We start from the raw sequence: 115,343 nt of genomic DNA on the forward strand, positions 1-115,343 counted from the left end.
ACATCCGTTTCCAGCAAAAATGCCTGGCTTTCCTGCGCCAGTTCCAGGCGGATGGCGGTAGCCTGCTGTTTGTGTCCCACGACCTGGCGCAAGTCAAGAACATGTGCAAGCGCGCCATCATCCTCGACAAGGGCAAGATTGCCTACGAAGGCACGGCACAGGAAGCCTGTAACCGCTTCCAGGCGTTCATGCTGGAAAGCGCCCCACAACCCCAGGCAGCAACGCCACATTTCCCTGACGCCGGTATACGCCTGAATAATGCCTGGTGGTGGCAAGCGGATCAGCCCGCCACCCAACTCATCAGTGGTCAATGGGCGGAACTACGGGTGGAACTGACAGTCGAATCCCCACGGGAAAACCTCGCACTAGGCTTCATGATCCGCGACCGGCTCAACATTGACCTGTTTGGCACCAACACCAGCCTGCAACAAATCCCGCTGGTTTTCCCCGCACCGGGTCGCTACACTGTTGCGTTTCCGGTCAAACCCAACCTGGGGCCAGGCGAATACGTCCTGTTCCTTGCCCTGCATGATCAGGACAATTTCGAGCAAAATGTCCAGTTCTGGGAACAGAGTTTCATGGCCTTCCAGGTTAGCGCACCGCACCGCAACAGCGTAGGCGCGGTCTATTGCGAAACCCGGCCACCGATTGTCAGTAAAGAATGACGTAATGCAGAACACATTTTACCAAACCCTGAAACGCCTGCCCCTGATCGGTAGCCTGATCGAAAAGGCCCGTATCCACCTGCACCACTGGGTGGTTAGGGTCATCCATGAAAATGTTCCACCTACGGTGCCAACATCCCCGAGTACAGACAGCCACTCACCACTGCTGGAAAACCAGCAGAACCTGGAGCGACGCTGCCAACAACTCGAACAGCAACAACAATCAATCGCCCAACAGCAACAAGCACTAACACAACAACAGCGCAACAGTGCCCAGCAAGAACAAATCCTTGGCGAACGCATCGAATACGTGCGGCTGGAACTGTTTTACGAACTCATGCACCGCCTCCAGCAGGCCGGTGGCGGCTCATCAACAACCAGCCAGGAACCCTGCATCCTCAACCCGGAAGCACTCCAGGCTGCGCAAGCCAATGGTAAACTACGCTTGAATCTCGGCTGTGGCCACCACCCCCTGCCCGACTACCTGAACGTTGACCAACGCGCTTTGCCGCAAGTTGACATCCAGGCCGACGCGCTCAAACTGCCGGTCGCAGCAAATTCCGTCCAGACTATCCGCGCCGCCCACCTGATTGAGCATTTCACCCTGGCAGACCTACGCCGCCGGGTGCTGCCTTACTGGCGCGACTGCCTGCAACCTGACGGAACCCTGCACCTGATCGCCCCTAACGCACAAGCCAGCATCGACGCCTACGCCACCCAGCAAATCCCGTTTGAGCAACTCACGACCGTTCTGCTCGGGATGCAGGAATACGCAGGCGATTTCCACTTTGCCCTGCTCAACCCGGAAGCGCTACGCAAACTGCTGGAAGAAAGCGGCTTTACTGATATTGCCTTCAACACTACCGAGCGCGCCAACGGGCTGTGCCTGGAAATGGATGTCACCGCCCACAAACCGGCGGCGGCCTGACATGCTGTTCAGCATCATCGTCAACACCCACCGGCGTGCCGCTACCCTGCCCCACACGCTAGAGGCGCTGGCCAATCTGCGCTGGCCGCATTACGAAATTATTGTCGTCACCGGCCCGGAAGATGACGGCACGTCCGCCCTCCTGCAAGCCTGGCAAGGCCACATCAAACTGGCGCATTGCCCTGCCGCCAACCTGGCCCAGTCACGCAATATCGGCCTGCAACTGGCCAGCGGCGACTGGATTGCCTTCACCGATGATGATGCCCTACCAGAACCCGACTGGCTGTGCCGTCTGGCCTGCCATACCCACGACCCAGAGTTGGGAGCTATCGGCGGCTTCGTGCTCGATCACACAGGACGCAACTATCAGGCGCAATATCTGGTTTCCAACCGTTTCGGCAATACCCGTAATCAGCCGGACTGGCTGGGTGCTCCCCTCAACACCACCCGCCAGCCTGAGCAGTTCCTCTCGCTGATGGGGGTCAACACCTGCTTCCGGCGGCAAGCCTTGCTGGACTGTGGCGGGTTTGACGAAGCCTACGCCTATTTTCTGGAAGAAACCGACATCCTGTTGCGTCTGACTGAGCGTGGCTGGAAAACGCGTGTCATTCCGGATGCATTGGTGCACCACAAATTCGCCAACAGCCACATCCGCCACGAGCGCATCGTCACCAGCCTGTACCACATTATGCGCTCGCGCGCCTATTTCGCCACCCGTCATGCCCTGCCGGTGCATGGCATGGCCGCACTGGCCCGCCAGCTCAATGCCTGGATGGAAGAAATCCGCCAGCACCAGCACGCCAACCAGCGCACCAACACCGGCATTGCCCCGGAAACCCTGCTGAATGAAGCCCGCTCCGGCCTGATGGATGGCCTGAAACTGGCACAGGAAACTGCCGCGATCCCCCCAATTCCGGCAACCACGCCTGAGTCGCTGCCCTTCCAACCCACATTGCCTGCGGGCCAGCGTTTGCGGCTGTGCCTGGTGACTGGCGGCTACCCCCCGCACGACACCGGCGGCGTGGCGCGTTTCATGCACAACCTGGCCACCACGCTGGCCGCCATGGGGCACGAACCCACCGTCATCACCCGCACCCCGCACCAGACCGCCACCATTGACCGCGAACAGGGCGTGTGGGTACACCGCATCCAACCGCTGGACGCTGAACAGCGGCAGGCATTGCCGCGCCCATCCAGCCTGCCGCGCTTACCGGGGCATGTGGATGCTTTTGCCGCCGCTGCCTGGCAGGAAGCCTACCAACACCATGCGCACCGCCAGTTCCATGCCGCCTTGGGCAGCATCTGGGATCTGGATCTGGCCTGGATTATTGCTGCCAACACTTTGCCCACTTGGCTGTATCTGGTTACCACTTACCACCAGTTACAGGCACACAAGCCGGAATGGCACACGCCGGACATGCGCCACAACCTGCTGGAACCGATGTTGGCGGCAGAACGCTGGGTACTGCCCAACGCCCACCTGTTGGCCAGCACCCAGGCGATTGCCGATGATACCGCCCGCCTGACTGGCCAGACTTGCGCGGCGGATGCCCGCATCATTCCGTTTGGGCAGCCTGACCTTGAACAAGTACCCGACTCCACCAGCCAACCTGATGACACCTTCACCCTCCTCTACGTCGGGCGCTTCGAGCACCGCAAGGGCATCGACCTGCTGCTGGAAATCGCCCCCGACCTGCTGAGGCGATACCCACAATTGCATATCCGCCTGGTCGGCAACGACACACTGGCATGGCAAGGCGGCGAACCCTTGCGCCAGCAATTTGAGCGCCAACATCCCGCACTGTGTGCTGACGGGCATCTACGTTTCCTGGGCGAAATCAGCGAGGCAGCCTTGCTGGCAGAATACGCCGGATGCGACTGTTTCATTGCCCCCAGCCGCTATGAATCCTTCGGCCTGATGTACGTGGAAGCCATGCGCGCAGGCAAACCCTGCATCGGTACGGATGCGGGCGGCATCCCCGAAGTGGTGCAACATCAGTGTACCGGCCTGTTGGCAGCAGCGGATGATGCCCAATCGTTGGAGCAAGCCATCCGCTTCATGCTCGACAACCCCGACCAAGCCCGGCAAATGGGCATGGCCGGACGGCAACGCTTTGAACAGCGCTTCAGCAACAATGCATTTGCGCAGGCTATCGTGCAGGAAATATCCCCCCCATGTTCGGGTTCTGGCGTCTATTCCTCGCCCTGACAGTGGCTGTCAGCCACATGGGCTTTGCGCTTGGCCCCTACCATCCTGGCGTGATGGCGGTGATGGGTTTCTATCTGCTGGCTGGCTATATCTCTGCTGCCTTGTGGCAGCGCGCCTGCCGACAAGCCGACTACCCCACCTGGCACTATTGGAAAGAACGCTTCTGGCGGTTGATGCCACAGTACTGGGGGGTCGTGCTGGTCACTGCCCTGCTGTTACCCTGGCTCCCCCGCAACCATTTCCTGCAAGCGCCGCTGGATTTCTCCGCCCTGTGGCAAAATCTGCTGGTGTTTCCGCTGGCCTATTACCCGCTGACCGGCATTGACCACATGACCTTGATCCCGCCCGCCTGGTCGCTGGCGGTGGAATTCCATTATTACCTGCTGGTTCCATTGCTTGGCAGGTTACCGCTGCCAGTTCTGCGTGGGGTATGGGCAGCCAGCCTGGGTATCTGGCTGATGAGCTTCACCGGGCTGATTGACCCGGAACTGTGGGGCTACCGCTACTTTCCCGGCGTGCTGTTCATCTTCCTGACCGGCCATACCTTGTGCCTGAGCCACCTGCAACAGCGTTATTTTTCTTATGAATCGCTTATATTATTAGCAGTATTGATTCTAATGCTTACCCTATATTTACCTTATAATTGGGGCATTGGCTTCCAGTTTGAAGTGGTCGTTGGGCTGTTAATTGCTTTATCATTAACCATACTTTTAGGTCGGCTGCCCCGAAACCCCCTTGACGAATGGCTGGGGAAACCCGCTTATCTCCTGTTTCTGCTACATTTTTTAGCTTTTTGGTTATTGCAAGCCATGTTACTGATACGCTGATAGTTAGTAATTTTTATACAATCCCATAAAAAAATATTTCTTATGTGATTATCATCACATCAATAAAGCTGATCAATACCTAGAATGAATCCCACAATCACTGCGATGTATATGAATGCAGCGATATGTGTAACTTTTTGAATCTTTATTGGAGCATTATCAACATGGCAAACCTTACCGTAAAGAAGTCAATCATTGACCTGTACGTCGCATACTTCAACCGCGTACCGGACTATGAAGGCTATCAGTACTGGATTGAACAATACGATCTGGGCTCTTCCCTGACCGACATTTCCAACGAATTCTACAAGGCTGGCGCGACCCAGTTCAGCGCTGAAACTGGCTACAGCATCGGCATGAGCAAAGAAGCTTTCATCCGCCAGCTGTATGACGGCATCCTGGATCGCGGCCCTACCAGCAGCCTGGCACCAAACGCGACTGAAGTGGCTTACTGGGTCAGCAAGCTGGATGGCCTGAACGGCGACAAAGGTGCGCTGGTTCTGCAAATGATCAAGGAAATCCGCGACTTTGATGCAACCAACAACGCTGCAATCAAAGAAGTTCAGGACAAGTTCAACAACAAGATGTACGCATCTTTCCTGCTGCTGGAAGACCCGGCTGGCGCGGAAGACATCTATGGCGCGTATGACTTCGGTGAAACCGCTTACGCTGGCGGCCCAGCCCTGACCCCAGAGGAAAAAATCGCCCTGGGCAAGCAGGTTCTGACCACCATCACGGCTGATGTTGCTTCCATCGACGAAACCATCACCAAGTTTGTTGCAACGCTGAAAGCACCAGAAGTTGAACCAGAGCCAGAGCCAGAACCAGAGCCAGAAACTCCTGTTACAGAAAAGACTGTTGGCCTGAGCGTTTACACTGACGTAGTAACAGCCAACCAGTTCAACGCTGGTATGGAATACACCCCAGGTGGTAACGACCGCGTTAACACTCTGCAGGATGAAGATAAGCTGACTGGCGTTGGCGTCAACCCAAAACTGATCGCTGAAGTGGGCAATGCCAACGACAATGGCGGCACTACCATTACGCCATTCATTAACGGCGTTAAGGATTTCGCATTCTCCTTCACCGGCTCTTCCGTTTTTGGCGCAGTGAATACCATTGACATGCAGGATGTCAAAGCCGACGGCGGCATTGACCGCATCGAAATCAGCCGTATCGCCAATGGCCCTAACGTCGCCACCCTGACCAACATTAACCTTGGCAGCGTTAACCCAGAAAGCCCTGAAGACATCGACCTGTCTATCAAGAAAACCCGTGCGGATGCAAACGTTAACCTCCTGTTCACTGACGCATACCTGAACAGCACTGCCGGCGACAACGCAAACCTGTTCCTGAATGAAGTCAACTTGGATAGCCTTGTTATCGAAGGTGTCGGTGGTGACGTCGGTTTTGAAACCATTCATGTGCAATCCGGTTCCTCTGCGGCTGGACCAAACGTTATCGACAGTTTTGTGGCAGAAGATCTTCAGACCCTGTACATCGATCACAACACCGGTGACGGTGGTGACAATGCCCTGACTATCGGTAATGGTGCAACTATCACCGACATTACCCAAACCATCACGGGTATTGCTGAGCAGGGTTCCCTGCGCACTATCGATGGTTCTGGTTTCGAGGCGAATCTGGATCTGACTATCGTCCCAGGTACTTTCAATGCAAATCTGGATGGCACTGCTACAGACACCCCATTCACACTGAGCACCGGCTCTGGCGATGATATTATCCGTGTCTTCAACGATACATTCGCCGCTGCGCCTATCGACCTGACCAAGGGTGTTATCGGCACCAATGATGCTATCCATGCGAATGCAGGCACTGACACATTGGCGTTGGCGAGTGCTGTAAATGTCAACTTCCTGGCGGATTCCACATCACCAGCCCTCACGCCTAACAATCAGGCTGACACCGCACAGGTTGATGGCGTCGATATCGTCACCGTGACCCGTCTGGCAAATGCTGGTGTTATCGGGACGGCTGAACTGGTTGTTGACATGAACCAGATGCTGGGTGACCAGGCGGTAGTGCTGCAGAACATGGCAGACGCCAATGACGGCGTAACCACATTCACACTGCACGACCTCAGTGCTGCTGAAGCTGCGGCTATCGCCATCAAGCACAGCAACAACACCAACAATGGTATTGCTGATACTGTCATTAACGTAGCAACTGCACTGGAAGGCCAAGTTGACACTGTTGGCGTTGAAATTCAGAGTGCTTCCAATAATGACGCACGCTTCAACTTCACGCTGAACACTGATGCGGTAACACCTGTTGTACCAGCAACGACTCCGGTCACTTACCAAAAGGCCATCACCAACCTGACCATCACTGACAGTGACTCTGAAACCAACACTGTCCAGTTGGATGACGCGGCTGATTACACTGGTACCGTTACCATCAAGGGCGGCAGCGCAGGCACCACCCTGAACCTGGACGCTTTTGAAAATGCGCTTGGTCTTGACCTCTCCGGTGTCACTGCTGGCGATCTGTTCACTGGTACCGCTGCTGGCAGCATGGCCAACACTCCTGGTAGCAATGCAGGTGCACTGGTAGCCAGTGTCGTTGACGCAAGCGCTGCTGTGAGCAATGTTGTTGTCCGTCTGGGTGGCACTAATGCCACAACCCCATCTACAGCAGCACAAACTGTCACCATGGGTTCTGGTAATGATCTGGTCATCATGGATACCCTGAACGAGTCTCACGCTGGCCTGACCAACATCGATACCCTCAACGGTGGCGCTGGTACTGATACACTGGCTCTTGGCGGCAACGTCATGGTTAGCATCGGCCAGACTGAATGGCAGAATGTCAGCAACTTCGAGGTCATCCGCCTGCTGGGCAACGATGTCGTAGCCACTCCAGGCTTGGGCGTCCCTGGTGCTTACAACCTGACCCTGACCGACACCCTGATCAGCAACAACGGTGTTGCACAGGCTGACGGCAGCCGTCTGATTGCCATCGTTAACGACAACGACACTGCCAACGATACCGCAAATGCAGCCAATACAGCTGGCACTGGTGTTGAACGTAGCGCAGTTATCGATGCGACTGCCCTGTCTGTCAACCGCAACTTCAGCTACAACGGTGAAGAAGGCGTAAGTGCGACTACTGACCGTTTCATCCTGTCTGACTCCACAGTCAATGGCCGCAACTCCATCGACGGTGGTGCGCTGGATACCAGCAACCTGACCTGGGGCGGCAACCTCGACGTGATGGAAGTTCGTGGCCAGGCAGTTGTCAGTGCTTCCGCTGGCGACCTGACCGGCATGAAGAACATCGGTACGCTGGAGTTCACCAACCCAACTACACTGCCTGTGACTTCTACCCTGGAACTGACCAGTGCCGCTATCGACGCCCTGGTTGACAGCTACCACACTGCCAGCGCGACTGAAGTGGAAGTGCTGAATGTGCTGGTTGGCGACAACGTTAACCTGCAACTCGACACCACTGGCGTAGACGGCACCAAGTTTGCTGTAAACGTTACTGGTAGCGCAGGTGTCAACGGCATCACAACCACCACGCTGAATGACAACATCTTTGCTGGTGCAGGCGATGACGTCGTAAACAGCGGTGCAGGCGATGACTTCGTTCAGGCTGGTGCGGGTAACGACACTGTTAACGCTGGTATAGGTGCTGATGTGGTCTTTGGCGACACAGGCAACGACATCCTGAACGGTGAAGATGGCGATGACTATCTGGACGGCGATGCTGACAACGACACCCTGAACGGTGGTGCAGGCGCTGACACCTTGATTGGTGATGTTGGTGTTGACACCCTGACTGGTGGCGCTGACGCTGACCTGTTCCAGTTCTTCACTGGCGACTCTGGCATCACTTTGGCAACGGCTGACACCATCACTGACTTCCAGTTTGGTGTAGACCAAATCTACGTTGATGTTGCTGCTGGTACGGCTCTGAACTACTTCGAGGGTACCCATGCAGGCTTCGCTGCCAGCCTTGCTGCTGCCAACTTCGACTTCACTAACTTTGGCACTACCTTCTACTTCTCTGAAGATACAGTAGAAGGCATGGGCTTGCTGTTCATCGATACAAACGCTGACGGTGCTGCAGAGGAAGTAATCCAGTTGACTGGCGTTACCCTGGCTACTTTCGACTTCACTAGCCTCATCTAATCCTGCCCTACCCCTCTGCTTCGGCAGGGGGGTTCAGGCAGAAGAGCCAACAACCTTCCCCCTCGGGTCGCAAGACGGGAAAGGGGGAAACCAAAAAGCCCCGGGCATTACGCCCGGGGCTTTTTTTTTGCGTGACCTCAATCACATCAACTTATCAGACAATCCACTAAAATTAATTCGGGTGTTGAAATTTGCATAAATTTCTGTCGATTAAAAACTAAGCTTTCCCCAAGAGGTGATTTTATGGCCACTTATACCGAAAAAACCAGCATCGTTGACCTGTACGTTGCCTGGTTCAACCGCGTCCCCGATGTCAACGGCTACCAGTACTGGCTTCGGGAAGTGGACAGTGGCACCTCGCTGACGACGATTTCCAATGCTTTCTTCCGCGCCTCCTACCAGTTCAACACCGATACCGGCTACAGCGCCACCATGAGCGATGAGGCGCTGGTGCGCCAATGGTATGACGGCCTGCTGGGGCGTGGCCCCACTAGCCCACTAGCCCCCGATGCGCAAGAGGTCAGTTACTGGGTCAACAAGCTGAATGGTGAGTTTCAGGGCGACAAGGGCGCTACGCTGTTGCAGATGATCCGCGAAATCCGCGAGTTTGACACCGTGGCCGCCAACCGCCCCGACATCAAGGCGGTGCAGGACAAATTCAACAACAAAATGCTGGCCGCGTTTGAACTGGTGGAACACCACGACTTCGCCGCCGACATCAGCCCGGAGGAAAGCATTGTCCTCGGCAAGCTGGTGCTGACCGATGTCAACGAGTACACCGCCACTGTCAGCGCCACCATCGAAAAATACCTGGCAGGCGGCTATACGGATGTCAACCTGCGCACCGTCACCCTGACCACCAACAGCGATGTCATAACCGCGCACGAGTTCAAAGCGCCTGAAATCTTGGCAAGTGGTCAGACAGAAACCGCAAGCACCCTGCAAGACCAGGACATCCTCACCGGCGCGGGCGTACAACCCACCCTGAACGCCACCCTCGGCAACTCGCCCACGGGCGACACCATCATCAGCCCGATCATCCGCGAGGTTGAGGTATTCAACCTCAAATTCACCGGCTCGGGCAGTAATGCCATCCGCACGCTGGATCTGCGGGATGCAACCGACACCGATGACGGTATCCGCACCATTAATCTGGAACAGGTCAACGTTACCCCGGCCAGCAGCGGTTTTGACGCCAGCGTCGCCAATATCCACCCCAATAGCCAAGCCCCCATCACCTTGCAGGTCGGCACCACCCGGGAAGCCGCCAATGTCCGTTTCAGCTTTTACTTCGACAGCCTGGATGGCGTGCAAGACCAGGCCAACTTGCACTTCACCGGCGGCGCTAGCCTGCAACGCCTGCAAGTGGAAGAAATTGGTGGCGACAATGGTTTTGAAACCCTGAACCTGTCTTCCAGCGGCAGCCCTAACCGGGTCGGCCAACTGGAAGCCGAGGACTTGCAAGTGCTGAACATCCTGCATAGCAGCGATGGTGACCAGAACCTAACCATCGGCAACCTGGATGAAGCCGGTTCCCTGCAAACCATCAATGCCGCCAACTTCACCGCCAACCTCGACCTGACCCTTGCCCCTGGCCTGCTGGAAGCCAACCGCGATGGCAGCAGCACCAATACCGCGTTTAACCTGCAAAGTGGCAGCGGCAATGACACTATCCGCCTCACCGGCCCCATTGGAACCAATGACGCGCTGGCTGGCGGCAGTGGCACCGATACCCTGGTGCTTAACAGCTCCATCGGTGGTGACCTATTGGCTAGTACATCCACCCAGCGCATCACCGGCTTTGAGGCATTACAGGTCTTCCGCCTGCCTGAGTCCGGCATCCCCTCCGGTTTGGGCAATGCCGACCTGTTACGGTTGGATCTGGCACAAATGGCAGGCGACCAAAGCATTATGCTGGCCAATCATGGCAACACCAGCGACACGCCAGCCATTTTCGTACTCGACAATCTGAGTACCGCTGAAACGGGCAACATCAGTGTCAGCCATGGCAACACCAGCAACAATGCGGTTGACGACACCTTCCTGACCGTTGCCAGCGTCCAGTCAGGCGTCAATACGGTAGGCATCACCCTTACCTCTGGCAGCAATGGCGACCCACGCTTCAACTTTACCTTGCAAACCACCGCACAGAACAATGCCCTGGCTCCAGCGATTACCAACCTGACCCTGACTGACGCCGATAATAGCGACAACAGCGTCTATCTGGCCAACTTTGCCGATTACACCGGCACTCTCCGGGTGGCGGCGGGCAGCAGCGGGCACTTCCTTAACCTGGATGCCGCATCTGACAGCCAGATGGCGACGGATGGCAATATGTACCAGTTTGACGCCAGCGGCTCCAGCAGTGGGGATGTACGCGGCATCCGTGATGTAGCTGGCACGCCTGTAGTCCGGCTGATGGCCAACAGCATCGACGCCAGCAACTTTAGCGGCAACCTGATCGCCCGGGTCGGCAATGTGGATGGTCAACAGCTACGCGGTGGCTCAGGCAATGACACCTTTATTCTAGACGCACTGGAAAACCGCTCTGCCGGTCTTGATGTAGCCGATGCCATTAACGGCGGCAGCGGCTTTGACACCCTGGTAATTGACGGCCATTTTGCCAACGACAATGACGCACAGTCTTTTATCAACCTTAACAGCAGCCTGTTAGCCAATGTCAGCGGCATTGACGCTATCCGTCTGGTGGGCAACCACGGTTATGATCGTGCCACCGGAACCACCTACACCACCGCTTATAGCCTGACCCTCGACAATGCGCTGGTCGACGCCACGGACAATGGCAACCGCATCCTGATCGTCAATGATTCAGGGCATGACTTGCTCGCCAGCGTGGACACCAATGACACTGGGCTGGATGGCTCCGTCGAGGAAAATGGCGTTACCATCAATGCCCGTAACCTGAGTGGCGACAATGCCTTCAACTATGATGGCGAAGAAGGCTATGGCGGCAGCCTGGATGTTTTCCAGTTCAGCGATGCCAGCCTGCGCGGGCAGCACCGTATCGACGGCGGCGATAGCGACCTTTCCAATAACGCAGCCCGAAACCAGGATGTCCTGCAAATTTTCAATACGGCGCAAATAAGCGCAGCCGACCTGCAAAACATCCGCAACATCGGAGTTATCGAATTCCGCGTTGACCAAACCAGCACCCAAACCCTGGAACTGACCCTGGATAACAGCGTGCTGGATGGTTTTGATACATCCCATCAAGCCAGCAGCGCGGAACAGGAAACCGTTACCATCCAGGCCATTGATAACGGCACGGCGATGGCGCAACTGAACCTTGACGCCAGCCAGACAAGCAATAGCTTCATCCTTGCCATTGGGTCAGGGGCTGGCAATGACACCATCAGTAGTGGCGCCGGAGCCGACATCATTTATGCGGGAGGGGGCAACGATACCATCAATGCGGGTGCTGGCGATGATGCTGTTAACGCGGGTGATGGCAATGACACCGTTAACGCTGGCGCAGGTGACGACAACGGCATCAATGGCGGCGACGGCAACGACATTCTTAATGGCGAAGCGGGCAATGACTTTCTGGATGGTGACGGCGGTAACGATACCCTGAACGGCGGTGATGGCAATGACACACTGGTTGGCGACACTGGCATTGACGTGCTGACCGGTGGCGCTGGCGCTGACCTGTTCCAGTTCTTTGGCCTTGCTGATTCCGGCCTCACACTGGCGACGGCTGATACCATCACTGATTTTGAGTCTGGTACAGACCTAATCTATGTTGACTTGGCTGCTCCTGTTGCCGACAGTTACCTGGAAGCTGCTGCCGTGGCTGACTTCGCCACCGCTTTGGGCAATGCGAATGCGGCAATGGACGGTACAGTCGTTTTCTACCTGACCAACGTCGGCAATGATGGCTTGCTGTTTGTGGATACAGACGCAAACGGTTCTGCAAATGAAGTCATCAAGCTGACGGGTATTACTTCAGCCAACTTCGCGTTAACCGACCTCATTTAACACGCTCTGCAACAAACCTCCTTCATCAGCCGACAAGGCATAAAAGGAAAGTAAACAGCAAAGCCTTGGGCAGCAATGTCCAGGGCTTTTTTCGTGACCACAATCACATCAACAGATACCCCTTATCCATAAAATTAGCTTACAAGGGCAAGACCGTATAAATTTTCACCCTAGGCAATCAATTTCTACCTGGAGCTAAGCTGATGGCTACTTATAACGATAAAACAAGCATCGTCGACCTTTACGTCGCATGGTTCAACCGTGTCCCCGATGTCAAGGGCTACCAATACTGGATCCGAGAATTTGACAATGGTACGTCACTGTCGGCCATGTCCAACGCTTTTTTTACGGCCTCTTACCAATTCAACACCGATACTGGCTATAGCCCCAATATGAGCGACGAGGCGCTGGTACGCCAGTGGTACGACGGCGTGCTGGGTCGCGGCCCCGGCAGCGACCTGGAACCCACTACGGAAGAAGTGAATTACTGGGTCAGCAAACTGAATCTGGAATTCCACGGCGACAAAGGTGCCACTTTGGTGCAGATGATCCGTGAAATCCGTGAGTTTGACACCATGGCCGCCAACCGCCCCGACATCAAATCGGTACAGGACAGGTTCAACAACAAGATGCTGACCGCGTTTGAACTGGTGGAAAACCATCATTTCGGCGCTGACCTTAGCCCCGAGGAAAGCATCGTGCTCGGCAAGCGGGTACTGACCAACGTCACCGCCAGCACAAGTTCCGTCGTTGACACTATCGAAACCTACCTCGCTGGAGGCTTTACCGACTTAGCGCAAAGCACGTTCCTCCTCACCATCAATAGCGACATTGCCACCGCCAATGTATTCAATGCGCCAGAAGTGGCCACGGGCGTCCAGGCAGAAACCACCAATACCCTGCAAGACCAAGACATCCTCACCGGGGCAGGGGTGCAGCCCACCCTGAACGCCAGCCTTGGCAACGCCATCAGTGGCGATACCACCATTAACCCGATCATCCGCGAAGTCGAGGCATTCAACCTCAAGTTCACCGGTTCCGGCAGTAACGCCATCCGCGTGCTGGATATGAAGGATGTGACCGACACCGATTACGGTATCCGCAGCATTGCCCTGCAACAGGTTAGCGTTACCCATGCCGACAGTGGTTTTGACACCACTGTCACTAATATACGCCCCACCAATCAGGCTCCCATCAGTTTGCAAGTTGGCAGCACCCGCGAAGCAGCCAGCATCCGTTTCGGCTTCTATTTCGACAGCCTTGACAGCGCGCAGGATCAGGCCAGCCTGTGGCTGACCGGCAGTGCCAACCTGCAACGCCTGCAAGTGGAAGAAGTCGGCGGCGACAATGGCTTTGAAACCCTTTACCTGTCTTCCAGTGGCAGCCCTAACCAGATTAGCCAACTGGAAACCGAAGATCTGCAAGTGCTGAACATCCTGCACAACAGCAGCGGCGACCAGAATTTGGTCATCGGCAGTCTGGATGAAGCCGGCTCCCTGCATACAATCAACGCCGCCAACTTCACCGCCAACCTCGACCTGACCCTTGCTCCGGGTCTGTTGGAAGCTAACCGGGACGGCACAAGTGTCAACACCGCCTTTACTCTGCGCAGCGGTAGCGGTAATGACACCATCCGCATCACCGGCCCGATCGGAACCAATGACACGCTGGATGGCGGCGCGGGTCAGGACACACTAGTGCTCGGCAATTACAGCGGCGGCGACCTGCTGACAGGTGCATCATCCCAGCGGGTAACCAACTTTGAAGCGTTACAGGTTTTCCGCTTGGCTGAGCCAGGCATTCCCACCAGCTTGAATCAAGTCGACATGCTGAGGCTGGATTTGTCACAGATGGGCGGCGACCAAAGCATCCTGCTAAGCAACCAAGGTAATCTGGCCGATACCCCCGCCATTTTCGTACTGGATAACCTGAGTGCTGTTGAAGCAACCAACATCAGTATCAGCCACAGCAACACCAGCAACAATGCCACCGAAGACACTTATCTGGCTATCGCCAGCGTCCAGGCCGACGTCAACAACGTGGGCATCAACATTACCGGAAATAGCGCTGACCCACGCTTCAACTTTACCCTACAAACCACTGCAACAAACCCCAGCCTGGCTCCAGCCATTACCAATATCACCCTGACTGATAGCGACAGCAGCGACAACAGTATCTATCTGGCCGAATTCGCGGATTATACCGGCGTCATCCGCGTCAACGCCGGCAGCAGCGGGCGATTTCTCAATCTGGACGCATCTTCCAACAGCAACATGGCGACCGATGGCAACCTGTTCCAGTTTGATGCCAGCGGTAACAGCGGCGATTTGCGTGGCATCCGCGATGTGGCCAATACAGACGTGGTAAGGCTGGTTACAGCCAATATCGACGCCAGCAATTTCAGCGGCAACCTGATAGCGCGGACTGGCAGCGTAGATGGCCAACAAGTGCGCGGGGGTTCCGGCAACGATACCTTCATCATTGACGCGCTGGAAAACCGCACGGCCGGTCTGGACATGGCAGACACCATCAGTGGCGGCGGCGGCTTCGATACCCTTGCAGTTGACGGCCATTTCGATGATGACAGCAATGTACAGTCTTTCATCAGCCTCAACAGTAGCAGCCTGGCTCAGGTCACCGGCATTGATGCCATCCGTTTGGTTGGTAACCATGGTTATGACAATGTTTCTGGAAACAATTACGCTACCGCTTACAACCTGACCCTCAATAATGCGGTGATTGACTCAACCGACAACGGTGACCGTATCCTGATCGTCAATGACTCGGGACACGACTTGCTGACCAGCCTGGATGCGAATGACACCAGCCTGGATGGCTCCATCGAGGAAGATGGCGTCACCATCAACGCCCGCAGCCTGAGCGGTAACAACGCCTTCAATTACGACGGCGAGGAAGGCTATGGCGACAGCCTAGATGTATTCCAGTTTAGTGATACCAGCCTGCATGGCCAGCATCATATTGATGGAGGTGACACCGACCTTTCCAATAATGCAGTGCAGAACCGGGATGTGCTGCAAATCTTTAACACCGCCCAGGTGGCGGCTGTGGATCTGCAAAATATCTACAACATCGGCGTGATTGAGTTCCGAACCGACCAGAACAGCCCCCAAACGTTGTCACTGACATTGGACAATAGCGTGCTGGATGGTTTTGATACATCCCATCAGGCCAGCAGCGCAGAACGTGAAACGGTTACCATCAGGGCTGTCGATAATGGTACGGCAAATGCGCAGATTAACCTTGATGCCTCGCAAGTATCCAACAGTTTCATTCTAGATATTGAATTGGGTGCAGGTAATGACACCGTCCAGGCTGGGGTAGGCAATGATGCCCTCTATGGCGGCTACGGCGACGATCAGTTGATGGGCGGGGTTGGTGACGATTTTCTGTCTGGGCAGGAAGGAAATGATACCCTGCATGGCAACGATGGCGCTGACAGGCTGGAAGGCGGCAATGGCAATGACCATTTGCTGGGCGGAGCCGGCAATGACATCCTGCACGGTAATGTCGGCAATGACACTCTGGAAGGTGGTGCGGGTGCTGATACCTTGGACGGAGGGGCGGGCAACGATCTGATCCGCTACAGCCAGACTGCTGAAGCCGGTTCGCACGCCAATGTCAGCGGCATATTCAACGCCACCGAGGCTGATACATTACTTAATTTTGATGCTGATGGCAGCGATACATTGGTGTTCAGCGGCGATTTCGCCCAAACCAACATGCGCGGCACAATTACCGCTGGCGTTGTCAACCTGGGCGCTGCCTCCAGCGTTAATCTGGATAATGCTGGCGTTAACGTCGTGGCAATGTTTGATCGCACCGGGGCTAATAATCTGCTGGATATTGCGCAATTGAATGTTATCACGGTCAATGAGGGGAATGGGGATGAGCGGATTTTCATCTTCAATAACGGTAACCACTCAGCCATCTATCAATTCAGTGGCGACGGTATCAGTGGGTTGGTGACCGCCAGTGAACTGACGCTGATTGGTGTGGTAACAGACCACGTGTTAAATGCGACGGATATTTACGTCGATTAATATTTTTCAAACAATTTGTTTAAAATTCAACGTAATCAGAAAAGAGGGTGATACCTATCACATAAAAATATATGAATCCATACATAATTATAATTATTGATTACGTAGATGTGCTTAGCATTTTTTTTAACCAAAAACAGAGTTTCGTGGAGCAAACATCATGGCTACAGACCAGATGAACCGAGCTATCGTCGACTTGTATGTCGCATGGTTCAATCGCGCTCCTGATGTACACGGCTACCAGTACTGGGTGGACGAGTACAACAATAAGGGCGTTTCACTCATTGAGATTTCCAATGCATTTTTTAATGCTGCTGTTAGCTTTCCGGAGATGTCCGGCTATTCTGCCGAGATGACCGACAGCGCTTTTATCCGCCAGCTGTATGATGGCCTGATGGGGCGCGGCCCCGGCAGCGGCGCGGAACCTGACGACATGGAAGTCAATTACTGGACTTTTCGGCTAAAGTCTGAATTCCGGGGCGACAAGGGAGCATTGGTTATCCAGATGATTGATGAAATCCGCAGCTTTGACGCCAGTAGCAGCCCCGCCATACAGGCCATCCAAGACCGCTTCAATAACAAGATGTCTACAGCGCTGCAATTGGTGGAAAAGTATCAGTTTGGTGCTGATTTAAGCCCTACCGAAAATATTACGCTGGGTAAACAAATTTTGGCCGTGGTGACTTCAGATCCTGCATCAGTTGACCAAGCCATCACAACCTTCCTCAAAACACCACATACAGTCATCGGCACGGAAGGTAATGATGTCCTGAACGCCAGCGCCCGTCCAGATATATTTGTGTTCGCCGACAACGCTACCCACAACGGCCTTGATACCGTGATTGGCTTTGCCATTGGCGATGCAACAAACGCTGGTGATAAGTTTGATTTCAGTGCATTCCTGGATGAGGGAGCTGGGCTTAGCCTCAAACTGGCCAACATTCTCGGCAATAGCCTGACACTGATGGATCCCTTCATCGCGCAAGCAGCCAACATAGATGCCCTGCTGTCCCTCAGCCTGAACATTGACAAGGCTGGCAAGGCTGTATTGCTGACGGCTGATGGCGGGGGCAACACCAATATTTTCTATCTGAATGACGGAAACAGTAGCGGCATATTGGACAAAGACGAAATAACCCTCGTGGGAGTAGCCCAAGGAGTGGACATATCCAGCCTTGACGCGACTCATTTCATTCTTTAACCCCCCGTATCCGCAAGTTGCCTACAGTTTATTTTAAGTCCCCCCTCTCAATGGGGGGCTTGCCAGCGCAGCAACAACAAACATTTACCAGCGGTATTCTATTCCAACGCTGCCCGAACGGTTGGTCTCAACATCAAACAGGGGGATATTTTTGTCTCCTTGGGCGTTCTGCACATAGCTTATATCCAGCCACAAACCTTTGCGGAGGGGTTTGCGTAAGCGCACGCCCGCTTGCCCAAGCGTCTGCACCCTCTTTTTATCCGAAAACAGCTCCGGCGAATAAGGCTCGCTATCGTAGCGTTTCTTGACACCGACCTCTGCCAAGGCTTGCCAGCCGCTATCAAACACTTTCAGGGCAGCGACGCTGACACCATGAGACTTGCGGTCGCCTCCAGGACGTTGATCTTCGGCATGATCGTAGGCAACCTCAGCTTTTACCTGCACCAGGGTAGCGTCCGACACCACCCGTTGGTAACGCAGGTTGCTGCGCGCCACCGTAGCATCATATTCCGGGCGTCTGGGGTAAGCATCCTGATTCAGCGAAGCCTCCCAATAAAGACGTGAGGTTTCCCCGTCACCAACGGGAAGTGGCGTCAATACCTTTACCTGGGTGCTCTCCTGCCACAGATCCCCTTCTATCCAAGTATTTTGGCGGCCAATAGTATAATTTTTTTCATCCGCTGCCTTGTACTGAAGACTTAATTCCAATGCCTTGTAACTGAATGCTGAGTTGTCCTTGTAATCACGCTGGTTATACGTTGCCGATGCTTTCAGTGTCGGCAATGTTTCAAACTGATGCTCGCGGCTAAGCAGCACATCCGTAAAAGCATCCTCCTTCGCCTTGCTAGGTTCGCCAAGCTCCAGCTCCACCGGCCCTGTTCCCTTGAAATCATCGATGGTTAGGGTTCTGTTCCTGACACCTAGATTGATATTACTGCCATAACCAACACTGGCTTGCAACCGTGTTGCACCGTCCAGCCCATTCACGTCATCCTCGTTGGTAATGCGCTGCGAGCCATTTCCTTGGCGGCCTGAATGTTTTGGCAGATAGCAATTACCCTGCCTGAAATCATTCAGTAACTTGCGCACATACGCTTGTTCTTGGGGCAAATCCGGATAAGCATCAATAATGCCTTCGAGTTGCTGGTTCAACTCAGCCAATTGCGTATCATTCCGTTTGGCGCAGGCAACAGCAGCTTGGTCAAGCAACCCACCAATGTCAATAACTCCCGCAGCAACCGCAGGCAAGCAGAAAACAGTCAGTGAACAAGCAACTCCCCATTTCCAAACAACATTGATCAAAGTAGGTAGATTATTGTTTTTTGACACTACAAGGTTCCGTATTGACCGGGAGCATCCTTTTTGGGCGTGATTCCCGAGTATGTAAAGACACCAACTTCTTGGCGGCGTCCACGCAGATAAACCGTGGTTTCCGCATTTAAATTCCATTGCTTTGCCATGGCCGCCGTTGTTTCACTGATAACTAACGGCTCCTGCAAATCTTTTGCCTTTTCCTGTAGGCGGGCAGCCACATTAACAGCGTCACCAATTGCGGTGTAAGAATGGCGGAAGCGGGTTCCCAGATTACCGACGATAGCCTCACCTGTATGTATGCCTATCCGAATAGCCACCGGCTCAAATCCATCACCCTCACGTTCCCGGTTAAATGCAGCAATCCCCGCGATCATGTCACGCCCCGCCTGAATGGCTAGATCGGCATGATTTTCCTGCGGTAATGGAGCATTCCAGAAAGCCATGACGGCATCCCCCATATATTTATCCAGTGTGCCATTTCCGGCGTATACCGCTTCTGTCAGACGCCCCAGAATTTGCTGGGTAAGGCGGGCAAGCTCTTCCGGCGAAGCAGAATCTTCCGCCCGCCGGGTAAAATTGGCGATATCTGCAAACAGGATGGTCAAGGTACAACGCCGCGGTTCCAATAAGCTATTCTTTGGCTGCCGCAATAGGGAATCCAGCACGGTTGCAGGCAAATACCCCTGGAACAAGGAACGCAGCCGCCTGACGCTCCGTTGCATGACAGCCCATTCGACCGGCACCTGCAAAACCACGAACAAAGCATAACCTAGCAGCGGCAACATCGGCAACCACCATTGCCAGCTTATCCATAACCAATATCCCAACCCAAGCCAGGCTATTGTTAACATTAGCGTCGCTGCCAGCAATGTTACGACACCACTCCCCCTTAACAACAAAAAGTAAAGCAATAGCAAGCTGGCTACCGCCCAGGCCGCCGTAGCCCATTCCACCTTGACAATTGGCATGGGTGGCGAATCACCCAGAAAAGACTCCAGCAACTGCAAATGCACAATTGCCCCTATGCTATTATCACTTAGCGGCGTGCTGTGCTGATCAACTAGCCCCATGGCCGAGCTTCCCACGACCACAATCAGGTTTTGCAGTAATGCAGGGTCTACCCGATGTTTAAGGATGTCGGCTGCGGAAATGCTGATTAGGTCATTCTGGGAATAGGGGACGCGCATAAAACCATCCTTGTCCAGCAATAGTTCCAGTTCTTTACCAAATACAGGCAAAATTTGCACTTGCTGGTAATTAACTGATGGGATGGCGTTTACTCTCAAGTTATATTCACCGGGTTCGCCGATGGACTCCATCCAGCAACGCAGAATCTCCAAACTGAACATCGGATATGCCTTTCCATCCCAGGCAATGAGTGGCGGTACTTGGGAAATTTCCCCATCTTCTTTCTTCCGGATGATATGGCCGACGCAAGGAGCTGTTGCCAACCCATCATGATTGGCGACATAGCCAATGGCCTGGGGAATATGCAAACCGACTGGAATATTATCGACTTTTCCGCCACCCAACACACCACTGGTTATAGTGCTACCCTGCCCTTCCAAAGCAAACAGTTGGGCAAAAACAAGAGGATACTCATTAGACAAAGCCAATAAGGCTTTGTCACCCTCTGCATCACGTGCAGAAAGAAACGGAATATCAAGACCCGCTGCGGCGATATGGTAATCCTTGAACATAACCTCCACTAACTGGGCTATTTGCTGGCGCGACCAAGGCCAATCACCTATTTCAAACAGGCTCTTGTCATCAATGTCAACAATCGTGACTGGGGGAGACTGGTTAGTGTGGGCAACCCCATAACGCTGATAAATATTCCAAACACCAGCCTCAATATGGGAAAACCAAGCAGGTTTAAACCAAAATATCAGGATACCCAAAAAACACAAAATACCTGCCATTAATCCATAGCGGATGCGTTCGCCTTTGAACAGATAGGCATAGGAAAGGTTTTTTACTGGTAGGTTCAATAAGCCCCCTTGCACCATAAAAACTTACAGATCAATGCATTTTACATTATTAAATAATTAACTTGAAGCAAAAAAAGCCCTTTCGGGCTTTTTTTGCTTCATTCTAGGAATAAGGTTATTGAGCAGCCGTTATTGGTGTCACCCAGTCAATGCCCCCTGCCGCATCATAACGCTTATCAATATGCTGGAGGAAAGTGGTAGAAACCGTATTCTGATCTGCCCCCATTGCACCACTAATAAACGTACTTGGATTAGAGCCATCATCTTTCAATAAACCTTTGTCATCCAATACACCTGTCGCCTTGATAGTTGCGGAAATATCCGGACTAACCACCGCAAAACTAGTACCAAAGCTTTTCTTAGCAAAGTCAATCTGCAAATCAGCATCTTTGATTTCCGCAGATTTATAGGAACTCTGATCAAAACGGGACTTTGAAAGATCCGTCACTACCGCATCATAGCTGGCTGGAGTAAAGTGATACACACCCTCTTCCGGTATTACGGGTTGAAGATCTTTCTGACGCATGATCGTGTAATCACCAGTTTGGGCAACTACTTCATAACCTGAAGCCAAGGCTTCTTTCTCCAGACCAGGATCCCAACGCCCCCATTTCAGCTCAGGCCGTTGCTCCAACGCAGCCAGTTCCATCTGCGTATTGACTGAAGAACCTGCCACTGTTGTGGTGTTACCCGCAGAAATATTGGTAGCGGCAGCAGTGGTACTTGCAGTTCCAGACGTAGACGCACTGTTGCTGGTAGCCGTAGCAGAAGAGGAGCTGGCTGTGGTTCCGGAGGTAGACGTGCTGCTGCTGGCCGATGTAGAAGCAGCATTACTACTAGTTGTGGCTCCAGACGCAGAGGCACTGTTACTGGTGGCCGATGTACCACTACTAGCTGCGGTGCTTCCAGATGCAGTCGTGCTGTTGCTGGCAGTACCGGCAACACCCGTTGTTGTACCGCTCCCAGTGTTACTGGTCGTCGTATTCCCTGCCTCACCAGACTTCTCACCATCTGTACTCGCTTGCGTCTTTTGGCCTTCAGATTCCTCTGATTTTGCCTCACTGCCCGCTTTTTCCTTTTCGCCAGAAGCGGCCGCTTTGGTGTTGGAAGCTGGGGCAGCAGTATTGCTGCTCGTATTGCTTACTGCAGGAACCAGCTCAGGGCGTTGCTGACCTTTTTTCAGTACCATCACCTTGTCACGCTGCTCAGCCATCAAAACAGTCGCGTTGCCACCTTGGCACGGGCCTATCCCTTCCGCACGACATTGGCCATCAAAACCAGACATAACCACCCCCCCGGACAAAACTTGTACCTGGGTAAAATCCTGCCCTACCTGGACAATGTATTCAGTTCCCCGGATACCGATTGCCGCCAGTGGCGTATTCAACCGGTACTTATCCTTGGCAGCATGGCCAGCCTTACCCGTTTCGCTCAGTAAGCCCCCTGTCTTCAATGAAAACTTGACCTCTGATGCTTGCGGATTCAGCGGGTCGTAGTGGTATGCCTCAACAGCAAATTCACTGTTGGCGAACACTTCTTCCCGCGCACCATCCACCATGCGGATTCCCACCCGGCTACGGTCACCCGTAATCACTTGGCTACCCACATTGATTGCCGCGCCTCTGGTTGCCGGTTCTTTATTGCCTTGGGCATCAACGATGCTGGCAACACCCAACACGAATACGATCTTGCCTACATTCTCATTTTCAACAGGCGACAAGGAAGGTGACGCAAACGAAATCCCCCAGCCCCCGACAAGAACACAAAATAAAATAGTATTAAATATCTTGAACATAGCACATCTCCCATCTGATGGCCTATTTTTCTGAAGATTGTCCAATTAAAGCCCTTAATGCATTTTTCTTCAGGATAATAAGCTGATGCTTATCAGTTCTGATTATACCTTGCTTTTTTAGTGCTTGTATAGCCCTTGAAACAGTTTCCCGGCTGGTGTTGACCATGCTGGCCAACTCCTTTTGGGTAGGCAAATGCTCAATCTTATCCGATTCCGATGACCTTTCGGCCATTTGCATCAAAATCACATAAACGCGGGTATAGGCGCTGGATATGTTCAGCAAGACCTGACGGTTGGATGCCTGGCGAATGATGTATGCAAAACGCTCAATAACTTTTTTGGCAACTGGCGGACAATGGTAAAAAAGCTCCAATGCATATTTTTTCTGCAAAAAACCAACCATTGACACCTCTGATGCAACTACCGAGGCCGACCTTGGCTGCCCATCAATGACCGACAGCTCCCCAAAGTAATCACCAGGGCAGACCGTATGCAGAACCACCTCCCGGCCATCTTCGGTATAATCCACCACCTGTAGGCTGCCATTCAGCAGAAACAGGAGATCGCCACTGGAGCAGCCTTTCTGTAAAACAGTTTGCCGTTTGGGGTACTTCCTGACAACAACCTGATGGGTCAACTTCTCCAGCCAATCATCATCCAGTTCTTCCAACAAGGTTATCTGTTTGAGTGCACGTATTGTCAGTTTCATGACTTGTCACATGGTTTATTGCTAGGTGTAACACTTTGGCATCTGTTGGACAGTTTGCCACTCTCGATCTTTTACTGCTTTACAGCCCTCTGAATCCGAGTCTCTTCGGATTTAATTATAATACCTTTTAATAAAAATATTATATTGCTAGCCAGACAACATCCAGTCTAGCGTATCCTCAAACCGGTAAGGTTCAATTCCCACCCAGTTATCCAACCGGCTACGGTCACCAACCTGAACGCCCCCTTCTTGCCGCATCAGCTCGTCCCTTTGACGAAGCTTGGGGGTATGGCCAGTTTTTTGACTTAGATAATCTAACATATACCGAATAGAAATTGCCCGCCCCGAACAAACGTTTACCATGCCTTCATGCTTGCTGTCCAGCAATGCACTGTAAACTTGGGCAACCCAACGCACATCCGAGAAATCCCTGGCAACACCTATATTCCCCAGTTCCATTTCGGGTTCCCGTAACCTGAAATGTCTGACCAGCTTCGGGACTAAAAAGTGCCCCATCTGCCTACATCCTGTGTAATTAAATGGGCGGACAATCAATATGGGTAATATTTCCGCATATTTTATTGCCACACACTCCATGCCATATTTGCTGATTGCATAGTGAGTAGAAGGTGCAGGGCAGACGTGTTCATTAATTGGCTCACCATCACTGCGATCCCCGTATACGTGCGAACTGCTAACCAGGATGACCTTCCGCACTAACGAACCAAGCTCCCGGCACGCTTTCAACAAATTCTCACTGCCTATGACATGCACTTTGTAAACATTAATATCTTTCCCTTCAGGCGTAAAACTGATGCCCGCCAGATGCACAACATGGGTAGGCAGAATACCCCTGACTTCCTGAAGCAGAGCTTCAGCATCATAAATATCTGCCTTCAAGACAAATACTTCATCACCTGCCTGCAATAATTGATTAACTAGATAACGTCCGGTAAACCCTTGCCCACCAGTCACCAACACCCGTTTTTTCATATCTGTTCCTGAAAGCAGCAAGGAGAAGGCCACACCCCCATCACCAACGCAAGCCTGCTTTTGCATAGCCCTCAGCCAAACGCTCGGCATGTTTCCCGGGGGAAAACTTTTCCGCTTGCTGGTAACCTTTTTCCACAAGCTCCTGACATAGACCATCATCGACTGATAAACGTTCAATCGCAGTTTTGATTGCATCCGTATCCATCGGATCAACTGTTAAGGCTGCATCGCCCGCAACCTCCCGCAATGACGTGGTGTTGGCAGTAATAACCGGGCACCCAAGCTGCATAGCTTCCAGCACGGGCAAGCCAAAGCCTTCGTACAAAGACGGAAATACCAAGGCTCTTGCCCCCTTGACCAAATACATAAGCTGTGCAAATGGCAAATACTCAACCCGTTGAATTTTTTCCGGCCGACTTTTTTCTTCCCCCTCTTTTTTAACAGCTTTAGCCAACTTTGCTGCCTGAGCCAACCGCTCATGCACATCGTCGTATAGCCACCCATCCTTACCTGCGATGACCAAAGGCAAATCTGTTCTCGCCATGCGCATGGCATCAATAACCCGGCTAACGTTCTTTTTTGGCTCGATAGCACCAAAAAATAAAAAGTAACCTTTATAATCCAGACCGAAATTGTTTTCCAGGAAAACGCTGACCTCAGCCTCCTGCAACTGACGGTATTTTTGAGGGATGTTAACCGCCTGATAAGTCAGGTGCATACGTGAATCCGGTATGCCAAACCACTGACGCAAATCATCGCGGGTTTTCTCGGAAATACAGAAAATCATGTCGCTGTTACCTAGCGCCGTAGCCATCAATCGCCGGTAATGCTTGAGGTTCATGTCCGTACTATGCGGCAAAACCAGCGGAATGATGTCATGCGCGGTCATTACCGTTTTGACACCTGGCATACTGATCGGCAAAGGGCAAGTCAGATGCAATGCATCTATTCCAGCCTCAGGAATATTGACCCTCAAGGGGCGTTGAACAAAGCGGGTATAAGCCTGCGAGGCTCGGTAAACGCCCGGGCAATTGTAAATTCCTTTAAAAGCAGGCAACTTGAAGCCTATCGGGGCTGACTCGACATGTTCACTTAACTCCACGGGAGTCAGGCCAACACCCCGAGTTTGGAACAACATATGGGGTGCATACAAAACTGTACGCGCCAACCATTTCCGATAATCATCGCTACCCGCCTCGCCATGGTTGGCAAGGCGCTGAATAAAGCTCGGCCACCTCAACTCGTCATCATTTTTGAGGTTGGTCAGACCATAAATTGGAAATACGTCATGACCTGCATCATTCAACACATATGACAACTCGCGTGCATACGTCGCCAACCCAGTGCCTTGCTTCAGCCCTAGGTTAAAACCATCAATTGCGATCCGCATTATTTATCCCTAAATAAATGAGTAGAATTTTATTGTGAGTACTTCTGCATGGCCGCCGGCACATACGTCTCCACCGGCAAACTGCCCATGTTCAACCCGAGCTTGGTCATTTGCAGGTTGTGGATACGCTTGTCGATGAACGCCAGCGTCTGGCGACGCATCAGGAAGGTGTAAGGCTGATCCTCATACATGATGCGCTCAGCCTGCTGCCACAACGGCATACGCTTGGCTTCATCCACCGTGGAACGTGCCTCATCAATCAGTTTGTCCAGTTCTGGTTTTTTATAACTGATGAAGTTATCACCATCTGCTATCGTTTGCGAGCTATGGAACATCTGGTAAATGTCCGTTTCAATCCCGCTAGTCCAACCCAGGGTAATGGCATCAAAATCCTTCTTGTTCAGGGCTTCAATCATCACTGGCCACTCTTGCGGAAACGGCTCCATCTTTACCCCAGCGCGGGCATAAAGATCCCGCAGTAGCAATACCATGCGTTTGGTGTCCTCATTGTCACCGAAATAGGTCAGCTTGAAGGCAAACGGCTGACCATTAGCGTCTTCCAGCACACCATCGCCGTTGCGGTCTTCGTAACCAGCCTCTTTCAGCAACGCCTGCGCCTTTTCCAGATTGAACTGCCACGGTTGCAAGCTGGCATCATGCTGCTTGCTGCTGTTGTTGAACGGGCTGACTGCCGGTTCCGCGTAACCGAGGTAGACATCCTTGATGATACGCTCCACATCGGTCAGGTAGCTCATCGCCTGACGCACGCGCGGGTCGGCGAAACGGGTCGGTTTGCCATTGCGCGCCTGGTTCCAACCGATGTAGCTGTAACCGGCCACCGGTGGCATATACTCGAAGTTCTGGCTCTTGCCCATGATTTGTTTATCATCCTTGAGCTTCTGGTACTCCACCGGGCGCGCCAGGTAATCGTCCAGCTCACCATTGCGGTAAGTAGTCAGACGGGCGCTGTCGTTCTGGATAATTTTCCACAGCACACGCTCATAGGAAGGCTGCACATCACCCCAGTAACGCTCGTTGCGCACCAGTTCCACATTGCCCTTGTCCGGCGTCCAGCCTTTCGGGTCCAGCAGGCGGTACGGGCCACTGCCCAGCAGCAACCCCTTGGACTCATTGAACGCCTGCGGTGTTTGCAGATACGGCTCATAGAAATGTTTCGGCATGATTGGCATCCCACCCGCCAACGACAGTGCCTCGAAATACGGCGTCTTAAACGTAAACACCACTTCGTATTTGCCGTTGGCCTGCACACCCTTGAGCTTCTCATAATAAGCGCGTTCACGTGGTGCCTGAATGGCCTCCGTCATGATGAAGTTAAAAGTGAACACGATGTCATCCGCCGTTAGCGGAACACCGTCGGAAAAAGTTACGTCGTCGCGCATCAGGAAAGTAAGGGTCAGGCCATCTTCGCTGACCTGCCAGCTTTTGGCGATCAGCCCCTCCCACTCCAGCGTATCGGGGTTGCGGGCAATCAGGCTTTCCTGGATGTAGCCCTGCACCTCAGATGCGTAGGCATCCGTCGACACCAGTGGCGTGATCGTCTTGAGGTTGGTCCCGAATGCATTCACGCTCCAGTCGCCCTGCGCATAATCCGGCTGTTGCGTCGCATTGTAGGCACGTTGGAAAGCAGTGGAAATACCCGGTGCGGCACTGCCACCGGTGGCGGCTTGCTGACGGATTGCGCCACTGCTGATGGCGGTACGCAATTCACGGATGTCGCGCGCCTGTTCCGACAGGGTCGTCTGCACTTCGGCCAGCTTGAGCCATTGGCGGTCGATCTGGTACATGGTCAACAGCAACAGCACGATAACCAGGGCAACCAACAGGTACAGCAGCCAGTTGCTGGCGCTTGATCGTTTTTGCATACGCTTGATTGTTTACTGCATAATTCAGGGGTTTCACAGCATAACACTAACCCCACCGGGGTGCAGCATTTACACAATAGGAGTTTACATGGGTTTTCTCGCTGGCAAACGCGCCCTGATCACGGGCATCGCAAGTGACCGTTCCATCGCCTACGGCATCGCCGCAGCCATGCACCGCGAAGGCGCGGAACTGGCTTTCACCTACCAGAACGACAAGCTGAAAAGCCGGGTGGAAAAGACTGCGGCGGCATTCGGTTCCAGCATCGTCATCCACTGCGATGTGGCGACCGATGAAAGCATCGAAGCCGCGTTCACGGAACTGGGCACGCACTGGGATGGCCTCGACATCGTGGTGCACTCGATTGCGTTTGCGCCCAAGGAACAGCTTTCCGGCAGTATCGTCGACAATACTACCCGCGAAGGCTCGCAGATTGCCCACGACATCAGCGCCTATAGCTTCCTGGCTTTGGCACGTTATGCCAAGCCGATGATGGCAGGCCGTAATGGTTCCCTGCTGGCATTGAGCTATCTGGGCGCAATCGCCGCCATCCCCAACTACAACGTGATGGGCATGGCCAAAGCCAGTCTGGAAGCCTCGGTGCGCTTCATGGCGGCTGATCTGGGGCCACAGGGTATTCGCGTGAATGCCATTTCCGCCGGCCCGATCCGCACGCTGGCCGCGGCAGGCATCAGTGGTTTCAAGAAAATGCTCGACTTTTTCGAGAAATACGCCCCACTGCGCCGCAATGTGACCATCGAGGAAGTGGGCAACACGGCGGCATTCCTGTGCTCCGACCTGGCTTCGGGCATTACCGGGGAAATCACTTATGTGGATGGCGGGTGGAATATCCTCGGCATGTCAGGGATGGGGGAAGAGTAACTTTCCCGCTATCGGCAACCGGGGTTCTTCCCGGTTGCACTGACGTACCCATTGCACAAACCCAGTGCTTGCCTAGAGACACAACAACCAACGATAAACATTTTTACGTGTCCGGCGTCACACTCTTTTTACATGAAAAAATTTATGCTAGATAATATTTTTTATTCGTATGCCTGTCTTATCCAATCTATCGGAGTCTGCTGTCATGTTCCGTCATCCATCACACCGCACAACAGCGTTTACTTGCCTCATGCTCTCCGCCAGCTTGCTGTTGAGTGCCTGTAGTGGTGGAAACAATCCCCCCAATAACCTCACGGCAAATTCTGACACCACTAGCGTTACTACCGACACAAGCAGTGGCAGCGACAGCGCGGATACAGGAAAAAGCGACGCAACTGTCAATACCGGCAATGTAAGCACCCCTGCTGACAACACCAGTGCCAATACAGGAACCGGCAGCAGCACCACCGACACCGCCACAGGAACCGACACCACCACCCAACCCACTGAACCACCACGTATCACCAATGCCCGGGGTGCGTTACTGGGCGGTCAACTGATCAACACCAACAGCGTGGAAGCAAGCACCGAAGCCGCCAGCGACCCGACCTCCAAGGTTCCTGCTGTCATCCCTCAGTATGCCGTCAACCATTATCGCGTGACCTACCAAACCATGGACAGCGCAGGGCAACTGATTGAAGCATCAGGGCTGGTCGCCGTGCCCCAGAAACCGGCGGGAGCCAAAAGCCCGCTGCTAAGTTTCCAGCACGGCACGATCTTCCATGACCGGGAAGCCCCCAGCAACGAGACGGTAGCCGCATCGCCTGCCAACATCGTGGCATCCTTGGGTTATGTGGTGATCGCGGCGGATTACGTTGGCTATGGCGCATCGCGCGGCAAACCGCATCCCTATTTGCAGGCAAAACCTTCCGCTATCGCCGTGGCTGATTTCCTGACCGCCGCCAGACAATGGCTAGCCGACCAGAAGATTCCCGTCAACAACCAGTTGTTCCTGACCGGCTATTCGGAAGGCGGGTACGTGACCCTCGCAGCCCAGCAAGCGCTGGAAAGCGATAACATCCCCATTACCGCCAGCGTGGCGGGTGCTGGCCCCTATGACCTGAAGTACACGCTGGATGAACTTTACGACGGCCTGCTCGACACCCTGTACACGAAACTGACCAGTTTCAGTTTCCGCCCCGGATACGCGGCCAAATACCCAGGTAAATTCGACGAAATGCTGGTCGATGCGCTACTGGAGCAGATCACACCGGATGACAGCGACATCGTTTTCGACAAAACCTTCCTGATGGACTGGATGGCCGACGATGACGCAACCATGGCCGCAAACAGCGTGCATGACTGGCTGGCTAAAACCCCTACCCGCCTGACTCACGGGCGTGATGATGAAACCGTGCCTTTCGGCAACGCCACCATCGCCCTGGACGCCATGCGGAAACGCGGCACGCAGAACATTGACCTGGCGGAATGCACTGCCACGCCTTCCAACCACAGCAACTGCATCAAACCTTACGCCCAGTTCATGGCGGAATACTTCGGCCAGTTCGCGACGGACTTATAGAAAGCCATTTATCTTAGCAGGAAACTGGCGCATAATGCCCGGTTTCCTCCTGACCCCTGAAGCCCTGAATGTCCGCAGAAACCCCTACCCTGCCCGCGTTTTCCGAACTCGGCCTCGCCGCCCCCGTCCTGCAAGCTGTGCAGGAACTGGGTTACGAAACCCCTTCCGCCATCCAGGCCGAAACCATCCCCTACCTGCTGGAAGGGCGTGACGTATTAGGTCAGGCGCAAACCGGCACCGGCAAAACCGCCGCCTTCGCCCTACCGCTGCTGTCACGGCTGGATTTGAGCACTACCGGGCCGCAAATCCTGATCCTCGCCCCCACCCGCGAACTGGCGATACAGGTGGCCGAAGCTTGCCAGAAATACGCCGCCCACCTGCCCGGATTCCATGTCATGCCAATCTACGGCGGGCAGGATTACCGCACGCAATTCCGCCAACTGGAACGCGGCGTCCACGTCGTGGTCGGCACACCGGGCCGGGTAATGGATCACCTGCGCCGCGAAACCCTCAAGCTCGACAACCTGCAAGCGCTGGTGCTGGATGAAGCCGACGAAATGCTGCGCATGGGCTTCATCGAAGACATCGAATGGATCATGGAACAGACCCCGGTCACCCGCCAGATCGCGCTGTTTTCCGCCACCATGCCGCCAGCCATCCACCGCATTGCGCAGAGCTACCTGAACAATCCGGCGGAAGTCAAAATCCAGGTCAAGACCACCACCGCCGACACCATCCGCCAGCGTTACTGGCTGGTCAGCGGCCTGCACAAGCTGGACGCGCTCACCCGCATCCTCGAAGCTGAACCGTTTGACGCATGTATTATTTTCGTCCGCACCAAGACCGAAACCGTGGAACTGGCAGAAAAGCTGCAAGCCCGAGGCTACGGCGCGGTCGCGCTCAACGGCGACATCCCGCAGAACGTGCGCGAACGCACTGTTGACCAGTTGAAAAAGGGCAAGATCGACATCCTCATCGCCACCGACGTAGCCGCGCGCGGGCTGGATGTGGAGCGCATCACCCACGTCATCAACTACGACATCCCCACTGACACTGAATCCTACGTGCACCGTATCGGACGCACCGGGCGGGCGGGGCGCAGCGGCGACGCCATCCTGTTCGTTTCCCCGCGCGAACGCTACTTGCTGCGTGCCATCGAACGCGCCACCCGCAAGCCGATCGAGCTGATGGAACTGCCTTCCACCGAAACCATCAACGACCTGCGCATTGCCCAGTTCAAGCAACGCATCACCGACACGCTGGAAGCCGAAGACGGCCTCGACCTCTACCTGCAACTGATCAGTGACTACGAACGCGAACACAACATCCCCGCCCTCGAAGTCGCCGCTGCCCTCGCCCGCCTGCTGCAAGGCGACGAACCGATGTTGCTGGAAGAAAAACAGAAACACCCGGCCTACAACCCCGCCGACCCCGAGCCACGCAAACAGGGCAAAAAGAAAAGCAACGCCAACACCTCAGCCTTCAGCAGCGACGAAGACAGCATTGAAATGCAGCGCTACCGGCTGGCAGTGGGGCGCGTGCACGGCGTCAAGCCGGGCAACATTGTCGGCGCGATTGCCAACGAAGCCGGGCTGGACAGCCGCTACATCGGCTACATCGACATCCAGCAGGATTTCAGCCTGGTCGACCTGCCAGCGGGGATGCCGAAAGAAATCCTCCACGACCTCAAACGGGCGCGGGTCGCCGGGCAAATGCTCGACATTGCCCTGACCGACGAAGCCGCCGCCGACTATTCCCCCAGCCGCAGCAACAGCGGCAAGCGCAAGGAACACCGGGAGCGCGACCGCAGCGAGCGCCCGCCCCGCAGTGACAAACCGACTGGCGCAGGCAAACCGCGTTTCGGCAAGGAAAAACCCAAGTTTGGCCGCGACAAAGACAAACCGCGTTTCGGTGGCGACAAGCCCAAAGCAGGCAAGAAAAAAGCCCCAAACAAGGACAAGGGCAAGCCGAAACGGTTTCAGTGAAGTGAAGAGGGCGTATCGCATACGCCCTCTTTGGGGTGTTATTTCATGCACGTTCCTTACCCGGCAACAAATTCCCACGCTGCACATCCGGCAGGATATAACGGATGCCCAGCGCCGCATTCCCCAACGCCAAATCCCCTTCCCTAGCCAGCAAATCCAGCACCACCTTGCCGCCATCTTCCAGCGTGAGAGTGATTTTGCCTTGGCTGTCACCCTTGCCATCCCACGGCTCCAGGCGAATGGCGTCAGCGGATTGCCAGTTTTGCAGGGTTTCGGCCTTGGCTGTGTAACCTGCCGGTAAATCCACACTTTTCAGCTTGCCGCCTTCCGGAACCAGCTTGTTGGACACCAATTCCAGCGCCTCACCAGTCAGCAGGCCATACACCGCTTCCGACGCCAGCTTGAGCTTGCCTCCAGTCAGGATGTAACGCTTGTTGGATACCGGGTTTTCCGCGCCGAACAGCAGGCTCTTGCCGTTGAACACCACACTGACGCTGCCGGGTTCCAGCCCATATTGCTTGAGGTTTTTGCCTGCGGCGTCATAGCTGGCGTCCACCGGCTCAGCCAGCAGGGTGAAAAGCTGGGCGATGCGGGCGGGGTTGGCGTCCGCCTGTTTGGGTTCCAGCATCCGCCAGCGTTCGCCTTCCCGTTGCAGGCGGATGATGTCCTGCGTCCCAGCCCCCGGATTGCGGGTAATGGTGACTTCAGTGACATCCCCCTGCGTCAGGCTTAGCAGGGTTTCAGGCTGCTTTTGCGGCTGGCTGGAGTTCCACCAGGCCAACGCCCCCAGCCCCGCCACCAACAACAGCAGGGTAAGGTTCAGCAACAGGCGGCGTGTCTGGGCGGAAATGGCCATCAGCGTTTCCTCCTGCGCCACCAAATCAGCAAACCGGTCAGCAGCAGCCCCAGCGGCAACACAAACAGGAAAAATACCGCCAACACAAAACCGGTGGTTTCGCCAATATCCAGTTGGGTGTCGGGGGCGCGGATAACGGGTATTTCCAGCAATTTGTCATCGGCACTCAGCCAGTTGAACAGGCTAGTGGCAAGATCGAGGTTTGCCCCCTGCCCGATGAAACTGTTGAGCATGAAATCACTGTCGCCGATCACCGCCACCCGCTGTTCACGCGGCTTAGCGTCAGGTTGGCCGTCGGATGCCTCCAGCGTCCGGGTTTCTACAACGCCAATCGGCAATGGCCCGGCCTGATCGCCGCTACCTTCGTCGAACTTCACCGCGCCTTCCAGCGAACCGCTGCTTTCCAGCCAACTGGTCGGCAGGGTCATGAGGAACTCATCCGCCTGCCACGCCAGCGAGCCATCCTTTCCACCTGCCTGCGGGTCGCGCGCGACCATGGTGGCGAACGGAAACACGGTTTGCATCCCCGTCAGCTTTTGCACTACTTCCGACTTGCCATAATCGACGATGGGGATCACTGCCGGATGGTTGATGCCCAGCAACTGCTGCAACGCCTGGTTCGCATCCACCACCGTGCCGTCGTAGATTTGCAGCCCCAGCAACTCTTCCAGTGCTTGCAGGCCATGCAGGCCGCCGGGGTCTTGCAACCACAACAGATTGCCGCCCTGTTCCACATACTGTTTCAACACATCGGCTTCGCCGGGCAGTAAATCCTGCTGCGGGGATGCGATGACGACGAAACTGGCATTCTGCGGCAGCGACTGGGTACGCACCAGATTGTGTGGCTGAATGCTGAAGCCATTACGTTGCAGGTTGGCGACCAGTTGCGACATGCCAGTCGATTCCTGCGCCAGCGGATTGCGTTCGCCGTGGCCTTCCAGGAACAGCACCAGCCGTTCCCCACCCCGGCTCATGCGCTGGATGGCGTTGGCAATGATGTCTTCGCCCGTCGCTTCCACCACCTCGCTGCGGTCACCAAGATGGATGGCAAGCTGCCCGGCGTACTGGATGCCATCCTGCTTCGCCCGCGCCGGGTCAAGGTCAGGGTTGACGAATTCGATGCTGGTATCCGCCTTGATGCGCTGGTATTTGCCCGCCATCTTACGCAACTCGGCCTCCAGATCGGGGCGGTCAGGGATGTAGGCGATGAAAGTCAGCGGCTTGTCCAGACTTTGCAGCAAGGCTTGGGTAGGCAGGGAAAGGCTATTGCGCGCGCCGTAAGTCCAGTCGGACTCGAACTTGAATTCGCGCCCGAAATAGCCCAACAACCCGATCACCAGTACAAACAGCAGATAGAAAACCCCGTTTTGCAGCCCGATCCAGCGGTGGGTCTTTTTACTCATTTTCATGTTGGTCTACCCCTGCAAGCGGTCGTTGTCGAGTTTGCGGATGGTCAGGATCAGGAACCCGCCAATAAACAGCAGGTAATACACCAGGTCGCTGCTATCAAACATACCATCCAGGAACGACAGGAAATGCCCGAAGTGCGACAGGTAAACAAACACTTCACTGCCCGCCCCTTGGGAATTACCGGAAATGTACAACACCACCAGGAACAGCAGCAAACCAAAGGTCGTCACCGCCGCAATCACCGGCTGCCTGGCCAGCGCCGACAGGAACAAGCCCGCCGCCGCGAACGAAGCCAGCAACAACGCCAGCCCCAACGCTGCCGCCGCCAGCTTGCCCCAGTCCAGCCCCGTGCCAATGGAGAGGGAAAGCGGCATCAGGCTGAGCAAACCGACCATCAGCAGCACAAAACCCAACACGCCGAGGTATTTTCCCAGCACAATCTGTGTACTGGATAGCGGCGAAGAAGTCAGCAACGGCAGGGTCTGGTTCATGCGTTCTTCGGCAAACTGGCGCATGGTGATCAGCGGCATCACCGCCAGCATGATGAAACCCGCCCACAGGTACAGCGCCGACACCACCATGTCGCTGATACCCGGCGGGTCTTGCATCCCGGCCACTTGCGGCTGGATCAGGGTCAGGTATTCGTTCAAACCCAGCAGGAACACCCAAGCGAGGATGAACAACACCACGGCGAGGATGCTCCACGCCAGCGGCGATACAAACATGCGGCGGAATTCCATGCTAGCGATAGCCCAGATAGCGTTCATGCAGCGGCCTCCTCTGTTTGCCCTTCCCCGGCTTCGCGGAAAATCAGGTCAAAGAACACCTGTTCCAGCGACTCCACCCCCTCCAGCGTATTGTTGAACACGGTTTTGCCACGATTGAGAATTTGCACCCGGTCGCACACCGCCTGCACTTCCGGCAGGATGTGGGTGGAAAGGATGATGCCGTGTTCCTGCCCCAGTTCGCGGATCAGGCTACGGATTTCGCGGATCTGGATCGGGTCAAGGCCAACGGTTGGCTCGTCGAGGATGACAACCGCCGGGTTATGCAGGATGGCTTGCGCAATCCCCACCCGCTGGCGGTAGCCCTTGGAGAGGTTGCCGATCAGGCGTTTGCCGACATCTTTCAAGCCGCAACGTTCGCTGGCACGTTCCACGCTACCCTGACGTTGGGCAGCAGGCACATTGCGCAGGCGGGCGCAATAATGCAGATACTCGCTCACAGTCAGGTCGCGGTAAACCGGTGGCTGTTCCGGCAGATAACCGATCTGCTGCTTGGCCTTGCGCGGCTCATCCAGCAAATCCACATCATTGATATGGATTTCACCCGCAGTAGGGGCAAGGTTACCGGTCAGCATCTGCATGGTGGTGGATTTACCCGCGCCATTCGGCCCCAGCAGACCCAATACCTCACCCTTGCGTAACTCAACGTCCAAATTAATTACTGCACGGTGGTCACCATAGTCGCGTGACAAGCCGGTTGCGGTTATGAGCCTATCCTGATGATTTATCATGTAATTGCCCTAATTTTATTCAGTTTTCATTAATATTTCTGATAAAATGAAATATATATTCTATGAATGGAAGGGTTGAACTTGCGAGTATATCGAATAGACTCTGGAATTGGTAAGCGGGCGGCTGATATATCTCACAAAAATCAACCACCCGTTTATGCACTTTTTTTGGGCTGACATAAAGGGTACTACGATCATGGGTGTCTATACTGAACGAAGCTGGTTCCTGCTCCAAAGCAAGCCGCACAAAGATGAACTGGCGGAAGCGCATCTGCGCAATCAGGATTACGAAGTCTACCGTCCACTGGCCAAACGCCTGCGCAAACAACGCGGCAAAATGGTGAAAATGACGGAATCGCTGTTTCCCCGTTACATGTTTATTTATCTGGATCAGGGTATCGAAGATAACTGGGGGCCTATCCGCAGCACCACCGGGGTCAGCTCCATTGTGCGTTTCGGCAGGGAATGCCTGCCGCCACCCGTGCCTACCCCCCTCATCCTGTCGCTGAAAGCCAATGAAGATGAATTGGGTGACCGCGCAATTGACCTTGACCGTTTCCACAAAGGCGACAAAGTCATTATCACCGAAGGGCCATTCAAGGGCTTGCAAGCTGTTTTCCAGCAATACGATGGCGATAACCGTGTTTACATCCTGATGCATCTCCTAAATACCAAGCGCCCCAGCAAAATGGCCATTTCACCGGCTCACTTGTTGGCAGCTTAATGGTTTAGCAAGCGCCCGCCATCCACAGGTAGCACTTGGCCGGTAATGTAACCAGCATCACGCACCAGGAACAGGATGGCTTTGGCAATGTCTTCCGGGCTGCCCTCGCGTTGCAGGGCAGTGCGGGCAATGATGTCGGTGTGCATGGCGTGGTTTTCGCTCATTTCCGGCCACAGGATCGCACCGGGGGCAACGCCGTTGACCCGTACATCCGGCCCCAGTTCGCGGGCGAGGGATTGGGTCAGCATCAGCAAACCCGCTTTCGCCACGCAATAGGCGGTGTAACCTTTTAGCGGGCGCATCCCATGGATATCGACCATATTGATGATGCAACCTTGGCTGGCCTGCAAATGCGGTGCGGCAGCTTGTGCCATGAACAGCGGCGCTTTCAGGTTGGTGCCGATCAGGTCGTCGAATTGCTGTTCGCTCAGGGTGTCCAGCGGCGTGGGGTAGAACGAGGATGCGTTATTCACCAGCACATCCAATTGCCCGGTTTGTTCCAGCGTTTGCGCCACGATGCGGGGAATGTTTGCTACATCCAGCAAATCCCCCTGCACCAGGAAACAGGAAGCATGCCTGATGGCATTCAGTTCCGCCTGTAGTGTTTCCGCATCCTGTGATGAACGGCGGTAGTGGATTACCACGTTTGCACCTGCTGCGTGCAAACTGCGGGCGGTTGCCGCGCCGATACGTCGGGCAGCGCCTGTGAGCAACGCTACCTTTCCTGCCAATGTCGCCATGCCATACCTTCTGTTAAGCTTTATGTTTTTCCTCATGATAACCCGACATGCACTTTACTGACACATTACCCACACCGCCAGCCGAGGCTTTGGCGCACAGCGAACAGCTGGCACAGCACATTCGTGCAGCCATTGCAAGCCACGGCGGCAGCATTCCGTTCCGCGAATTCATGCGCATGGCGCTGTATGAACCGGGGCTGGGGTATTACGTGGCGGGCTTGCGCAAGATTGGGGTGGAAGGCGACTTTATCACCGCACCGGAGATTTCCCCGCTGTTTTCGCAGTGCCTCGCCAACCAGTGTGCACAAGTGCTGGCAGAACTGGGGGGCGGCGACATGCTGGAGCTGGGCGCAGGTAGCGGGGTGATGGCAGCGGATATGTTGTTGCGGCTCGAGAAACTGGGTTGCCTGCCGCAGCGTTACCGGATTCTTGATTTGAGTCCGGAATTGCGTGACCGGCAGCGGCAGACCTTGCAGGCGAAAGCGCCGCATTTGTTGGCGCGGGTGGAATGGCTGGACGCATTGCCGGAAAAAACCATACGCGGGGTTATAGTGGGAAATGAGGTGTTGGATGCAATGCCGGTGGAGGTGTTTCAGGTTACGGAAGGTGAAATGCATTCTGTGCATGTGAAACTTGAAGGGGATAATTTTGCATTCACAGCAAGAAACCCCTCCCTAACCCTCCCCTTATCAGGGGAGGGAACGAAAGCGGGGGAACATCTGGCTCCTCCCCTGACAAGGGGGGGCTGGAAGGGGTTTCTTTCCTACACCTCCGAATACAACCCCGCCCTGCCCGGCTGGATGCGCAGCATGGCCGACACGCTGGAGGCTGGAGCATTGCTGCTCATCGACTACGGCTACGAGCAGCAGGACTACTACCACCCCGACCGCAACGAAGGCACGCTGATCTGTCACTACCAGCACCGCGTTCATAACAACCCGCTACTATACCCCGGCTTGCAGGACATCACCGCCAGTGTGGATTTCACCGCCGTGGCCGCAGCAGGCGTGGATGCGGGGCTGGAATTGACCGGTTACACAACACAAGCAGCTTTCCTCGCCAGCAGCGGGCTGGAGGAACTGTTCATTGCCGCGCTGGATGCCAATCCCGACAACCAGTACCAATTGGCACAGCAGGTACGCACGCTGAGCCTCCCGTCGGAAATGGGCGACCGTTTCAAGGTCATCGCACTCAGCAAAGGATTTACCCCGCCCCTGATCGGCTTTAGACTCGCCAACCGGAAACAACATTTATAACCCATAAGGATTAATTTTATGGACATCATCCATGCCATCATTTTAGGCATTGTGGAAGGCATCACGGAATTCCTGCCCATTTCCTCCACCGGCCACATGATCGTGGTGGCCGACTGGTTAGGGATACCGCGCGAATCACAAAACACTGCCTTCGAAATCATTATCCAGTTTGCCGCCATTTTTGCGGTTATCGCCAATTACACCGACAAGTTTCACCCCAGGCACCTCAAGTTATGGGTCAAGGTGCTAATTGCCTTCCTGCCGATTGCCGTCATCGGTTTTCTATTTGCTGACCTGATCGAAAGCCTGTTTGATGTCAAAATCGTGGCCTGGATGTTTATTATCGGTGGGGTCATCTTCCTGCTGTTGGAACACTTCTACCGTGACAGCCCGCACCGCGTGCATGACATGGAAAACATGAGTTTCCAGCAGGCTGCATGGGTGGGCTTCGCACAGATATTCGCCCTCGTTCCAGGTACTAGCCGCGCCGGAGCCACCATTGTCGGCGGTATGCTGGCGGGACTTGACCGCAAAGCTAGCGCCGAGTTCTCTTTCCTGCTGGCACTGCCGGTGCTTGGGGCCAGTTCCGCTTACTCGCTGCTGAAACATTACGATGAATTTGCCAGTACCAGCTTCGCACCGCTCATTGTGGGCTTTGTGGTGTCGTTTGTGGTCGCCTACCTGACCATGAAAATTTTTCTGGGCTTTCTGGAAAAGTTCACATTCCGGACATTCGGGATTTACCGGATTCTGTTTGGTCTGCTGTTGTTGTGGTGGCTGGCATAAGCGCACATAGCCCTTTACCTGCCGCCGTCAATCCACGGATTTGTACGGCGGAATAGCTGCCGCTGGCAGTATCCTTGCGGTGGCCGACCCGTGCCAGCACGAAACCGGCGCGCTCCCAGAAGCGTAACAACGCCGACGTCATCGCATAGCTGACGCCGATGTAGTCTGCGCCGCTGCTTTCCGCATATTTCACCAAGTGTTCCAGCAATTTTGAGCCTAGCCCCTGCCCTTGCAGGCCGGGGTGGACGGCTATGCGCATGACACGTTCGCAAACCCGTTGCGCAGCCCCGGCAATTCCGGCGTGGAAGGTCAGGGTTTGCGGGATGGGGTGGCCGTGCGGGCGGCGTTTGCCTGCGTGGATCGCAGCGGTGAGGTCGGCATCCAGCCCGCCTTCACGGGATAGCAGGGCGACAGCGACGATTTCACCCGCCAGTTCCAGGATGTGGATGGAAATGCCGGGGGCATCAAGCATCTGGCGCAGGTCGGAGGGGCGGGTCTGGTAGTGGGCTGTCACCAGTAGGCCGAAGAGTTGGCGCAGGAGGGGTTCGTTTTGGGCGAGATCATGGCGGTTTAACAACCGATATTGGCAAACAGGGCAGACACAGGGGTCTGCTCCTACCGGCGCACGTAGGGGCGGCCCCCTGTGGCCGCCCTCTTCCAAATCCACGTCCAGCAGCAGCGCGTGATTGATAAAATGTTCCAGCGGGTCGTTTTCGGCCCAACGGATAGGCTGGTACAGGCGGATGGATTGCCAGCCAGGTGCAATCACATCCAGCCGTTTCTGGAAACGCAGGATGAAGCCGCGCCCGCTGCCTTCGTAGCCGTGCAAGGTGGTGGAAAAAACGCAACGCGGGTAGTGTTCCAGCATTTGTAGCAGCAGGGTAACGGGAATGGCAGCGGCCTCATCCACCATCAGCACATCGGCTTGCGGCAGAGTTTGCAGCAGGTCGTCGGGGGCGAAGAAATCCGGTGGGTTTTCGGCGTGTTTGAAGACGGATTCGACCGTGGCGCGGGAAGGTGCTGTCAGCAGCACCCCTTTCCCTTCCGCGATTAGCTGGCTGGCAGCCATACCCAGTGCAGCAGATTTACCCCGCCCTCGGTCTGCTATTAATACCACCGGCATTACCGAATGAAGAATGGCCTGAATGGCGGAACACTGATCGTTTTGAGGAGGGCGAATGCAATTCGCCCCTACAATCTTCCGTAGGGGCGAATTGCATTCGCCCTCTTCTCCTCGCCATGCATCCAACAACCCAACAAACCGCCGTAAAAACCGCCCTTCCACCGCCCCAGGCTGGAAAGGATACGGCAAAAACCGCCGGTAATCCGGGTCAGGAAACCCCGCCCATTCAGCCAGCGGCGGCGTTAGCAGGTAAAAGGTTCCCCCCCCACGCAAGGTTCCACTGATCGCGGCAAACGCATTCACGTCGAAACCGCTATGGGCATCGAACACAACCGCATCGGTTTCTTGCCCGAGCATGACGCGGGCTTTATTGGCAGGCAACGCCCCGGCAATAACGGGAGCCGTCGTAATCCAGATGGCATTAACACCAACAGGCAGCAGGGCTTGCGCCCGTTGCAGGCACTCCGCCTGCTGCCCGGAAATGACCCGCAGTTGACGCGGGAGGTCGTTTATACCGCGTCCCGCCCGCTTTCACCGGTACGGATGCGAATGGCTTGTTCGACCGGGAACACGAAAATCTTGCCGTCGCCAATCTTGCCGGTGTGGGCCGCTTTCTGGATAGTTTCGATACAGCGGTCAACATCCTCTTCCTTGACCACGATTTCCAGCTTGACCTTCGGCAGAAAATCGACCACGTATTCCGCGCCACGGTACAGCTCGGTATGGCCTTTCTGACGCCCGAAACCCTTGACTTCGATGGCTGTCATGCCGGTTACGCCAATTTCCGTCAACGCCTCACGCACGTCATCCAGCTTGAACGGTTTAATGATGGCCTGAATTAGTTTCATGCTTGCTCCTTATTGGGGTTTCAGGGGTAAATTTTTACGCCAGGCAGACGTGATGGGGTAACGCCAGTCCTTGCCGAAGCCACGCCCACTAATGCGCACACCGGGGGCTGCCTGTCGCCGTTTATATTCGCTCAATAATACCAGATTCACTACGCGGCGGACGGTTGCTGCGTCGAATCCATCCGCCACGATGTCCTCCAGCACCTGATCGCCTTCGATGAAACGTTGCAGGATGGCGTCCAGTTCGGGATAAGGCGGCAGTGAATCCTGATCCACCTGCCCCGGAGCCAGCTCTGCCGACGGCGCGCGGTCAATAACACGCTGCGGAATTGCCTGCCCCAACGTATTGCGGTAACGCGCCAACTGGTATACCTGCATCTTGTACACATCTTTCAGTGGGGAAAACGCACCAGCCATGTCACCATACAACGTGGCATACCCCACTGCGCTTTCGCTTTTGTTACTGGTGGACAGCAACAATCCACCCAGCTTGTTGGATAGCGACATCAGCAACACACCACGAATACGCGCCTGCAAGTTCTGCTCGGTCACATCCGTCGGCTTGCCGCCGAATTCCGGAGCCAGCAATTCCATGAAACTGTCGTACACAGAGGCAATCGGCAACTGCCGGTAGCGCACACCCAGCCACACCGTCTGCTGTTTCGCATCCTCCACACTCATGCCGGAAGTGTAGTGGAACGGCATCATCACTGCATCGACATTTTCCCTCCCCAGCGCATCCACCGCCAAAGCCAGCACCAGGGCTGAGTCTATGCCGCCGGAAAGGCCCAGCAACACGCGGGAAAACCCGTTCTTGTGTACGTAGTCGCGGATGCCGGTGGTGAGAGCCTTATAGATTATCGCGGTCTGCCCCTCCCCTAAGGGGGCGAAGCGCCGCGTTGAAGCGGCTAGGCGGTTGGGAAGGGTTTCTTCCCCCAAATCCCATTCCCGCACCCACACCCCACTCGTAAACGCCTCCGCCCGAAACACAATATTCCCGCCCGCATCCAGCAACATGGAATCACCATCAAACACCAGCTCATCCTGCCCACCCACCAGATTGACATAGGCGATCGGGCATTGGTTGGAAGCCGCTTGCCGTTGCAGCAATTCCGTGCGCTGCTCCTGCTTCTCGGTACTGAACGGGGACGCATTCAGCACACACAAGGCTTCCGCTCCCTGCGCCACCGCTTCCCGCGCCGGAGCGTCCTCCCAGATGTCCTCGCAAATCAGAATGCCGAGTTTGACGCCCGCCACCTCCACCACCAGCGATTCCGTTCCCGGCGTAAAGTAACGCTTCTCATCAAACACACGGTAGTTGGGCAGGCATTGCTTGGCGTATTCTGCAACAATCCCACCATCACGCAGCACACAAGCCATGTTGCGCAAGTCATTGTCCCGTCTCAAAGGCGCGCCGAGGATAACGGTCATGCCATCGGTTTCAGCTGCGATTTCTTCCACCCCTGCCTGCATCTGGGCAAGGAAGTCAGGGCGGAACACCAGATCTTCCGGCGGATACCCCGCCAACACCAGTTCGGGAAACACCACCAGGTCGGCTTGCTGTTCCCGCGCCTGCCGGATGGCCTGCTTCACCTGCTGAAGGTTGTTATGAACGTCGCCCACGCAGACGTTCAACTGGGCCAATGCGATGCGTAATGTCTGATTTTTCTTTTGCACGGTGTCATAAAAGGGTATTGTTACAAGGCGAAGACTATACCTGAAAAGGGCCAAATGCATCATGTCCCGTATCCTTTTTATCCTTGTTTTGCTGGCAGTCGGGTTTCTACTGTTAAAATCCTGGCAGCGTAGACAAGCACTGAAACACGACAACAAACAAACGTCCGGGAAAATCACTAAAAATACCCGCATGGTTCGCTGCCTGCATTGCGGCCTGCACATCCCGGAAGACGAAGCGATTTCTCAGGGGGGAAAACACTTTTGCAGCCTGGAGCACGCGCAACATCATTTGACGAAAAACTAGTCCCGGTCTTCCTGCATGAAGACCCCTGGAACCTGCTGCGCCTCTATCACGTTTACCGCCTGACCCTGGCCAGCGCCCTCTTGGTCGCGCTAGTGCTGGAATACGGCAAGGTCAAGCTTGGCCAGTATGACCCTGGGCTGTTTGTCTGGCTGACCGGCGTTTACTTGATCATCGCCATCCTCAGCAACTTGGCCTCCTATTTCCAGTGGCCTGACCTGCCGGTGCAAACCCTGCTGTTTGTGCTGCTGGACATCGCCATCCTGCTGGGGCTGATTTATTCCAGTGGTGGGGTCGAGGCTGGCTTTGGCATATTGTTGCTGATCCCGATCCTGATCCCGCACTTGAGCCACCCTGGTTACATGTCGCTCCTGCTGGCGGCACTGAGCGGCCTGTCGCTGGTCATCATGCAGGTCTGGCTGCAATCACGAGGCATCACGGAACACACCGGCATCATGCACAGCGGTCTGATTGCGCTGTTCATCCTGCTGGTCAGCTGGTCCAGTAACCGCTGGATCCGCAAGGCCAGCGCCATGGCATTGCTGGCCAAGCGGCGCGGCATCGACCTGGCCAATATGTCGCAACTCAACCAGTCGATCCTCGACAAGCTGGAATCCGGTATCGTGGTAGTGGAAGGTTCCGGCGCCATCCGCCACATGAACGAACCCGCCTGGGACATGCTCGGCCAGCCCGGTAACTGGCGCAGCAAACCGCTGCAACAATTCGCCCCGGAACTTGACCACCATTTGCAGCACTGGCTGCACAATGTCAGCCCGCGCATTGCCACCTTCGACGTGCGCCACCAGCACACCAGCGAAATGCGCGCGCGCTTTTCGCAACTGGGTACGCACTCACGCCGCGCTACCCTGATCTATCTGGAAGACACCACGGAACAGCGGGAAAAACTGCAAAACGCCAAACTCGCTTCCCTCGGCCAGCTCACCGCCAGTATTGCCCACGAAATCCGCAACCCGCTAGGGGCCATCAGCCACGCTGCGCAATTGCTGGGCGAGTCGTACAACCTCGACAAGGCCGACACCCGCCTGCTGCAAATCATCCAGTCCAACGCACGGCGTATGAACCTAACCATCGAAAGCGTCCTCAACCTGTCGCGCAAAAAGACCCCCAACCGCGAACGGCTGGCGCTTAAGCTGTGGCTGCACGAATTCCGCAAGGATTTCATCCTGCAACACAAACTGCGAGACGAACAAATCACCCTGTTCATCGAACCTGCCGACACCGTGATCGAATTCGACCCCGCGCACTTACACCAGGTCATCTGGAACCTGTGCCGCAACGCACTCAAATACGCCCACGAAGACCCGCGCCGACTGCAACTGGACATCCAGGGCGGCAATCCGGCCCATACCCGCGACATCATGCTCAACATCATCGACAACGGGCGCGGCATGACCGAAGAGCAGCGCCAACGCCTGTTCGAGCCTTTTTTCACCACCAGCACCCAGGGAACCGGGCTGGGGCTGTTCATGTCGCGGGAACTGTGCCTGACCAATGGCGCGAACCTGGAATACATCGCCCAGCCGACCGGCGGCAGTTGTTTCCGCATCGTGTTCGCCCACCACCGTTAAGACAACAAGACAAGAAACATGACTGACCAAACCGTACTCATTATCGACGACGAACCCGACATCCGCGAACTGCTGGAAATCACCCTATTGCGCATGGGGCTGGATACCGTCACCGCCGGTGATGTACAGACCGCACTGGAAAAAATCGAGCAATATCAGCCCAACCTGTGCCTGACCGACATGAAACTCCCAGACGGCAACGGCATCGACATCGTGCGTTACCTGCAAAAAAACTATCCGCACACCCCGGTCGCCGTCATCACTGCGTTTGGCAGCATGGATACGGCGGTGGAAGCCCTCAAGGCTGGCGCTTACGATTTCGTCTCCAAACCGGTGGAACTGCCCAAATTGCGCGACCTGGTGCAGACCGCCCTGAAACTGTCGGCGGGCAAGAAAGGCCCCCATGCACAAGCAGACACCGCCAGCGACGACCCCCACGGCAGCAGCATCCTCGGCGATTCCCCCGCCATGCGCCAGCTCAAGGCCACCATCGGCAAGCTGGCGCGCAGCCAGGCACCGGTTTACATCCACGGCGAATCCGGCAGCGGTAAAGAACTGGTAGCGCACCAGATCCACCTGCAAGGCAACCGCACCAAAGCGCCGTTCATCCCGGTCAACTGCGGTGCCATTCCTGAAAACCTGATGGAAAGCGAATTTTTCGGCCACAAGAAAGGCAGCTTTACCGGCGCAGTCGCCGACAAGCAGGGGCTGTTCCAGGCCGCGCACAAAGGCACGCTGTTCCTGGATGAAGTCGCCGACCTGCCGCTGACCATGCAGGTCAAACTGCTGCGCGCGATTCAGGAAGGCGCGGTCAAACCAGTAGGCGGGCTGGAGGAAATGCCGGTGGACGTGCGTATCCTCAGCGCCACCCACAAAAGCCTGGAACACGAAGTCGCCGCTGGCCGTTTCCGCCAGGATTTGTATTACCGCCTCAACGTCATCAAGCTGAAAGTGCCACCGCTGCGGGAACGGCAGGAAGACATCCTGCCACTGGCGGACTTTTTCCTGCGCAAGATAGCGGAACGTTGGCAGATGCCCCCTATCCGCCTGTCACCTGCGGCACGGTCTGAGCTGGAAAGCTATGTTTTCCCTGGCAATGTGCGTGAGCTGGAAAATATTCTGGAGCGCGCCAGCACGCTATGTGACAACAACACCATCCAGCCGGATGATTTGCAGTTGCCAGCGGCAAGCATCACGGCTGATGCCGTTGCCAGCCCCCTTTCCACCCCTGCACCTATCAGCCACGCGCCGGGCACAACGGCGGAAGAGCCTGAAGGGAAGAAGGCCAAAACGGAACCGGAACCGCTGCCTGCCTGGAACCCGGTGGACGAAGAGGCGGAGCGCGACCTGATCCTGCGGGCGCTGGAACAGACCCGCTGGAACCGCACCAAGGCGGCGGAAGTGCTGGGCATGACCTTCCGGCAATTGCGTTACCGCATCCAGAAGTACGGGCTGGATGAGGGTTGATGGCAGCACCCGCAATGATAGGCTAAGATCAAGGCCATCAGCACGGAGATGACAGCATGGGTTACGCATTACTGAAAGACTCCCGTATCAGCCCGGATGAGTATCTGGCCGGTGAACAGATTGCGGATGAGAAATATGAATACATCGACGGCGAAGTTTACGCCATGGCGGGGCGGCTGACCGTCATGTGAAGGTCAGTGGCAATACCTATGCCATGATCAAGACACATCTGCGCGGCTCGGGTTGCAGCACCTATATCGCCGACATGAAAGTGCGTATCGGTGAGGATGAAGCATTCTTCTACCCGGATGTGATGGTGACGTGCGACCCGGCTGACCAACTGCCTGAACAGGATTACACCAAAAATGCCCCCAAACTTATCATTGAGGTTTTATCCCCTTCCACGGAAAGCAGGGACAGGGGCAGCAAGTTCATGCACTACCGCCAGTTGGCGAGTTTGCAGGAATATGTGCTGATTGACCCCACCCATTATTATGTGGAAGTGTTCCGCCGCCAGAATGCCGATGAATGGCTGCTGAGGACTTGCCAGGGGCAGGATACCAGCCTGATACTCCAAAGCATCGGCCTGACATTATCACTGCTGGATTTGTACGAAGACGTGCGTTTTGATGTGCCGCCCTCTGCCTGATTACAAGCTGTCACCTTCGCAGGGAGGCAAACCACCCTGACGGGTCAGGATGCGCCGGAATTCCACAAAATCGGCCCTTTCCCGCCGTTCCGCGAAGAAACGGGAAGTTCGCAACGCGGCAAGCTTTTCTGCAACGGCCTGGGCGATGAACTGGTTGATGCTGATATTGTCCAGTGCTGCCGCCTTGTTGACTTCTTCTTTTAAAGAAGGGGGCAGACGTAATGGGTAAGCGGTGTTTTGTTTCATGTCCGAATTCTCCAGATAGCCTGTGCTGGCCGGATAGCTTCAATACCAAAACGGCAAGGGGCATCCCCGTAATCACGCAAATTGAATGTTACCAGCAAGTCTGCCTGACCATTGATTGCCGTTTCCAATACCATTTCATCTGCCGGGTCAATCAGTTGTGGCCGCCAGTGGAAGTCCATGTAAACCGGTTCCAGCAAGGCAATCACCCCACTGGCAAAGATGCCTGCCCTCTCCTGATCCAGTCCAGCCTCGTCATAATGCCTAAACTCCAGACACTTCGCCTCGTACTCCAAAGCCAATGGCACACTTCCCAACAGTGTAACCTGCCGTTCTAATGCTGCTGACAAAATTGCTGCCGATGCCCCACCTGGGCTGCGCAGAGCGGCAATGATAACGTCGGTATCCAATACACATCGCAGCATGGCCTCTCTGAAACATCTAATAAGATGTCTACATCATAACGCCAGCATCTACCCTCAGGCAAGGGCAAGCAACCGCCTCTTATCCTTTGACAACCCTGCCAGTTTTGTCAGATTCAGACAGCGTTCAGCTTGTCACTAATGCAGGGAATCTATCCAAAAACACCGCTTACCTCCAAAAACACGCCGCTCATTCCGGGTTTTGATTTGGCACGCTGGCTGCAATAGCTCTAGTGTCTCTCAGGACAACAACTCAACCCCAACTAATCCTAATAACAAGGAGCATTAAAATGAGCATGAAAGCAAAAGCACAACAAGGTTTCACCTTGATAGAATTGATGATCGTGGTCGCCATCATCGGCATCCTGGCCGCGATTGCACTGCCAGCTTACCAAGACTACACCGTCCGCTCCCGCGTCATGGAAGGTATCACCATGCTGGAGCCACTGAAGCTCTCCATCGCCACTGAAGTTACCACTGCTAATGACCTGGTAGTAATGGCTGACGACTGGAACGATGACGAAAATCATGACGGCACCGTACCTACCAGTAAGTTCGTCGATAGCATCCAGATTGATAATGCATCAGGTGTTATTACTGTTGATTTCAACAACACCACCTTGGGTGTTGCAGCAAGCCAAGACCAGATTACCCTGAGTCCAAACGTGCGTACTACTGGCGGCATCGACACTTTGGCGGGCGCATTGGCTGCTGGCCTGACTGGTGCCCTGGATTGGGGTTGCGCATCTGAAACCAACGCTACTGCTGACGCTCGTACCATCGCGGTAACAGCTCCAGCAAACCCAATGCTGGCCAAATACGCCCCAGCTGAGTGCCGCTAATCTCCCCGCCTAACTAAAGGCATAAAGGCAAGGGTGGCCACATTAACAATGGCCACCCTTTTTTCACTGCACACAAGGTGACAAATAATGAAAAGCAAACAAACAGGCTTCACCTTGATCGAACTGATGATTGTGGTCGCCATTATCGGAATCCTTTCTGCCATTGCCCTGCCCGCCTACCAGGAATACCTTATCCGTGGAAAAATATTGGAGGGACTCAAACAAGCAGACAGCGCCAAAACCAGCATCACCAGCCAAGCAGCCACCATTGCCGACATTTATGTAGCAGCAACTGATTGGAATAGCCAGGAAAATCACAACGGCACTGTACCCAATAGCAAATATGTCGATTTGATCACAGTTGACGACGACACTGGCGTTATCACCGTTGATTTCAATCATACCACCATCGGCGTCAGTTCCGGTGAAGATCAACTCACATTAACCCCCTCCATCCACACAACTTCAGGCGTAGTGTTGTTAAACGCTGCCCTTACCGCCGGCACAACCGGCGCTTTCGAATGGGCTTGCGCGTCTGGCAGCAGCTCCACATCTACAAACCGGGGGATTCCCAGCGTAGTGCCAGATCACCCCCTTAACCCCAAATATGTACCGGCGGAATGCCGTTAACAGGTTTCCTGTTTTGTATCCAATCCAAGCGAGGTTCGCCATGATTCAGGAAAAACTCAAAGCCGCATCCATTCATTTGGCCATCAGTGCTTTTATCATCGCCTGTTTTTTAAGTATCGTATTACTTGTCTGGTATCCGGCACCCTTTCCAGAGCTTAGTGGATTAAACCATATTCTAGCCATATTGATCGGTGTCGATCTGGTGCTTGGCCCACTACTGACCTTCATCATTTTCAAAAAGCAAAAACCTTCCTTGAAGTTTGACCTTTCCGTCATTGCATCCGTCCAGCTAGCCGCACTGATCTATGGGGCTTTCAGCATTTTCCAGGGGCATCCGGCTTATATCGTCTATGCTGTAGACCGCTTTGAACTGGTGCCTGCCCAAGATGTAGCGCCAGAAAAAGCCAAATACGATGAATTCAAAATATCCAAGCTAGGCTTTCCTAAACTGGCTTATGCCAAAAAGCCAGAAGACAGCGAAACCCGCAATAAATTATTGTTTGAAGTATTGTCTGGCCAACCTGATATTGAACGGCGGCCAGAATATTACGAGCCATTCGACAAATTTGCCGCTGAGGCCATGCGAAAAGGGCTGACGCAACAGCAATTGGGCAGCACCCCCGAAAACCGGCAAAAGCTGGAGGCATTTTTGGAGAAACACGGCAAAACAGCCGCCGATTACGCTTTCCTGCCGCTGGTGGGCAAGGAAAAGGATGTGCTGTGGGTGTGGGATAAAGCCAGTACGCAGCCTGTCGGGACTCTCGATATTGACCCGTGGCATTTACCCAAAATCGCCACCAACGGTTAAAGGCATCCGTTCAGCAGGGCAAGGCTGGAATGCCCCTGCCCTGCTTGCCACACCCAGCCTATGTAAGCCAACGACAACTCATTGTCGCTACTTGACAGTTTTGCATCAAGATGCGGATACTGGACATATTGATGCTTAATAAGGGCATGGATATGCGAACCACTATCCAACTCGACAATCACCTTCATGAGATGGCTCGCCAATATGCGTTGGCGACGGGCAAGACTTTTGCTGCGCTGGTGGAAGAGGCACTGCGTGAGAAACTGATGTCACAGGCAGCCCCGAAACCCCGGATGCGGGTAAAGCTGACAACTGTGAAGGGCAAGGGTATCCGTCATGGTGTCGACCTAGACAGCAATGCGGCTTTGCTGGATCTGATGGAGGCGGATTGATGTTGCTGTGCGACGTGAATGTGCTGGTTTATGCCCATCGTGAAGATGCCCCCAATCACCCGGCTTACCTGCAATGGCTGGAGGATTTGATTAATTCAGACGAATCATTCGCCGTATCCGAACTGGTCTTGAGTGTTTTTTTACGCATCGTGACCCACCCCAAGGTTTTTAACCCGCCCAGCCCCCTTGCCGATGCACTAGCATTCATCAGTAGCATTCGCCAGCAGCCCAATTGCAGGCTTGTTGCTCCAGGTCAGCGGCACTGGGATATTTTTCAGTCTCTATGCGAAACTACCAATGCCAAAGGCAATCTGGTTCCTGATGCTTACCATGCGGCGCTTGCGATTGAATCAGGTTGTGAGTGGATAACAACCGACCGGGGTTTTAGCCGCTATCCGGGGTTACGCTGGCGCACACCGTTTTAGCACTCACGAGCGGATTGAAAGGTGGCAGCCGCCCAGTACAAGACGTGGTAAACTACATTGCCGGTCGGCTAAAATTCCTGTTAAATGAAGACGAACGCGGTTTCGGTGAATACTTCGCCATGCTCGAACGGCTTGCTGAAAACCGCAACCTCCTGCCCAATATCAAAGAGGCCAAAGACATGCTGACACAAGTGGACGTTACCAAGTTTGCCTCCTACCAATGGGGGCGCGAAGACGGCCTGAAAGAAGGGCTTGAAAAAGGTATCGAGAAGGGTATAGAAAAAGGCAGGGAACAAGGCATCCTCATGGAACGTGTGCGCCTCGCCCGCCAACTCATTGGCCTGCTGGATGACAAAACCATCGCCGAAAAGACCGGCCTGCCCGAGGAAGAAGTCAGCAAACTCAAGCTGCACTGACAGCAAACTGACGCAGCGTCGTCTTCAAATAATCCTCCGTTGCCTCAAACTCCGGTTCCGTGCCATTGAATGCCCGCATCTGCGGTATCACCTTGGTGCGGATGCCCATCCCCCGCGCATCCACATACCCATAATCCCGCAACACCTCCACAATGATCGGGTTACGCGGCGAACGCTGCCCCGCCTTCATCTTTTCGATAGTCATGGAATTTTGCAATGCCCCGGGGCTGACCACTTCCAACCGATCCGCATAAACGCCAACCTCAATATCCACAAAGCGCGTCCAGTCACGGTGGGCGCAAGCATTGATCACCACTTCCCGCAGCGCATTCAGTGGATACATCCACCCACGGTCGCGCCGCAGGCTGTTTTCATCAATAACGCCACTTTCATAAAAAATGAATGGGCGTAACACGGATACCAGCTTTTCAACCAAACCATCCTCAATAACCAGGCGGTTTCCTGCCCTGTCCCGCTCAATGCGCCCAACCAGCGGCATGTCCAGCACCTCATCCAGCCGTGCCTGATAAGCCTTGTCTGACCCTTCAAACACCATTGCCCGGATACCGGCCTGCCGCAGGTAACGGCGGGGTCTGACCCCAAACAAAACCAGCCCGGCAATGGTGCATAGCACCTCCCCCAGCAGGGATTTGACCAGAAACCCCAAGCCCAGCAGGCGTTCTTCCCAATCCTGTGCAGTTTGCGGAACCTCAGGGTCGGCAATCACCACTTCCAGATAGTTTTGCAGCCTTGCCTTGTCGAGCGCTGCCATGGATGTACCCGGCACCGGCATCACTTCCGTATGTAACATGCCGCCGAGTGCATACAAACGCGCCTGCTGCTCCCGCGTCGCCAGTTGTGACGTGCTGCCAACCCTGAGATAAATGTCCTCACGCCCTGCATGGCGCACTACATACGGTTTGGAAATGCCCTGGGTAAAACTGACCACTGCTACCCGTTTGCCATCGGACAAGCCAATTTCCTCATAAAACGGCAACATCATCGGGTGAACCTTGTCCCTGAATACGTTCATTACCCATTCTTCCATATCCCCGCGGCGGATACCGGAAACAGAGCCATCATCTTCAACCCCCAGCAGGATACGTCCACCCTGAAAATTCGCCAGCGCCACAATTTCCCGCGCCAGTTGTTCCGGGCGGATGTCGTCACGTTTGAATTCCACCCCGGAATTTTCACCATTTGCCAAGATTTCCTGCAATTCATCCCGCCTCATTGCCAAACCCATTCCTTCAAGACCGATACCGGAAGTCTATCTCAAAAAGCGCTGCGAAACCGACATGTGAATAATTAGTGTAAATCGGGGACGTACCCCGATTAGATCATATGGGAAGACTGCACATCTGGTTTTGTTGCTTGTTCACACTCTGTTGGTACTTGCAGTATCCTTAAGTTTTCCAACCTGTCCAGGAGCATGATGTGGGTAATGCAGCGCGTGTAAAAGCAGAAGCTACTTACGCAGACCTGCTGAATCTGCCGGAACATCTGATCGGCGAGATCATTGATGGCGAGTTGTACACCCAGCCACGCCCTTCGCCGCGCCATGCCTGGGCGGCTTCCCGCATCGACCGCAAGGTAGGCGGCTCTTTCGATACCGACAGTAACGAACCCGGCGGTTGGGTGATCCTGTTCGAGCCGGAACTCCATCTGGGCGACAGGCCGCATACGCTGGTTCCCGACCTTGCCGGATGGCGCAAGGAAAACCTGCCGCAATTGCCGGAAACCGCCTGGATCGAAGTTGTGCCCGACTGGATATGCGAAATCATTTCCCCCTCGACAGCCGCCAAGGATCGGGTAAAGAAAATGCCGCTCTACGCCAGTTTGGGCGTGCAGTATTTGTGGCTGGTTGATCCGGATAGCAGGACGCTGGAGGCATACCGGCAGCATGAAGGGCGATGGCTTCATATTGGTTCGTGGGCAGATAATGATGTTGCCAGAGTTGAGCCGTTTGAGGCGGTTGAGTTGAATGTTGGCGGGTTGTGGTCAGTTTAATGGTTTCAAGGTTCTCTCATAAACTTCCCCCCTCCTACCGATAAACGGTATGATTGCCGTCATTCCGAAATCACACGCCGCCAACCGAATGACCGACATTTTCATCAGCTACAGCCGCAACGACCAACAGTGGGTCGCCAAACTCGCCAAGGCTTTGGAGGATGTCGGCTATTCCGTGTGGTGGGACACGCAACTGCTGGCGGGAGATGATTTCCATCGTACCATTCCGGCGGTGCTGGAAGAGGCGCGTTGCGCGATCGTGGTCTGGTCGAAAGTGTCGATTGATCGGCAATGGGTGCGGGCTGAGGCTTATCGCGCTAACGAGCGTGAAGTGCTGGTTCCTGTCAGGATTGAAGAGGTACAGATTCCTTTGCCCTTCAACCTGTTGCATGCTGAAGACATGAAACGCTGGAATGGTAAAGCTGACGATCCAGCTTTCCGGCGTTTGTTGGGAGCAATAGCGCGTCATTGTCCTTTAACTCAATCTATTGTTGCTGATGAACCTCTGCCGAAACCAGAATCCAAACCTGATTCACACCCACCAAAACGGTCAATGACAGGTTGGCTGGCGATGGCGGGTATTGCCACAGTAGTCGCGATCGCCATTTTCCTGTTTCTGGACAGGATTTCTGGCAAACAAACTGTTACCCCACCAGCAGTTGTGGAAGAGGCAGCAAAACCTGCGCCACCTCCCGAGCCAACCACCGAAGAAAAGCTCAAACAGGCCCGCGAATGGCTGGAAAGCGAAGATGCCACCAAGGAAAAGCAGGCAGTGGAGCAATTACAACCCCTGGCGGATGCAGGTAATGCCGAAGCCAAACGCCTACTGGGTATCAGTCACTTTAGGGGCTTGGCTGGCATGAAAGCAGATACGGCTAACGGCTGCACTTTGTACAAAGAGGCTGCGGATGCAGGCAATGAAAAGGCGAAAGATATTCATGCAAAACTTTGTTCCAAATAGCCATCGCGTTTTATCGTTGTTTTTGCTTGGTTTGCTGGTCTGTAGCGCCAGTGTAAACGCCAAAACCATCGAAGAAATGGAAGCCGACGCGATCAAGCAAAAACAGGAGCAAGATGCCCTGACTAAACCCAAAAAAACAGCACCTGAACCACCAAAGCCCAAACCCATCCAGACCTACGCGCTGACCGTCAAAACAGAACCCACCAACGCCACGGTCAGCATCCGCAACATCCAGCCCAAATACCGTGACGGTATCCAGCTTGAACCGGGTAAGTATCATATCCGCGTATCAGCCAGCGGCTATCAGACGCAGGACAAATGGATTGAGCTGGGCAAGGCCAACAGGACAATGACCGTTGCTCTCAATAAATTGCCACCGCCACCCGAACCGGTTGTTGCCGCACCGGTAACGCCCGCACCTGCACCAGTTGCCCAGCCGCAACCAGCCTATCCATCAGTGACTACCGCACAAAACCGTATTGCAGGCCGCTATATCGACCACGGCAACGGCACGATTACTGATAGCCAAACCCGCTTGATGTGGAAAAAGTGCAGCGAAGGCCAAAGCGGTAATGCATGTAGCAGCGAGGCTGCCACGTACAAATGAGATGACGCCATGTCACGTTTCGGTCGGGGTGTCAGCTTTGCCGGTTATAACGACTGGCGGATGCCGACCAAAGAAGAACTGCGCTCATTGGTGTATTGCAGCAATGGCACGCCAGCTTCCGTTGCTTGGGATAATAGTTGCAGTAATGGAGGGAAAGCGGGGGATTACCAACGTCCAACGATTAATTTACAGGCTTTCCCGAATACACCCTCTGCGTGGTTTTGGTCGGCGTCTCCTCATGCCTACGGCGGCGGCAACGCATGGAGCGTCAACTTCGGCTATGGCTACGACGGCAGCAACTTTGAGTACGGCGGTGGTTCTGTTCGTTTAGTTCGTAGCGGACAGTGACTTTGCTTTTTGCATCGGCCTTTCGGTTGGTGGGGTGGTTGGTGTAGGGCAGGGCGGTTGGGTGCGGTCTTTGGGGTGCAGGGGCGAAGCCCCTGCCGGGTCAGGTGGTTGCTTGGCGTAGCCATTCAGCTAAGGGGATTTCCCTGAAAGATTCCCCCGCAATGGCTACACTTGTCTTATCGACAAGCGGAGTCCCTATCCCCATGCCCCCCGAACCCCAAACAGCTAACCCGATCCTGAGTGAATCCCAGATAGCCGACCTGAAACTGGCGGCCTCGAAAATGTCTGGCAGCACCCGCCGTGCGTTCCAGGCGGACATGAGCCGGAAATATTGTGCAGGCAACGCCCGCCAGACTGAAAGGTGTTTTGGCTGGGGTCGGGAGGGGGTGCAGTTGGGTTTGGAGGAACAGCGCAGCGGCATGGTTTGCGTGGGTGCGCAGGCGGCGTATTGTGGCCAGAAGCGCTGGGAGGAAACCCAGCCGGAAGCGGCAGCCGCCTTGCTGGCGCTGGCGGAAGCACATAGCCAGCAAGACCCGACATTCCGCAGCAGCATCGCCTACACCCGCCTGACGGCGGCGGAAGCCATCCGGCAGTTACAGGCCATGGGTTTCAGCGGTGGACAAGTGCCCGCCCCCAGCACCATGGCGCGGATACTCAACCGGAATGGCTACCGCCTGCGCAAGGTGGAGAAAGCCAAGCCGCAAAAAAAATTCCAGAAACCGACGCCATCTTCGCCAATATCCAGGCCAACGATGGGCAGTTTGCCGATGGGGCGGTCAAACGCCTGAGCATGGACTGCAAGGCGACCGTCAACATCGGTGACTACTCACGGGGCGGGAAAACACGGGGTGACAATAAAGCCGCTGACCATGAGATGGGCTGCAAAGAGAAATACATCCCTTTTGGCGTACTGGATGAGGACAGTGGGCAGGTTTACCTGACCTTCGGCAGTTCCAGCAAAACCAGTGACTTCATCGTGGATTCCCTGTGCCGGGTATGGGAACAGATGCCTTCTGCTGACAAGGACGCCTGCCAGTGCATCCAGATCAAAGCGGACAATGGCCCGGAAAGCAGCGGGATCAGGACGCAATTCCTCAAGCGCATGGTGGAATTCGCCAACCATACCGGTAAGACAGTCCACCTGCTGTACTACCCGCCTTACCACAGCAAGTACAACCCGATTGAACGCTGCTGGGGGATTCTGGAACAACACTGGAACGGCACCCAGCTCAAGGATGCCGAAACCCTGCTGGAATGGGCAAAAACCATGACCTGGAAAGGCATCAACCCCATGGTCGAATTCAGTCGCAAGGTTTATGAGAAGGGTGTGACCCTCAGCAAAAAAGCTATGGAGGCTGTTGAGGCGAGGCTGGAAAGAAATGCTGCTTTACCAAAATGGGACATTCTGATTCGCCCTGTTTTTGGGTAATGTCTTTGAGGTAAATCACCTAAAGTGGTTTCATCCATGCGGCCTTGGGCGGCTTCAATGATCAGGTCAGCAGCTTCCATCACGTCAAAGTTGGGTTCAATGCCGTTCAGCACCAGACTGATATTCATGCAGGTAAAGGCCGTCCGTTTGTTGCCGTCGTTGAAGACATGGCCGACTGCCAATACCACAGCATAGGTTGCCGCCAGTTCATAGGCATCGCTGATCATTCCGTAAGCCAGACGGTTTTCCACCCGCGCCAAGACGCCTGCCAGGGATTTATCACCAGCCAAGCCTGCCAATTCACCCGGATACAGCACTTGCTCATGGAGGTATTCGACATCCTCCACGCTCAGCAGCACAAACTCCATCATTTATCCCGCAGATAGGCCAAAGCAGGGGCAAGCCGTTCCTTTTGTTGGGCAAAAGCCTGTTTGGCGGCATCCAGCCCAGCGGGGCGGGTCTGGATATTTTCAACCGCAGCTACAGGGACAAAGTAACCAATGACCTGATTGCGGTTCAAAATGGCGACAGGACTATCCCCTGCCTGATTGAAAACTTTGGCCGGTTCACGCAACTCAGTCATGGAGATGGTTTTGCGGGTAAGCAGGGTTTGCATAGTGATAACTCTAATGTGTATTTAAATATGATTTAAGTATCATGCTTTTCTGTCATTTAAACAAGTTGTATCCTCATGCCATGACCAACATCCACTTCCACTGGGCCAGACTAGAAAACCTCTCCGGCCCCCAATTCCACGCCATCATGCTCGCCCGCCAGACCGTTTTCATCGGCGAGCAGCACATCTGCTGCCCTGACGCCGACGACCACGACACGCATTGCTGGCACCTGACCGCCCTGCATGACGGCAAATTCGCTGCCTACCTGCGCGTGGTTGACCCCGGCGAAAAATACCCCGAACCTTCCATTGGCAGGGTGCTGACTACCCAGGCTCACCGCCGCATTGGTCTCGGCAAACACATCATGCAAGTCGCCATCGACAAAATTGCCGAAATCTACCCTGGCCAGCCGATCCGCATCAGCGCCCAATCCCACCTGCAACCCTTCTACGCCAAGCTCGGCTTCGCCACCGTCGGCGACGAATACCTCGAAGAAGGCATCCCCCACATCGAAATGCTGCGTCCATCCGCCCGGTAATACCACAAAACGTCATGTATTTGACGTTAACGTTAACTAGTTCTAGCATAAGTCCAAAGGAGTGACTATGGAGCAGAAACTTTGGAGTATCTCCGAACTGGCAGATGAATGTGGCGTCACCGCCCGCACTATCCGTTTCTACGAAGACAAGGGGCTGATCCAGCCCCAGCGGGTCGGAGCCAACCGCGTCTACAACTATCAGGATCGCGCCCGCCTGACCCTGATCCTGCGCGGCAAGCGCCTCGGCTTTTCGCTGGAAGACATCGGCGAATTCCTCGCCCTCTACCACACCGAATGCGACCCCGACCACGCTAGCCAGTTACGCTACCTGCTGGAAAAAGTGCAGACCAAGGTCAAGGCACTGCGCCAGCAACAAGCCGATCTGGAACAGACTTTGCGGGAACTGATGCGGATTGAAACGGAATGCTTGTCACATCTGAAGATGCCTGAAGAGACATAACCCAAACGCCTGTTCCATACCAAGGTCTGTAGGGGCAGCCCCCCGTGTCTGCCCTTGATGCCCGACCGCCGCAGGGCGCACACGGGGGTGCGCCCCTACAGAAACCAACCGATATGGAGGAGGCACATGAAAAACGTCGTAATCGCCGGGTACGCCCGCACCCCGTTCACTCTCGCCAACAAGGGCGAATTCGTTAAAACCCGCCCCGACGATCTGGCAACCGCTGCCGTACTCGGCCTGCTAACGAAAACCCGCGTCGATAAAACGGAAATCGAAGACCTGATCCTCGGCTGCGCCTTCCCTGAAGGTGAACAAGGTTTCAACATGGCACGGCTGGTCGCGCTGATGGCTGGTTTGCCACAGTCCATAGGTGGCGTTACCGTCAATCGTTTCTGCGGCTCTTCCATGCAGGCTATCCATCAAGCAGCGGGAGCCATCCAGATGAACGCGGGCAATGCCTTCATCTGCGCCGGGGTGGAATCCATGACCCGCATCCCCATGACCGGTTTCAACCCCTCGCCTAATCCGCACTTGTATGAAATCCTGCCCGCCGCCTACATGAGCATGGGGCAAACTGCCGAAAACGTGGCGAAGCAGTACGCCATTTCCCGCGAAGAGCAGGAAGCCTTCGCCGTTGCCAGCCAGCAAAAAGCCGCCGCCGCCCAGCGTGATGGCAAGCTGGCGGCTGAAATCATCATGGTCGGCGAAGTCAAACAGGACGGCTGCCTGCGCCCCGACACCACAGCCGACATACTGGCTGGGCTGAAACCCGCCTTCGATACCAACGGCACGGTCACGGCAGGCACCGCCTCCCCGCTCACCGACGGCGCATCCGCCACCCTGATATGCAGCGAAGACTTTGCCAAAGCGCACGGCCTACCCATGTTCGCCCGCATCCGCAGCATCGCCATTTCCGGCTGCGCCCCCGAAACCATGGGGCTGGGGCCAATCATTTCCAGCCAGAAAGCCCTGCAACGCGCCGGACTCAGCGTGGCTGACCTCGACATCATCGAACTCAACGAAGCCTTCGCCTCCCAATCCATCGCCTGCATCCGCGACCTCGGGCTGGATGAAAGCAAGATCAACCTCGACGGCGGAGCCATTGCCCTCGGCCACCCGCTAGGCGCAACCGGCGCACGCATCACCGGCAAAGCCGCCGCCCTGCTAAAACGGACAGGCAAGCAGTTTGCGCTGGCCACCCAATGCATCGGCGGCGGGCAAGGTATCGCCACCATATTGGAGGCCGTGTCATGAACATCCAAAAAGTCGCCGTCATCGGCGCTGGTGTGATGGGTGCAGGCATCGCCGCCCACATCGCCAACGCCGGAACCCCCGTGATGCTGCTCGACATCGTGCCGGAAGGCGCAACCGACCGCAGCCAGATTGCCAAAGCCGCCATCGCCAAACTGCTCAAGGCCGACCCCACACCCTTCATGCACAAACGCAACACCCGCCTCGTCACCCCCGGCAATATCGAAGACGACCTCGAAGCCCTGCGCGACTGCGACTGGATTATCGAAGCCATCGTCGAACGCCTCGCCATCAAACAAGACCTTTACCTCAAACTAGCAACCGTGCGCAAAGCCGACGCCATCGTTTCCTCCAACACCTCCTCCATCCCGCTGCACGAACTGGTGTCAGGCTTGCCGGAAGACTTCGCCGCGCACTTCATGATCACCCATTTCTTCAACCCGCCGCGCTACATGCGCCTGCTGGAAATCGTCACCAGTGAACAGACCGATCAGGACGCAGCCCACAAAATCCGCGAATACGCTGACTGGAAGCTAGGCAAAGGCGTGGTGGACTGCAAGGATACCCCCGGATTCATCGCCAACCGCATCGGCATTTTCTGGATACAAACCGCGATTCAGGAAGCGATCGACATGGGGCTAACAGTAGAAGAAGCCGATGCCGTGGTCGGTAAACCGATGGGCATTCCCAAAACCGGCGTGTTCGGCCTCTCCGATCTGGTAGGCATCGACCTGATGCCGCATCTGATGCGCAGCATGAACCGCAGTTTGCCAGCAGGTGATGCTTTGCTGGAAAAGGCCACGATTCCGCCGTTGATCCAAAACATGATCAAGACCGGCTACACCGGGCGCAAAGGCAAGGGTGGTTTCTACCGCCTCAATCTTGACAGTGGGCAAAAGGTCAAGGAATCCATCAACCTGCAAACCGGCGAATACAGTCCGTCCCAACCCGCTCAATTGGGGAGCGTGAAAGCTGCCAAGGACGGCGGCTTACAGGCGCTGGTTTCGCACCCTGATAAAGGCGGGGAATATGCATGGAAGGTACTGTCGCAAACCTTGCGCTACGCCGCCGCGCTTGTGCCGGAAATTGCCGACGATATTTGCGCCGTCAACACGGCCATGAAGCTGGGATACAACTGGAAATTCGGGCCATTTGAGCTGATTGACCAATTGGGGACGGATGCGTTTGCGCAGCGGTTGGAAGCAGATGGAATGAGTGTGCCTCCATTGCTGGAGATGGCTCGGGCTTACGGGTTTTATAAAGAAACCCCTCCTAACCTCCCCTTATCAGGGGAGGGACTGGGTGGTGGAACAGATTCTTTCTCCTCCCCTGATAAGGGGAGGCCGGGAGGGGTTTCTTCGCCGCAGGCTCTCCTCCTCTACCTCCAACCCGACGGCACTTACCTTCCCCTGCAACGCCCCGAAGGCGTAATGTTGCTAGCCGATATAAAACGCCACGCCGAACCCCTGCTGGAAAACGACGCCGCCAGCCTGTGGGACATCGGCGATGGCGTAGCCTGTTTCGAGTTCCACAGCAAAATGAATTCCCTGGATCCACAAATCCTCGAAATGATCGGGGAAACTGTCGATTTCATCCCTCACAACCACAAAGCGCTGGTCATCTACAACGAAGGCAGCAACTTCTCCGCAGGCGCAAATCTCGGCCTGCTGATGTTTGCCGCCAAACTCGGCGGTTGGGATGAAGTGGATGAAATAGTCAGTGGCGGCCAGCAGGCGTACAAAAAACTCAAGTACGCCCCCTTCCCGGTCGTCGGCGCACCTTCTGGACTAGCCCTGGGTGGCGGCTGCGAAATCCTGCTGCACTGCGACGCCCTGCAAGCCCACGCCGAAACCTACGTCGGGCTGGTCGAAACCGGCGTCGGCCTGATCCCCGGCTGGGGCGGCTGCAAGGAAATGCTGCACCGCTGGGGCAATAACTCCAGATTTCCGCGCGGCCCGCTGCCTGCCGTACTGAAATGCTTCGAAATCATCAGCGTCGCCACTGTCGCCAAATCCGCGTTTGAAGCCAAAGACTATTTATTCTTACGACCAACCGACGGTATCACCATGAACCGCGACCGCCTGCTGGCCGATGCCAAAGCACGGGCGCTGTCGATGGTGGAGGGTTATCAGCCGCCCGCACCACCCGTTTTCAACCTACCCGGTGCAACCGCGAAAGTAGCGATGGAAATGGCCGTCAATGACTTCCGTGCCCAAGGCAAAGCCACGTCTTACGACGCCGTGATCGCCGACGCGCTGGCAACCGTCCTCAGCGGCGGCGATACCGACATGACCGAAACCCTGAGCGAAGACGACCTGCTGGCGTTGGAATACGCACAGTTCACCCAACTGGTGCGCAAGCCCGAAACCCTTGCCCGCGTCCAGCACATGCTCAAAACCGGCAAACCGCTGAGGAACTGATATGGAAACCCTGCAAGGCAAAACCTTGTTCATCACCGGCGGCAGCCGTGGCATCGGGCTAGCGATTGCGCTGAAAGCCGCCAGCGAAGGCGCGAATATCGTGATTGCCGCGAAAACCGCCGAACCGCATCCCAAACTGCCCGGCACCCTCTACACCGCTGCCGCCGAGATCGAAGCCGCCGGTGGCAAAGCCCTGCCGATCAAGGCCGATATCCGCGATGAAGGGCAAATTGCCGATGCCGTGGAACAGGCAGTGACGGCATTCGGCGGTATCGACATCCTGATCAACAACGCCAGTGCCATCAACCTGACCGGTACGCTGGAAACCCCCATGAAGCGTTATGACCTGATGCAGCAGGTCAACGCCCGTGGCACGTTCGCCGTTTCACAAGCCTGCTTGCCACACTTGTTGAAAGCGCCAAATCCACACATTCTCACCCTTTCGCCGCCATTATCAATGAACCCGCAATGGTTCCGGCAACACCTTGCCTACACTATCGCGAAATACGGCATGAGCATGTGCGTACTCGGCATGGCGGAAGAATTCAGCGGCAGGGTGGCTGTGAATGCGCTGTGGCCGCGCACTGTCATCCTCACCGCCGCGATCCGGATGCTGGATGGCCTGGTGAAACCGGAGATGTGCCGCCACCCGGAAATTGTGGCCGATGCTGCCTGCCTGATCCTCAAACAGGATGCCAAGCAACATACAGGCAATTTCTACATCGACGAAGAGGTGCTGGCCGCGGCAGGAAGAGAGGATTTCGGGCAATATGCCGTAAGCCCCGGCTCCCGCTTACTGATTGATTTGTTTCTGGAAGATACACACATGAGACCGTAAGATGGTGGCAAGAAAAACAAGCCCGTAGCCTGGGTGCAAGGAGGAAGTGATGGAAAAAATCTGGCTGCAAAGCTACCCGCCGCATGTTCCGGCGGAAATTGACACCCACCAGTACCACTCGCTGGTGGATCTGTTCCGCAGCAGCGCGGCACAGTACGCTTCCCGCCCCGCCTTCAGCAATCTGGGCAAGGTGCTCACCTATGCCGAAACCGATGAGCTGACCCGTCAGTTTGCTGCCTACCTTATCCACGGCGCGGGCTTGCAGCCCGGCGACCGCATCGCCATCATGATGCCCAACCTGCTGCAATACCCCATCGCCCTGTTTGGCGCATTACGTGCCGGGCTGGTAGTGGTCAACACCAACCCGCTTTACACCGACCGCGAACTCGAACACCAGTTAAAGGATTCGGGCGCGAAAGCCATCGTCATCCTCGCCAACTTCGCCCACACGCTGGAGGATGTGCTGGATGCAGTACCCGCCAAAACCATTATCACCACCGAAATAGGCGACCTGCTGGGCTTCCCCAAATCGCTGCTAGTGAACAGCGTGGTCAAATACGTGAAAAAGATGGTTCCCGCCTTCCATTTACCGGAAGCCATCAAGTTCAATCAGGCACTGGCATTGGGCAAGCAGTATGCGCAGCGGTTTCAGGATGCGGAACCAAACCACGAATCCCCCGCTTTCCTGCAATACACTGGCGGCACCACCGGCGTAGCCAAGGGCGCAGTACTGACCCACCGTAACATGATTGCCAACATGTTGCAGGCCGAAGCCTGGACAACTGCCGACCTGGTATCCGGCGGCGAAATTTTCATTACCGCCCTGCCCCTTTACCATGTGTTCGCACTGACTGCCAACGCCATGTTCGCGCTAAAACTGGGGGCAAAAAATGTCCTTATCACTAACCCACGTGATTTGCCCGCCTTTATCAAGGATATGGCACAGGAACCCTTCACCTTCATCACCGGCGTCAACACTCTGTACAACGCCCTGCTCAACCACGCCGACATTGGCAAAGTGGATTTTTCCCGTCTGAAAATCTCCCTCGGTGGCGGCATGGCGGTGCAAAAAGCGGTGGCAGAACAATGGAAAACCCTGACCGGCGTGACCCTGTTGGAAGCTTACGGATTAACCGAAACCTCCCCCGCAGTCTGCATCAACCCTGTCGACCTGGCGGATTACAACGGCATGATTGGCCTGCCGATCCCTTCCACCGAAGTTTCCATCCGCGACCTAGATGGCAACGAACTGGGTGTGGGCGAAGCAGGGGAATTGTGCGTGCGCGGCCCGCAAGTGATGCAAGGTTACTGGCAGCGCCCGGATGAAACCGCCAAAGTCATGACGGCAGATGGCTGGTTACGCACCGGCGACATTGCCGTGATCGACGCGCAAGGCTTTATCAAACTGGTCGACCGGCTCAAGGACATGGTGCTGGTTTCCGGTTTCAACGTGTACCCCAACGAGGTGGAAGACGTGCTCGCCAGCCACCCCAAGATCCTCGAAGCAGGCGTGATCGGTGTGGCAGATGAACATTCCGGCGAAGTGGTCAAAGCGTTTATTGTCAAAAAGGATGGCAGCCTGACACTGGAAGAATTGCGCGAATACTGCCGCCATGAGCTTTCCGCCTACAAATGCCCGAAACAGGTGGTGTTTGTGGAATCACTGCCGAAAAGCAATGTCGGCAAGATTTTGCGCAAAGAATTGCGCAAGTTATAACAATGCACCCTAGCCGGTACAACTTAAAAACGGGTTTCAAGCGTAACGCCCAACACGCTTCCCGCTGGCTGGTCAAACAGCGGCACACCGCCATCCCGCGTGCGCCCATACTGATAATTGATGTAAAGCTTTTGCTTGCTGCCGAGCGGCTTGCCCACACCCAAATCCAGTTGGGCACGGGTCTGGTCGCGTTTGCTGTCGCCGTACAGCTTGGGGTCAAACGGCTTTTCGTCCAGTTTGTGGGCAAGCTTTAACCCGGCAGTGGGTTGCCACCCACCCGCAAACGGCTTGCCTTTCCACTCGCTTGACAGTTCAAGCTCACGGCGGTCACCACCCGGCCGGTTATCCAGGGCACGGTCGTATTCCAGACGCCCCCGTAACCCCACCTCATCCCCATCGCCCAACACTTTGCGATGTTCCAGTGCCACGCTCGCCACGGCGGATTCATACGCACGCTGTTTGGGGTAAGCGACATATTCCAGACTGCTAAGTACACCGGTTTTGGACTGCGTATTCGCCAACCAGGGCTGGTAATACACGCCACCCAGCCGCCCTTCCCCATTACCCGTTTCATCACGTACCAGATTCAGGTAGGCGCTGGACTCCCGCCCCTCATCCAAAGCTTGCTGCCTGCCGACAAAAAAGCTGATAGTGCTGAAATCCGACTCATCGGTGTAAGCCTGATGAGCGACGCCTGCCTGGGTGACCTTGCGCCCGCCATCTTTCTCTAACCGATAAAGGCCTTGCGCACTGACGAATGCTGAAGACAACGGACGGTTCCGTTCATCTAACGTACCTTCGACGGGCAGCCCGGAAAAGGGACTATTGAACATAATGCGTTCATGGCGGCTGCCTTGGTTGACATTATCCAGATAGCCTGCTGTTACTTGCACGGAACGTGAGTGGACTGGCGCTGTCTTTGCCTCCTTACTGGGAAGCAAGGTACGTGAGCCTGCACCCTGCGGCTCCCCGGGGTGGCAGACGCCATGCCTGAACAAGGCCATCAATTTGCTGAGGAAATCAGCCTGTCCCTGTAATGCAGGTTGTTGCGTCAATGCCTGTATGCGCTGGCTCAAAGCAGCCAACCGGGCGGCATCCCCTTGCTCACAAGCCTTTTCGGCCTGCGCCAACAAGGCTTCCAGGTTAATGGCAGGGCTATCATTTGCCCATACCGCAGCCTGCGTCATACACAAACCCACCACAGCCAACGCTTGAGCAACACAGCTGTTGCATGGTGACTTACGCAGGAAAACCGCTATCATGTAATCAAGGGGCGACACTAGCAGGTTGTGGGCTTACCGCCCCACCAGACCAGTTCAAGGTTCCGTCTGCGCTGAGCTGGGGGGCTATCTGGTGGTTAAACGTGTAACTGGCAGCAGCAGCGCCATTTGCCACGCTGACGTTGCCTTGTAAGCGGGTTTGCGGGTTGCGGCCATCATCACCCAATACGCCAGTCGTGTTGGAGAATGAACCCGTCGAACTCACCTTGCCAGTATAGTCTGGCGAAACCAGGGTGAAACCGGTGTCATAGGCGTTACGGACTGGGCTGACGCGCAAATGGGCATTATCAATGCCTGCCGCTGTTTGCGCCCCCGTCCCGGCATCACGGATATGTGCATCATAGGAACCAAGCACAAAACTGACATCCCGTTGTTCCGGCAGGATAGCCGTCGCAAATTGTTGGCCTGCGAGGTCAGGCGTGCTAGCACTGGGGCGTTGCGCTAGCTGCTGGTAGTCCTTGTCAACTTGTTCGCCAAGCGAAGTAGTGCCCGCCACAACGGTGGACGGATCATATTTCCCCCATCGCACGCTGGCAGCGGATTTGGTTTCTACTGCCCTTGCTGAGGATGCTTCCGTTTGCGAAGAAACAACAGCCGTTGTCGGCAAAACAAGTCTGGAAGAGGATAAAGATGTCTCCGACGTTGGCGCTGCCGCGACGGAAGCAGCAGTGACTGGCTTCAACGAGTCAGTCTCAGGCTTCACTGGAGCTGCTGTTTCCCTACTCATGTCTGGAATAGGTTCTGCAGCTCTTTGCCTGGAAGGCACAACCGTTTTGCTTGAATTATTCAGCGTTGAGGGCGTCCCGCCTTTATCGGCGGAAACCACTGCAACTGCCGAATTACTGCTGCTTGAAGCAAGTAGGCTTACTGAGTCCGGTGGCGCCACTACAGCAGCAGTCGACTCCTCTGCCAAGGTTGCCACAGGGGGCTTTTCAGGGACACTGACAATCGATGGCGGATCATCAACCCACTCAACCGCAACCCCGGAAACAGGGGGGGTCACAGGCTCAACCACCGCAATTGTTGGCCTATCTGGCGTTTTAACTACGGCCAGGGTTCCCACGGGGGGCTTTTCAGGGACACTGACAATCGATGGCGGATCATCAACCTGCTTAACCGCAACCCCGGAAACAGGGGGTGTCACAGGCTCAACCACCGCAATTGTTGGCCTATCTGGCGTTTTAACTACAGCCAGGGTTTCCACAGGGGGCTTTTCAGGGACACTGACAATCGATGGCATATTTTCCTGGGTAACGACTGCACGGGTACTGTCAGATGTTGTGGCTGTCATTGAAGACGCCACCACTGAATCAGCCAATGCCTGCACTGGAGCAGGAGTCGTAGAAACAGGTGTTGGCGTGACCGTAGCCACTGCGGTAGCTTCAACGCTTGTGGCTGGTGCGGAAGCTGCTGCCACTACCCCTGCGGCTGGCTCGCTAATCGCGGGAGCGGTTTCTTTCGGGGCAGTTTCTGTCGCCGCAAAAATATTGTCCAACGGATTACGCTCATCACGCACAGCCGTTTTGGCGGCGGCTGTCGTGGCTATAACCCAAATCGGTGTTTCAGTTACAACGCTATTAGCGGCTTTGGTGGCCGCTGCGACCAGACTCACCGATTGCGTGGCAGTCGCCGTTTGGCTGACGCTTCCGGTTTTGTTTTCAAGCACGGCAGTGGCAACAGCGGGTGTTTGTGTGGTGGCTTTTGGCTCCATGCCGACAGGAGACACTTTGCTTTCCCCGCCACTTCCAGTTGTTGGCGCTGTCACTGCGGCAGTATTGCCTGTTGTAGCCTTACCCGTGGCAGCTGGCTCGGCAGCGGTATTGCCTGTTGGCGCTGTCACTGCCACCTGACCCGTTCCCGTACTGGCTGTGCCAGCTGTATCCGGAGCCTCTTGCGGGTTAGCCGTGGCCGTTGTGGCAGTGCTGCTTTCCTGATCTGCTGGCGCAGCTTCTGTTGCATCGCGGCTCACAGGGATGGCGCTCACCGGCGCGAGTTCAGGCTTGGGGCTGCCGCTACGCACGACCAGGGCGAAACCGCGTTGCGTTTCCGACAGGAATTCCCCCCCAGCACACGCACCCAACCCCGAGCGCAAACAGCTACCACCGAGCTTGGCGACGGAGACCTTGCCGGAATGCACGGTAATCCAGGTTTCCCCGGCATCAGCCCTGACAGTATACTCTGTGCCCAACACGGCTATCGCTGCCAGCGGCGAGTTCAGGCGGTAACGGTCTTTGGCACTTTCCCCGCCCTTACCGGTAGCACTGGTGACTTCGCCTTCAATGAGTGTCTTGCGGATTTCAGTCGCCCGCACGTTGTCGGGGTCATAGGCATACTCGTCAAACATAAATATGGTGTCCGGCCCCAGCTTCTCGATGCCACCGTCGGCCATCAACAGGTTGACCCGACTGCGTTCCCTGACTTGCACACGACTGCCTTGCGGAATTTCCATTTGCAGCGCCAGCGGCGACACTGCGCCATCAGGCGTTACCACGTCTGCTTGCCCCAGAATATAGGTAACCTTGCCAATCATGCCCTCTGCCAGCACCGGTTCTTCTGTTGGGGAAACATCGGCGACAGCAGGCTGGACGAACAATATGTTCAACATCATCAATGCCCCAACCATAAATGACAACAAATTATTCATCCCTTTTCCCGACCCAAGCCTGCTTATATAGTTAACATCTCTTAATTTAGTATTGGTTAATTTTGGCAAAACAGACAATTGCTTTTATTTATTAATGGCTAGTCATAAGGAAATTAAGTTATTTAATACCTAAAGCATGGCCTGTAAAAGCACTCGCTTATACCCATGCAATTCATCAATAAGAATTAAATTCTGCTTATGGCAAGCTGGCAAGCGTATACACCCCAACGCTTTCCTGCCTACCTTTTAGGAGAATATTACCCCGGTTTATGAATGACCAGTGTTTTTTTAATCGTCCTACGGTTTGCTGGCTGACCACCAAGTGCTCGCGCATCTCACGCGCCAATGTCTGCAAGCGCGCCGTAACGTTGACGGCATCGCCAATCGCGGTGTAAGCGTGGCGAAAACGAGTCCCCAAATCACCAACGACCACATCCCCGGTATGCACACCGATACGCACCTCAATGGGTTCCCCTTGCAATAGGTTGCTGCCGATGGCATTGAAACGGGCGATTGCCGCCATCATGTCCACCGCTGCCGCCACACCCCGGTCAGCATGGTCTGGCTGTGGGAAAGGCGCATTCCAAAACACCATCACCGCATCGCCCATGTATTTGTCGACCGTCCCCTGGTGCTGGTGCGCTACGGCGGTCAGGCATTCCAGGATTTGCTGGGTCAGTTCCGCCAATACTTCGGGCGATACCCGTTCCGCCCGCTGGGTGAAATTGGCAATATCCGCAAACAACAGGGTCAGGCAACGCTTGCTGGGCTGCAACAGTTCATTACGGTTGTCATTAACGATATGCCCAACCAGTTGCGCTGGCAGGTAATCCTGAAACAATTTACGCAAATGCCCGGTGGTGCGTTGCGCCAACCACCATTCCAGCGGTACCAGTATCACCAGGAAGGCAAGAAACAAGACTACTGGATGCATGGGCACAAACCATTGCCGCGTCACCCACGCCCAGAAGCCCAGCCCCAGCCACGCCAGTGCCATCAACAAAGGCGCAAGCATTACCTGACCCACGCCAATGCCTGACATCAGCAACAGGTAGAGCAACGCCAGTCCGGCAAAGCCCGCCACCCAAGACCAGTAATCCAGTGAAAATGCTGGCGACTCATTATCATTCTGTAGCAACCACTGTAATATTTGCATATGGATGGTCATGCCCAAAGCATCTGCTTCCAGCGGCGTTGGGTGCTGATCCCCCAATAACGGCGCAGTCCCCGCCAGTAAAACCATGCTATTCGGCAATGCGTTGGCGATGTCGGGCAGAACCTTGCGCTGCAATACATCCTTGGCAAAAATGGCGCTACTGCCGATGTCCTCGCGGGCCAGCCGATAGGGAACCCGCCATAAGCCCTCCCTGTCCAGTGGCAGATTTACTGCGCCCCCCTCACCCAACAAATCCTGCCAGACCATTGCCAAGCCATTGGCAGTGGATGCAAAGGAGATGGCATACTGCCCTTGCTCCTTGCAGCGCAGCATTTCCAACGCCAACATGGGGTACAAACGCCCATCGTAACGGATGAGTGGAGGCACACGGGTCACCATGCCCGAAGGCACATCCTTAACCGGATTGACGTGACCTACACAAGCTGTTTGTGACAACTGGGCATTCAGCGCGGCATAACCATGTGCCTGCGGCAAAGTGGCGACGGCAGCGGAAGCGGGAAGGTCAACCCCACCAGCCAGCACGCCCGCTTTCATGGCATCATCGGGGGGAGTGAAGTCAAAAATCTGGGGGAGGACTACAGGATACTGCCGGGAAAGTGCCAGCAAGGCTGCATTACCCTCCCTGTCACGGGTATCCGGCATGGCAATATCCACCCCAACGACGCCGACTTTATATTGCTCAAACAAAATTTCCAGCAATTCCGCATAACGCTGGCGTGGCCAAGGCCAATCCTCACCGTATTTTTCCCGCACAAACTCCATGCTTTTGCTGTCAATTTGCACGACGAACACCATCGGCTGCTGATGCTCAGCTACTTCTATGCCCCAACGCTGATAGGCATTCCACACCGCAGTCTGCCAATTGCTGTAGACATTCCCGGGGTCAGCTTGCTGCACCCACAACAACACAATGGCCGCCCCTATCAGTAACAGCACGCGCCCACTTTTGCGCAACACCGCCCCTACCCGAACTGATGTAGGACTAACTGACAAAGCTCCCCTCCAGCAACAACAATTTTTTCATGGCAGCCTGATCCTGTCCGTGGCGAGTACGACGAGTGCCAAAGTATCAGTATTCCCGAATACCCACCCGGCTGGCAATTAGAGGTAATTTATGCAAAATGTTGCGGAATATATTTCGCTGGATGGATACGCTAATGGACACTACGCTGGAAACACCCGCTACCGCTTTCGCCAACCCCCCCAAATCCTTGCTGCGCCAGGTCGGTAAAGCCATTGGTGAATACCAGCTGATCCGCGCAGGCGACCGTATCTTGCTGGGCCTGTCAGGCGGCAAGGATTCGCTGGCGCTACTGCACATCCTCAACCATTTCCAACGTCATGCGCCGATCCGCTTTGAATTTGCCGCTGTCACCATTGACCCGCAATCCGACAGCTTCGACCCTTCCCCGCTGATCCCTTACATGGAAGCGCTCGGCATCCCCTACCACTACGTGCGCGAACCCATCGTCAGCCTGGCGGAAACGAACATGGATAACGACTCCTACTGCGCTTTCTGTTCGCGCATGAAACGCGGCCTGATGTACCGCACCGCCCGTGAACACGGCTACAACGTGCTGGCCTTGGCGCAACACCTGGATGACCTGGCGGAAAGTTTCCTGATGTCTGCGTTTCATGGTGGCAAACTGAAGACAATGAAGGCACACTACCGGATAGACGCGGGTGATTTACGAGTCATCCGCCCGCTGGTAATGGCGCGGGAGCGGCAAACGGCTGATTTTGCCAAAGCGGCTGCATTACCCGTTATCGTCGAAAATTGCCCCATGTGTTTCGAGATGCCCACCCAGCGCCAACACATGAAGGAATTGCTGGCGGCGGAAGAGCAACAACACACCAACCTGTTCAAAAGTTTGCTCACCGCCATGCAGCCCTTGATAAAAGAAGGGTTGGAAAAAACCTGAGATGTCGACAATCCTGGCTTTTTTTGGCCGATTGTCTAGACACAAACAATAGATTGTATAAAGATAGAGCCTCAAATAATAATGGGGCATAGCGCCCAAACACCACGGTAACAGTCACTTACCGATTAGCTAGAACGAGGAGTCAACTATAATGTCTGATGTCAAAACCTATCCCGTCCCCGCTGAATTTGCCGCGCAGGCAAACATCAACGCAGAACAATACGCTGACATGTATAAACGTTCTGTCGATGATCCTGCCGCATTCTGGGGTGAACAGGCCGAGCAATACCTGAGCTGGTTCAAGAAATGGGATACTGTGCTGGATTGGAGCTTCAACCAGGAAGACCTGCACATCAACTGGTTCAAGGGCGGCACGCTGAACGTTGCCCACAACTGCCTTGACCGTCACCTTGACACCCGCGGCGACCAAGTTGCCATCATCTGGGAAGCAGATGATCCAAACGTTGACCGCAAAATCACTTACCGCGAACTGCATGAAGAAGTCAGCAAATTTGCCAACGTATTGAAATCCCGTGGCGTCAAGAAGGGTGATCGTGTTTCCCTGTATCTGCCAATGATTCCGGAAGCGGCTGTTGCCATGCTGGCCTGCGCCCGTATCGGTGCTATCCACTCCATCGTATTCGGCGGCTTCTCGCCTGATGCGCTGAAAGACCGCGTGAACGATGCGTCCTGCGAAGTCATCATCACGTCCGACCAGTCCATGCGCGGTGGCAAGAAAGTTCCACTCAAGAAGAACGCTGACAAGGCAGTCGAATCCTGCCCGCAAGTCCACACCTGCATCATCGTACAGCGTGGTGGTGACCCGGTTGCGTGGACTGAGGGTCGTGATATCTGGTATCACGAAGCCATTGCTGCGGCTTCTGCTGACTGCCCGGCTGAAGAAATGGATGCCGATGATCCGCTGTTCATCCTCTACACCTCCGGCTCCACCGGCAAACCCAAAGGCGCGCTGCACACCACCGGTGGCTACCTGTTGCAGGCGGCCATGACCCACAAGACCGTATTTGACTATAAGGACGGCGAAGTCTACTGGTGTACTGCTGACGTAGGTTGGGTAACAGGCCACTCCTACATCGTTTACGGCCCGCTGGCCAACGGCGCGACCACCCTGATGTTTGAAGGCATCCCGACTTACCCTGACATTTCCCGTTTCTGGCAGGTCTGCGACAAGCACGATGTCTCCATTTTCTACACTGCGCCAACCGCTATCCGTTCCCTGATGGGGGCTGGCGACGAGCCAGTCAAGAAAACCCGCCGTTCCTCCCTGCGTCTGCTGGGCACGGTAGGCGAGCCAATCAACCCGGAAGCCTGGGAGTGGTACTACAATGTGGTTGGTGATGGCCGCTGCCCAATCGTTGACACTTGGTGGCAGACTGAAACCGGCGCACACATGCTGACCCCGCTACCGGGTGCTACTGCGTTGAAACCAGGCTCTGCAACTACGCCGTTCTTTGGTGTACAGCCTGTACTGCTCGATGACAAAGGCATCGAAATCGAAGGCAACCCGGCGGAAGGTAATCTGGCCATCAAGCACCCATGGCCTTCCATGATGCGCACCGTATTCGGCGACCACAAACGTTTCTTTGAAACCTATTTCGCCATGTACCCTGGCTACTACTTCACCGGTGACGGCGCACGCCGTGACGAAGATGGCTACTACTGGATCACCGGCCGCGTGGATGATGTTCTGAACGTTTCCGGCCACCGTCTGGGTACTGCCGAAATCGAATCCGCACTGGTTCTGCATCCGAAAGTGGCTGAAGCGGCGGTTGTTGGTTATCCACACGAACTGACCGGCCAGGGTATCTATGCTTACGTCACCCTGATGGCAGGTGAAGAAGGCACTGACGAGCTGAAGAATGAGCTGGTTGGCTTGGTACGCAAGGAAATCGGCCCGATTGCCAAGATCAACCTGATCCAATGGGCCCCTGGCCTGCCGAAGACCCGTTCCGGCAAGATCATGCGCCGTATCCTGCGCAAGATCGCGGCTAACGAGACCGAAGGTCTGGGTGACACTTCCACACTGGCCGATCCAAGCGTAGTTGATAATCTGATCGACAACCGCGAGAATAAGTAATACGTTCCCCCCCCCCACTCCAACCCCTCTCCCTCAAGGGGAGAGGGGCTTTTATTTTCCGCCTGAAACCTGCCCCTTGTAGCCAGATACAGCTTATACTTGTCGCCATCAAAATAAGCGATACAACATGCCATGGCTACCCTACAATTCAATCCCTCCGCAAACGAACCCATCCGCGTGCGCGCCCTGCTGCTTGGCAGCCGCATTGACACCAAACCTTTCCGCGCTGATGAAACCGTCGCCATCAATCCGCTGACCCTGGCTGTTCCGGGCGGTGGCTGCGCCGTACTGTTCCGTTATGGGGTGGTAGTATTCTTTGGCATGAGCGCCGAGCAGGAAACTTCTTTTCTTGAACGCCTGTTACCCCTGACCGGGGAGCCGCGCACCTGGCCGGAAGACGAAAAACTCAACTTGCGCATCGACGCCAACACCCGTGAAGGCATCGACGCCAACGGCTGCCTGTGGTTGCAGGACACCTCCGTCCACCGTTTGCAACTGGTCGCGGAAATGCTGGCGCGTAGTGAGGTACTGTCGGACGATGAAGCCCGTGTCGCCAAGACGTTCGAGCAGATTGAACCACTGGCCCACAACCTGAGCAAAGGGCGTTTCGGCCAGAAAATGCCGGAACTGCTGAGCTACATCGGTGATTCACTACTCAGCCAGCAGCGCATGGTGGGCCGTGCTGAAGTCGCCGACAAACCCGACCTGCTGTGGGAACGCCCGGAACTGGAAGGCTTGTACCTGCAACTGGAAGACGAATTTGAGTTGCGCGACCGGCATCTGGCGCTGGAACGCAAGTTACAGGTTATCTCCAACACCGCCGAAACCCTGCTGGATTTGCTGCATACCCGCCGCAGCCTGCGGGTGGAATGGTACATCGTCATTTTGATTGTGGTGGAAATCGGCCTGACACTGTATGAGCTGTTTGTCCGGGGGCATTGAGCAACCGCGCTTGATGGGCACTCTAGAGAAATACTGCACCCACCGGGCCTGCCCCTTGGCTGGTAGATTCCTACACGACGATCCTGCCAACAAACAGGGATTGTGTTACCTCACCTTCGGCGCGGTAAATGGCTGTTTTACCTGGCTCCTTGACCAGCCAGACCTCTTTTGCGCCCTTGGCCAGATAAAGCAAAACCTTGTCCTGCATTTCGGCAAAGGTGTTGGAGGGGGAAACGACCTCAATACAAATTTCGGGGGCTTTGGTAAACGGCGTCAAGTCACCCTGCTCGGCAACGAATGCTGGGCTGCACCAAGTAACATCGGCCACTTTCACGCCCTTGGGGGTATCAATGGAACACTCGGTAATCACCCTGCCAGTATCCAGTTGGGAACGCAACAACCAAACCAGTTCACTCTGCAAATAGCCGTGAAAGTTCGAAGCGGGTGACATTTCGATATGCCCTTTTTCGTTTAACTCGATTTTAAATGGCAGGTTTTTCAGGGAAGGCTCTGCCAGCACATCTGCCCACTGCATGATAGTCGTAAGCGTTCACGCCCTCTGATAGGCATTGCAGCGATTTTATAGTAAATTCACCCCATCCCAATAACGAGCCATTATCCCCTTGCCAGCCCTAGCCCACCCACTGCCGACCACCCTTGATGAAGCACATCAGCTGATCGTGCGCCAACAGGAACGGATAGCCGGGTTGGAGAAGCAAGCGGCACGGGTAGTGGTGTTGGAACAGCAAGTCGAAACGCTGCAAAAACAGCTCGAAGAACTGGTGGCCAAACTGGGCAGCAGTTCCCGCAACAGCTCCAAACCGCCGTCCTCAGACAGCCCGGAACAACGGGCAGCCCGTCCAAAACGCAAGGGGAGTGGCCGCCCGCATGGCGGGCAACCCGGCCATCCACGCCACGAACGGGCGTTATATCCCCCCGAACAAGTGACCCGCACTGAACAGTATTTCCCGGAAAGCACCTGCGCCTGTGGTGGGGCAGTGGCGGTTGACTGGGAAAACCCTTACCGCCATCAGGTCACGGACATCGCCCCTCCGCCGCCACCCGAGGTGACGGAGCACCAGTTTTACCACGGTGTCTGCCAATCCTGCGGCAACCAACACCACAGCCAGTGGCCGGACTGGGTCCCCAGCGGGCAAATGGGTGCGGGTGTGATTGCCTGGATTGTGGTGCTGGCCGGACAGTTTCGCCTGTCGATGCGCCAAACCCAGCTCCTGTTGTGGGAAGTCTGGCAGGTGCGCTTCAGCACCGGGGCGATCAGCAAAGCGCAAGGCAAATCCATCCCGTGGATGGGGCCGCTGTACCGTCAGGTCGGTGAGCATGTGCGTGGGCAGGCGGTCTGCCATGCCGATGAAACCCGCCATTACCGTGGCACGAACACCTACTGGTTATGGGCATTGGCGGACAACACCGTCACGTACTTCATGACCCATTACTCACGCGGCAAGGCTGCCGCCGATGCCTTGTTGGGCAGTTTTACCGGTTATCTGGTGACAGACCACTTCAGCGGTTACGGCAATGTCCCGCCCGAACGGCGGCAACTGTGCTGGGCACACCTGATCCGGCACTTCCGCAAGATGGCCGGGCGTTGTGGCGGAGGGGGAATGGTTGGCAAACGCCTGCTGCTGATTGCCTGCGCCACCGTCCGCACCCATCACCGCTGGCAACAGCACCCCGAAGGGGCGGCACGCTACCGGCGGCGGATACTGCGCCTGCGCCGCAGCTTCCAGGCCACCCTCAGCCTGGGCGAAGCATTGGATAACTGCAAACGCACCCGCAACCAATGCAAACATCTCCGTAAAGATGAGGCCATGTGCTGGACTTTCCTCAAGGATACACGCATTCCCCTCACCAATAACCGCGCTGAACGGGTGATCCGCCCCTACGTGCAATGGCGTAAGACCAGTTTTGCCAGCCAGTCGGCACAAGGGGACAGGTTCCGGCCAACCGTGCTGACCGTGTTGGGGACTGCCCGGCAATTGGGGATGGATATGGCAACCCTGATGCGCTATGTGTGCTCCCAAGGCTTGGCTCATAAGCCGGTCGCCGTGCGCTTCCCCTTGGGGCAGGTCTGTACCCGCAAACCGCTACAAATGGCGTGAACGCTTACCGTGGTTATGGGGTAAGTATAGCGAATTCCGGGGATATGTTAAGGGAGCAAGGAACCTGTCAGCAAGCTGGCGATTTCATCGCGGATGGACCGGAAGTTGGGGTAGCTCCTCTTGGGCAAGCCCGCCGTGCGTGCCCAGCCAAACATGGGCTGGGCACGCAGATAGCATCATTCAAGCAGCAGTTGCATGATGATGGGGATGATTTTGGTCGCGTCGCCGCTGGCTCCATCCATCGGATTGATGGGATCGCGGCCTGCATCGATTTCGGCTTTGTCGCTCATGCCATCGCCGTCGGTATCCTGCTTTAGTGGATTAGTTTTGTATAAGTCCACTTCGTCTTTATCTTGAAGTCCATCACCATCTGTGTCTGGTTTCAGCGGGTCAGTACCAATTTCTAATTCATCCGCATCAGTGAGTCCATCACCATCACTATCCTTACTAATTGGATTAACCGTTATAGTGATGATGGCAGCATCAGAACTCAACTCGCTATCGTTAGTGGTGAAGGTGAAGCTATCCGTTCCGTGCCAGTTGACGTTAGGATTATAGACGGCTTTGTTATCGACGAGTGTCACAGTACCATTGGCCGGTTGGTTAATAATGCTATAAGTTAGAACATCTCCATCTGGATCATAACCAAACAAGGTAATCTCCACGGGCGTATTTTCATTGGTCGTTACGCTATCTGTGTTTGCTGTTGGGGAAGTATTGCTTTTTTGTATTACCAGATCTATTTGCTGTTTCGGTGTAGATGTTGAAACTGTTGCATCAGCACTATTGGATAAAACTCCATTGCTCTGAGCTTGTAGGCTATATGAACCAGCCAATAAACCTGTGAAGCTGAAACTGCCGTTGTTATCTGTCAATGAAGTCGCTGTTGAGGAACCATTCAGTGTTACCTCCGCATTCTCCAAAGGTGCTCCGTCATAAGACAAAACATACCCGGTAATGCTCATTTCCGGAGTGATGGTGGCTGAGCGGGTTACAGAACCGTTATTTACATTACCTTCAACATTTCTGGCTTGAGCACGTACAGTCAGGTTACCTGCAATATCAGGAACAAACCACTCATGTTGCCATTTACCATCAGCATTTACCGACAGATTCCTAATTATCGATTCCCAATTACCCCCATCTATGGAGTATTCCAGCTCTACTTCACGAATGCCGTAAGTCGCTCTGCTGCTATCACCACCATCCTGTGCAGTGCCTGACAATACAATCTTGCTGCTTCCTGTTAATTGGGCAGAAAGGGCGTCTAAAGTCACGCTAGGTACATCTGTTGAAGCTGAAGTTTCAGATATGGTCAGGAAAATCTTATCGGAAACCTCTGTTCCCAAATTATCACCGACATATACCATTACCTGATAACCATCCCCTGATGCACCAGAGGAATAACGATCAGGCGCAATCCAGCGAACCTGACTGTATGGTGTAGCCCCAGCAGGCGTAATATCTACAAAGGTTCCACTATCAGCTCGCCACGCAGCAAATAAATTCTTAGTGTGGGTGACATTGTTTGAGTCCACACAAGAGGAGCTGCCACCTGAAATATTGACTTTTAAATCAACAGTACGCAGCTCAACACCATCCAGAGTATCTACACCTTCATCAATCTTCTGAATTGTAATCGAAGGAGGAGTTACTCCGTAACAGACAGGCTGCTCATAGCGTATTCCAATCGTTCCATCTTTTTTGGCATTGCTGGAAAAATCACTTTGGGTAATTGTTGGCTTACTTAACGACTTATTTTGCAAATTAGCCGACTGGAGCATTAAACGATGCAATATAATAAAGACATCTTCACGATTAACCATATCATCAGGCCGGAAGGTCGTCTTACCTTCGTCACCTTTAGCCAACCCTTCCTGAATAGCCCGGTAAATGTAACCTGCTGCCGGATGTGAAGCAGGCACATCTGAGAACATGGTAATACCTGAGAACGATTTAAGTGGCTCCAGATCCCACGCTTCCAGAATTGCTTTTAGCGTCCAGGCTCGACTGATATTGGTAGCAGGACGGAATAACGGGTTCATATTATCGCCAGCACCTCTATCGAAGACCGCGACACCATCATCAAAGAGCAAATGGGACAAATACGCTACTTGATTGTAATACCAGACGGTAGCGTCATTGACATCAAGGAATGTTGAAGAGAAATCCGTTCCCGCCCATGCGAGGAACTGGCTATCTGCATTAGACTTTCCGCCCCCTAATGCACGGTAAATCATAGTCGCCAGTTCTGCCCGATTGGCAGGAGTCGTACCACGAAGATCATGATTTGCCGGGGCGTCAATAATCTCCTGCTGAACCATGTAATCAGCAGCATCCTGCGCCCAACCTGAAACGTTGATATATTTATTTTCTTGCGTCGTGAAAGAACGGGGTGCAGACCATACCCCTCCCTGACCCGTGACCGTATTGCCTGCCCGCACCCGCCAGTAATATTGCGTGCCAGCCTTCAGCGCAAATCCGGCATACTGGGATGATGTGATCACCGCTGTCTCACAAGTGCTGCCACAGGTCGCATTCGAACCACTCTGGGCATCCGTAAACCCGGAAAAGTCTGCGGTCTCACTCACTACAATCCGGTAACTGTTTGCGCCCGCAACATCGCTCCAGTCAAAGTTCTGTGTGGCTTTAGCAACCGTCGCAGCATTATTCGGAGCCTGTAAAACAGGAGCACTAAATGCGTCATAAGCCGTCGTGAAAGAACGGGGTGCAGACCATACCCCTCCCTGACCCGTGACCGTATTGCCTGCCCGCACCCGCCAGTAATATTGCGTGCCAGCCTTCAGCGTAAATCCGGCATACTGGGATGATGTGATCACCGCTGTCTCACAAGTGCTGCCACAGGTCGCATTCGAACCACTCTGGGCATCCGTAAACCCGGAAAAGTCTGCGGTCTCACTCACCACAATCCGGTAACTGTTTGCACTACTAACGTCGCTCCAGTCATAGTTCTGGGCGGATTTATCAATCCCACTAACAACATTACCAGGCGACTGTAAAGCAGGAGCACTCAACGCATCATAAGCCGTCGTGAAATAACGGTAAGATGCCCAATAGCCACCAACACTGCTATTGCCTGCACGGACTTTCCAATAATAGCGGGTTCCCGGATTCAGGCTGAAGCCCGAGTAACTGGATGAACTGGTGGTGGCCGTTTTGCATGTGGTGCTATTGGTACATGCACTGGAGGATTCCGAAAATCCCGAAAAGGTACTATCCGTGCTGACCACGATACGGTAGGTAGTAGCTCCGAAAACACTACTCCAGTCAAAGTTGTAATTGTTTTTGGTGACATCAACCGCTGCATTGCTGGGTGAATAAAGGCTGGGGGCAGCCAGTGCATCATAAGCCGTCGTGAAATAACGGTAAGATGCCCAATAGCCACCAACACTGCTATTGCCTGCACGGACTTTCCAATAATAGCGGGTTCCCGGATTCAGGCTGAAGCCCGAGTAACTGGATGAACTGGTGGTGGCCGTTTTGCATGTGGTGCTATTGGTACATGCACTGGAGGATTCTGAAAACCCCGAAAAGGCACTGTCGGTGCTGACCACGATACGGTAAGTAGTGGCTCCGGAAACATCGCCCCAGTCAAAGTTGTAGTTATTTTTTGCGACATCAACCGCTGCATTGCCAGGTGAATAGAGGCTGGGGGCACTAAGCGGATCAGAGGAAGTACTGATTGCTGTACGTTTCCATTGTGCGCTGCTCCAGCCGGATAGAATGGTAGTTGCTTGAGGTGTTGAACTGGATTCTACATTGATGTATACGTCAGGCTTCCATTTATTCTTGATACGCACATAGCCACTTTCCGCAGATTCGAAAGTCCAAAGAGCACTGTGCCAATAGCTCTGAATACTACTACTTCTTAATGAGCCATACTCAATATTCAGACAATAACTGCTATTGCTCTTCTGACAAATATTATATGCGCCATAGGATGAATTGTATTTAACAATCCATTGAGAATTACCATTCAGCGTAAGATCATTTAGTCTCCACCGATTGTTGAAAGTTTCAATTGTATCTGCACTAACAGTACCACAAGAAAGAATCCCGAGAATAATAAAAAAACCTAGAATTATCTTTCTCATATGATCCACCCTAATAAATAACCAACAGCCCATCGGGGCAATACACTTGAAAAATCGTAACCACACAATGCAAATATAAAACCCACAACATCTTTTTTACTTAAACAGCGGATAGTTATTATTTATTGCTCTATACAATATCAAAGCAGCCTCAGCTCTCTTAATGGTTTTTGCTGGCTTAAAAAGACCTGCAAACTCACCTTTCTCATATCCTGTAACCAAACCATTCACATGAGCAGTTTCAACATATCTAGAGAACCACTCATTCTCTAACACATCTGGAAAGACACCATCATAGTCAGGATCAATAGAATAACCAAATGACAGCAACAAAACCTTTGTTGCTTCGGCACGGTTAACAAATACATCAGGCTTAAACAAACCAGTAAGTTTTCCATCCTCTTTATAGCCGCTAACAAAACATTTACTTCTGGCTTCTTCTATATATTCAGTTCTAGCATCATCCGCACTAACATCAGAGAATGGCATTGCCTGTCTTTCTTCTTTATCACAGGCGTCATTGTTCAACTTGACCCCTTGAGCTTCTAGAAACCTACGCGCCTTCATAAGCATAACAATAAAATCGCCGCGCGACATATCATCATTCGGCCTAAACTCATAAGAATCATAGAGAGGCTGCACACTTAACAATCCTCTCACAGCCAGCTTCTCAACTGCCTCAGCCGCCCACCAATAATCATACCTATCCCCTTTAGGAAAGTCTGAGAAATAATACAACCTTAACTTCCCTATATTTATTAGTTTACTCTGTATCGACCATATTAATTTTTCTTCCAAAATTTCAGCATTACTTTTCAATTTATTATTTATATAGAAAGAGGAAACAATGCCCGCCACTTGCCCTAGGTTCATTCTTACAGGCTCCATTCTCAAGGTACCATAACCAACATGACTTGCAGAAACTGCGGAGGTTACTAGCAAATTATTTACTTCTTTTGGAACAATCACCCCTAAAGGGATAACGCCAGTGGCTGTAAGATTTTGCAAATAAAACTCACCTTCCCCTTTATGATAATAATTAAAATCATTTTCTTCATCCCTATAATAATCATAATTATCATAACTACTAACTGCGTGAGAATCCATAGGATAACTAGTGTATCCAATACTGGCATTCATCTTTTCATTAGTTACTCTTTTATAAGGTTTATCTCTAAGATCAAGAGCAGAAAACCCTTTTGCTTTATTTTTTCTAGCATTGTATAAGTCATATGGCGTTGAATCTTTTTCAGTAAATATATACTGTCCCTTCATTCTTCGACTTTCCCTCACATACATGCGATAAGGCATTCCCTTCTCAAAAAACTCAGTAGCCAATGATATATTTTCACCTTGGCTCAATATGCGTTTCAGGGTCTTGTTTTCCCCGGCATTGCAAACGTGATGGATAGCGGTAAAGTTAGTCATTTCCGATAGCCAAGGAGAGGCTTTATGACCTCGCTCATCAGTATTTCCAGCCTGACCAGTGATGCCGCCTGTTTCGAGCAAGTCCGTTCCGTGCGTTGGCCTAATGGGGTGATTTGTCCGCACTGCGGTTCACAGGACACTATCCGTCGAGGCAAGGATGACACCCAGCAGGAACGCCAGCGTTACCAGTGTAAGGATTGCCAAAAGCGTTTTGATGACCTGACGGGAACGGTGTTTGAAGGCCACCACCAGCCGCTGAAGGTGTGGGTGTTGTGCCTGTACCTGATGTCGTTGAAACTGTCCAACCAACAAATCGCCCGCGAATTGGGGTTGAACAAGGATGATGTTCAGGCGATGACGGAACAGTTACGGCGTGGTGTCGAGAAAAAAAACGCCAGTAAACCTGTTTGGGAATGTTGAATTTGATGAGGTTTATGTCAAGGCTGGACACAAGGGAAACCCCGAAGCCGTCGCGGATGCTGGGCGTGAAGGTCGCCGCCGCGCCCTGAAAGGTGCGCCGGGGCGTGGGACACTGGAAAAGGACAAACCACCCATTTTCGGCATGATCCAGCGTTCCGGGGAGGTCGTGATCCGTATGCTGGCGAATGTGAAACAGACGACGATCAAGCCGTTGATTGTGGAAACGGTGGCAGCAGGCACGCTGGTCTACACCGATGAGTACAACATTTACAGCCGATTGGAAGAATGGGGCTATGCCCACAAAACCGTCAACCATGGCGCAGGCGAATATGCCCGTGACGAAGATGGTGACGGTTTCCATGAAGTCCACGTCAATACGATGGAAGGTTTTTGGTCACTGTTACGCTCATGGTTACGACCTCATCGGGGGATCTCACAAGAAAAGCTACCGTGTTACCTTGCATTCTTCGAGTCTCTTCACAACATCAGGAAACGGGGGCAAGCTGCCTTACAGTCCTTGCTTTCGCTGCTGTTGGGATAAGACCCTGAAACGCATATTGAGCCTTCACCTTTATCTTGCCAAAACTTTATAAAACACAATGCTCTTTTCTTATGTGCATTTTCAACATCAACCCTTTCATTCCAATCTGCGGCATGGTAATTATAGTTTCCCCCTTGCAAATCAGAACCCTTAGGATGAACATTAACTTCAAAATATTTTTCTCCCGGGGACCATCCATTTTTAGCCCAACTATCTAAAAAATCAGGAGCGCCGTCAAATTTATATATAGAACAATCCGGCACTAGGGCTTTCCATACATCAGTTTCAACAACAGATTTTGCATTCTCTTTTTTTACAGTTAAAAAATATGAATATGCCTGCAGCTTTTCATCACTCCTAGATGTCAAAGGTGTAGCATCAAGAAATTTATTTTTTTTAGGATTCCAGTACAACTCTCCTGCAAACCCTTCTTTATATGTTTCAGTTGATTCTCTCCCAATCGTCATGCCAACTCCTGACTTTTCCGCTAAATCGCCAGTAATTGTTGCATCTATAAAGTAGTCACCTTTTATATTAACCCCACCTGACAGACGCCCATTGTCATCTATGGATTCAATATTAATAGAATCTATTTTCCCATTACTCATTACAACATCAGAAACAACATAACCTTTATAAAAATAAATGCCTGTATTCTTTAACATATCAGCTATAATATTACTCGCGATACTTGGTTCATGGCGAATACCATTCCAAGATTCCAAGTTTTTCCCATCATAATAACTTTTAACAGCCTTTCTAAACTCATCAAATAACCCCGACGTTAATTCATAACCATTTTTATGGGGTATAACACCATCATAAGTTAACCCAACATGACTACACTTTTCGTAATCTGGTACGTCTGCATTATCAGGTTTACATACAGGCAACCCACTATCAGAAAAGTTTAACCCGCTAGTAATCATCCCCCCCATTGCTTCAGTTTTTTTCACCCTAGTTATCAGACAAACCTCTTTTCCTTCTCTCGAAGCGGACACAGCCGCTCCTACACCTGATGCAGTACCCCCCACTACGACCACATCACATGGGTTAGCACTAGCATAGCTACTACTTAAAAGAACACTAAAAACCAAGATTATCTTGTTAATTAGCCTCATAGATCACCACCGTTAAATTTTTCATGTAACTCATAAACATGAATGTGCCCATAAAGAAATAAAATAAGAACAAGAATCATTTCATATTGAGGAAGGGCTACGCAGAACCGTAAAATCTCCATAAATCTAACAAGCACTCCTATACTTTCATCATACAATAATAAATTAATTTTATAGATATAACAGCGTCATTCTTCCTATAATTGTGCAACCTGATGCACAATTATAGGAAGAATGATTACAGTGGATACTAGATTTAGCCTATTTCTTCGCCAGAAAATACTTGGCAGAGGAACCTCGATCAGCCAGTTTGCCAAAGAAGCTGAAATATCACGGCGGACGTTACACAACTTGCTGGATGGCAGCGTAGCTGAGGCAAAGTTCAAAACACTGCTCAAACTCGCTATCGCTCTCGGCATACACCCTCAAGAGCTACTCAGTCTTTACGTCAAATCGATAGACTTTACCTACGACGATGCCAGCAGCATTTCAGAGCGTGCTGATACCCTCATCAATGGTGATGACATCGGTTTTATCGAAGATATGACCATACCGGATGGCAGCACTGTTTCAGCTTGCGCTACTTTTGAGAAAATCTGGAACATCCAAAACACAGGCTCCGTCCACTGGCAAGGCCGCAGTCTCATCTGTGTCAACGAGCTTCTCGAAGTACGTGGAATGGACGGCAGGCGTGTCATTCATGGCCTTCGGGCAGCGAAGCAGCGCTATCCGGTTCCTGACTTAACCCCTGGTGAACGGGTTGAACTTGCTATCAGATTCACTGCACCTTGCTACCCATGCACGGTTATTTCCTGCTGGAAAATGGTCGACGCCAACGGCGAGCTGTGTTTCCCCAAAAATGAGCCGCTTTCCTGTCTGGTGCGGGTAATCGCGCTCTGACGGGTAAAACCGCTTTCCGCTATACTGCAAGGCAGGCGTGGTTAACGGACAGGAGCAGATGAAAAAACTACCTATTGGCCTGAGCAGCCTGAGCACCATCATTCAGGGTGGCTACACCTATGTGGACAAAACCGCCCTCGTCCACCAACTAGCCACTGCCGGGCAATACTACTTCCTTTCCCGCCCGCGCCGTTTCGGCAAGTCCCTGCTGGTGGATACCCTCAAGGAACTGTTCGAAGGCAATGAACCCCTCTTCCAGGGGCTGGCAATTCACCCGCAATGGGATTGGTCGGCCAGGCACCCGGTAATCTCCATCAGTTTTGCAGAAGGCTTGCTACAAAGCCGCGAACAACTGGACAACAGCATCCGTAACCAGTTACAGCTTAATGCTGAAAAGCTACAGTTAAGCTGTGCCAATGACCGTGATATTGCCGCTTGCCTGGGCGAAATGCTCCGTACTGCGTATACGCGCCATAACCAGCGCGTGGTCGTACTGATCGACGAATACGACAAGCCCATTCTTGATAACCTCACCGATGCGGCCATTGCAGGGGAAATGCGTGATGGCCTGCGCAACCTGTATTCCGTCCTCAAAGGACATGATGCCCATCTTCGCTTTGTCTTCCTAACCGGCGTCAGCAAGTTCTCCAAAGCCTCCATTTTCAGCGGCCTGAACAACCTCAAGGACATCACCCTCGACCCGCGCTACGCCACCCTGTGCGGTTACACCCAAGCAGAACTGGAACACTGTTTCGCCGAACGCCTGCACGACGTTGATCTGCCCAAACTCAAACAGTGGTACAACGGCTACCAATGGCTGGGCGAAGGCGTTTATAACCCGTTCGACATCCTGCTGTTCCTCGACACCGGCAAATCCTACCGCTCGTACTGGTTTGAAACCGGCACGCCCACCTTCCTGCTGAAACTGCTCAAGGATGGCCAATACTACCTGCCGGAACTGGAACAGTTCGCAGTACAGGAAACCCGCCTTGGCAGTTTCGACATGGATGACATGCCAGCCGAAGTGCTGCTGTTCCAAACCGGCTACCTGACCATCCACGAAACCCTGCAAATGGGCAACCAGTTGGGCTTTATACTCGGCTACCCCAACCTGGAGGTCAAACTCAGCCTCAATACCCACCTGCTCAGCTACCTGACCCCACCTGTCAGCCGCGCCGCCCAAATCAGCCTGCAACTCTACCGCCTGCTGGCAAAAACGGATATGGAAGGGCTGCGCGATACGTTCAAGCGCTTTTTCGCAGGCATCCCGCACGACTGGTACAGGAACAACCACCTCGACCAGTACGAAGGCTATTACGCCAGCCTGTTCTACGCCCACATGGTCGCCTGCGGGGCAAATACCATCCCGGAAGATGTCACCTCCGTCGGGCAGATTGACTTGACGGTAATGGTGGAAGGCAGCGTGTTTGTGTTTGAATTCAAGGTAGTCAACACTGACCGGGCGGATGGCAGTGCTTTGGCGCAAATCAAGGCCAAGGGCTATGCGGACAAATACCGGGAGGAGCAGGCGTTATGGCTGGTGGGGGTCGAGTTCAGCAAGCAAACCCGCAACATCGTCGGGTTTGAATGGGAAAGGGGTGATCTCGCTGTAACGGATGCAAGTCCACCAGACCGGGTTCATTGAATACGTATTGCAATACGACCCGCTACGGGATGTAACTCCGTTCACGCCCCTTCCTCCCCGCGCTTCTGATGCAACAACGCCGCCTCCGGCCCCTTCCCCAACATCCTGCCCAACGCCGCCCGTGTGGTCGCCGCCACCGATTCCCGGCTCAAACTGCGTGGCGCAAACAACACCCCCTCCGCAAACTCCCGGTTGATGAACAGCACATCCTCCGCCTGTGGGGTAAAAGCACTGTTACGGCTAACCCGCGCCACCCGCCCCAGATTCACCCCACGCCCATCATCCAGCACCAGCAGGTGTGGGCACAGCTGCCGGTAAGGGTCTGGCCGGGGAAAATCGACAATCGCCAGCAACACCAGCGGTTGGCCGGGAAAATGCACGCCCGCATTGATTTCAGTCGAATTGATTTCCACCACATACACCGGTTGCCCAATCATTCTGCGCAACTTTTCTACTTGCTGATAGTATTCCGGGGTTGGCCACAGGTCATCCGCATGGGTCATGAAAGTTCGCCACTTTATTGTTCAATTCACAGAAAGCTTGTCGTGCTAGGATACGCTTTTACGCCCAGTCACACGAGGCAGGAAAGGCAGCAGTTATGACACAGGATGTACGTCTTGAGCAATTAACCCAGTGGGTCAACAGCCTTCCGGGCTGGGAACACGCCCTATTGGAACCTGCTTCCGCCGATGCCAGTTTCCGCCGTTACTTCCGCGCCCGTGGGGCAGAAGGCACCGTCATCTGCATGGACGCACCGCCGGACAAGGAAGACATCCGCCCCTTTATCGATGTCACCCACCGCCTGCAACTGACTGGCGTGCATGTCCCGCAACTGCTGGCGCAAAACCTGCTGGACGGATTCCTGCTGTTGGAAGACCTGGGCAACACCAGCTACCTTAGCCAACTGAACCCAGAAACCTTCAAGGACTTGTATGCTGACGCCCTGCAAGCCCTATTGCATTTGCAGGAAGCTGATTGCGACCACTTGCCCGCCTACAGTGAACGCCTTCTGCGCACGGAAATGGGGCTGATGCCGGAATGGTTCCTGAAAACCCATTTGGGCTTCAGTGACGCCGACATTCCACACAAGCTGATTCAGCAGACCTTTGAAGACCTGATCGAATCTGCCATCGGCCAACCGGTCAGCTTTGTCCACCGCGATTTCCACAGCCGCAACCTGATGATCACGCAAGAGCATAGCCCCGGCATCATCGACTATCAGGATGCGGTCATTGGCCCTACCACTTACGACCTGGTTTCCCTACTGCGCGACTGCTACATCGTCTGGCCACAAAGCAAGGTGGAATGGTGGGTGGACTGCTACCGCAAGGAAGCCATTTCTGCCGGCATCCTGCCCCCGGTTGACCAGCAAACCTATCTGCAATGGTTTGACCTGATGGGCCTGCAACGCCACCTCAAGGTACTGGGCATTTTTGCCCGCCTCAACCACCGTGACGGCAAGCCCGGATACCTGAATGATTTGCCACTGGTACTCAGTTACGTGCTGGAAATCGGCTCCCGCCACCCCGAAACCAGCGAACTGGTGGAATGGATGCGTAGCGTCGGCATCCCTGACCGTATCGGCACAGTGTATATTCCCGACTGATTCCCATGAAAGCCATGATTCTTGCCGCCGGGCACGGAACCCGGATGCGCCCGCTCACCGACCACACCCCCAAACCGTTGCTTCTCGCTGGCGGCAAGCCCCTGATAGTCTGGCATATCGAAAAACTGGCGCGTGCCGGTTTCCGCGACATTGTGATCAACCTGGCCTGGCTGGGCTGGAAAATCCCACAAGCCCTGGGCGATGGCTCCCGCTGGGATGTCAGATTGCATTATTCCGACGAACAACAGGAAGGCGCGCTGGAAACCGCTGGCGGCATTATCAAGGCACTGCCGCTGCTGGGGAGTGAACCTTTTCTGGTGGTGAATGGCGATGTCTGGTGTGATTACCCTTGCCTGCCGCTTACGCTGGCGAATAATGACCTCGCCCATCTGGTACTGGTCAATAACCCTACGCACCATCCACAGGGGGACTTCGCCCTGCCGGGGCAACGGGTACTGGATGCAGGGGAACCCCGTTACACGTTCAGCGGCATCGGTTACTACCGCCCACAACTGTTTGCAGGCTTGCCTTACGGCAAACGCCCGCTGGCTCCGCTGCTGCGGGAAATCATGGCACAGGAAAAAGTTGGTGGGGAACTGTTCAGCGGTGACTGGCGTGATATCGGTACACCGGAACGGCTGACAGAACTGGATCAGGATTTGCGTGCGCTCATGAGGCAGACGTAATCGGCACACCCAGAAAACGGCTCACGGCCTCCCCCAGCAACGCGGATTCCAGTTTGCACCACGGCGAGTAATGCCCAACGCTATCAGCCTTCAGCAACTGCATAAAATCACCCCACCCACTCCAGCAGGTGGTGGCAACCTCCAGCGGGTCAGGGTACGGCTCATCAGCAGTACGCGCCAGCCACACAGGGCAAATTTCGTTTTCCACGACGCCTTGGTGTTCGCAGCAGTAATGAAAATCCGGCAAGGCTTCTTGCAGATCATGGACATGTATACCCAACTCAACCCACGCCCGCCGCTGAATGGCTTCAGTAACGGACTCCCCTAGAGCCGGATGCCCGCAGCAGGAATTCGACCAGAACCCCGGCCAAGTCAGTTTGCTGAAGCTGCGCTGTTGCAGCAGCAACTTGCCTTGCGGATTAAAGATAAAGGCTGAAAAGCCCCGGTGCAACGGGGTGTGCAGGGTATGCACCAGATACTTGGGCATAGTGCCGAGAACGGCATTGCCCGCATCAACGAGAACGACTTCTTCCACAACAAATCAGGTCGGGTGCACGTATTCCCGTGGGTCGTCACGATAACCACCTTCCACGCCCTTGACGACGATGGCGACAGCATCGTGGGCGTGCAGGCTTTCCATATGGTTCACCCGCAGCCAGAAATCACGCACGGAAATATCATCGTTAAGGGCATTTTTCAAACGCCGGGCGGCATCTTCACAGAACATCAGGTTGGCAGCGTTCAGACGGGCAAATTCCTGCTCATCCTCACGCTTGACGGTGGCTTGTACTGGCGTTTGCAGCGCGCCTTCCACCCGGTCAATCAGGCTGGTGATGGGCAGGTTGCGCACTTTTTCCGCCAGCTTGATCCGCACCTGGGCGATACTGCGCTGGCTATGCGGGGTAGCGCGGATGCCATGGGTAGTCCCTAGCCATTCGTATACACTATCGGCGTCTACCACCCCTGCATCCTGACCAAAGGTTTTGCGGAAACCTTCCTGGATTAACTGGCGCGCCAAGGCAGCCGAACAAGGGCAGGTTGAGGAATAAGGCACTTCCAGGCTCAGTTCCGTGTCGATCTGGCCATTGCGCAGGGTAGCGGCCACCTTGACGGGGTAATTTTTCCAGCCGCTGTTGTCGCTTAGCAGGGAATTACGGCGCTCGAAATAATCAAAGCGGCATTCCAGGTAAGCGGCATCACTCAGCCCCCCATGGGTATCGACGAACTGGGTAATGGTTTCACGCAGCACTTCGGGGGTCAGGTCATGCATCCCGAGGATGTTATCCAGCGCCACATACAGGCGCGACATGTGGATACCCTTGCTGTTGGGGTCGATCAGGTTGACATACGCCTGCACCCGCGCCAGCGTCTGCACCCGATCACCACTGGGGCCACGCAGGAATACCGGCAGTTCGATCTGGCTCATGCCGACCCAGTTGAGTGTACCTTTGGGGCCTGCATGAGGTTGTTTGGCAACGTCAGGCATCACAGCACATGGCAGTTCCTGGCAGGCAATTGTAGACATAATGCGTATTCCTCTTCACTCAGGGCAGGCTTTAATGGCTCCACCGTAGCAGAACGGCTGGCAGTGGGGAAATTTACCTGCCATTCAGCAGCATTTCTGATACTGAACGAACAAACCGCCCATTAAAGGGCTTTCCGTTGAATATGAAAATATCCCAACAGGGAATGATAAACCGGCCAAATGGCGATACTGCTCGGCAGGGATGCCCAATACAACCATCCGCCCTGGCCGCCGCCCCCCGTCACGCCCTGTATCCACAGGTTGACCAGCATGTATAAGCCCATAATGGCAAACAACAGCGCCAACTGCTGGAGGAAGGCTTCCGGCGTCATGCGCAGGCTCAAGCGGACTGCCAGATAAGTGACCAATACATACCCCAGCGCGTGCTGCCCCAGCAGGGAACCGTACAGGGCATCCATGACCAGACCTACGCCAAACACCATGACGAGACCCAGACGGTCACGGATAATCAGCGCCCAATGTATCAAGGTCAAGGCAATCCATTCAGGACGCCAGAAAGACAAATGCTCACCCAACGGAATGACCGCAAGGATAGTGGCGATCAGCAGGGTCAGTAACACAGCACCGGGAAAACGCGGGTCTTTAACGGGCATTGCTTCCCCCCTCATCTGCTGATGCAGGTAACGGGACAGCGGCTTCCTCTCCCGGATTTTTCCACACCAGCAGCACTTCCCGCACGGCTTCGTAATCCACCAGCGGCATCGCCCGCACGGTGGCATCACCACCCTGTTGGAACTGGATGCCGCCCGGGTAAACTTTTGCCACCTTCAGTCCTGGCGGAAACAGCCCGCCCATACCGGAGGAAACGAAAACATCGCCTTCCGCCACCGTACTATTGGCAGGTAAATATTTGATTTCCAGCGGCATACCCCGCCCAAGCCCATTCACCAGCCCACGTTCGCCATTGCGCTGGTTTTGCACCGGGATGGAATGCTCGCGGTCTGCCAGTTGCATGACTGTGGCACTGAAAGGGGTCACATTCACCACCTGCCCATAAATCTTGTCACCATCCAGCACCACCTGGCTTTCGTACACGCCATCGCGGGATCCTTTGTTCAGCGTCACCATGCCACGCACCGGGTCTTTCGCCACTTTGAGGACTTCCGCCATGGAAAAGGAATAAGCGTCACGCGGGGCAGCACTGAGCATTTCACGCATACGCTGGTTTTCAGCCTGGATGGTAGCCATATCCTGCTGTTGGGCTGCGTAGACCTGCGCCTGCTGCTTGAGGACTGCATTTTCCTCGGCCAACTGGCTTTGCACGGAAAAGAAACCGCTAGAACGTTGGTAAAACCGCTGCGGGAAATCGACACTGGCCAGTATCGGGTATACCACCATGGTGGCCAGCGTGCGGACAGGCGCAAGCGCCGCCGGATTCCGGTTATCCACGGCCATCAAAATCAGCGCTCCGAGAACCAGCACCATGAACCGGAATGAGAAACCCGGCGTAGCGTGGTAGTTAATGTCGTTAATGGCCGCCTCCGCTGCCCTGTCAAAGTCTTGTGAGCAGTTGATCAGTCAGTGGCGAGGAAGTTGACGCCTTCTTCTTCCATGATTTCCAGAATTTTGCCGCCACCACGGGCAACACAGGTCAGCGGATCGTCCGCGATCACCACCGGGATACCGGTTTCCTCCATCAACAGGCGATCCAGGTCGCGCAGCAATGCACCGCCACCAGTCAGGACAATACCACGGTCGGCAACGTCGGCAGCCAGTTCCGGCGGGGTCTGCTCCAGCGCGGTCTTGACAGCGCTGACGATACCGAACAATGGCTCCTGCAAGGCTTCGAGGATTTCATTGCTGGTCAGGGTGAAACTGCGCGGCACGCCTTCGGACAGGTTGCGCCCCTTGACTTCAATTTCCAGCAGTTCCTTGCCGGGGTAGGCGGAACCGATTTCGCATTTGATACGTTCTGCGGTCGCCTCACCGATCAACATGCCGTAGTTGCGGCGCACGTAGCTGATGATGGCATCATCCAGACGGTCGCCACCGATACGTACAGAAGCGGAATACACAATGCCACGCAGGGACATAATGGCCACTTCGGAAGTGCCGCCACCAATATCCAGCACCATGGAACCAACCGCCTCATCCACCGGGATGCCAGCGCCAATAGCTGCCGCCATCGGTTCCTCAATCAGGTAAACCTTGCGCGCGCCTGCCCCGAGGGCTGAATCCTTGATCGCGCGGCGTTCCACCTGGGTAGCACCACATGGCACGCAAATCACCACCCGTGGGCTGGGGCGCAGGATACGGCCCGCATCCACCTTGCGGATAAAGTGTTGCAACATTTTTTCGGTGTAGGTGAAATCGGCAATCACCCCGTCTTTCATCGGGCGGATCGCGGTAATGTTTTCCGGGGTGCGGCCCAGCATCTTTTTGGCCTCAACACCAACTGCCTCAATCGACTTGGGGCCGCCGGGGCCGCGATCCTGGCGAATGGCGACGACGGAAGGCTCATCCAGTACGATACCTTTGCCGCGCATGTAAATCAGGGTATTGGCTGTGCCCAGGTCAATGGAAATATCATTGGAAAACAAACCTGAAAGGGCTCTGAACATAATTTGGTAAATCCGGCTTAAGCTAAATAAATGGGGTACGGTAACACATCCAGGGTGCTTGTCGTTTTTGCATAAAAAGACCACCCTTGGGCGGCCCCCAAAATAATCCGCTAAATGTAGCAATCACGACCACTTTGGGCAAGCCGGGTTGTGTGATAAGTTCACGTTCCGGCCAAAACAGGCGACTTTTTACCAGATTGGCCAAGGTTTAGAAAGCCATTGCCCCACTTATAGTAGAATGGATGACATGTCAGCAGATACATTAAAACGGTTTATGCTCGAAAACGCCCATGTACGCGGCGAATGGTTGCACCTGAACCATACCTGGCAGGATATGCTAACCCGCGCGGACTACCCGCCCTTTGTCAGGAAGGTACTGGGTGAAGCCCTGACCGCCGCCGTCCTGCTGGCTGCCACCATCAAGCATGATGGCGCGCTGACCCTGCAAATACGCGGTGATGGCCCCATTCACCTGCTGGTCATTCAGGCAACCGCGCAGGGAACAGTGCGCGGCCTTGCCCAATGGAACCGGGAAACTGACTCGACCGCCCTGCCCGACCTGTTCGGCGAGGCCAATATGGCCATCACTCTGGAATCGCGCCACAGCAACGAGCGTTACCAAAGCCTGATCCCGTTGGAAGGCGAATCCTTAAGCCAGGCGCTGGAAAGTTATTTCGCCCGTTCCGAACAACTCCCCACCCGCCTGTGGCTGATGTCGGATGACGCCATTGCAGCGGGCATCCTGTTGCAGCGCCTGCCGCAGGAACAGGCCAGCGACGAAGACTGGGGGCGCGTTTCCATGCTGCTCGACACCCTGACCAGCGCCGAACTGACGCACCTGGCGGCGGAAGACGTGCTGTTCCGCCTGTTCCACGAAGAAAATGTGCGCCTGTTTGATGGCAAGGAAATCCGCTTCCATTGCGGTTGCAACCGCGACAAGGTGGAAAGCATGATCCGCTCCCTCGGTCAGGCCGAAGCCGAAAACGTGCTGGAAGAGCAGGGAAAAATCGAGATTATTTGCGAATTCTGCAACGCCAGTTATACGCTGGATGCTGTCGACATCGGGCAGTTGTTTAAGCCATCAATGCCCGGCAGCGACACCCTGCACTGACCATTAACCGAATAACAACTGAAAACCTGGAAACCTCATGCGTGTTTTGATCGTTTACGCCCACCCCAACCCTGCCAGCTTCAACCATGCGATGCTGGAATACTGCCAGCGCGGCCTCTTGGAAGGCGGCCACGAAGTGCGGGTCAAAGACCTGTACGCTGAAGATTTCGACCCGGTATTACGGGCATCCGACCTTGCTGTCCTGCAAACCGGCGTAATTCCGGAGAAAATCCGCCGTGAGCAGGAAGACCTGCTGTGGGCCAATGGGCTGGTATTCATTTACCCGCTATGGTGGTTTGATCGCCCCGCCATCCTCAAAGGCTGGTTTGACCATGTACTGACCAATGGCACCGCGTTTGAGTATTCGCAGGAAGGTGTGAAAGGCTTGCTGCAACACCAACGCGCGCTGGTGCTGATTACGGCGGGCGGCTCGGAAGACTTTTTCCGCAAAACCGACGCCGAACACCTGATCTACCGCCCGGTAACGGATGGCACATTAGCTTTCTGCGGGCTTCAGGATGTGCGCCACAGCATTTACTACAATGTCCCTGCCCTGAGCGATGCGGAGCGGGCGGGCATTCTGGATAACATTGCCAGCATGGGGCGTGACTTCGCGTGCTGAACCATCAATTCCACGGCGAAGCGGATGGCAGGCCGCCACTGGTCGTGCTGCATGGCCTGCTGGGTTCGCTGGATAACTGGAATACCTTTGCCCGCAGCCAAACGGGCAAACGCAGCGTGTTGGCGGTAGACCTGCGCAACCATGGCGGCTCGCCGCATGTGGAAGGCATGTCCTACCGGCAAATGGCGGATGACCTGCTGGAATTGCTGGATGCGCTAGCGATTGCGCGGTTTGACCTGATGGGGCATTCCATGGGCGGCAAGGCTGCCATGACACTGGCCTTGCAACAACCCGACCTGATCCAGCGCCTGCTGGTGGTGGATATTGCCCCCAAAACCTACCCGCCGCGCCATCAGGCATTGCTGCAAGCCATGCTCACCATGCCGCTGGCGGAACTCGGCAGCCGCAAACAGGCAGATGAATGGCTCGCACCAACCGTCAAACACCCGTTTGAGCGCGGTTTCCTGCTCAAGAACCTGGGGCGCAACCGCGCTGGCCGTTTTTACTGGCAATGCAACCTGCCCGAAATCGCCCGCCATTACCTGAAAATTTCCGGCTTCCCGGCCAGTGACGTGCAATGCGCCGCGCCCGCCCTGTTCATCCACGGTGGGCAGTCGGATTATGTGGCGGAAACAGACCGGCAACTGATCCGGCAGCATTTCCCTGCTGCCGAACTGGCCGTGATTGAGGCAGCAGGGCATCTGCCACATGTGCAGACGCCTGCTGAATTTATTACGCTAGTGGAAAGTTTTCTGGACTAGACCAGCATGTGCCGGTAAGTATTCACCCGGCTTGACCAGCCCGCCATCCAGCGGCGCTCGTTGCGTGCAGGCGGCGAATTCCTGACCCGGCGATCCAGTACCCGTATGGCAGCGTCGGCAAATTCGTGCAACGCCTGTTGGCCAGGGCGGCTGGGGCGCATTTCTTCCAGCACCTGCAACAAGCCCCAGTTCTGGCCATTGTAGCCACCGCTGCGGTTCAAGCCTTCACCCTTGAAATTGGTGTAATCAATCAGCGCATACCAACCGCCGGGGGTATTGGCAACGGCGTTCAGGTTCCTGGCAACATGTGAGCGCAGGTGATCCGGCGTTGTCATGATCAGTTTGGGCATGGCACGGCGGGTACGGTCAACAATGAATTGCGCCTGCAACATGCGGGTCTGGTAGAGGAAATCTTTCAGTTCCTGAACCTGCGGCGTATGTTTAGCTACCATCATCTGCCCCTTGCTATGCCAAGGCGCGCCATTGCGTGGCAACCAGGCAGGAATCCGCACGCCGCGCTCCTGCATGTAGCTCAGCAATTCCGGGAAAGTACTGCCAAAACGCCCACTGCGCCCCACCGGATACCAGGTAAAATGGCCAATCCCCATGGAGGCGAAATCCTCCCCATCATTCCAATGCACCAACTTATCAATATCCCCGCCACCTTCATTTTTGAAAATCTGGTCGCCGATCACCCGTAGTTCAACCGGTGACAGCTCCGGCATTCCACCATGGGCATAATTGCTGGGGCGGCTGACATTCTGGGAAGCATAATGGGAACCATAGGAAGCGTTCTGCGCTGCTGGGTTGTGCATCACAAAGATGGGTTCGCTGGAATCAGAGTAACCGGTGCTATGCTGGGAAATGGAGGCTGTGCTGGCTCCCCGGACTGACTGGGTAGCAGGGCTGCACGCAGACAAGCCGACACTGGCAAAGCCCGCGAACAAAAGGGCGGCTCTTTTTTTCATTCTTGGTTGTCTCCTCGTTATTTTTATTATTTGCCTAGATTATCAAGGCAATAAGACAATTCGCTTTATTATTTTGATCAGACTATAAGTGAAATTGGCCCGTCGGGAAATCACGACCCGACGAGCGCCACAAAAAAGCAAAGCATGAAAAAAGATTCGCCATTAATAACGGATCAAACGCCAGGATAGCGGTAAGTATTGACGCGGTTTGACCAGCCCGCCATCCAGCGGGCCTCGTTGCGGGCAGGAGGAGAATTACGCACCCGACGCGCCAGCACTTGGGTCGCCGCGTCAGCAAAGGCGTGCAGGGCTGGCTGTCCTGGCTGGCTAGGTTGCATTTGCTCCAACACTTGCAGCAAGCCCCAGTTCTGCCCGTTGTAACCACCGTTGACATTCAAGCCTTCGCCCTTGAAATTGACGTAATCCACCAGCGCATACCAGCCACCGGGGGTATTGGCAATCGCGTTCAGGTTTTGCGCCACCCGTGCACGCGAATGCTGCGGGGCCGTACCCACCAGTTGCGGCATGGCCCGGCGGGCGCGTTCCACGATGTAGGCTGCCTGCAACATGCGGGTCTGGTAAAGCAAGTTTTGCAGTTCCTGCACCTGACCGCTGCGCTTGGCCTGCATCAGCTCGGCCTTGCTGCGCCAGGGAGCACCTTGGTAACGCGCCTGTTGCACCCAGCCCGGCAGTTGCACGCCATTGGTTTGCAAGTACCCCAGCATATCGGGGAAGGTATTGCCAAAACGCTGCGCCCTGCCAGCTGGATACCAAGTGAAATGCCCCAAGCCCATGGAAGCAAAGTTCTCCCCATCATTCCAGTGCACCAACTTGCCAGGGTCGCCACCACTTTCATTGCGGAAAATCCAGTCAGCGATCAGATGCAACTCGGCGTTGGATAATTGCGGCATTTGCCCGCGGGCAGACACTTGTGGGGAAACAGCATAACTTGCCGTATTGACACCATTACGCCCACCACTGGATTGCGCAACACGGGAAGATTTGGGCTTGCTCTTGGTAGCAACAGTTGTTTTTTTGCCAAACAACAGCTCCTCAGTCTCATCTTCCCTGACGGAATGGGTAGTCTGGCTACACCCAGACATCCCCATGAAAAAACTTACTGCACACAATGTTGCCCACGCTTGCTTGCGCATGTTGTTCGCCCCCGTATTGCCAGCCTTGAAATATTGATTTATTGGTGGCTAACAAAATAAGGTCGCGCAACTTTACCTATCCTTAATAAATAAATTTAATCAAAAAGAATGGGGAATAAAATATCTGTTACTGTATAAAAATTTGCCGGTAAGACACATAGGCACTGGCAAACAGCCAAGGCACTACCACCAGCAAACCCAACAACAGGGAAATGGCTCCAGCAATCACCAGCAACAAGGCCAGCAGCAGATAGAATATCAACGGCAAGGGATTACGCAGGCAACCTTTGAAACTCATGGTTAACGCCTGAAAAACAGGCACATTATTGAGCGCCACCAACTGGGTCGCAAACCAGAACAACATCATGATAAAAATCAACAAAATAACGCCAATGGCAATCAGGCCAGTATTCATTCCGTTTAACAAATCTTCGGGCTTCAGGGTTTCGCCATGCAGGGTATCCATGTTCATACCCACGAACGCCCCGCCAATAATAATGCCGAACAGGAACATGATGCCCAGCGTCAGCGCCCCTAGCCCCAACAAAGGCGCAACTTTTTCCTTGAACCCGGCGAACAGATGGTCAAAGCGCAAAGCTTCGCCCCCTGCAACCGCCCGCGCGCCCATCAGGATCCCCCCCGTAAACACCGGCCCCAATAAGGTTGAAGCAACATCACCCAGACCGGGGACAAGCCCCAAAACGAACTGGATGCCAAACAAACCGATGGTGATCAATATCCATACACCCAGGTTATTTTTCACCATTGGCCAGCTGTCGGATAACCAGGACAAAGCAGAACCAGCAGCCACCGAACGCGGCTCAGGCAACAAGATCATGCTGCTGGCAGGCACGGGCGGCGGGGTAACATCGGCCTTGGGCGGTTGGTAAGGATTATTATTGTCACTCATGGGGCTTCACTCCTGATCTATTATTTGCCTAATTGCCCCGATTATAGCCCCTTTCGGAGAAATTCCTGCAATAACCCCCGCCATTCCGTCTTAAAAACAGACGGGCGGAAGGCTACTGCACCCCAAAACCCAAGCTTTACTGAAACTCCTGACCATGAGACGAAAACTTCTACATAGCTTCTTAGCTGATAAAACTGACCGCTTATCAAAATCACCCCATAATGCCTTGGATCAAGACATATAATGGATGCATTCTCATCCATAGTTTTTATGTCGGAAAATATTATGAATACTATAGAAGAAATTGCGAAAAAAACTGCTTGGGAAAAGATGAATCCCGGCTTATCAATCACCGAAACACCGTTCTTGAACCAACCGAATGACTTTGAGGTCAGTGATGATGATGCAATTTCTTATCTAAATTCCATTATAGAAGAAGGGTATCTCAGAGCTGACTCATTAATACCAGAAATCGAAGCAAAGCTGATTGCAGAAGCAATCGAAAAAATAGTTAAGTCAGGCTTACCGCCGATATTTATCTATGTCTACGACGAGGTTTGGCAAATTTTTAAAAGATTATCACAGTTGGTCACGCCTATTCTGGATGAAAACTATAAGATTACTATCGCAGGCATGTGGGCATGGCGGATTGATAAGAAGGGGGAGGGCTTTTCAATACATCGGGATAACTATGCCAAAGATACCCGCGATGATGGACGCCCGGCGCATTTGACCATTTGGATCCCGTTTACTGATGCCACGCCCCACAATAGCTGCATGTATATGCTACCGATTCATTTGGATCCCAATTATCCTGACAATTTAACCAGGAAAGTCATCACGGATTATAGCGATATACGTGCTTTGCCTGCCAAGGCAGGTTCGGTACTGGCTTGGAACGCTAATATTATTCATTGGGGTTCCAAAAGCAGTAAACTCGCTGAACATCCGCGAATTTCGATAGCGATGGATTTTGCACGGGCTGATGCAGACATGTCTGCCGAGAATTTGGCTTATTTTGCGAGTGGGCCAGACTTAAACACGGATAAATCCGCACCTTTAACATTTGAGCAACGTCTTAATGCCATTGGTGAATCTATTTGGTTTTATAAGAATAGGGTTCGGCAGTACCATGCTGACAAAGCAGATTTATTATTTCGGTTCTGCCAAGACTATTCGATTACCCGGCCAGTCATCAATTTACCAGGAAACGATACTGCATCAATACACAACGACGTAAAACAGGAAATGAAGCCTGCAAACATATCAGCGTCTACTGAGCCAAGCGATAAAAATAAAATTGCACACTCGAATAAGGAGTCTTTTAGTTTGAAGCCAGCAAGAAAATGCATCATCAAGGATTGTGATGGGCAAGGTTTTGGGGTTTACGCAACAGCCAAAATTTCTGCTAAAGAGTTGATTGAAGAGTGCCATTTAATGCCCCCCATTACACAAGATGATTTCAATAATTGCTCAACTGCATTCCCTATCGATAGTTTTATTTATCGACTGGAAAATGGCGAAAAGGAACGGGTGGTCGCATTAGGTTTTGCCAACATTTACCGGCACAGCAGCCATCAATACAATGCCGCCTGGATACAGCATGATACGGCTAGAGCCTTTCAGTTTTACGCTTTGCGCGACATCGAGCCAGGCGAGGAAATTAGAATTAACTACGCAATGGGAAAAACGGGTCTGAAAGAGCTGATTCCACCGCGCAAAGTCGAAGTCAGAGAAAGCCCGAACAAAGGTTTTGGTGTATTTGCCATTGAAGATATTCATGAGGGCGAGGTAATTGAGGATTGTGCAGTTAAGCATTTAGGTGAAGAGTTATCAGCTGGCAATGCTTTTGCAGATTATCGTTTTAACTACCCGAAAGGAGTAGGCTCCAAAAAACGGGTACTGACGATGGGTTTGGGGGGGGTATTTAATCACGCTGATGATAATAATGCTTATTGGATCAATCACCCGCATCTGGAAAACGTTTTTCGTTTTGTGGCTAAACGCCATATTACTGCTGGTGAAGAGGTGTGTACTTCCTATGGCGGTAATAGTTACTGGGAAGGGCAAAATATAAAACCCGTTTGATTGGTAGACGTAGATATGCCGAATATAACCACTATCGCCATGGGCGAACGCATTCCCAAAGTCATACACCAAACGTATTACACCAAAACTAACCTGCCGGTTCCCTTGCAAGAGAATATCAACAGGATCAGGTTACTCAACCCCGGCTGGGAACACCGGCTCTACGATGATGCGGATATTGAGGGCATCATCCTGCAACACTATGGGCAGGATATGCTGGATATCTATCACCTGATAGACCCCGCCTACGGAGCCGCCCGAGCTGACCTGTTCAGATACCTGCTGATCTACGCGCAAGGCGGCGTTTACCTTGACATGAAAAGCACCACCACCCGCCCGCTGGATGAAGTGTTGTGGCCGGATGACCACTATATCCTCTCCAAATGGGATGGCAACAAATATTACGGCTGGGGGCTACACCCGGAACTGGCCGGGATTGAACGCGGAGAATTCCAGCAATGGCATGTCATAGCGGCAGCTGGCCACCCCTTCCTGCATGCAGTTCTTGAACAGGTCGTCCGCAATATTTTGCACTACAAAGCAGCCACTATCGGCGTCGGGTTCAAAGGGGTCATCCGCACAACCGGCCCGCTTGCCTACACTTTCGCAATTGAAGCCATCCGCCCCCTCCACCCTTATCGTCAGGTCGAAATTGAGCATGACTTGGGCGTTATCTACAGCATTTACGATTCCAGCAGCGCAGACCGCAACAAAAACCACCGCCAGATTTCCAAAAAACACTACACCGAACTGGACATCCCGCTAATCAAATACAATCCGCAACAAGCAGCCTGACCAACTTGGTTTTAGGGTACATCCAGATGGCTGGAGGCTACCCACACCAACCACAACACCGGAATGCCAATCAGGGTAGTAAAAGTGAAAAAGCCTGGGTAGCCAATTGCATCCACAATGGTTCCCGAATAACCACCAATCGTTTTTGGAAACAGGGTCATCAGCGAGCTGAACAACGCATACTGTACTGCCGTAAACGACACACTGGTCAGGGATGACATAAAGGCAACAAACGCAGCACTAGCGAACCCCGCCGCCAGATTATCTGCCGTTACCGCCGTATACATGACCGGCACATCATGCCCCGCATACGCCAGCCACACGAACACCAGATTGGTGAAAGCAGTCAGGACTGCCCCCAGCATCAGGGTGCGCATCACCCCGTAACGGGTGGCAAACAGACCACCCAGAAAACCACCTGCGATGCTCACCACCACACCGAACGTTTTCACCGCCGTAGCGATTTCCGGCTTGCTGAAACCCAAATCCTGGTAAAACACATTGGAAATGACACCCGGCACAATGTCAGTAATACGGTACAAACCAATCAGCGCCAGTAATAGCAACGCGGTTTTCATTCCATACCGCTGGAAAAAGTCCTTGATCGGCTCCAGCCAAGTATCCCGCGCCATTCCCCGATTGACCACTCCCATGGATACCAGTAGCCAGCCAACCAGAGCAGCAACCGCAATCGCCAGCGTAAAGTGTATCGCCTCCAACCCAAAACCGACGAATGCATCCCCACCTGCCGCTGCCTGCAAACCTGCGAACCAGTCACTGCTGAAAAAAAATGCCGCCACAAACCCGCCTGCCGCACAAGCGAACACCAATACCAGCCGGGAATAATCCATGACCGCATAATGATGCCGGTCTGACTGCCGGTGCTCGGGTTCGGGGATAACCAGTGTGGTCACAACGCCTACCAGCATGGTCGCGGCCATGGCGAAATAAGTCCAACGCCAAGCCGTATAAAGGTAATGCCCTTTCTCAGACCCCAGCCAAGCAGCCAGGAACAAAGCCCCTGCCCCCGCCACGATCATACCCAGCCGGTAACCCGCGATATAGGTCGATGACATCATCGCCTGCAAACGGGTTTCCACCGCCTCTATCCGGTAAGCATCAATGACAATATCCTGGGTTGCCGACGAAAACCCCAACAAAACCGCTGCCAGCGCCATCAGCGTCAGATTTTGCTGCCCCGCTGCCGGGTCAATAGACCCCATCAACACAATCGCCAACATGATGGATGCCTGCGCCAACAGCAACCATGCCCGACGTTTGCCCAGTGCTGCGGTCAACACCGGCAATGGCAACTTGTCGACCAGCGGTGCCCACACAAACTTGAACGAATACCCCAGCGCCGCCCAACTGAAAAACGTCACCGCTTTGCGCTCGACCCCCGCCTCCCCCAACCACAGCGACAGAGAAGAAAAAATCAGCAGGATCGGAATACCTGCCGAAAAACCCAGGAACAACATCGTGATAACGCGCGGATGTAGAAAAGACCGCAGGGATTCAGCCCACCCCAGCGGCGGTGTCGTGGAAGCTTCAGTCATGTAACGGATACCTTGCTGATGTTGTGCATTTATGACAAGGACTGCATCATCAACGAAACGTTCCCGCTTGTAAACGCGAAAAACTCCCTGCGGCAAACCGCTTGTAAGTGAGTTTGCAACACTCATCCTCCCTCAAACGGCATTTTTCAGACCTTGATACATACTCTTGAGCACACCACCGGTACAGCTACATAAAAATCCTGGGGCGTAAAGGATTTATTCCTGATGACAGCTATGGCTACGGACATGCCGGATATGGATTTCCGACATCCCGCATCTCTTTTTGGACTCTCAAACTGTCATTACGGAATAAAAAGAGCGGCTGAAATGACTTCAGCCACGACTTTTTAATGAGCAAAGGAGCATAAAATGCTTAATACAACATACGGCCCAAATTCGATGAGCAACAACTCAATCATCAGCGGGCAAGGTAGCAATACAAGTTCAACATCCGGTTCTGGCTCTTCTACTTCCAGCATGGGCGGTGGTTCAACTGGAATGCCAGGGATGAGCGGCGACACCACCGCACTCTTGATGAATCTCCTGAACATGATTTTGCAATTATTGCAGCAAATGCAAGGTAACCAGGGCGGCAACCAAGGCAACCAAGATGGTGACAATGGCAGCTGCGGTCAGAACGGTTCTGGTAGCGGTAACGGCACTGGCGGCTCCAGCGGCAGCACTGGCGGCTCCAACGGCAGCGGCAGCACTGGCGGCTCTACCGGCAGCGGCAGCACTGGCGGCTCTACCGGCAGCGGCAGCACTGGCGGCTCTACCGGCAGCGGCAGCACTGGCGGCTCCAACGGCAGCGGCAGCACTGGCGGCTCTACCGGCAGCGGCAGCACTGGCGGCTCTACCGGCAGCGGCAGCACTGGCGGCTCTACCGGCAGCGGTCACGGTCATGGCATGGGCAGCACTGGCGGCTCCAACGGCAGCGGCAGCACTGGCGGCTCTACCGGCAGCGGCAGCACTGGCGGCTCTACCGGCAGCGGTCACGGTCATGGCATGGGCGGCACTGGCGGCTCCAACGGCAGCGGCAGCACTGGCGGCTCTACCGGCAGCGGCAGCACTGGCGGCTCTACCGGCAGCGGTCACGGTCATGGCATGGGCGGCACTGGCGGCTCCAACGGCAGCGGCAGCACTGGCGGCTCTACCGGCAGCGGCAGCACTGGCGGCTCTACCGGCAGCGGTCACGGTCATGGCATGGGCGGCACTGGCGGCTCCAACGGCAGCGGCAGCACTGGCGGCTCCAACGGCAGCAACAATGGCGTAGGTCATGGCCACGGTGGCAACAATGGCGTAGGTCATGGCCACGGTGGCAACAATGGCGTAGGTCATGGCCACGGTGGCGCAACTGGCGCAACTGGCGCAACTGGCGCAACTGGCCCTGCAGGCAAGGATGGCGCTAACGGCAAAGACGGCGCAACTGGCCCTGCTGGCAAAGATGGCGCTAACGGCAAAGACGGCGCAACTGGCCCTGCTGGCAAAGATGGCGCTAACGGCAAAGACGGCGCAACTGGCCCTGCTGGCAAAGATGGCGCTAACGGCAAAGATGGCGCAACTGGCCCTGCTGGCAAAGATGGCGCTAACGGCAAAGATGGCGCAACTGGCCCTGCTGGCAAAGATGGCGCTAACGGTAAGGACGGCGCAACTGGCCCTGCTGGCAAAGATGGCGCTAACGGTAAGGACGGCGCAACTGGCCCTGCTGGCAAAGACGGCACTAACGGCAAAGATGGCGTCGACGGTAAGGACGGCACCAACGGCAAAGATGGCGTCGACGGTAAGGACGGTGCAACTGGCCCTGCTGGCAAAGATGGCACCAACGGCAAAGATGGCGTCGACGGTAAGGACGGCACCAACGGCAAAGATGGCGTCGACGGTAAGGACGGCACCAACGGCAAAGATGGCGTCGACGGTAAGGACGGTGCAACTGGCCCTGCTGGCAAAGATGGCACCAACGGCAAAGATGGCGTCGACGGTAAGGACGGCACCAACGGCAAAGATGGCGTCGACGGTAAGGACGGCACCAACGGCAAAGATGGCGTCGACGGTAAGGACGGCACCAACGGCAAAGATGGCGTCGACGGTAAGGACGGTGCAACTGGCCCTGCTGGCAAAGATGGCACCAACGGCAAAGATGGCGTCGACGGTAAGGACGGTGCAACTGGCCCTGCTGGCAAAGATGGCACCAACGGCAAAGATGGCGTCGACGGTAAGGACGGTGCAACTGGCCCTGCTGGCAAAGATGGCACCAACGGCAAAGATGGCGTCGACGGTAAGGACGGTGCAACTGGCCCTGCTGGCAAAGATGGCACCAACGGCAAAGATGGCGTCGACGGTAAGGACGGTGCAACTGGCCCTGCTGGCAAAGATGGCACCAACGGCAAAGATGGCGTCGACGGTAAGGACGGCACCAACGGCAAAGATGGCGTCGACGGTAAGGACGGCAAAGACGGTGCTACCGGCGCAACTGGTTCCAACGGTGCTGACGGCAAAGACGGTGCTACTGGCGCTCAAGGCGCAACTGGTGCCAACGGTGCTGATGGCAAAGACGGTGCTACCGGCGCAACTGGTGCCAACGGCGCAACAGGTACAGCGGGTCAAGGATTCTTTGATTGGTTCTCTGAAAATGTTGGCGATGTTGACGGTAACGGCTCTACCGACGCACTTGACGTCCAAGCTTGGCTGAAAGGTGACAAGGGCGACACTGGCGCAACTGGCGCTAACGGTGCTGATGGCAAAGACGGTGCTGACGGCAAAGACGGCGCAACTGGTGCCACCGGCGCAACTGGCGCTAACGGTGCTGATGGCAAAGACGGTGCTGACGGCAAAGACGGCGCAACTGGTGCCACCGGCGCAACTGGCGCTAACGGTGCTGATGGCAAAGACGGCGTTGACGGCAAAGACGGCGCAACTGGCGCTAACGGTGCTGATGGCAAAGACGGTGCTGACGGCAAAGACGGCGCTGATGGCAAAGACGGCAAAGACGGCGTTGACGGCAAAGACGGCAAAGACGGCGTTGACGGCAAAGACGGCGCAACTGGCGCTAACGGTGCTGACGGCAAAGACGGTGCTGACGGCAAAGACGGTGCTGACGGCAAAGACGGCGCTGATGGCAAAGACGGCAAAGACGGCGTTGACGGCAAAGACGGCGCAACTGGCGCTAACGGTGCTGACGGCAAAGACGGCGCAACTGGCGCTAACGGTGCTGACGGCAAAGACGGCGCAACTGGTGCCACCGGCGCAACTGGCGCTAACGGTGCTGATGGCAAAGACGGTGCTGACGGCAAAGACGGCGCAACTGGTGCCACCGGCGCAACTGGCACTAACGGTGCTGATGGCAAAGACGGCGCTGACGGCAAAGACGGCGCTAACGGTGCTGATGGCAAAGACGGCGTTGACGGCAAAGACGGCGCAACTGGCGCTAACGGCGCTGACGGCAAAGACGGCAAAGACGGCGCAACTGGTGCCACCGGCGCTAACGGTGCAACTGGTGCAACTGGTGCAACTGGTGCAACTGGTGCAACTGGTGCAACTGGTGCAACTGGTGCAACTGGTGCAACTGGTGCAACTGGTGCAACTGGTGCAACTGGTGCAACTGGTGCAACTGGCAACACCATGCCACCCATGCTCCAACCTGGCGACCACATGGGTAAAGCCAACAATGGTAAGGACGTGAAGCTGACCGACTGGAGCGGAGCCAATGACCAAAACGTAACGCTTTGGAAAAACTTCGGCGACGGTAAAGGTGACATCGTATACAGCGACTTCCGTAAACTGGACGATGGCTCCTGGGTTGCATCAGCCGGTAAAGAGTGGAGCTACTCCACTAATAGCTGGAAAAATGTAACCGACCAGAATGGTGATGGTTATGTACTGAAAATCGGTACACAAAATGCAGATGGTAGCTTCTCTTTCTGGGCAGATACCTCTTCATCCGCCACCTTTGACGGCAAGCTGTATTAATAGCCGCGCCTTCAATACAGACTAGATATTTTATCTGATCTGGAAACCCGGCTTCTGTAACAGGAAGCCGGGTTTTTAATTTGGGAAAATAAAATCTTTCCGATAAGCAAAAACAAATAACAGATGTCTGGAATGGTATTAACTCTTTGTAATTGCTAATGTCAAGTTCAAGAGGACAACCCATACAAAACCAAGAGGATACGCCATGCGATTCAGTATTTTCACCACCACGCACACACCGGGTTTTATTAGTGAAGCACTCAATTCACTGACAGCCCAGACCTTTATCGACCGATAACGGGTGGCAGTTCTCCTTAGGGAGGCTGCCGCTTTTCTTTGACAACCGGAGGAATCAACAATGAATGCAATCAAACCCAGTATTTGCCTGAACATGATTGTCAAAAACGAATCTGAAACCATCACCCGTTGCTTTGATAGCATCAAGAATTTCATCGACTACTGGGTAATCAGTGACACAGGTTCTACTGACGGCACCCAGCAGGTCATCACCGATTATTTCAAACAGCACAACATTCCTGGCCTACTGATCGAAAACGAGTGGAAAAATTTTGGTTACAACCGAACTGTGGCGATAGAACACGCATTGGGAAAAACCGATTATATCCTGATCATGGATGCAGACGACTTTCTTTCCAAAAGTGATACCTTCCGTTTCAACAAGTTGTCAGCAGATTGCTACATGCTGAAAATGCAGCGTAATGGTTTTTCCTATTACAACAACCGCCTTGTCCGTGGCAACCTACCCTGGAAATGGCATGGCGTCTTACATGAATACCTCGACTGCCCCTTACCCCACAAAAGCGAGCAGTTGCCCGGCGACTATGCCATCCAGTCCACCACGGATGGCTCCCGCAGCCAAAACCCGGACAAATACAAAAACGACATCAAAGTGCTTGAAGCTGGGTTACAGGAAGAGCCAAACAATGCCCGCTACCAGTTTTATCTTGCCCAAAGTTACCGCGATGATGGCAACTTTGAGCAAGCCATCATCCAATACCAGAAACGCGCTGACATGGGCGGTTGGTCGGAAGAAGTCTTTTACTCCCTGCTGGAAGTTGCCCACAACAAACGTAGAACAGGAGTCTCGAATTTGGAAGTCATCGATGCCTATCTCAAAGCCCACCTATACCGCCCGCAACGGTTGGAAGCCTTGTATGAAGCCATCAGAATCTGCCGCCAGAATCGATATTTCCAGCTCGGCTACCAACTTGGCCACACGATCAAGCAAACACCCCTCCCGGACGATGTATTGTTCCTCAGCAAATCCGTGTATGAGTGGGAATTGCTTGATGAGCTTTCCATATGCGCTGTATACGCCAGCCACCCAAAGGAAGCTGCCAACATGATGGAAACAATCCTGCGCTCCCCCAGCTTGCCAGAAGAACAAAAGCCCCGGCTAAAAAGCAATCTGGAGTTTGCCCGTAGTCGCCTGCAAAACTGAAATGAGGAGCCCAAACATGCCCGTAACAAAACCAATATCTGTGACAATGCCTGTTACATTCCAGTTCGGAATTGTGTGGCTCCACTTATCCGAAAAAACAACACATGGATAAACCCGACACATGACCTATTGCCCAACAAAGCCCAAACTCATAAAGGTCTACAATCAATATCAGGTTGGCTTTGGGATGAAAACCCTCGAGGAATCCACGCTGGCAATTATTGGTCTGGGCTATGTTGGCCTTCCCTTAGCTGTCGAATTTGGCAAACACTGCCCAACCCTGGGGTTTGACATCAACCCCGCACGCATACAGGAATTGAAATCAGGCCAAGACCACACGCTGGAAGTCACTCCTGACGAACTCCAGCAAGCAACCCGGTTGCATTACACCGACCAGCTGAATGACTTGCGCGACGCCAATGTTTTCATTGTCACCGTCCCCACCCCCATTGATGAACACAAACGCCCTGACCTTTCCTCCCTGATCAAGGCCAGCAAGAGCCTTGGCAGCATCATCAAACCCGGTGATATTGTCATTTTTGAATCCACAGTCTACCCCGGCGCAACGGAGGAAGACTGCATCCCGGTCATCGAGCAGGTTTCCGGGCTGCGCTATAACGTGGATTTCTTTGCCGGTTACTCCCCTGAACGTATCAATCCGGGTGACAAGGAACACCGCCTTACCTGTATCCGCAAGGTTACCTCAGGCTCCACCCCCGAGGCTGCGGCGTTTGTCGATGCGCTTTACAGCAGTGTCATTACTGCCGGTACCCATTTGGCCCCCAGCATCAAGGTGGCGGAAGCTGCCAAGGTCATCGAAAACACTCAGCGCGACCTGAACATTGCCCTGATCAACGAACTGGCCATCATCTTCAACCGCATGGGCATCGACACCGAAGCGGTACTGCAAGCCGCCGGTACCAAATGGAATTTTCTGCCATTCCGCCCTGGCTTGGTCGGCGGGCACTGCATCGGCGTAGACCCTTACTACCTGACCCACAAGGCCAAATCACTGGGTTACCACCCGGAAGTCATCCTCGCCGGACGCCGCATCAATGATGGCATGGGTGCTTACGTAGCCGCCCAAGCCATCAAAGCCATGGTCAAAAAGCGCATCCAGGTGGAAGGCGCGAAAGTGCTCATCATGGGGCTGACATTCAAGGAAAACTGCCCGGATTTGCGCAACAGCCGCGTGATCGACATCATCAAGGAACTGCGTGAATACAATATTGAAACCGATGTTTACGACCCTTGGGTTAACGCCGCCGAAGCCATGCGCGAATACGCCATTAACCCGCTCAACACCTTACAGGATGGGCATTACGACGGCATTATCCTTGCTGTCGCACACGCGCAATTCAAGGCAATGGGTAGCGATGGAATCCATCGCCTGGGGCGAACCCAACATGTGGTATACGACCTGAAGCACATACTGCCCCCATACAGTGCGGATCTGCGCTTGTAACTAGACCGCTCAGCTTAAAAATGCCCTTTGTTGGCGAAAATTCATTTTATAGCCATTTTCAGCAGGGTATCATGTCGGTTGCAAATTCAAATAACGTTATAACAATACCAAGCCATGATCCCATTGACATCATCCATACCTTTGCCGGGGCTAGCCAGACAACTGGTGGTGCAGGATGTGCTTGACAAAGAGGCAGCAGCCCAGGCGGTGCAAAAAGCCCGCACAGAAAAAGTGTCACTGGTGGAATGGCTTATCCGCTCCCGGCTAGCATCCGCCAAGGATGTTGCTTATGCGGCCAGCCTCGAATACGGGCTAAGCATGGTCGACCTGGGGGAAGTCAACATCACCCCGCTGGTAGCCACCTTGCTCAACACCGAACAAATGCGGCGGCTGAACCTGATCCCCCTCTACCAGCGCGGCAAAAACCTGATGGTAGGTCTTGCCGACCCGACCTACCTGACCAACCTGGATGATGTCAAATTCGCCACCGGCCTGATTCCCGAACCCGTTTTCGTGGAATTCGACAAGTTGCAAGCGCACTTGCATATTGACGGAATAAGCGTACAAAGCGCTCCCTCCCATGGCGGTAAGGCATCGCCCGCCATGGCCGCGTCACCGCAGGAAATTTCGCTTGACACCCGCGACCTGAAAAGCAAAGAAGACGAAGACCCGGCAGTCGTTGATTTTGTTGACAAACTGCTGGCTCATGGCATCAAGTCCAAGGCGTCGGATATCCACATTGAAATTTTTGAAAAGAACATGCGCATCCGTTACCGGATAGACGGCATCCTGCAAGTGGTCGCCACCCCACCGAATGACGCTGCCCAGCAACTGATTTCCCGCATCAAGGTCATGGCGCGGATGAACATTTCAGAGCGGCGGATACCGCAGGATGGCCGCATCCGTTTCAACTTCAGCGACCAGAAAAAAATCGATTTCCGTGTCAATACACTGCCCACCCTGTATGGCGAAAAGGTCGTCATGCGTATCCTCGACTCCTCCAACGCCGCCTTGGGCGTGGAAAAACTGGGGTTTGACCCCAAGCAACAGAAAGACTTCATGAAAGCACTGGAAAAACCGGACGGCATGATCCTGGTCACCGGGCCAACCGGCAGCGGTAAAACCGTCACGCTCTATACTGGCCTCGGCATCCTCAACACGCCAGAAAAAAATATCTCCACCGCTGAAGACCCTGCCGAAATCAACATGCCAGGCGTCAACCAGGTCAACGTCAACGCCAAGGTCGGCCTGACCTTTGCCGAAGCCCTGCGCTCATTCCTGCGCCAAGACCCTGACATCATCATGGTGGGGGAGATTCGTGACCTGGAAACGGCGGAAATCGCCATCAAGGCTGCCCAAACCGGCCACTTGGTACTGTCCACACTGCATACCAACAGCGCCCCTGAAACGCTGACCCGCTTGCTGAACATGGGTGTCCCCCCTTTCAATATTGCCTCTTCCGTCCACCTCATCATTGCCCAGCGGTTGGCCCGGCGCTTGTGCGAGAGATGCAAACACCCCACCCACATTCCGGCAGAGACACTCCAGACGATGGGCTTTAGCCAGGAAGAAATCCCCAACCTGACCATTTATGAACCTGTTGGCTGCGAGGCTTGCTCCCGTGGCTACAAAGGGCGGGTCGGCATTTATCAGGTCATGCCCATTTCCGCAGAAATGGGGCGCATGATCATGAATGGCAAAAACTCGCTGGAAATAGCAGAACAGGCCCACAAGGAAGGTATCCTCGACTTGCGCCGCTCAGCCCTGAACAAGGTGCGTCAAGGCATCACCTCCCTGGAAGAACTGGAACGCGTCACCACAGATTAATACAAGCAACCGGTTATCTGTTTGCATACCAATCCCCTCCCGTTAGCTGCTAAACTAATGAGGCATAATAAAAATAACGTAAGAAGTTATCCCCATGCAGAGCAAAACATTGAACAAACCCGGCAGCACCACACCATCAGCCCAACAATTCATGTACGTCTGGGAGGGTGCCAACCGCAATGGCGTCAAGATGCGCGGCGAAACCCTGGCGGTCAACCCGAACTGGCTGCGCGCCGAATTGCGCCGCAAAGGCATCAACCCCGGTCGGATTTACCGCAAGCCCAAGCCCCTGTTCAAACCCAGCATCAAACCTGCTGACATTGCCCACTTTGCGCGCCAGTTAACCACCATGATGCGTTCTGGTGTCCCGATGGTACAGTCGCTCGAACTGATCGCCACCAGCAGCGACAACATTGCCGTGCGTGAACTGGTTAAAAAGCTAACCACAGATATTGAAGGTGGCGCCAATCTGGGCAATGCGCTGGCCCGGCATCCTAAGTATTTCGACAAACTGTTCGTCAACCTGGTCAAAGCCGGTGAACAGGCAGGTACACTGGAAACCATGCTCGAAAAGGTCGCCACCTACAAAGAAAAAAGTGAAGCGCTGAAAGCCAAGATCAAAAAAGCCCTGATGTACCCCGTCATCGTCATCGTGGCCGCCGTGGTGGTTTCCGCCATCCTGTTGATCTGGGTTATCCCGCAGTTTAAAGAGGTTTTCAGCAGCTTTGGTGCCGACCTGCCTGCTTTCACCCTGATGGTCATCAACTTGTCAGACTGGTTGCAGGCCAACTGGTGGATTCCGCTGCTCAGCTTTGTGGCAGCAGGTTATAGCTTTACCCAGGCCAGGCAACGCTCCAAAGCATTTGACCGGTTTGTGGACAGGGCGTCATTGAAAATGCCCATTATCGGCAATATCCTCAACCTGTCCGCTGTCGCCCGCTTTTCGCGCACCTTATCCACCATGTTCGCCGCTGGTGTGCCACTGGTGGAAGCCATGGACTCAGTAGCTGGCGCAACCGGCAACTCCCTGTATGAGGACGCTACCCGCCGTATGCAGGACGATACTTCCCGTGGCGTACAATTAAACACTGCCATGCAAACCACCCAGATATTCCCCAACATGGTGGTGCAAATGACCCGTATCGGTGAAGAGTCCGGTCGTCTGGAAGAAATGCTGGCCAAAGTAGCTGATTATTACGAAGAGCAAGTGGACAACCTTGTTGATACACTTGCCAAACAAATTGAGCCGCTGATTATGGCGGTATTGGGCGGCATCGTCGGCAGCTTGGTAATTGCCATGTATCTGCCCATTTTCAAACTTGGGGCCGTCGTTTAGGAACTGCGTCGATATGGAACTCATTTATTTGCTCAGCACCAGCAAAGCCTGGCTGGTCAGCGTCGTCGGCCTGTTTGCCCTGCTGATCGGCAGCTTCCTGAATGTGGTGATATACCGCCTGCCCATTATGCTGGAACGGCAGTGGAAACGCGACTGTAGCGAATGGCTGGAACAGAACACGGCGGAACTCCATACAGGCCACTTCAACCTGGTGATCCCCCGTTCCCAATGCCCTACCTGTGGCCATCAGATTACGGCTCTGGAAAATATCCCGGTCATCAGCTACCTGTTCCTGCGGGGCAAATGCTCGGGCTGCCGCACACCCATTTCCATGCAGTACCCAATGGTGGAAGCCGCCACTGCCCTGCTTTCCATGCTGGTTGCCTGGCAATTCGGCTATGGCATAGAACTGTTGGCGATGCTGGTACTCACCTGGACATTGGTTGCCTTGTTCATGATTGACGCCAAAACCATGTTGCTGCCGGACACCCTGACCTACCCCCTGCTATGGGCTGGCCTGCTGCTCAACATGCACGGCATGTTTGTCACCTTGCCTGATGCCGTCCTGGGCGCTGCCTTCGGTTACTTGTCCTTGTGGTCGGTGTTCCACCTGTTCCGCCTGTTGACCGGGAAGGAAGGCATGGGCTTTGGGGATTTCAAGCTGCTGGCAGCGCTGGGCGCCTGGGGAGGCTGGCAGGTTTTGCCATTCGTCATTTTTGCTTCTTCCGCATTCGGCTCGGTGTTTGGCATTGTGTGGATGCTGGCCAAGCGCAGCCGCGAAAGCCTGCCTATGCCATTTGGCCCATGGCTGGCAATGGCAGGTTTCGTAGCGCTGGTGTGGCGTGAAGAGATCCTCACCTGGATGGGCAGGATTTTCCTGCCATTCTGATAGCCCTGCTTGTCAGCGGATATAGCGGCACATCGGCTGCGCCTGCCCGACAATGCGGTGAATGCGCGAGGCTTGCGTCACCGGCTGGCGCTGTGGGACATAATAGGCGTACATCCGTACCGGGCGCACCGGCTGACGATGCTGCTGTGTCATATGCGGGGTCACCCGCGCAGAACGTTGCCAACCGCTGGCTTGCGGTGCGTGGTTTGGCCGTTGCTGGCGTACCGCACGGGCGTAACCACCATGACACTGGCCGCACGGGATGGTTTCCACATGATAGCGCTTGATGCGCGTAATCGGCCCGCTTTCATTGGCACGCATGGTGCGCATATCCTCAATGCCACCCGTCCACGCCTGTGCGGCGGGAACAGCCAGCACTGTCAGACCCAGACCGGCAATCAACTTTTTCATAACCCGACTCCATGAAGAAATGGCGTTAGCCTGTTACAATGCCCGTAAATGTGAATCACAGGAAACCATGCCGCATGACAGAACAGGATCAAACGACCCATTTCGGTTTTCAACAAGTACCCGTTAAGGAGAAAGCTAGCCGGGTCGCCGGGGTATTTCATTCGGTAGCCGACAAATACGACGTAATGAACGACGTAATGTCATTTGGCATCCACCGTTTGTGGAAACGTTACACAATTGATGCAGCAGGCGCGAAACGCGGTGGGCGGGTGCTGGATCTGGCGGGCGGTACGGGCGATCTGGCGTCAAAGTTTGCCCGTATTGTTGGCGACGACGGCGAGGTTGTGCTGTCCGACATCAATGCCTCGATGCTGGAAAATGGCCGCGA

94 protein-coding genes and 2 pseudogenes (2 of these 96 only partly in view) are annotated in these 115,343 nt (G+C 54.4%); 57 read left to right on the forward strand and 39 right to left on the reverse strand.

Annotated elements, in window-relative coordinates; translation table 11 throughout:
* The 8 genes from THINI_RS08485 to THINI_RS08520 all read left to right on the forward strand — a co-directional run.
* Positions 1 to 665, forward strand: partial view of an ABC transporter ATP-binding protein gene (locus tag THINI_RS08485; protein WP_002708188.1) — the 3' portion only. It extends 532 nt beyond the left edge of the window; the window shows 665 of its 1,197 coding nt (coding positions 533–1,197); its start codon lies off the left edge, out of view; its stop codon occupies positions 663 to 665.
* Between the two features lie 4 nt (positions 666 to 669).
* Entirely contained in the window at positions 670 to 1,593 is a 924-nt protein-coding gene (locus THINI_RS08490; protein ID WP_002708189.1) for a class I SAM-dependent methyltransferase, read from the forward strand.
* A complete protein-coding gene (locus THINI_RS08495) occupies positions 1,562 to 3,802 on the forward strand; it encodes a glycosyltransferase (RefSeq protein WP_081485805.1) in 2,241 nt (746 codons plus the stop codon). Before THINI_RS08490 ends, THINI_RS08495 begins: the two co-directional genes overlap by 32 nt.
* Positions 3,769 to 4,629 carry an acyltransferase family protein gene (locus THINI_RS08500; protein ID WP_002708191.1) on the forward strand — a complete coding sequence of 287 codons (861 nt, stop codon included), beginning with the start codon at positions 3,769 to 3,771 and terminating at the stop codon, positions 4,627 to 4,629. Before THINI_RS08495 ends, THINI_RS08500 begins: the two co-directional genes overlap by 34 nt.
* Positions 4,630 to 4,793: 164 nt before the next feature.
* Positions 4,794 to 8,783, forward strand: a complete 3,990-nt coding sequence (locus tag THINI_RS08505) for a beta strand repeat-containing protein (RefSeq protein WP_002708192.1) — start codon at positions 4,794 to 4,796, stop codon at positions 8,781 to 8,783.
* 243 nt (positions 8,784 to 9,026) lie between these two features.
* On the forward strand, positions 9,027 to 12,782 hold the full coding sequence (locus THINI_RS26990; protein WP_002708193.1) for a calcium-binding protein: 3,756 nt from the start codon (positions 9,027 to 9,029) through the stop codon (positions 12,780 to 12,782).
* 203 nt (positions 12,783 to 12,985) lie between these two features.
* Positions 12,986 to 16,843: a calcium-binding protein gene (locus THINI_RS08515; RefSeq protein ID WP_002708194.1), complete on the forward strand. Its 3,858-nt coding sequence runs from the start codon at positions 12,986 to 12,988 to the stop codon at positions 16,841 to 16,843.
* 160 nt (positions 16,844 to 17,003) lie between these two features.
* On the forward strand, positions 17,004 to 18,044 hold the full coding sequence (locus THINI_RS08520; RefSeq protein ID WP_002708195.1) for a hypothetical protein: 1,041 nt from the start codon (positions 17,004 to 17,006) through the stop codon (positions 18,042 to 18,044).
* Positions 18,045 to 18,128: 84 nt separating this feature from the next.
* Here THINI_RS08520 and THINI_RS08525 read toward each other — a convergent pair whose 3' ends face one another.
* From THINI_RS08525 to THINI_RS08555, 7 genes are all read right to left on the reverse strand, one after another.
* Positions 18,129 to 19,373 (reverse strand): hypothetical protein, encoded by a 1,245-nt coding sequence (locus tag THINI_RS08525; RefSeq protein WP_002708196.1) that lies wholly within the window; start codon positions 19,371 to 19,373, stop codon positions 18,129 to 18,131.
* The gene (locus tag THINI_RS08530) at positions 19,373 to 21,349 is read right to left on the reverse strand and encodes an adenylate/guanylate cyclase domain-containing protein (protein WP_169314599.1); all 1,977 of its coding nucleotides are present in this window, start codon (positions 21,347 to 21,349) and stop codon (positions 19,373 to 19,375) included. The genes THINI_RS08525 and THINI_RS08530 overlap by 1 nt, the downstream gene beginning before the upstream one ends.
* A gap of 115 nt (positions 21,350 to 21,464) precedes the next feature.
* Positions 21,465 to 23,144 carry a FecR family protein gene (locus tag THINI_RS08535; RefSeq protein WP_002708198.1) on the reverse strand — a complete coding sequence of 560 codons (1,680 nt, stop codon included), beginning with the start codon at positions 23,142 to 23,144 and terminating at the stop codon, positions 21,465 to 21,467.
* Positions 23,145 to 23,166: 22 nt separating this feature from the next.
* A complete protein-coding gene (locus THINI_RS08540; RefSeq protein ID WP_002708199.1) occupies positions 23,167 to 23,853 on the reverse strand; it encodes a Crp/Fnr family transcriptional regulator in 687 nt (228 codons plus the stop codon).
* 147 nt (positions 23,854 to 24,000) lie between these two features.
* Positions 24,001 to 24,912 (reverse strand): NAD-dependent epimerase/dehydratase family protein, encoded by a 912-nt coding sequence (locus tag THINI_RS08545; RefSeq protein WP_169314600.1) that lies wholly within the window; start codon positions 24,910 to 24,912, stop codon positions 24,001 to 24,003.
* Positions 24,887 to 26,236: a glycosyltransferase family 4 protein gene (locus THINI_RS08550; RefSeq protein WP_002708201.1), complete on the reverse strand. Its 1,350-nt coding sequence runs from the start codon at positions 26,234 to 26,236 to the stop codon at positions 24,887 to 24,889. The genes THINI_RS08545 and THINI_RS08550 overlap by 26 nt, the downstream gene beginning before the upstream one ends.
* A gap of 29 nt (positions 26,237 to 26,265) precedes the next feature.
* A complete protein-coding gene (locus THINI_RS08555; protein ID WP_002708202.1) occupies positions 26,266 to 28,119 on the reverse strand; it encodes a peptide-binding protein in 1,854 nt (617 codons plus the stop codon).
* An 88-nt stretch (positions 28,120 to 28,207) separates the two neighbouring features.
* Here THINI_RS08555 and THINI_RS08560 point away from each other — a divergent pair, with 88 nt between their 5' ends.
* From THINI_RS08560 to THINI_RS08570, 3 genes are all read left to right on the forward strand, one after another.
* Positions 28,208 to 28,999: an enoyl-ACP reductase FabI gene (locus THINI_RS08560; RefSeq protein WP_002708203.1), complete on the forward strand. Its 792-nt coding sequence runs from the start codon at positions 28,208 to 28,210 to the stop codon at positions 28,997 to 28,999.
* 205 nt (positions 29,000 to 29,204) lie between these two features.
* Positions 29,205 to 30,581: an alpha/beta hydrolase family protein gene (locus tag THINI_RS08565; protein ID WP_002708204.1), complete on the forward strand. Its 1,377-nt coding sequence runs from the start codon at positions 29,205 to 29,207 to the stop codon at positions 30,579 to 30,581.
* Between the two features lie 68 nt (positions 30,582 to 30,649).
* Positions 30,650 to 32,566, forward strand: a complete 1,917-nt coding sequence (locus THINI_RS08570) for a DEAD/DEAH box helicase (protein WP_002708205.1) — start codon at positions 30,650 to 30,652, stop codon at positions 32,564 to 32,566.
* A 43-nt stretch (positions 32,567 to 32,609) separates the two neighbouring features.
* Here THINI_RS08570 and THINI_RS08575 read toward each other — a convergent pair whose 3' ends face one another.
* Genes THINI_RS08575 through THINI_RS08590 form a run of 4 tightly spaced genes read right to left on the reverse strand, consistent with a single transcriptional unit; the run spans position 32,610 to position 36,348 of the window.
* Complete coding sequence (locus THINI_RS08575) at positions 32,610 to 33,422, reverse strand: DUF4340 domain-containing protein (protein WP_002708206.1); 813 nt, start codon at positions 33,420 to 33,422, stop codon at positions 32,610 to 32,612.
* A complete protein-coding gene (locus THINI_RS08580) occupies positions 33,422 to 34,831 on the reverse strand; it encodes a GldG family protein (protein ID WP_002708207.1) in 1,410 nt (469 codons plus the stop codon). The genes THINI_RS08575 and THINI_RS08580 overlap by 1 nt, the downstream gene beginning before the upstream one ends.
* 6 nt (positions 34,832 to 34,837) lie before the next feature.
* The gene (locus THINI_RS08585; protein WP_002708208.1) at positions 34,838 to 35,599 is read right to left on the reverse strand and encodes an ABC transporter permease subunit; all 762 of its coding nucleotides are present in this window, start codon (positions 35,597 to 35,599) and stop codon (positions 34,838 to 34,840) included.
* Positions 35,596 to 36,348: an ABC transporter ATP-binding protein gene (locus THINI_RS08590; protein WP_002708209.1), complete on the reverse strand. Its 753-nt coding sequence runs from the start codon at positions 36,346 to 36,348 to the stop codon at positions 35,596 to 35,598. Before THINI_RS08590 ends, THINI_RS08585 begins: the two co-directional genes overlap by 4 nt.
* 196 nt (positions 36,349 to 36,544) lie before the next feature.
* Between THINI_RS08590 and rfaH the strand changes: the two genes are divergently transcribed.
* Positions 36,545 to 37,072 (forward strand): transcription/translation regulatory transformer protein RfaH, encoded by a 528-nt coding sequence (gene rfaH / locus THINI_RS08595; RefSeq protein WP_002708210.1) that lies wholly within the window; start codon positions 36,545 to 36,547, stop codon positions 37,070 to 37,072.
* Here rfaH and THINI_RS08600 read toward each other — a convergent pair.
* A complete protein-coding gene (locus tag THINI_RS08600; protein ID WP_002708211.1) occupies positions 37,069 to 37,812 on the reverse strand; it encodes a pteridine reductase in 744 nt (247 codons plus the stop codon). The genes rfaH and THINI_RS08600 overlap by 4 nt on opposite strands.
* A 47-nt stretch (positions 37,813 to 37,859) precedes the next feature.
* On the opposite strand from THINI_RS08600, the gene THINI_RS08605 reads away from it, so the two are divergent.
* Both THINI_RS08605 and THINI_RS08610 read left to right on the forward strand, forming a co-directional pair.
* Entirely contained in the window at positions 37,860 to 39,068 is a 1,209-nt protein-coding gene (locus THINI_RS08605; protein WP_002708212.1) for a class I SAM-dependent methyltransferase, read from the forward strand.
* 18 nt (positions 39,069 to 39,086) lie between these two features.
* Positions 39,087 to 39,854 carry an undecaprenyl-diphosphate phosphatase gene (locus THINI_RS08610; protein WP_002708213.1) on the forward strand — a complete coding sequence of 256 codons (768 nt, stop codon included), beginning with the start codon at positions 39,087 to 39,089 and terminating at the stop codon, positions 39,852 to 39,854.
* Here THINI_RS08610 and THINI_RS08615 read toward each other — a convergent pair.
* The 3 genes from THINI_RS08615 to THINI_RS08625 are packed head-to-tail and all read right to left on the reverse strand — an operon-like array spanning position 39,787 to position 43,562.
* Positions 39,787 to 41,490 carry a tRNA(Met) cytidine acetyltransferase TmcA gene (locus THINI_RS08615; protein WP_002708214.1) on the reverse strand — a complete coding sequence of 568 codons (1,704 nt, stop codon included), beginning with the start codon at positions 41,488 to 41,490 and terminating at the stop codon, positions 39,787 to 39,789. The genes THINI_RS08610 and THINI_RS08615 overlap by 68 nt on opposite strands.
* Complete coding sequence (locus THINI_RS08620; RefSeq protein ID WP_002708215.1) at positions 41,487 to 41,825, reverse strand: P-II family nitrogen regulator; 339 nt, start codon at positions 41,823 to 41,825, stop codon at positions 41,487 to 41,489. The genes THINI_RS08615 and THINI_RS08620 overlap by 4 nt, the downstream gene beginning before the upstream one ends.
* A 9-nt stretch (positions 41,826 to 41,834) precedes the next feature.
* Positions 41,835 to 43,562, reverse strand: a complete 1,728-nt coding sequence (locus tag THINI_RS08625) for an NAD+ synthase (RefSeq protein ID WP_002708216.1) — start codon at positions 43,560 to 43,562, stop codon at positions 41,835 to 41,837.
* 1 nt (position 43,563) lies between these two features.
* Here THINI_RS08625 and THINI_RS26995 point away from each other — a divergent pair, with 1 nt between their 5' ends.
* Genes THINI_RS26995 through THINI_RS08640 form a run of 5 tightly spaced genes read left to right on the forward strand, consistent with a single transcriptional unit; the run spans position 43,564 to position 47,508 of the window.
* Positions 43,564 to 43,806, forward strand: coding sequence for a PP0621 family protein (locus THINI_RS26995; protein WP_002708217.1), 243 nt, complete (start codon positions 43,564 to 43,566; stop codon positions 43,804 to 43,806).
* Positions 43,764 to 45,392, forward strand: a complete 1,629-nt coding sequence (locus tag THINI_RS08630) for a two-component system sensor histidine kinase NtrB (RefSeq protein WP_002708218.1) — start codon at positions 43,764 to 43,766, stop codon at positions 45,390 to 45,392. The genes THINI_RS26995 and THINI_RS08630 overlap by 43 nt, the downstream gene beginning before the upstream one ends.
* Before the next feature lie 18 nt (positions 45,393 to 45,410).
* A complete protein-coding gene (locus tag THINI_RS08635) occupies positions 45,411 to 46,859 on the forward strand; it encodes a sigma-54-dependent transcriptional regulator (RefSeq protein ID WP_002708219.1) in 1,449 nt (482 codons plus the stop codon).
* Positions 46,860 to 46,915: 56 nt separating this feature from the next.
* Complete coding sequence (locus THINI_RS26440; RefSeq protein ID WP_245536600.1) at positions 46,916 to 47,050, forward strand: Uma2 family endonuclease; 135 nt, start codon at positions 46,916 to 46,918, stop codon at positions 47,048 to 47,050.
* Positions 47,051 to 47,073: 23 nt separating this feature from the next.
* The gene (locus tag THINI_RS08640) at positions 47,074 to 47,508 is read left to right on the forward strand and encodes a Uma2 family endonuclease (protein WP_245536601.1); all 435 of its coding nucleotides are present in this window, start codon (positions 47,074 to 47,076) and stop codon (positions 47,506 to 47,508) included.
* Here the strand turns inward: THINI_RS08640 and THINI_RS08645 are convergent, their stop codons facing one another.
* Together THINI_RS08645 and THINI_RS08650 are read right to left on the reverse strand one after the other, a co-directional pair.
* Positions 47,509 to 47,754, reverse strand: coding sequence for a YlcI/YnfO family protein (locus tag THINI_RS08645; protein ID WP_002708221.1), 246 nt, complete (start codon positions 47,752 to 47,754; stop codon positions 47,509 to 47,511).
* Positions 47,751 to 48,176, reverse strand: a complete 426-nt coding sequence (locus tag THINI_RS08650) for a putative toxin-antitoxin system toxin component, PIN family (protein WP_002708222.1) — start codon at positions 48,174 to 48,176, stop codon at positions 47,751 to 47,753. Before THINI_RS08650 ends, THINI_RS08645 begins: the two co-directional genes overlap by 4 nt.
* Before the next feature lie 287 nt (positions 48,177 to 48,463).
* On the opposite strand from THINI_RS08650, the gene THINI_RS08655 reads away from it, so the two are divergent.
* From THINI_RS08655 to THINI_RS08680, 6 genes are all read left to right on the forward strand, one after another.
* Positions 48,464 to 49,015 carry a pilin gene (locus THINI_RS08655; protein ID WP_002708223.1) on the forward strand — a complete coding sequence of 184 codons (552 nt, stop codon included), beginning with the start codon at positions 48,464 to 48,466 and terminating at the stop codon, positions 49,013 to 49,015.
* 87 nt (positions 49,016 to 49,102) lie between these two features.
* The gene (locus tag THINI_RS08660) at positions 49,103 to 49,645 is read left to right on the forward strand and encodes a pilin (RefSeq protein WP_002708224.1); all 543 of its coding nucleotides are present in this window, start codon (positions 49,103 to 49,105) and stop codon (positions 49,643 to 49,645) included.
* A gap of 40 nt (positions 49,646 to 49,685) precedes the next feature.
* Positions 49,686 to 50,453, forward strand: a complete 768-nt coding sequence (tfpZ, locus tag THINI_RS08665) for a TfpX/TfpZ family type IV pilin accessory protein (RefSeq protein WP_002708225.1) — start codon at positions 49,686 to 49,688, stop codon at positions 50,451 to 50,453.
* A gap of 152 nt (positions 50,454 to 50,605) precedes the next feature.
* Positions 50,606 to 50,845, forward strand: a complete 240-nt coding sequence (locus tag THINI_RS08670) for a CopG family transcriptional regulator (RefSeq protein ID WP_040840364.1) — start codon at positions 50,606 to 50,608, stop codon at positions 50,843 to 50,845.
* Entirely contained in the window at positions 50,845 to 51,270 is a 426-nt protein-coding gene (locus THINI_RS08675) for a type II toxin-antitoxin system VapC family toxin (protein WP_002708227.1), read from the forward strand. The genes THINI_RS08670 and THINI_RS08675 overlap by 1 nt, the downstream gene beginning before the upstream one ends.
* A 44-nt stretch (positions 51,271 to 51,314) precedes the next feature.
* Entirely contained in the window at positions 51,315 to 51,686 is a 372-nt protein-coding gene (locus THINI_RS08680) for an RpnC/YadD family protein (RefSeq protein WP_154724385.1), read from the forward strand.
* Here THINI_RS08680 and THINI_RS08685 read toward each other — a convergent pair.
* Entirely contained in the window at positions 51,673 to 52,920 is a 1,248-nt protein-coding gene (locus THINI_RS08685) for an ATP-binding protein (RefSeq protein WP_002708229.1), read from the reverse strand. The genes THINI_RS08680 and THINI_RS08685 overlap by 14 nt on opposite strands.
* A 203-nt stretch (positions 52,921 to 53,123) precedes the next feature.
* On the opposite strand from THINI_RS08685, the gene THINI_RS08690 reads away from it, so the two are divergent.
* The 5 genes and pseudogenes from THINI_RS08690 (at position 53,124) to THINI_RS24235 (ending at position 57,041) form a co-directional block, all read left to right on the forward strand.
* Positions 53,124 to 53,696, forward strand: a complete 573-nt coding sequence (locus THINI_RS08690; RefSeq protein WP_002708230.1) for a Uma2 family endonuclease — start codon at positions 53,124 to 53,126, stop codon at positions 53,694 to 53,696.
* A gap of 49 nt (positions 53,697 to 53,745) precedes the next feature.
* A complete protein-coding gene (locus THINI_RS08695) occupies positions 53,746 to 54,657 on the forward strand; it encodes a toll/interleukin-1 receptor domain-containing protein (RefSeq protein WP_002708231.1) in 912 nt (303 codons plus the stop codon).
* Entirely contained in the window at positions 54,635 to 55,264 is a 630-nt protein-coding gene (locus THINI_RS23285; RefSeq protein ID WP_169314601.1) for a PEGA domain-containing protein, read from the forward strand. The genes THINI_RS08695 and THINI_RS23285 overlap by 23 nt, the downstream gene beginning before the upstream one ends.
* 9 nt (positions 55,265 to 55,273) lie before the next feature.
* A complete protein-coding gene (locus THINI_RS24230; protein ID WP_002708233.1) occupies positions 55,274 to 55,612 on the forward strand; it encodes an Lcl C-terminal domain-containing protein in 339 nt (112 codons plus the stop codon).
* A 419-nt stretch (positions 55,613 to 56,031) separates the two neighbouring features.
* Positions 56,032 to 57,041, forward strand: a pseudogene (locus tag THINI_RS24235) (ISAzo13 family transposase).
* Here the strand turns inward: THINI_RS24235 and THINI_RS24240 are convergent.
* Together THINI_RS24240 and THINI_RS08720 are read right to left on the reverse strand one after the other, a co-directional pair.
* A complete protein-coding gene (locus THINI_RS24240; RefSeq protein WP_245536602.1) occupies positions 56,927 to 57,412 on the reverse strand; it encodes a type II toxin-antitoxin system death-on-curing family toxin in 486 nt (161 codons plus the stop codon). The pseudogene THINI_RS24235 and the gene THINI_RS24240 overlap by 115 nt on opposite strands.
* Positions 57,409 to 57,657, reverse strand: a complete 249-nt coding sequence (locus THINI_RS08720) for a type II toxin-antitoxin system Phd/YefM family antitoxin (protein WP_002708234.1) — start codon at positions 57,655 to 57,657, stop codon at positions 57,409 to 57,411. Before THINI_RS08720 ends, THINI_RS24240 begins: the two co-directional genes overlap by 4 nt.
* An 80-nt stretch (positions 57,658 to 57,737) precedes the next feature.
* Here THINI_RS08720 and THINI_RS08725 point away from each other — a divergent pair, with 80 nt between their 5' ends.
* From THINI_RS08725 to THINI_RS08750, 6 genes are all read left to right on the forward strand, one after another.
* Positions 57,738 to 58,196 carry a GNAT family N-acetyltransferase gene (locus THINI_RS08725; protein WP_040839305.1) on the forward strand — a complete coding sequence of 153 codons (459 nt, stop codon included), beginning with the start codon at positions 57,738 to 57,740 and terminating at the stop codon, positions 58,194 to 58,196.
* 67 nt (positions 58,197 to 58,263) lie between these two features.
* Entirely contained in the window at positions 58,264 to 58,656 is a 393-nt protein-coding gene (locus THINI_RS08730; RefSeq protein ID WP_002708236.1) for a MerR family transcriptional regulator, read from the forward strand.
* A 126-nt stretch (positions 58,657 to 58,782) separates the two neighbouring features.
* Positions 58,783 to 59,910: a thiolase family protein gene (locus THINI_RS08735; protein ID WP_002708237.1), complete on the forward strand. Its 1,128-nt coding sequence runs from the start codon at positions 58,783 to 58,785 to the stop codon at positions 59,908 to 59,910.
* Positions 59,907 to 62,327, forward strand: coding sequence for a 3-hydroxyacyl-CoA dehydrogenase/enoyl-CoA hydratase family protein (locus THINI_RS08740; RefSeq protein ID WP_002708238.1), 2,421 nt, complete (start codon positions 59,907 to 59,909; stop codon positions 62,325 to 62,327). The genes THINI_RS08735 and THINI_RS08740 overlap by 4 nt, the downstream gene beginning before the upstream one ends.
* 1 nt (position 62,328) lies before the next feature.
* Positions 62,329 to 63,165 (forward strand): SDR family oxidoreductase, encoded by an 837-nt coding sequence (locus THINI_RS08745; protein ID WP_002708239.1) that lies wholly within the window; start codon positions 62,329 to 62,331, stop codon positions 63,163 to 63,165.
* A gap of 49 nt (positions 63,166 to 63,214) precedes the next feature.
* The gene (locus THINI_RS08750) at positions 63,215 to 64,882 is read left to right on the forward strand and encodes an AMP-binding protein (RefSeq protein WP_002708240.1); all 1,668 of its coding nucleotides are present in this window, start codon (positions 63,215 to 63,217) and stop codon (positions 64,880 to 64,882) included.
* A 23-nt stretch (positions 64,883 to 64,905) separates the two neighbouring features.
* On the opposite strand, the gene THINI_RS08755 is transcribed toward THINI_RS08750, so the two are convergent.
* The 3 genes from THINI_RS08755 to THINI_RS08765 form a co-directional block, all read right to left on the reverse strand.
* Positions 64,906 to 66,069, reverse strand: coding sequence for a hypothetical protein (locus THINI_RS08755; RefSeq protein WP_002708241.1), 1,164 nt, complete (start codon positions 66,067 to 66,069; stop codon positions 64,906 to 64,908).
* Between the two features lie 79 nt (positions 66,070 to 66,148).
* Complete coding sequence (locus THINI_RS08760) at positions 66,149 to 68,770, reverse strand: FecR family protein (RefSeq protein ID WP_169314602.1); 2,622 nt, start codon at positions 68,768 to 68,770, stop codon at positions 66,149 to 66,151.
* Between the two features lie 232 nt (positions 68,771 to 69,002).
* Positions 69,003 to 70,976, reverse strand: coding sequence for an adenylate/guanylate cyclase domain-containing protein (locus tag THINI_RS08765; RefSeq protein WP_002708243.1), 1,974 nt, complete (start codon positions 70,974 to 70,976; stop codon positions 69,003 to 69,005).
* A gap of 164 nt (positions 70,977 to 71,140) precedes the next feature.
* On the opposite strand from THINI_RS08765, the gene THINI_RS08770 reads away from it, so the two are divergent.
* The 3 genes from THINI_RS08770 (at position 71,141) to THINI_RS08780 (ending at position 74,945) form a co-directional block, all read left to right on the forward strand.
* Positions 71,141 to 71,905, forward strand: a complete 765-nt coding sequence (locus tag THINI_RS08770; RefSeq protein ID WP_002708244.1) for a tRNA 2-thiocytidine(32) synthetase TtcA — start codon at positions 71,141 to 71,143, stop codon at positions 71,903 to 71,905.
* A gap of 151 nt (positions 71,906 to 72,056) precedes the next feature.
* Positions 72,057 to 74,003, forward strand: a complete 1,947-nt coding sequence (acs, locus tag THINI_RS08775) for an acetate--CoA ligase (protein WP_002708245.1) — start codon at positions 72,057 to 72,059, stop codon at positions 74,001 to 74,003.
* Between the two features lie 132 nt (positions 74,004 to 74,135).
* On the forward strand, positions 74,136 to 74,945 hold the full coding sequence (locus THINI_RS08780; RefSeq protein ID WP_002708246.1) for an RMD1 family protein: 810 nt from the start codon (positions 74,136 to 74,138) through the stop codon (positions 74,943 to 74,945).
* A 70-nt stretch (positions 74,946 to 75,015) separates the two neighbouring features.
* On the opposite strand, the gene THINI_RS08785 is transcribed toward THINI_RS08780, so the two are convergent.
* Positions 75,016 to 75,480 (reverse strand): Uma2 family endonuclease, encoded by a 465-nt coding sequence (locus tag THINI_RS08785; RefSeq protein ID WP_002708247.1) that lies wholly within the window; start codon positions 75,478 to 75,480, stop codon positions 75,016 to 75,018.
* Between the two features lie 88 nt (positions 75,481 to 75,568).
* Between THINI_RS08785 and tnpC the strand changes: the two genes are divergently transcribed.
* Positions 75,569 to 77,065 (forward strand): IS66 family transposase, encoded by a 1,497-nt coding sequence (gene tnpC, locus THINI_RS08790; RefSeq protein ID WP_002707503.1) that lies wholly within the window; start codon positions 75,569 to 75,571, stop codon positions 77,063 to 77,065.
* 176 nt (positions 77,066 to 77,241) lie between these two features.
* On the opposite strand, the gene THINI_RS08795 is transcribed toward tnpC, so the two are convergent.
* Together THINI_RS08795 and THINI_RS08800 are read right to left on the reverse strand one after the other, a co-directional pair.
* Positions 77,242 to 81,180 (reverse strand): Ig-like domain-containing protein, encoded by a 3,939-nt coding sequence (locus THINI_RS08795; protein ID WP_002708248.1) that lies wholly within the window; start codon positions 81,178 to 81,180, stop codon positions 77,242 to 77,244.
* A 96-nt stretch (positions 81,181 to 81,276) separates the two neighbouring features.
* Positions 81,277 to 82,608: an FAD-dependent oxidoreductase gene (locus THINI_RS08800; protein WP_040839311.1), complete on the reverse strand. Its 1,332-nt coding sequence runs from the start codon at positions 82,606 to 82,608 to the stop codon at positions 81,277 to 81,279.
* Between the two features lie 24 nt (positions 82,609 to 82,632).
* On the opposite strand from THINI_RS08800, the pseudogene THINI_RS27240 reads away from it, so the two are divergent.
* Positions 82,633 to 83,569 (forward strand): annotated as a pseudogene (locus THINI_RS27240) (IS1595 family transposase).
* Here THINI_RS27240 and THINI_RS24245 read toward each other — a convergent pair.
* The gene (locus THINI_RS24245; RefSeq protein ID WP_081485810.1) at positions 83,506 to 84,690 is read right to left on the reverse strand and encodes an FAD-dependent oxidoreductase; all 1,185 of its coding nucleotides are present in this window, start codon (positions 84,688 to 84,690) and stop codon (positions 83,506 to 83,508) included. The pseudogene THINI_RS27240 and the gene THINI_RS24245 overlap by 64 nt on opposite strands.
* Before the next feature lie 234 nt (positions 84,691 to 84,924).
* Here THINI_RS24245 and THINI_RS08815 point away from each other — a divergent pair, with 234 nt between their 5' ends.
* Together THINI_RS08815 and THINI_RS08820 are read left to right on the forward strand one after the other, a co-directional pair.
* Positions 84,925 to 85,590 carry an NBR1-Ig-like domain-containing protein gene (locus THINI_RS08815; RefSeq protein ID WP_002708250.1) on the forward strand — a complete coding sequence of 222 codons (666 nt, stop codon included), beginning with the start codon at positions 84,925 to 84,927 and terminating at the stop codon, positions 85,588 to 85,590.
* A 58-nt stretch (positions 85,591 to 85,648) separates the two neighbouring features.
* Positions 85,649 to 87,235: an ATP-binding protein gene (locus THINI_RS08820; protein ID WP_002708251.1), complete on the forward strand. Its 1,587-nt coding sequence runs from the start codon at positions 85,649 to 85,651 to the stop codon at positions 87,233 to 87,235.
* 41 nt (positions 87,236 to 87,276) lie between these two features.
* On the opposite strand, the gene THINI_RS08825 is transcribed toward THINI_RS08820, so the two are convergent.
* Complete coding sequence (locus tag THINI_RS08825; RefSeq protein ID WP_002708252.1) at positions 87,277 to 87,738, reverse strand: hypothetical protein; 462 nt, start codon at positions 87,736 to 87,738, stop codon at positions 87,277 to 87,279.
* A 95-nt stretch (positions 87,739 to 87,833) separates the two neighbouring features.
* Here THINI_RS08825 and THINI_RS08830 point away from each other — a divergent pair, with 95 nt between their 5' ends.
* Entirely contained in the window at positions 87,834 to 88,841 is a 1,008-nt protein-coding gene (locus THINI_RS08830) for an aminoglycoside phosphotransferase family protein (protein ID WP_002708253.1), read from the forward strand.
* Positions 88,842 to 88,846: 5 nt separating this feature from the next.
* The gene (gene murU, locus THINI_RS08835) at positions 88,847 to 89,527 is read left to right on the forward strand and encodes an N-acetylmuramate alpha-1-phosphate uridylyltransferase MurU (RefSeq protein WP_002708254.1); all 681 of its coding nucleotides are present in this window, start codon (positions 88,847 to 88,849) and stop codon (positions 89,525 to 89,527) included.
* Here the strand turns inward: murU and idi are convergent.
* The 5 genes from idi to THINI_RS08860 form a co-directional block, all read right to left on the reverse strand.
* A complete protein-coding gene (gene idi / locus THINI_RS08840; protein WP_002708255.1) occupies positions 89,511 to 90,062 on the reverse strand; it encodes an isopentenyl-diphosphate Delta-isomerase in 552 nt (183 codons plus the stop codon). The genes murU and idi overlap by 17 nt on opposite strands.
* Before the next feature lie 6 nt (positions 90,063 to 90,068).
* A complete protein-coding gene (gene folE2 / locus THINI_RS08845; RefSeq protein ID WP_002708256.1) occupies positions 90,069 to 91,052 on the reverse strand; it encodes a GTP cyclohydrolase FolE2 in 984 nt (327 codons plus the stop codon).
* 122 nt (positions 91,053 to 91,174) lie between these two features.
* Positions 91,175 to 91,666: a rod shape-determining protein MreD gene (gene mreD, locus THINI_RS08850; protein WP_002708257.1), complete on the reverse strand. Its 492-nt coding sequence runs from the start codon at positions 91,664 to 91,666 to the stop codon at positions 91,175 to 91,177.
* Positions 91,656 to 92,591 carry a rod shape-determining protein MreC gene (gene mreC, locus THINI_RS08855; protein WP_342610125.1) on the reverse strand — a complete coding sequence of 312 codons (936 nt, stop codon included), beginning with the start codon at positions 92,589 to 92,591 and terminating at the stop codon, positions 91,656 to 91,658. The genes mreD and mreC overlap by 11 nt, the downstream gene beginning before the upstream one ends.
* Positions 92,588 to 93,634: a rod shape-determining protein gene (locus THINI_RS08860; protein WP_002708259.1), complete on the reverse strand. Its 1,047-nt coding sequence runs from the start codon at positions 93,632 to 93,634 to the stop codon at positions 92,588 to 92,590. The genes mreC and THINI_RS08860 overlap by 4 nt, the downstream gene beginning before the upstream one ends.
* Positions 93,635 to 93,881: 247 nt before the next feature.
* Between THINI_RS08860 and hslO the strand changes: the two genes are divergently transcribed.
* Genes hslO through THINI_RS08875 form a run of 3 tightly spaced genes read left to right on the forward strand, consistent with a single transcriptional unit; the run spans position 93,882 to position 96,128 of the window.
* The gene (gene hslO / locus THINI_RS08865) at positions 93,882 to 94,745 is read left to right on the forward strand and encodes an Hsp33 family molecular chaperone HslO (RefSeq protein WP_002708260.1); all 864 of its coding nucleotides are present in this window, start codon (positions 93,882 to 93,884) and stop codon (positions 94,743 to 94,745) included.
* A 37-nt stretch (positions 94,746 to 94,782) separates the two neighbouring features.
* Complete coding sequence (locus THINI_RS08870; protein WP_002708261.1) at positions 94,783 to 95,367, forward strand: NAD(P)H-dependent oxidoreductase; 585 nt, start codon at positions 94,783 to 94,785, stop codon at positions 95,365 to 95,367.
* Complete coding sequence (locus tag THINI_RS08875) at positions 95,361 to 96,128, forward strand: alpha/beta fold hydrolase (RefSeq protein WP_002708262.1); 768 nt, start codon at positions 95,361 to 95,363, stop codon at positions 96,126 to 96,128. Before THINI_RS08870 ends, THINI_RS08875 begins: the two co-directional genes overlap by 7 nt.
* Here THINI_RS08875 and THINI_RS08880 read toward each other — a convergent pair.
* The 3 genes from THINI_RS08880 to THINI_RS08890 form a co-directional block, all read right to left on the reverse strand.
* Positions 96,125 to 97,096, reverse strand: a complete 972-nt coding sequence (locus THINI_RS08880; RefSeq protein WP_002708263.1) for a hypothetical protein — start codon at positions 97,094 to 97,096, stop codon at positions 96,125 to 96,127. The two genes, THINI_RS08875 and THINI_RS08880, sit on opposite strands and share 4 nt — an antisense overlap.
* A 173-nt stretch (positions 97,097 to 97,269) precedes the next feature.
* Positions 97,270 to 98,250, reverse strand: coding sequence for a hypothetical protein (locus THINI_RS08885; protein ID WP_002708264.1), 981 nt, complete (start codon positions 98,248 to 98,250; stop codon positions 97,270 to 97,272).
* Positions 98,251 to 98,377: 127 nt separating this feature from the next.
* Entirely contained in the window at positions 98,378 to 99,160 is a 783-nt protein-coding gene (locus THINI_RS08890) for a BPSS1780 family membrane protein (protein WP_002708265.1), read from the reverse strand.
* 285 nt (positions 99,161 to 99,445) lie between these two features.
* Between THINI_RS08890 and THINI_RS08895 the strand changes: the two genes are divergently transcribed.
* Positions 99,446 to 101,248 carry an SET domain-containing protein-lysine N-methyltransferase gene (locus tag THINI_RS08895; RefSeq protein WP_040839316.1) on the forward strand — a complete coding sequence of 601 codons (1,803 nt, stop codon included), beginning with the start codon at positions 99,446 to 99,448 and terminating at the stop codon, positions 101,246 to 101,248.
* Positions 101,249 to 101,263: 15 nt separating this feature from the next.
* Complete coding sequence (locus tag THINI_RS08900; RefSeq protein ID WP_002708267.1) at positions 101,264 to 102,043, forward strand: glycosyltransferase family 32 protein; 780 nt, start codon at positions 101,264 to 101,266, stop codon at positions 102,041 to 102,043.
* Between the two features lie 11 nt (positions 102,044 to 102,054).
* On the opposite strand, the gene THINI_RS08905 is transcribed toward THINI_RS08900, so the two are convergent.
* Both THINI_RS08905 and THINI_RS25130 read right to left on the reverse strand, forming a co-directional pair.
* On the reverse strand, positions 102,055 to 103,599 hold the full coding sequence (locus THINI_RS08905) for an AmpG family muropeptide MFS transporter (protein ID WP_040840380.1): 1,545 nt from the start codon (positions 103,597 to 103,599) through the stop codon (positions 102,055 to 102,057).
* Positions 103,600 to 103,946: 347 nt separating this feature from the next.
* Entirely contained in the window at positions 103,947 to 104,120 is a 174-nt protein-coding gene (locus THINI_RS25130) for a hypothetical protein (RefSeq protein WP_154724386.1), read from the reverse strand.
* 484 nt (positions 104,121 to 104,604) lie between these two features.
* On the opposite strand from THINI_RS25130, the gene THINI_RS27000 reads away from it, so the two are divergent.
* The 6 genes from THINI_RS27000 to THINI_RS08940 all read left to right on the forward strand — a co-directional run bounded on the left by THINI_RS27000 (position 104,605) and on the right by THINI_RS08940 (position 114,544).
* Positions 104,605 to 107,565: a hypothetical protein gene (locus THINI_RS27000; protein ID WP_081485811.1), complete on the forward strand. Its 2,961-nt coding sequence runs from the start codon at positions 104,605 to 104,607 to the stop codon at positions 107,563 to 107,565.
* Positions 107,566 to 107,923: 358 nt separating this feature from the next.
* Positions 107,924 to 109,027 (forward strand): glycosyltransferase, encoded by a 1,104-nt coding sequence (locus tag THINI_RS08920; RefSeq protein WP_002708271.1) that lies wholly within the window; start codon positions 107,924 to 107,926, stop codon positions 109,025 to 109,027.
* Positions 109,028 to 109,214: 187 nt separating this feature from the next.
* Entirely contained in the window at positions 109,215 to 110,492 is a 1,278-nt protein-coding gene (tviB, locus tag THINI_RS08925; protein ID WP_040839318.1) for a Vi polysaccharide biosynthesis UDP-N-acetylglucosamine C-6 dehydrogenase TviB, read from the forward strand.
* Between the two features lie 114 nt (positions 110,493 to 110,606).
* A complete protein-coding gene (gene pilB / locus THINI_RS08930) occupies positions 110,607 to 112,319 on the forward strand; it encodes a type IV-A pilus assembly ATPase PilB (protein WP_002708273.1) in 1,713 nt (570 codons plus the stop codon).
* Between the two features lie 94 nt (positions 112,320 to 112,413).
* Complete coding sequence (locus THINI_RS08935) at positions 112,414 to 113,655, forward strand: type II secretion system F family protein (RefSeq protein ID WP_002708274.1); 1,242 nt, start codon at positions 112,414 to 112,416, stop codon at positions 113,653 to 113,655.
* Between the two features lie 13 nt (positions 113,656 to 113,668).
* Positions 113,669 to 114,544 carry a prepilin peptidase gene (locus THINI_RS08940; RefSeq protein ID WP_002708275.1) on the forward strand — a complete coding sequence of 292 codons (876 nt, stop codon included), beginning with the start codon at positions 113,669 to 113,671 and terminating at the stop codon, positions 114,542 to 114,544.
* Between the two features lie 12 nt (positions 114,545 to 114,556).
* On the opposite strand, the gene THINI_RS08945 is transcribed toward THINI_RS08940, so the two are convergent.
* A complete protein-coding gene (locus THINI_RS08945; RefSeq protein WP_002708276.1) occupies positions 114,557 to 114,955 on the reverse strand; it encodes a hypothetical protein in 399 nt (132 codons plus the stop codon).
* 74 nt (positions 114,956 to 115,029) lie between these two features.
* On the opposite strand from THINI_RS08945, the gene ubiE reads away from it, so the two are divergent.
* Positions 115,030 to 115,343, forward strand: the 5' portion of a protein-coding gene (gene ubiE / locus THINI_RS08950; RefSeq protein WP_002708277.1) for a bifunctional demethylmenaquinone methyltransferase/2-methoxy-6-polyprenyl-1,4-benzoquinol methylase UbiE. It continues 439 nt past the right edge of the window; 314 of the gene's 753 nt are visible here — the first part of the coding sequence; its start codon is at positions 115,030 to 115,032; its stop codon lies beyond the right edge, outside the window.

This window comes from Thiothrix nivea DSM 5205 (assembly GCF_000260135.1).
Taxonomy (GTDB): Bacteria; Pseudomonadota; Gammaproteobacteria; order Thiotrichales; family Thiotrichaceae; genus Thiothrix; species Thiothrix nivea.

What these genes read in the sequence shown, in the direction of transcription:
- THINI_RS08490 (WP_002708189.1), top strand. Translation starts at nt 670, where the DNA reads ATGCAGAACACATTTTACCAAACCCTGAAACGCCTGCCCCTGATCGGT.
- THINI_RS08495 (WP_081485805.1), top strand. Translation starts at nt 1,562, where the DNA reads ATGTCACCGCCCACAAACCGGCGGCGGCCTGACATGCTGTTCAGCATC.
- THINI_RS08500 (WP_002708191.1), top strand. Translation starts at nt 3,769, where the DNA reads ATGTTCGGGTTCTGGCGTCTATTCCTCGCCCTGACAGTGGCTGTCAGC.
- THINI_RS08505 (WP_002708192.1), top strand. Translation starts at nt 4,794, where the DNA reads ATGGCAAACCTTACCGTAAAGAAGTCAATCATTGACCTGTACGTCGCA.
- THINI_RS26990 (WP_002708193.1), top strand. Translation starts at nt 9,027, where the DNA reads ATGGCCACTTATACCGAAAAAACCAGCATCGTTGACCTGTACGTTGCC.
- THINI_RS08515 (WP_002708194.1), top strand. Translation starts at nt 12,986, where the DNA reads ATGGCTACTTATAACGATAAAACAAGCATCGTCGACCTTTACGTCGCA.
- THINI_RS08520 (WP_002708195.1), top strand. Translation starts at nt 17,004, where the DNA reads ATGGCTACAGACCAGATGAACCGAGCTATCGTCGACTTGTATGTCGCA.
- THINI_RS08535 (WP_002708198.1), bottom strand. Translation starts at nt 23,144, where the DNA reads ATGTTCAAGATATTTAATACTATTTTATTTTGTGTTCTTGTCGGGGGC.
- THINI_RS08540 (WP_002708199.1), bottom strand. Translation starts at nt 23,853, where the DNA reads ATGAAACTGACAATACGTGCACTCAAACAGATAACCTTGTTGGAAGAA.
- THINI_RS08545 (WP_169314600.1), bottom strand. Translation starts at nt 24,912, where the DNA reads ATGCAAAAGCAGGCTTGCGTTGGTGATGGGGGTGTGGCCTTCTCCTTG.
- THINI_RS08550 (WP_002708201.1), bottom strand. Translation starts at nt 26,236, where the DNA reads ATGCGGATCGCAATTGATGGTTTTAACCTAGGGCTGAAGCAAGGCACT.
- THINI_RS08555 (WP_002708202.1), bottom strand. Translation starts at nt 28,119, where the DNA reads ATGCAAAAACGATCAAGCGCCAGCAACTGGCTGCTGTACCTGTTGGTT.
- THINI_RS08560 (WP_002708203.1), top strand. Translation starts at nt 28,208, where the DNA reads ATGGGTTTTCTCGCTGGCAAACGCGCCCTGATCACGGGCATCGCAAGT.
- THINI_RS08565 (WP_002708204.1), top strand. Translation starts at nt 29,205, where the DNA reads ATGTTCCGTCATCCATCACACCGCACAACAGCGTTTACTTGCCTCATG.
- THINI_RS08570 (WP_002708205.1), top strand. Translation starts at nt 30,650, where the DNA reads ATGTCCGCAGAAACCCCTACCCTGCCCGCGTTTTCCGAACTCGGCCTC.
- THINI_RS08575 (WP_002708206.1), bottom strand. Translation starts at nt 33,422, where the DNA reads ATGGCCATTTCCGCCCAGACACGCCGCCTGTTGCTGAACCTTACCCTG.
- THINI_RS08580 (WP_002708207.1), bottom strand. Translation starts at nt 34,831, where the DNA reads ATGAAAATGAGTAAAAAGACCCACCGCTGGATCGGGCTGCAAAACGGG.
- THINI_RS08585 (WP_002708208.1), bottom strand. Translation starts at nt 35,599, where the DNA reads ATGAACGCTATCTGGGCTATCGCTAGCATGGAATTCCGCCGCATGTTT.
- THINI_RS08590 (WP_002708209.1), bottom strand. Translation starts at nt 36,348, where the DNA reads ATGATAAATCATCAGGATAGGCTCATAACCGCAACCGGCTTGTCACGC.
- rfaH (WP_002708210.1), top strand. Translation starts at nt 36,545, where the DNA reads ATGGGTGTCTATACTGAACGAAGCTGGTTCCTGCTCCAAAGCAAGCCG.
- THINI_RS08600 (WP_002708211.1), bottom strand. Translation starts at nt 37,812, where the DNA reads ATGGCGACATTGGCAGGAAAGGTAGCGTTGCTCACAGGCGCTGCCCGA.
- THINI_RS08605 (WP_002708212.1), top strand. Translation starts at nt 37,860, where the DNA reads ATGCACTTTACTGACACATTACCCACACCGCCAGCCGAGGCTTTGGCG.
- THINI_RS08610 (WP_002708213.1), top strand. Translation starts at nt 39,087, where the DNA reads ATGGACATCATCCATGCCATCATTTTAGGCATTGTGGAAGGCATCACG.
- THINI_RS08620 (WP_002708215.1), bottom strand. Translation starts at nt 41,825, where the DNA reads ATGAAACTAATTCAGGCCATCATTAAACCGTTCAAGCTGGATGACGTG.
- THINI_RS08625 (WP_002708216.1), bottom strand. Translation starts at nt 43,562, where the DNA reads ATGCATTTGGCCCTTTTCAGGTATAGTCTTCGCCTTGTAACAATACCC.
- THINI_RS26995 (WP_002708217.1), top strand. Translation starts at nt 43,564, where the DNA reads ATGTCCCGTATCCTTTTTATCCTTGTTTTGCTGGCAGTCGGGTTTCTA.
- THINI_RS08635 (WP_002708219.1), top strand. Translation starts at nt 45,411, where the DNA reads ATGACTGACCAAACCGTACTCATTATCGACGACGAACCCGACATCCGC.
- THINI_RS26440 (WP_245536600.1), top strand. Translation starts at nt 46,916, where the DNA reads ATGGGTTACGCATTACTGAAAGACTCCCGTATCAGCCCGGATGAGTAT.
- THINI_RS08640 (WP_245536601.1), top strand. Translation starts at nt 47,074, where the DNA reads ATGATCAAGACACATCTGCGCGGCTCGGGTTGCAGCACCTATATCGCC.
- THINI_RS08645 (WP_002708221.1), bottom strand. Translation starts at nt 47,754, where the DNA reads ATGAAACAAAACACCGCTTACCCATTACGTCTGCCCCCTTCTTTAAAA.
- THINI_RS08650 (WP_002708222.1), bottom strand. Translation starts at nt 48,176, where the DNA reads ATGCTGCGATGTGTATTGGATACCGACGTTATCATTGCCGCTCTGCGC.
- THINI_RS08655 (WP_002708223.1), top strand. Translation starts at nt 48,464, where the DNA reads ATGAGCATGAAAGCAAAAGCACAACAAGGTTTCACCTTGATAGAATTG.
- THINI_RS08660 (WP_002708224.1), top strand. Translation starts at nt 49,103, where the DNA reads ATGAAAAGCAAACAAACAGGCTTCACCTTGATCGAACTGATGATTGTG.
- tfpZ (WP_002708225.1), top strand. Translation starts at nt 49,686, where the DNA reads ATGATTCAGGAAAAACTCAAAGCCGCATCCATTCATTTGGCCATCAGT.
- THINI_RS08670 (WP_040840364.1), top strand. Translation starts at nt 50,606, where the DNA reads ATGCGAACCACTATCCAACTCGACAATCACCTTCATGAGATGGCTCGC.
- THINI_RS08675 (WP_002708227.1), top strand. Translation starts at nt 50,845, where the DNA reads ATGTTGCTGTGCGACGTGAATGTGCTGGTTTATGCCCATCGTGAAGAT.
- THINI_RS08685 (WP_002708229.1), bottom strand. Translation starts at nt 52,920, where the DNA reads ATGAGGCGGGATGAATTGCAGGAAATCTTGGCAAATGGTGAAAATTCC.
- THINI_RS08695 (WP_002708231.1), top strand. Translation starts at nt 53,746, where the DNA reads ATGATTGCCGTCATTCCGAAATCACACGCCGCCAACCGAATGACCGAC.
- THINI_RS23285 (WP_169314601.1), top strand. Translation starts at nt 54,635, where the DNA reads ATGCAAAACTTTGTTCCAAATAGCCATCGCGTTTTATCGTTGTTTTTG.
- THINI_RS24230 (WP_002708233.1), top strand. Translation starts at nt 55,274, where the DNA reads ATGTCACGTTTCGGTCGGGGTGTCAGCTTTGCCGGTTATAACGACTGG.
- THINI_RS24240 (WP_245536602.1), bottom strand. Translation starts at nt 57,412, where the DNA reads ATGATGGAGTTTGTGCTGCTGAGCGTGGAGGATGTCGAATACCTCCAT.
- THINI_RS08720 (WP_002708234.1), bottom strand. Translation starts at nt 57,657, where the DNA reads ATGCAAACCCTGCTTACCCGCAAAACCATCTCCATGACTGAGTTGCGT.
- THINI_RS08725 (WP_040839305.1), top strand. Translation starts at nt 57,738, where the DNA reads ATGACCAACATCCACTTCCACTGGGCCAGACTAGAAAACCTCTCCGGC.
- THINI_RS08730 (WP_002708236.1), top strand. Translation starts at nt 58,264, where the DNA reads ATGGAGCAGAAACTTTGGAGTATCTCCGAACTGGCAGATGAATGTGGC.
- THINI_RS08735 (WP_002708237.1), top strand. Translation starts at nt 58,783, where the DNA reads ATGAAAAACGTCGTAATCGCCGGGTACGCCCGCACCCCGTTCACTCTC.
- THINI_RS08740 (WP_002708238.1), top strand. Translation starts at nt 59,907, where the DNA reads ATGAACATCCAAAAAGTCGCCGTCATCGGCGCTGGTGTGATGGGTGCA.
- THINI_RS08745 (WP_002708239.1), top strand. Translation starts at nt 62,329, where the DNA reads ATGGAAACCCTGCAAGGCAAAACCTTGTTCATCACCGGCGGCAGCCGT.
- THINI_RS08750 (WP_002708240.1), top strand. Translation starts at nt 63,215, where the DNA reads ATGGAAAAAATCTGGCTGCAAAGCTACCCGCCGCATGTTCCGGCGGAA.
- THINI_RS08755 (WP_002708241.1), bottom strand. Translation starts at nt 66,069, where the DNA reads ATGACGCAGGCTGCGGTATGGGCAAATGATAGCCCTGCCATTAACCTG.
- THINI_RS08760 (WP_169314602.1), bottom strand. Translation starts at nt 68,770, where the DNA reads ATGATGTTGAACATATTGTTCGTCCAGCCTGCTGTCGCCGATGTTTCC.
- THINI_RS08770 (WP_002708244.1), top strand. Translation starts at nt 71,141, where the DNA reads ATGGACACTACGCTGGAAACACCCGCTACCGCTTTCGCCAACCCCCCC.
- acs (WP_002708245.1), top strand. Translation starts at nt 72,057, where the DNA reads ATGTCTGATGTCAAAACCTATCCCGTCCCCGCTGAATTTGCCGCGCAG.
- THINI_RS08780 (WP_002708246.1), top strand. Translation starts at nt 74,136, where the DNA reads ATGGCTACCCTACAATTCAATCCCTCCGCAAACGAACCCATCCGCGTG.
- THINI_RS08785 (WP_002708247.1), bottom strand. Translation starts at nt 75,480, where the DNA reads ATGCAGTGGGCAGATGTGCTGGCAGAGCCTTCCCTGAAAAACCTGCCA.
- THINI_RS08795 (WP_002708248.1), bottom strand. Translation starts at nt 81,180, where the DNA reads ATGAGAAAGATAATTCTAGGTTTTTTTATTATTCTCGGGATTCTTTCT.
- THINI_RS08800 (WP_040839311.1), bottom strand. Translation starts at nt 82,608, where the DNA reads ATGACTAACTTTACCGCTATCCATCACGTTTGCAATGCCGGGGAAAAC.
- THINI_RS24245 (WP_081485810.1), bottom strand. Translation starts at nt 84,690, where the DNA reads ATGAGGCTAATTAACAAGATAATCTTGGTTTTTAGTGTTCTTTTAAGT.
- THINI_RS08815 (WP_002708250.1), top strand. Translation starts at nt 84,925, where the DNA reads ATGATTACAGTGGATACTAGATTTAGCCTATTTCTTCGCCAGAAAATA.
- THINI_RS08820 (WP_002708251.1), top strand. Translation starts at nt 85,649, where the DNA reads ATGAAAAAACTACCTATTGGCCTGAGCAGCCTGAGCACCATCATTCAG.
- THINI_RS08825 (WP_002708252.1), bottom strand. Translation starts at nt 87,738, where the DNA reads ATGACCCATGCGGATGACCTGTGGCCAACCCCGGAATACTATCAGCAA.
- THINI_RS08830 (WP_002708253.1), top strand. Translation starts at nt 87,834, where the DNA reads ATGACACAGGATGTACGTCTTGAGCAATTAACCCAGTGGGTCAACAGC.
- murU (WP_002708254.1), top strand. Translation starts at nt 88,847, where the DNA reads ATGAAAGCCATGATTCTTGCCGCCGGGCACGGAACCCGGATGCGCCCG.
- folE2 (WP_002708256.1), bottom strand. Translation starts at nt 91,052, where the DNA reads ATGTCTACAATTGCCTGCCAGGAACTGCCATGTGCTGTGATGCCTGAC.
- mreD (WP_002708257.1), bottom strand. Translation starts at nt 91,666, where the DNA reads ATGCCCGTTAAAGACCCGCGTTTTCCCGGTGCTGTGTTACTGACCCTG.
- THINI_RS08860 (WP_002708259.1), bottom strand. Translation starts at nt 93,634, where the DNA reads ATGTTCAGAGCCCTTTCAGGTTTGTTTTCCAATGATATTTCCATTGAC.
- hslO (WP_002708260.1), top strand. Translation starts at nt 93,882, where the DNA reads ATGTCAGCAGATACATTAAAACGGTTTATGCTCGAAAACGCCCATGTA.
- THINI_RS08870 (WP_002708261.1), top strand. Translation starts at nt 94,783, where the DNA reads ATGCGTGTTTTGATCGTTTACGCCCACCCCAACCCTGCCAGCTTCAAC.
- THINI_RS08880 (WP_002708263.1), bottom strand. Translation starts at nt 97,096, where the DNA reads ATGAAAAAAAGAGCCGCCCTTTTGTTCGCGGGCTTTGCCAGTGTCGGC.
- THINI_RS08885 (WP_002708264.1), bottom strand. Translation starts at nt 98,250, where the DNA reads ATGCGCAAGCAAGCGTGGGCAACATTGTGTGCAGTAAGTTTTTTCATG.
- THINI_RS08890 (WP_002708265.1), bottom strand. Translation starts at nt 99,160, where the DNA reads ATGAGTGACAATAATAATCCTTACCAACCGCCCAAGGCCGATGTTACC.
- THINI_RS08895 (WP_040839316.1), top strand. Translation starts at nt 99,446, where the DNA reads ATGAATACTATAGAAGAAATTGCGAAAAAAACTGCTTGGGAAAAGATG.
- THINI_RS08900 (WP_002708267.1), top strand. Translation starts at nt 101,264, where the DNA reads ATGCCGAATATAACCACTATCGCCATGGGCGAACGCATTCCCAAAGTC.
- THINI_RS08905 (WP_040840380.1), bottom strand. Translation starts at nt 103,599, where the DNA reads ATGACTGAAGCTTCCACGACACCGCCGCTGGGGTGGGCTGAATCCCTG.
- THINI_RS27000 (WP_081485811.1), top strand. Translation starts at nt 104,605, where the DNA reads ATGGGCGGCACTGGCGGCTCCAACGGCAGCGGCAGCACTGGCGGCTCT.
- THINI_RS08920 (WP_002708271.1), top strand. Translation starts at nt 107,924, where the DNA reads ATGAATGCAATCAAACCCAGTATTTGCCTGAACATGATTGTCAAAAAC.
- tviB (WP_040839318.1), top strand. Translation starts at nt 109,215, where the DNA reads ATGAAAACCCTCGAGGAATCCACGCTGGCAATTATTGGTCTGGGCTAT.
- pilB (WP_002708273.1), top strand. Translation starts at nt 110,607, where the DNA reads ATGATCCCATTGACATCATCCATACCTTTGCCGGGGCTAGCCAGACAA.
- THINI_RS08935 (WP_002708274.1), top strand. Translation starts at nt 112,414, where the DNA reads ATGCAGAGCAAAACATTGAACAAACCCGGCAGCACCACACCATCAGCC.
- THINI_RS08940 (WP_002708275.1), top strand. Translation starts at nt 113,669, where the DNA reads ATGGAACTCATTTATTTGCTCAGCACCAGCAAAGCCTGGCTGGTCAGC.
- THINI_RS08945 (WP_002708276.1), bottom strand. Translation starts at nt 114,955, where the DNA reads ATGAAAAAGTTGATTGCCGGTCTGGGTCTGACAGTGCTGGCTGTTCCC.